Source organism: Faecalibacterium sp. DFI.5.82 (assembly GCF_029076575.1).
In the GTDB taxonomy this organism is placed as follows: Bacteria; Bacillota; Clostridia; order Oscillospirales; family Ruminococcaceae; genus Faecalibacterium; species Faecalibacterium duncaniae.
The window spans coordinates 111,534-226,876 of the sequence record NZ_JARFIS010000001.1 but is presented as its reverse complement, the minus strand read 5'-3'; the positions used below and the strand labels follow the sequence as shown (position 1 = coordinate 226,876).

General features: G+C 59.8%; 102 protein-coding genes, 5 tRNA genes and 1 riboswitch (2 of these 108 cut by a window edge). Of the genes, 24 read left to right on the top strand and 83 right to left on the bottom strand.

The window, feature by feature from the left end; genetic code table 11:
- The 6 genes from P0G09_RS01190 to P0G09_RS20875 form a co-directional block, all read left to right on the top strand.
- Positions 1-1,961 carry the 3' portion of a glycogen/starch/alpha-glucan phosphorylase gene (locus P0G09_RS01190; RefSeq protein ID WP_275251709.1) on the top strand. It extends 436 nt beyond the left edge of the window, so the window shows 1,961 of its 2,397 coding nt (coding positions 437-2,397); its start codon lies beyond the left edge, outside the window; it ends in the stop codon at positions 1,959-1,961.
- Positions 1,962-2,199: 238 nt separating this feature from the next.
- A complete protein-coding gene (locus tag P0G09_RS01185) occupies positions 2,200-4,056 on the top strand; it encodes a glycoside hydrolase family 13 protein (protein ID WP_275251708.1) in 1,857 nt (618 codons plus the stop codon).
- A 149-nt stretch (positions 4,057-4,205) separates the two neighbouring features.
- A complete protein-coding gene (locus P0G09_RS01180; RefSeq protein ID WP_275251707.1) occupies positions 4,206-4,655 on the top strand; it encodes an NfeD family protein in 450 nt (149 codons plus the stop codon).
- A 16-nt stretch (positions 4,656-4,671) separates the two neighbouring features.
- Positions 4,672-5,577: an SPFH domain-containing protein gene (locus P0G09_RS01175; RefSeq protein ID WP_005932322.1), complete on the top strand. Its 906-nt coding sequence runs from the start codon at positions 4,672-4,674 to the stop codon at positions 5,575-5,577.
- 3 nt (positions 5,578-5,580) lie between these two features.
- Positions 5,581-6,063, top strand: coding sequence for a YhcH/YjgK/YiaL family protein (locus P0G09_RS01170; protein ID WP_117532970.1), 483 nt, complete (start codon positions 5,581-5,583; stop codon positions 6,061-6,063).
- A 265-nt stretch (positions 6,064-6,328) separates the two neighbouring features.
- Positions 6,329-7,474 (top strand): GNAT family N-acetyltransferase, encoded by a 1,146-nt coding sequence (locus P0G09_RS20875; protein WP_154276453.1) that lies wholly within the window; start codon positions 6,329-6,331, stop codon positions 7,472-7,474.
- A 164-nt stretch (positions 7,475-7,638) separates the two neighbouring features.
- On the opposite strand, the gene mgtE is transcribed toward P0G09_RS20875, so the two are convergent.
- The 6 genes from mgtE to acpP form a co-directional block, all read right to left on the bottom strand.
- A complete protein-coding gene (gene mgtE, locus P0G09_RS01155) occupies positions 7,639-9,018 on the bottom strand; it encodes a magnesium transporter (protein WP_342760504.1) in 1,380 nt (459 codons plus the stop codon).
- Between the two features lie 299 nt (positions 9,019-9,317).
- Positions 9,318-9,944, bottom strand: coding sequence for an ABC-2 transporter permease (locus P0G09_RS01150; protein WP_275251705.1), 627 nt, complete (start codon positions 9,942-9,944; stop codon positions 9,318-9,320).
- Entirely contained in the window at positions 9,941-10,783 is an 843-nt protein-coding gene (locus P0G09_RS01145) for an ABC transporter ATP-binding protein (RefSeq protein WP_156066260.1), read from the bottom strand. The genes P0G09_RS01150 and P0G09_RS01145 overlap by 4 nt, the downstream gene beginning before the upstream one ends.
- Before the next feature lie 3 nt (positions 10,784-10,786).
- Positions 10,787-11,158, bottom strand: a complete 372-nt coding sequence (locus P0G09_RS01140; protein ID WP_275251704.1) for a GntR family transcriptional regulator — start codon at positions 11,156-11,158, stop codon at positions 10,787-10,789.
- A 142-nt stretch (positions 11,159-11,300) separates the two neighbouring features.
- Positions 11,301-12,740 (bottom strand): proline--tRNA ligase, encoded by a 1,440-nt coding sequence (gene proS, locus P0G09_RS01135; protein WP_275251703.1) that lies wholly within the window; start codon positions 12,738-12,740, stop codon positions 11,301-11,303.
- 133 nt (positions 12,741-12,873) lie between these two features.
- Entirely contained in the window at positions 12,874-13,107 is a 234-nt protein-coding gene (acpP, locus tag P0G09_RS01130) for an acyl carrier protein (RefSeq protein ID WP_005932296.1), read from the bottom strand.
- Between the two features lie 287 nt (positions 13,108-13,394).
- Between acpP and dapF the strand changes: the two genes are divergently transcribed.
- On the top strand, positions 13,395-14,234 hold the full coding sequence (gene dapF / locus P0G09_RS01125) for a diaminopimelate epimerase (protein WP_275251702.1): 840 nt from the start codon (positions 13,395-13,397) through the stop codon (positions 14,232-14,234).
- Positions 14,235-14,410: 176 nt separating this feature from the next.
- Positions 14,411-15,598 carry an LL-diaminopimelate aminotransferase gene (locus P0G09_RS01120; protein WP_097770617.1) on the top strand — a complete coding sequence of 396 codons (1,188 nt, stop codon included), beginning with the start codon at positions 14,411-14,413 and terminating at the stop codon, positions 15,596-15,598.
- Between the two features lie 55 nt (positions 15,599-15,653).
- On the opposite strand, the gene P0G09_RS01115 is transcribed toward P0G09_RS01120, so the two are convergent.
- The 8 genes from P0G09_RS01115 to P0G09_RS01080 form a co-directional block, all read right to left on the bottom strand.
- The gene (locus P0G09_RS01115; RefSeq protein ID WP_097770616.1) at positions 15,654-15,782 is read right to left on the bottom strand and encodes an oxaloacetate decarboxylase; all 129 of its coding nucleotides are present in this window, start codon (positions 15,780-15,782) and stop codon (positions 15,654-15,656) included.
- Between the two features lie 13 nt (positions 15,783-15,795).
- Entirely contained in the window at positions 15,796-16,926 is a 1,131-nt protein-coding gene (locus P0G09_RS01110; protein ID WP_275251701.1) for a sodium ion-translocating decarboxylase subunit beta, read from the bottom strand.
- Between the two features lie 246 nt (positions 16,927-17,172).
- Positions 17,173-18,060 (bottom strand): aldose 1-epimerase family protein, encoded by an 888-nt coding sequence (locus P0G09_RS01105; protein WP_249258083.1) that lies wholly within the window; start codon positions 18,058-18,060, stop codon positions 17,173-17,175.
- Between the two features lie 16 nt (positions 18,061-18,076).
- Positions 18,077-19,039, bottom strand: coding sequence for a D-2-hydroxyacid dehydrogenase (locus tag P0G09_RS01100; protein ID WP_156068877.1), 963 nt, complete (start codon positions 19,037-19,039; stop codon positions 18,077-18,079).
- Between the two features lies 1 nt (position 19,040).
- The gene (locus tag P0G09_RS01095) at positions 19,041-19,766 is read right to left on the bottom strand and encodes an NAD-dependent protein deacylase (RefSeq protein ID WP_117535071.1); all 726 of its coding nucleotides are present in this window, start codon (positions 19,764-19,766) and stop codon (positions 19,041-19,043) included.
- Positions 19,767-19,874: 108 nt separating this feature from the next.
- A complete protein-coding gene (locus P0G09_RS01090; RefSeq protein WP_275251700.1) occupies positions 19,875-20,768 on the bottom strand; it encodes an NAD(P)H-hydrate dehydratase in 894 nt (297 codons plus the stop codon).
- Positions 20,769-20,906: 138 nt separating this feature from the next.
- A complete protein-coding gene (locus P0G09_RS01085) occupies positions 20,907-23,504 on the bottom strand; it encodes a TetM/TetW/TetO/TetS family tetracycline resistance ribosomal protection protein (protein WP_275251699.1) in 2,598 nt (865 codons plus the stop codon).
- Positions 23,505-23,516: 12 nt separating this feature from the next.
- The gene (locus P0G09_RS01080) at positions 23,517-23,939 is read right to left on the bottom strand and encodes a hypothetical protein (protein ID WP_099357215.1); all 423 of its coding nucleotides are present in this window, start codon (positions 23,937-23,939) and stop codon (positions 23,517-23,519) included.
- A 360-nt stretch (positions 23,940-24,299) separates the two neighbouring features.
- Between P0G09_RS01080 and P0G09_RS01075 the strand changes: the two genes are divergently transcribed.
- Positions 24,300-26,315, top strand: coding sequence for an ABC transporter substrate-binding protein (locus P0G09_RS01075; protein ID WP_275251698.1), 2,016 nt, complete (start codon positions 24,300-24,302; stop codon positions 26,313-26,315).
- Positions 26,316-26,470: 155 nt separating this feature from the next.
- On the opposite strand, the gene P0G09_RS01070 is transcribed toward P0G09_RS01075, so the two are convergent.
- The 22 genes from P0G09_RS01070 to ybaK form a co-directional block, all read right to left on the bottom strand.
- Positions 26,471-27,412 carry an ATP-binding cassette domain-containing protein gene (locus tag P0G09_RS01070; RefSeq protein WP_005932252.1) on the bottom strand — a complete coding sequence of 314 codons (942 nt, stop codon included), beginning with the start codon at positions 27,410-27,412 and terminating at the stop codon, positions 26,471-26,473.
- The gene (locus P0G09_RS01065) at positions 27,405-28,460 is read right to left on the bottom strand and encodes an ABC transporter ATP-binding protein (RefSeq protein ID WP_275251697.1); all 1,056 of its coding nucleotides are present in this window, start codon (positions 28,458-28,460) and stop codon (positions 27,405-27,407) included. Before P0G09_RS01065 ends, P0G09_RS01070 begins: the two co-directional genes overlap by 8 nt.
- A gap of 22 nt (positions 28,461-28,482) precedes the next feature.
- On the bottom strand, positions 28,483-29,424 hold the full coding sequence (locus P0G09_RS01060) for an ABC transporter permease (RefSeq protein ID WP_097770607.1): 942 nt from the start codon (positions 29,422-29,424) through the stop codon (positions 28,483-28,485).
- Positions 29,424-30,374: an ABC transporter permease gene (locus P0G09_RS01055; protein WP_156057478.1), complete on the bottom strand. Its 951-nt coding sequence runs from the start codon at positions 30,372-30,374 to the stop codon at positions 29,424-29,426. The genes P0G09_RS01060 and P0G09_RS01055 overlap by 1 nt, the downstream gene beginning before the upstream one ends.
- 54 nt (positions 30,375-30,428) lie before the next feature.
- Positions 30,429-32,459 carry an ABC transporter substrate-binding protein gene (locus tag P0G09_RS01050; RefSeq protein WP_156057475.1) on the bottom strand — a complete coding sequence of 677 codons (2,031 nt, stop codon included), beginning with the start codon at positions 32,457-32,459 and terminating at the stop codon, positions 30,429-30,431.
- A 452-nt stretch (positions 32,460-32,911) separates the two neighbouring features.
- Entirely contained in the window at positions 32,912-33,766 is an 855-nt protein-coding gene (gene rsmA, locus P0G09_RS01045; protein ID WP_275251696.1) for a 16S rRNA (adenine(1518)-N(6)/adenine(1519)-N(6))-dimethyltransferase RsmA, read from the bottom strand.
- A 166-nt stretch (positions 33,767-33,932) separates the two neighbouring features.
- Entirely contained in the window at positions 33,933-35,318 is a 1,386-nt protein-coding gene (locus P0G09_RS01040) for a S41 family peptidase (protein ID WP_275251695.1), read from the bottom strand.
- A gap of 157 nt (positions 35,319-35,475) precedes the next feature.
- Complete coding sequence (locus tag P0G09_RS01035) at positions 35,476-36,783, bottom strand: M23 family metallopeptidase (protein ID WP_179860368.1); 1,308 nt, start codon at positions 36,781-36,783, stop codon at positions 35,476-35,478.
- 18 nt (positions 36,784-36,801) lie between these two features.
- Positions 36,802-37,710, bottom strand: coding sequence for a permease-like cell division protein FtsX (locus tag P0G09_RS01030; RefSeq protein WP_097770602.1), 909 nt, complete (start codon positions 37,708-37,710; stop codon positions 36,802-36,804).
- A complete protein-coding gene (gene ftsE / locus P0G09_RS01025; protein WP_082210781.1) occupies positions 37,707-38,438 on the bottom strand; it encodes a cell division ATP-binding protein FtsE in 732 nt (243 codons plus the stop codon). The genes P0G09_RS01030 and ftsE overlap by 4 nt, the downstream gene beginning before the upstream one ends.
- A 104-nt stretch (positions 38,439-38,542) precedes the next feature.
- A complete protein-coding gene (locus tag P0G09_RS01020) occupies positions 38,543-39,628 on the bottom strand; it encodes a helix-turn-helix domain-containing protein (protein ID WP_005932217.1) in 1,086 nt (361 codons plus the stop codon).
- Between the two features lie 258 nt (positions 39,629-39,886).
- Positions 39,887-40,594, bottom strand: coding sequence for a pseudouridine synthase (locus tag P0G09_RS01015; protein ID WP_097770600.1), 708 nt, complete (start codon positions 40,592-40,594; stop codon positions 39,887-39,889).
- A 195-nt stretch (positions 40,595-40,789) separates the two neighbouring features.
- On the bottom strand, positions 40,790-42,235 hold the full coding sequence (gene purB / locus P0G09_RS01010) for an adenylosuccinate lyase (RefSeq protein ID WP_097770599.1): 1,446 nt from the start codon (positions 42,233-42,235) through the stop codon (positions 40,790-40,792).
- Positions 42,236-42,375: 140 nt separating this feature from the next.
- A complete protein-coding gene (locus P0G09_RS01005; protein ID WP_275251694.1) occupies positions 42,376-46,068 on the bottom strand; it encodes a phosphoribosylformylglycinamidine synthase in 3,693 nt (1,230 codons plus the stop codon).
- 19 nt (positions 46,069-46,087) lie between these two features.
- Positions 46,088-47,389 (bottom strand): phosphoribosylamine--glycine ligase, encoded by a 1,302-nt coding sequence (purD, locus tag P0G09_RS01000; RefSeq protein ID WP_275251693.1) that lies wholly within the window; start codon positions 47,387-47,389, stop codon positions 46,088-46,090.
- 203 nt (positions 47,390-47,592) lie between these two features.
- Entirely contained in the window at positions 47,593-48,774 is a 1,182-nt protein-coding gene (locus P0G09_RS00995) for a phosphoribosylaminoimidazolecarboxamide formyltransferase (RefSeq protein WP_117477307.1), read from the bottom strand.
- Positions 48,775-48,798: 24 nt separating this feature from the next.
- Positions 48,799-49,599 (bottom strand): IMP cyclohydrolase, encoded by an 801-nt coding sequence (locus tag P0G09_RS00990; protein WP_035393990.1) that lies wholly within the window; start codon positions 49,597-49,599, stop codon positions 48,799-48,801.
- Between the two features lie 176 nt (positions 49,600-49,775).
- The gene (gene purN / locus P0G09_RS00985) at positions 49,776-50,372 is read right to left on the bottom strand and encodes a phosphoribosylglycinamide formyltransferase (protein ID WP_275251692.1); all 597 of its coding nucleotides are present in this window, start codon (positions 50,370-50,372) and stop codon (positions 49,776-49,778) included.
- On the bottom strand, positions 50,366-51,412 hold the full coding sequence (gene purM / locus P0G09_RS00980) for a phosphoribosylformylglycinamidine cyclo-ligase (RefSeq protein ID WP_005932193.1): 1,047 nt from the start codon (positions 51,410-51,412) through the stop codon (positions 50,366-50,368). The genes purN and purM overlap by 7 nt, the downstream gene beginning before the upstream one ends.
- Before the next feature lie 4 nt (positions 51,413-51,416).
- Entirely contained in the window at positions 51,417-52,895 is a 1,479-nt protein-coding gene (gene purF, locus P0G09_RS00975; RefSeq protein WP_156059970.1) for an amidophosphoribosyltransferase, read from the bottom strand.
- A gap of 9 nt (positions 52,896-52,904) precedes the next feature.
- A complete protein-coding gene (purE, locus tag P0G09_RS00970) occupies positions 52,905-53,405 on the bottom strand; it encodes a 5-(carboxyamino)imidazole ribonucleotide mutase (RefSeq protein WP_275251691.1) in 501 nt (166 codons plus the stop codon).
- Positions 53,406-53,875: 470 nt separating this feature from the next.
- Positions 53,876-54,358: a Cys-tRNA(Pro) deacylase gene (gene ybaK / locus P0G09_RS00965; protein WP_005932182.1), complete on the bottom strand. Its 483-nt coding sequence runs from the start codon at positions 54,356-54,358 to the stop codon at positions 53,876-53,878.
- Between the two features lie 211 nt (positions 54,359-54,569).
- On the opposite strand from ybaK, the gene aroF reads away from it, so the two are divergent.
- From aroF to P0G09_RS00950, 3 genes are all read left to right on the top strand, one after another.
- The gene (aroF, locus tag P0G09_RS00960) at positions 54,570-55,583 is read left to right on the top strand and encodes a 3-deoxy-7-phosphoheptulonate synthase (protein ID WP_227611609.1); all 1,014 of its coding nucleotides are present in this window, start codon (positions 54,570-54,572) and stop codon (positions 55,581-55,583) included.
- A gap of 116 nt (positions 55,584-55,699) precedes the next feature.
- Positions 55,700-56,122: a DUF3783 domain-containing protein gene (locus P0G09_RS00955; protein WP_097772399.1), complete on the top strand. Its 423-nt coding sequence runs from the start codon at positions 55,700-55,702 to the stop codon at positions 56,120-56,122.
- Positions 56,119-57,216 (top strand): FAD:protein FMN transferase, encoded by a 1,098-nt coding sequence (locus tag P0G09_RS00950; protein WP_275251690.1) that lies wholly within the window; start codon positions 56,119-56,121, stop codon positions 57,214-57,216. The genes P0G09_RS00955 and P0G09_RS00950 overlap by 4 nt, the downstream gene beginning before the upstream one ends.
- 147 nt (positions 57,217-57,363) lie before the next feature.
- Here P0G09_RS00950 and P0G09_RS00945 read toward each other — a convergent pair whose 3' ends face one another.
- Together P0G09_RS00945 and P0G09_RS00940 are read right to left on the bottom strand one after the other, a co-directional pair.
- Positions 57,364-57,564 carry a PTS ascorbate transporter subunit IIC gene (locus P0G09_RS00945; RefSeq protein WP_005932170.1) on the bottom strand — a complete coding sequence of 67 codons (201 nt, stop codon included), beginning with the start codon at positions 57,562-57,564 and terminating at the stop codon, positions 57,364-57,366.
- Positions 57,564-58,559: an SPFH domain-containing protein gene (locus P0G09_RS00940; protein WP_005932167.1), complete on the bottom strand. Its 996-nt coding sequence runs from the start codon at positions 58,557-58,559 to the stop codon at positions 57,564-57,566. The genes P0G09_RS00945 and P0G09_RS00940 overlap by 1 nt, the downstream gene beginning before the upstream one ends.
- Before the next feature lie 144 nt (positions 58,560-58,703).
- Here P0G09_RS00940 and P0G09_RS00935 point away from each other — a divergent pair, with 144 nt between their 5' ends.
- The gene (locus P0G09_RS00935) at positions 58,704-58,964 is read left to right on the top strand and encodes a type II toxin-antitoxin system Phd/YefM family antitoxin (protein ID WP_098922768.1); all 261 of its coding nucleotides are present in this window, start codon (positions 58,704-58,706) and stop codon (positions 58,962-58,964) included.
- Positions 58,954-59,265 (top strand): type II toxin-antitoxin system RelE/ParE family toxin, encoded by a 312-nt coding sequence (locus tag P0G09_RS00930; protein ID WP_117477312.1) that lies wholly within the window; start codon positions 58,954-58,956, stop codon positions 59,263-59,265. The genes P0G09_RS00935 and P0G09_RS00930 overlap by 11 nt, the downstream gene beginning before the upstream one ends.
- A 52-nt stretch (positions 59,266-59,317) precedes the next feature.
- Here the strand turns inward: P0G09_RS00930 and P0G09_RS00925 are convergent, their stop codons facing one another.
- The 7 genes from P0G09_RS00925 to P0G09_RS00895 form a co-directional block, all read right to left on the bottom strand.
- Positions 59,318-60,817: an Ig-like domain-containing protein gene (locus P0G09_RS00925; RefSeq protein WP_275251689.1), complete on the bottom strand. Its 1,500-nt coding sequence runs from the start codon at positions 60,815-60,817 to the stop codon at positions 59,318-59,320.
- Positions 60,818-60,853: 36 nt separating this feature from the next.
- Positions 60,854-61,966: an HlyD family efflux transporter periplasmic adaptor subunit gene (locus P0G09_RS00920; RefSeq protein WP_097772406.1), complete on the bottom strand. Its 1,113-nt coding sequence runs from the start codon at positions 61,964-61,966 to the stop codon at positions 60,854-60,856.
- A gap of 1 nt (position 61,967) precedes the next feature.
- Complete coding sequence (locus tag P0G09_RS00915) at positions 61,968-62,423, bottom strand: hypothetical protein (protein WP_035393983.1); 456 nt, start codon at positions 62,421-62,423, stop codon at positions 61,968-61,970.
- Positions 62,424-62,602: 179 nt separating this feature from the next.
- Positions 62,603-62,968 carry an endonuclease domain-containing protein gene (locus P0G09_RS00910; RefSeq protein WP_097770588.1) on the bottom strand — a complete coding sequence of 122 codons (366 nt, stop codon included), beginning with the start codon at positions 62,966-62,968 and terminating at the stop codon, positions 62,603-62,605.
- Between the two features lie 456 nt (positions 62,969-63,424).
- Positions 63,425-63,850 (bottom strand): hypothetical protein, encoded by a 426-nt coding sequence (locus tag P0G09_RS00905; protein WP_275251688.1) that lies wholly within the window; start codon positions 63,848-63,850, stop codon positions 63,425-63,427.
- Positions 63,851-63,960: 110 nt separating this feature from the next.
- On the bottom strand, positions 63,961-66,318 hold the full coding sequence (locus P0G09_RS00900) for a peptidase domain-containing ABC transporter (RefSeq protein WP_275251687.1): 2,358 nt from the start codon (positions 66,316-66,318) through the stop codon (positions 63,961-63,963).
- Positions 66,319-66,790: 472 nt separating this feature from the next.
- Positions 66,791-66,867 (bottom strand) — tRNA-Asn (locus tag P0G09_RS00895).
- 325 nt (positions 66,868-67,192) lie between these two features.
- On the opposite strand from P0G09_RS00895, the gene P0G09_RS00890 reads away from it, so the two are divergent.
- From P0G09_RS00890 to sigG, 3 genes are all read left to right on the top strand, one after another.
- Positions 67,193-68,077: a sigma-E processing peptidase SpoIIGA gene (locus P0G09_RS00890; RefSeq protein ID WP_275251686.1), complete on the top strand. Its 885-nt coding sequence runs from the start codon at positions 67,193-67,195 to the stop codon at positions 68,075-68,077.
- 176 nt (positions 68,078-68,253) lie between these two features.
- The gene (locus P0G09_RS00885; RefSeq protein WP_197037331.1) at positions 68,254-68,943 is read left to right on the top strand and encodes a sigma-70 family RNA polymerase sigma factor; all 690 of its coding nucleotides are present in this window, start codon (positions 68,254-68,256) and stop codon (positions 68,941-68,943) included.
- A gap of 234 nt (positions 68,944-69,177) precedes the next feature.
- Positions 69,178-69,942: an RNA polymerase sporulation sigma factor SigG gene (gene sigG / locus P0G09_RS00880; RefSeq protein ID WP_097770583.1), complete on the top strand. Its 765-nt coding sequence runs from the start codon at positions 69,178-69,180 to the stop codon at positions 69,940-69,942.
- A 36-nt stretch (positions 69,943-69,978) separates the two neighbouring features.
- Here the strand turns inward: sigG and P0G09_RS00875 are convergent, their stop codons facing one another.
- Positions 69,979-70,224 carry a sporulation transcriptional regulator SpoIIID gene (locus P0G09_RS00875; RefSeq protein WP_005932131.1) on the bottom strand — a complete coding sequence of 82 codons (246 nt, stop codon included), beginning with the start codon at positions 70,222-70,224 and terminating at the stop codon, positions 69,979-69,981.
- Between the two features lie 110 nt (positions 70,225-70,334).
- Positions 70,335-70,437, top strand: a riboswitch (TPP riboswitch).
- An 88-nt stretch (positions 70,438-70,525) separates the two neighbouring features.
- Here P0G09_RS00875 and thiT point away from each other — a divergent pair.
- A complete protein-coding gene (gene thiT, locus P0G09_RS00870; RefSeq protein WP_005932129.1) occupies positions 70,526-71,098 on the top strand; it encodes an energy-coupled thiamine transporter ThiT in 573 nt (190 codons plus the stop codon).
- 144 nt (positions 71,099-71,242) lie between these two features.
- Positions 71,243-71,318 (top strand) — tRNA-Ala (locus P0G09_RS00865).
- A gap of 382 nt (positions 71,319-71,700) precedes the next feature.
- On the opposite strand, the gene P0G09_RS00860 is transcribed toward P0G09_RS00865, so the two are convergent.
- From P0G09_RS00860 to P0G09_RS00735, 26 genes are all read right to left on the bottom strand, one after another.
- Positions 71,701-71,786, bottom strand: a tRNA-Tyr gene (locus P0G09_RS00860).
- 185 nt (positions 71,787-71,971) lie between these two features.
- A tRNA-Thr gene (locus P0G09_RS00855) sits at positions 71,972-72,046 on the bottom strand.
- A gap of 66 nt (positions 72,047-72,112) precedes the next feature.
- Positions 72,113-73,933 carry a glutamine--fructose-6-phosphate transaminase (isomerizing) gene (gene glmS, locus P0G09_RS00850; RefSeq protein WP_173016437.1) on the bottom strand — a complete coding sequence of 607 codons (1,821 nt, stop codon included), beginning with the start codon at positions 73,931-73,933 and terminating at the stop codon, positions 72,113-72,115.
- Between the two features lie 467 nt (positions 73,934-74,400).
- A complete protein-coding gene (locus P0G09_RS00845) occupies positions 74,401-74,952 on the bottom strand; it encodes a hypothetical protein (protein ID WP_275251685.1) in 552 nt (183 codons plus the stop codon).
- Positions 74,949-75,818 carry a DUF5685 family protein gene (locus P0G09_RS00840; protein WP_275251684.1) on the bottom strand — a complete coding sequence of 290 codons (870 nt, stop codon included), beginning with the start codon at positions 75,816-75,818 and terminating at the stop codon, positions 74,949-74,951. Before P0G09_RS00840 ends, P0G09_RS00845 begins: the two co-directional genes overlap by 4 nt.
- Before the next feature lie 18 nt (positions 75,819-75,836).
- The gene (locus P0G09_RS00835; RefSeq protein WP_275251683.1) at positions 75,837-77,036 is read right to left on the bottom strand and encodes a class I SAM-dependent RNA methyltransferase; all 1,200 of its coding nucleotides are present in this window, start codon (positions 77,034-77,036) and stop codon (positions 75,837-75,839) included.
- 86 nt (positions 77,037-77,122) lie between these two features.
- The gene (locus P0G09_RS00830; protein WP_097772496.1) at positions 77,123-77,674 is read right to left on the bottom strand and encodes a S1 RNA-binding domain-containing protein; all 552 of its coding nucleotides are present in this window, start codon (positions 77,672-77,674) and stop codon (positions 77,123-77,125) included.
- Positions 77,675-77,747: 73 nt separating this feature from the next.
- The gene (locus P0G09_RS00825; RefSeq protein WP_098922849.1) at positions 77,748-78,053 is read right to left on the bottom strand and encodes a septum formation initiator family protein; all 306 of its coding nucleotides are present in this window, start codon (positions 78,051-78,053) and stop codon (positions 77,748-77,750) included.
- A 45-nt stretch (positions 78,054-78,098) separates the two neighbouring features.
- Complete coding sequence (locus tag P0G09_RS00820; RefSeq protein WP_275251682.1) at positions 78,099-78,569, bottom strand: hypothetical protein; 471 nt, start codon at positions 78,567-78,569, stop codon at positions 78,099-78,101.
- Positions 78,569-78,835, bottom strand: coding sequence for a YabP/YqfC family sporulation protein (locus tag P0G09_RS00815; protein WP_005933464.1), 267 nt, complete (start codon positions 78,833-78,835; stop codon positions 78,569-78,571). The genes P0G09_RS00820 and P0G09_RS00815 overlap by 1 nt, the downstream gene beginning before the upstream one ends.
- Positions 78,836-78,996: 161 nt before the next feature.
- On the bottom strand, positions 78,997-79,242 hold the full coding sequence (locus P0G09_RS00810) for an RNA-binding S4 domain-containing protein (protein ID WP_005933461.1): 246 nt from the start codon (positions 79,240-79,242) through the stop codon (positions 78,997-78,999).
- A gap of 154 nt (positions 79,243-79,396) precedes the next feature.
- Complete coding sequence (locus P0G09_RS00805) at positions 79,397-79,666, bottom strand: HU family DNA-binding protein (protein WP_005933459.1); 270 nt, start codon at positions 79,664-79,666, stop codon at positions 79,397-79,399.
- A 39-nt stretch (positions 79,667-79,705) separates the two neighbouring features.
- Positions 79,706-80,437, bottom strand: coding sequence for a MazG family protein (locus P0G09_RS00800; protein WP_099357222.1), 732 nt, complete (start codon positions 80,435-80,437; stop codon positions 79,706-79,708).
- Positions 80,438-80,630: 193 nt separating this feature from the next.
- Entirely contained in the window at positions 80,631-81,077 is a 447-nt protein-coding gene (locus P0G09_RS00795; RefSeq protein WP_275251681.1) for a zinc ribbon domain-containing protein, read from the bottom strand.
- A 181-nt stretch (positions 81,078-81,258) separates the two neighbouring features.
- A complete protein-coding gene (locus P0G09_RS00790; RefSeq protein ID WP_005933447.1) occupies positions 81,259-82,197 on the bottom strand; it encodes a nucleoside kinase in 939 nt (312 codons plus the stop codon).
- On the bottom strand, positions 82,163-83,632 hold the full coding sequence (gene hemZ, locus P0G09_RS00785; protein WP_275251680.1) for a coproporphyrinogen dehydrogenase HemZ: 1,470 nt from the start codon (positions 83,630-83,632) through the stop codon (positions 82,163-82,165). Before hemZ ends, P0G09_RS00790 begins: the two co-directional genes overlap by 35 nt.
- 18 nt (positions 83,633-83,650) lie before the next feature.
- The gene (locus tag P0G09_RS00780; RefSeq protein ID WP_275251679.1) at positions 83,651-84,268 is read right to left on the bottom strand and encodes an MBL fold metallo-hydrolase; all 618 of its coding nucleotides are present in this window, start codon (positions 84,266-84,268) and stop codon (positions 83,651-83,653) included.
- A 53-nt stretch (positions 84,269-84,321) separates the two neighbouring features.
- The gene (gene dtd, locus P0G09_RS00775; RefSeq protein WP_275251678.1) at positions 84,322-84,783 is read right to left on the bottom strand and encodes a D-aminoacyl-tRNA deacylase; all 462 of its coding nucleotides are present in this window, start codon (positions 84,781-84,783) and stop codon (positions 84,322-84,324) included.
- Positions 84,784-84,786: 3 nt separating this feature from the next.
- Positions 84,787-87,090 carry a bifunctional (p)ppGpp synthetase/guanosine-3',5'-bis(diphosphate) 3'-pyrophosphohydrolase gene (locus P0G09_RS00770; RefSeq protein WP_275251677.1) on the bottom strand — a complete coding sequence of 768 codons (2,304 nt, stop codon included), beginning with the start codon at positions 87,088-87,090 and terminating at the stop codon, positions 84,787-84,789.
- 4 nt (positions 87,091-87,094) lie between these two features.
- Positions 87,095-89,236: a single-stranded-DNA-specific exonuclease RecJ gene (gene recJ, locus P0G09_RS00765; protein ID WP_275251676.1), complete on the bottom strand. Its 2,142-nt coding sequence runs from the start codon at positions 89,234-89,236 to the stop codon at positions 87,095-87,097.
- Positions 89,233-90,588 carry a 5-bromo-4-chloroindolyl phosphate hydrolysis family protein gene (locus P0G09_RS00760; protein WP_275251675.1) on the bottom strand — a complete coding sequence of 452 codons (1,356 nt, stop codon included), beginning with the start codon at positions 90,586-90,588 and terminating at the stop codon, positions 89,233-89,235. The genes recJ and P0G09_RS00760 overlap by 4 nt, the downstream gene beginning before the upstream one ends.
- Positions 90,589-90,597: 9 nt before the next feature.
- Positions 90,598-92,193 carry an FAD-dependent protein gene (locus P0G09_RS00755; protein WP_275251674.1) on the bottom strand — a complete coding sequence of 532 codons (1,596 nt, stop codon included), beginning with the start codon at positions 92,191-92,193 and terminating at the stop codon, positions 90,598-90,600.
- 175 nt (positions 92,194-92,368) lie between these two features.
- Complete coding sequence (locus P0G09_RS00750) at positions 92,369-93,667, bottom strand: CdaR family protein (RefSeq protein WP_207697662.1); 1,299 nt, start codon at positions 93,665-93,667, stop codon at positions 92,369-92,371.
- Positions 93,664-94,566 (bottom strand): diadenylate cyclase CdaA, encoded by a 903-nt coding sequence (gene cdaA, locus P0G09_RS00745; protein WP_005933418.1) that lies wholly within the window; start codon positions 94,564-94,566, stop codon positions 93,664-93,666. Before cdaA ends, P0G09_RS00750 begins: the two co-directional genes overlap by 4 nt.
- Positions 94,567-94,582: 16 nt before the next feature.
- Positions 94,583-95,749 (bottom strand): 2-C-methyl-D-erythritol 2,4-cyclodiphosphate synthase, encoded by a 1,167-nt coding sequence (gene ispF, locus P0G09_RS00740; RefSeq protein WP_275251673.1) that lies wholly within the window; start codon positions 95,747-95,749, stop codon positions 94,583-94,585.
- A gap of 172 nt (positions 95,750-95,921) precedes the next feature.
- Positions 95,922-97,604, bottom strand: a complete 1,683-nt coding sequence (locus P0G09_RS00735) for a phospho-sugar mutase (RefSeq protein WP_275251672.1) — start codon at positions 97,602-97,604, stop codon at positions 95,922-95,924.
- A gap of 322 nt (positions 97,605-97,926) precedes the next feature.
- Here P0G09_RS00735 and P0G09_RS00730 point away from each other — a divergent pair, with 322 nt between their 5' ends.
- Positions 97,927-99,468: a YifB family Mg chelatase-like AAA ATPase gene (locus P0G09_RS00730; protein ID WP_275251671.1), complete on the top strand. Its 1,542-nt coding sequence runs from the start codon at positions 97,927-97,929 to the stop codon at positions 99,466-99,468.
- A 164-nt stretch (positions 99,469-99,632) separates the two neighbouring features.
- Here the strand turns inward: P0G09_RS00730 and P0G09_RS00725 are convergent, their stop codons facing one another.
- From P0G09_RS00725 to P0G09_RS00700, 6 genes are all read right to left on the bottom strand, one after another.
- The gene (locus P0G09_RS00725) at positions 99,633-100,565 is read right to left on the bottom strand and encodes a carbohydrate kinase family protein (protein ID WP_249259911.1); all 933 of its coding nucleotides are present in this window, start codon (positions 100,563-100,565) and stop codon (positions 99,633-99,635) included.
- Between the two features lie 88 nt (positions 100,566-100,653).
- Entirely contained in the window at positions 100,654-102,678 is a 2,025-nt protein-coding gene (locus tag P0G09_RS00720; RefSeq protein WP_275251670.1) for a ComEC/Rec2 family competence protein, read from the bottom strand.
- Positions 102,679-102,767: 89 nt separating this feature from the next.
- Positions 102,768-103,307, bottom strand: coding sequence for a phosphoribosyltransferase family protein (locus P0G09_RS00715; protein ID WP_117505307.1), 540 nt, complete (start codon positions 103,305-103,307; stop codon positions 102,768-102,770).
- A 45-nt stretch (positions 103,308-103,352) separates the two neighbouring features.
- On the bottom strand, positions 103,353-103,685 hold the full coding sequence (locus tag P0G09_RS00710; RefSeq protein WP_117476993.1) for a histidine triad nucleotide-binding protein: 333 nt from the start codon (positions 103,683-103,685) through the stop codon (positions 103,353-103,355).
- A 182-nt stretch (positions 103,686-103,867) separates the two neighbouring features.
- Positions 103,868-106,528: an alanine--tRNA ligase gene (gene alaS / locus P0G09_RS00705; RefSeq protein WP_275251669.1), complete on the bottom strand. Its 2,661-nt coding sequence runs from the start codon at positions 106,526-106,528 to the stop codon at positions 103,868-103,870.
- Positions 106,529-106,952: 424 nt separating this feature from the next.
- Positions 106,953-107,516 (bottom strand): hypothetical protein, encoded by a 564-nt coding sequence (locus P0G09_RS00700; protein ID WP_097772716.1) that lies wholly within the window; start codon positions 107,514-107,516, stop codon positions 106,953-106,955.
- A 266-nt stretch (positions 107,517-107,782) separates the two neighbouring features.
- On the opposite strand from P0G09_RS00700, the gene P0G09_RS00695 reads away from it, so the two are divergent.
- Positions 107,783-108,733 (top strand): RluA family pseudouridine synthase, encoded by a 951-nt coding sequence (locus P0G09_RS00695; RefSeq protein ID WP_207684510.1) that lies wholly within the window; start codon positions 107,783-107,785, stop codon positions 108,731-108,733.
- A gap of 62 nt (positions 108,734-108,795) precedes the next feature.
- On the opposite strand, the gene P0G09_RS00690 is transcribed toward P0G09_RS00695, so the two are convergent.
- The 3 genes from P0G09_RS00690 to P0G09_RS00680 all read right to left on the bottom strand — a co-directional run bounded on the left by P0G09_RS00690 (position 108,796) and on the right by P0G09_RS00680 (position 111,229).
- Positions 108,796-109,422: a hypothetical protein gene (locus P0G09_RS00690; protein WP_050762791.1), complete on the bottom strand. Its 627-nt coding sequence runs from the start codon at positions 109,420-109,422 to the stop codon at positions 108,796-108,798.
- A gap of 153 nt (positions 109,423-109,575) precedes the next feature.
- On the bottom strand, positions 109,576-110,073 hold the full coding sequence (locus tag P0G09_RS00685; RefSeq protein WP_275251668.1) for a GNAT family N-acetyltransferase: 498 nt from the start codon (positions 110,071-110,073) through the stop codon (positions 109,576-109,578).
- Positions 110,074-110,209: 136 nt separating this feature from the next.
- Positions 110,210-111,229 (bottom strand): alpha-hydroxy-acid oxidizing protein, encoded by a 1,020-nt coding sequence (locus P0G09_RS00680; protein ID WP_275251667.1) that lies wholly within the window; start codon positions 111,227-111,229, stop codon positions 110,210-110,212.
- Between the two features lie 265 nt (positions 111,230-111,494).
- On the opposite strand from P0G09_RS00680, the gene P0G09_RS00675 reads away from it, so the two are divergent.
- The 3 genes from P0G09_RS00675 (at position 111,495) to P0G09_RS00665 (ending at position 113,285) form a co-directional block, all read left to right on the top strand.
- Positions 111,495-111,586 (top strand) — tRNA-Ser (locus P0G09_RS00675).
- Between the two features lie 58 nt (positions 111,587-111,644).
- Complete coding sequence (locus P0G09_RS00670) at positions 111,645-112,331, top strand: gamma-glutamyl-gamma-aminobutyrate hydrolase family protein (RefSeq protein WP_154276399.1); 687 nt, start codon at positions 111,645-111,647, stop codon at positions 112,329-112,331.
- 81 nt (positions 112,332-112,412) lie between these two features.
- Positions 112,413-113,285, top strand: a complete 873-nt coding sequence (locus P0G09_RS00665) for a hypothetical protein (protein WP_275251666.1) — start codon at positions 112,413-112,415, stop codon at positions 113,283-113,285.
- A 49-nt stretch (positions 113,286-113,334) separates the two neighbouring features.
- On the opposite strand, the gene P0G09_RS00660 is transcribed toward P0G09_RS00665, so the two are convergent.
- Both P0G09_RS00660 and P0G09_RS00655 read right to left on the bottom strand, forming a co-directional pair.
- Positions 113,335-114,210 (bottom strand): hypothetical protein, encoded by an 876-nt coding sequence (locus P0G09_RS00660; RefSeq protein WP_275251665.1) that lies wholly within the window; start codon positions 114,208-114,210, stop codon positions 113,335-113,337.
- A gap of 173 nt (positions 114,211-114,383) precedes the next feature.
- On the bottom strand, positions 114,384-115,343 hold the 3' portion of the coding sequence (locus P0G09_RS00655; RefSeq protein WP_275251664.1) for an S-layer homology domain-containing protein. Its footprint extends 1,140 nt past the window's final position; 960 of the gene's 2,100 nt are visible here — the last part of the coding sequence; the start codon falls outside the window, past its right edge; it ends in the stop codon at positions 114,384-114,386.

Here is a 115,343-nt window from a genome sequence, read left to right as displayed (position 1 = left end):
AGCAGAAGATCGTGGACGGCTGGCAGCAGGAGCGCGCTGACAACTGGCTGCCCGGCGGTCAGGTCTGGCTGAAGAGCCACCCCGATCAGGCCATCGAGGTCTGCTTTGACGGCGAGATCCGCGAGAACTGGGATCACGGCTTCCACTATATCCAGCACACCAACTACAACAGCGTTATGGCTGTGCCCTCCGACATGTATGTGCAGGGCTACGATGGCAAGGGCGTTGCCAAGCTGCGCCTGTGGCAGGCCAAGGCTCCTGACTTTGATATGTCCAGCTTCTCTCTGGGCAACTACAACACTGCCATGAGCAAGAACGCCAGCGCCGAGCTGATCTCCAAGGTGCTGTACCCCAACGACAATCACATTGAGGGCAAGATCCTGCGCCTGCGCCAGCAGTACTTCCTCTCTGCCGCATCCATCGGCGATATCGTGCAGAACCACCTGTCCACCTACGGCACGCTGGAGAATCTGGCCGACAAGGTCGCCATCCAGCTGAACGACACCCATCCCACGCTGGCCATCCCCGAGATGATGCGCATCCTGCTGGACGAGTGCGGCTTTGACTGGGATAAGGCCTTTGAGATCTGCCAGAAGGTCTTTGCCTACACCAACCACACCGTTATGGCCGAGGCTCTGGAGAAGTGGAATGTGGACATCTTCAAGATGACCCTGCCCCGCATCTACCAGATCGTGGTCGAGATGAACCGCCGTGCCCGCGAGGAGCTGGAGAAGGCATTCCCTGGCGACGAGGGCAAGATCAACTACATGGCCCTGATCGGCGACAACCAGGTCCGCATGGCAAACATCTGCGCCTACACCGCCAACAGCATCAACGGCGTGTCCAAGCTGCACAGCGAGATCATCAAGGAAAGCGTGTTCCACGATTACTACCTGTTCAAGCCTCAGGCCTTCAAGAATGTGACCAACGGCATCGCTTACCGCCGCTGGCTGCTGGCCTCCAACCCTGAGCTGTGCAAACTGCTGGACGAGACCATCGGCGAGGAGTACAAGCACGACGCTTCCAACCTCTCCAAGTTGAACAAGTATGCGGACGATAAGACCGTGCTGAAGCGCATCAACGAGATCAAGCTGGACAATAAGAAGAACTTTGCCGCCTATCTCGAGAAGAGCACCGGCCAGGTCATCGACCCCAATTCCATCTTCGACTGCCAGGTCAAGCGGATGCACGAGTACAAGCGTCAGCACCTGAACGCCCTGAACATCGCCGCTCAGTACCTGTATCTGAAAGAGAACCCCAACGCCGACTTCATCCCCAAGACCTATATCTTCGGCGCAAAGGCTGCCCCCGGCTACTACATGGCCAAGCAGATGATCCGGATGATCTGCAAGCTGGGCGACCTGATCAACAATGACCCCGCCGTCCGCGACAAGCTGCGCGTGGTCTATCTGGAAGAGTACTGCGTCTCCCTGAGCGAGCACCTGATGCCCGCTGCCGAGGTCTCTGAGCAGATCTCTCTGGCTGGCACCGAGGCTTCCGGTACCGGCAACATGAAGTTCATGCTGAACGGTGCCATCACGCTGGGTACGCTGGACGGCGCAAATGTTGAGATTGCCGATGCCGCCGGCAAGGAGAACGAGCTGATCTTCGGTATGCTGACCCCCGAGGTCAACAACCTCAAGCAGGTGGGCTACCACCCCAGCGCCTTCATCATGGGCGATGACGTGGCAAATGCCGCTCTGAACTTCCTGGAGCGCGGCTGGAACGGCGAGGACTTCCACGAGGTCACCGAGAACCTGCGCACCAGCGATCCTTATATGGTCATGGCCGACTTCAAGGATTACCGCCGTGCTCAGGCCGACCTGCAGCGCCTGTATGCTGACCGCGAGAAGTGGGCACAGATGAGCCTGAAGAACACCGCCAACAGCGGCATCTTCAGCGCAGACCGTTCTGTGCTGGATTACGCCCGCGACATCTGGCACGCTTCTGCTGTGAAGTAATTGGAAAGGTCAACCCCCCAGTCACCTACGGTGACAGCCCCCCTAGTAGTGGGGCCTCTGGCGTTACGGGAAGTTTTACAGCTTTTCCTTTACGCACAGACTTCACCGTTCTGCCAAGGCCTCCCCTACTAGGGGAGGTGGCAATGCGAAGCATTGACGGAAGGGTTTAGCACAAATATATCTCTGCCCCGGAGCCATTACGGAACCGGGGCTTTTTTTGAGAAAGGAACGACCCCACTTGTCTTGTCTGTTCAACAGTTTTGACCCCTATTTCAAGCAGCCCTTTGGTGCGGTGCGCGCCGGGCAGACTGTCCGGCTGTCGCTCTGCATCCCCGAGGAGCTGGGCTATGTAGACCCGCACCTTGTCCTGAAAAAAGAGGGTAAGTTCGATGTTCCCGTCTACTACCGGATGAACTTCGATGGCCAGACCCCCAGGCAGAACCACTTTTCTGTGGAAGTGCCTCTGAATGACCCGGGCCTCTACTTCTATTACTTCGACCTCTACACCGACTTCCGCCGCATCGTGCGCGGCCCCGACAACTGCGGCGTGATCAGCTGGCAGGATGGCGAAAGCTGGCAGATCACGGTCTATGAGCAGGACTTTGAGACCCCCGAAAGCATCAAGGGCAAGGTGTTCTATCAGATCTTCCCGGACCGCTTCTGCGAAGGGGTGGAGAACAAGCCCATGCCCTTTGCCGACCGCATCTATCAGGCCGACAAGCACGCCGAGCCCTTCTGGCAGCCCAACGAGGTGGGTGGTCACCTGAATGAGGATTATTTCGGCGGTGACCTCAAGGGCATCCAGCAAAAGCTCCCTTACCTGCACAAGATGGGGGTGGATTTCATCTACCTCAACCCCATCTTTGAGGCCCACTCCAACCACCGCTACAACACCGCCGACTACCTGAATGTGGACCCCCTGCTGGGCACCAACGAGGATTTTGAGGCACTGTGCACCGCCGCCCAGAAGTACGGCATCGGCATCGTGCTGGACGGCGTGTTCAGCCACACCGGCTCCGACAGCCGCTACTTCAACCGCGAGGGCCGCTATGGTGAGGGCGGCGCGTACCGGGACCCCAACTCCCCTTACCGCTGCTGGTACGATTTCGGCCCCCAGTACAAGGGCGGCTACCGCAGCTGGTGGGGCTTTGAGACCCTGCCCGAGGTCAACGAGGAGACCCCCTCCTATGTGGAGTTCATCACCGGCCCGGGCGGTGTCATCGACACCTGGCTGCGGCGCGGCGCGGCAGGCTTCCGGCTGGATGTAGCCGACGAGCTGCCCGACGAATTCATTGAGAAGGTGCGCGCCGCCGTCAAGCGGGTCAGCCCCGAAAAGTTCCTGCTGGGCGAGGTGTGGGAGGATGCCACCACCAAGTTCGGCTTCAATAAGCGCCGCACCTATCTGCTGGGCAAGGGCCTGGACAGCGTGATGAACTACCCCTTCAAGAACGCCGTGCTGGATTTCGTCAAGGGCAAGCCCGCCGAGCAGGCCATGACGGAGATCCTGACCATCTGCGAGCACTACCCTGCCCCGGCCATGGACACCGCCCTGAACTTCCTCTCCACCCACGACACCGAGCGTGCCCTGACCGTGATCGCTGACGAGCCCGCCAATGGCCGGGGCCGCGCGTGGCAGAGCGGCCGCTGTGTGACCGGCGATGCCTACGAGGAGGGCCTGCTCCGCCTGCGGATGGCCTACGCCATCATCTACACCCTGCCGGGTGTGCCCTGCCTGTACTACGGCGACGAGATTGCCATGCAGGGCTACCGGGACCCCTTCAACCGGGCTTTCTTCCGGTGGGATGCCCACGAACAGCGCCTGCGTCCCGTGCTGGCACAGCTGGCACAGCTCCGCCACACCTGCGAGGCCTTCCGCACCGGCCAGCTGCGGGTTCTGCGTGCCGAGGACGGTATCCTGCACTACCAACGGGTGGGCAAGGTGGAGACTGCGGAGATCATCGTCAACCGCACCGAGCATATCATCGTGGAGACCCTTGCCAGCGGCAAGAGCACTGAGGTGAATCCCATGGGCTTCACCATCGTGGTGGAAGAGGTGGGGCATAACCCGAACCACAGCTACTATGATTATGTATAAGGAGACGGATTAAACCTCTCCGTCATCTTCGCTGACGCGGCGAAGCCTGCGACTGAGAGGTTGGACAAAGCATCACTCGCCCTTAAATAACAACATATTGTCATTTCCACGCCTTTGTTATATAATAAACGAAGAAGGAGGGATGTTCGATGTCCATTGACCCCATTTTCTGGCTCCTTGCCGCCGTCGGTTTCCTGGCGCTGGAGGGTATGACCTTCAGCATGGTATCCGTCTGGTTTGCGGCAGGCAGCGCGGCAGCCCTGCTCTGCTGCCTGTTCACCCACTCGTTCCGGGTGCAGGCGGTGGTGTTCATTGCGGCCAGCGCGGTCTGCCTGCTGGCATTCAAGCCGCTGGCCAAACGGCTGCACAAGCAGCCCACCCCCACCAACGGTGACCGCGCCCTTGGCCGGGAAGCCCAGGTGCTGACCCCCGTTTCTGCCCAGCAGACGGGCCGGGTGCGTCTGGATGGCGTGGACTGGAGCGCCCGCTGCGCCACCCCCGGCGATACCCTGACCCCCGGGCAGGCCTGCCGGGTCACCGAGATCCACAGCACCCTGCTCATCGTGGAACCCATCCTGACCGAATCCATCAACCACTGAAAAAAGGAGCGTCTCTATGCCTATCATGCTGTTCGTGATCCTCGCGCTCATCTTTGTCATCCTGCTCATCGTCGTCACCAACATCGTCATCGTGCCTCAGTCCATGGTGTACGTTGTGGAGCGTCTGGGCAGCTACTCCGACACCTGGTCGGCCGGCCTGCATGTCAAGATCCCGTTCATTGAGCGGATCGCCAAAAAGGTCAGCCTGAAGGAGCAGGTCGCGGACTTCCCTCCCCAGCCTGTGATCACCCGCGATAACGTTACCATGCAGATCGACACCGTGGTGTTCTTCCAGGTCATGGATGCCAAGCTCTACACCTACGGTGTCAACCAGCCCATCGCAGCCATCGAGAGCCTTTCCGCCACCACCCTGCGCAACATCATCGGTGAGATGGAGCTGGATCACACCCTGACCAGCCGCGATGTCATCAACGGCAAGATCACGGCCATCCTCGATGAAGCCACCGACAAGTGGGGCATCAAGGTCAACCGCGTGGAGGTCAAGAACATCATCCCGCCGCGCGAGATCCAGGAAGCCATGGAGAAGCAGATGAAGGCAGAGCGCGAAAAGCGCGCCGTCATCCTGAAGGCAGACGGTGAGAAGCAGGCCGCCATCACCGCCGCCGAGGGCGAAAAGGAAGCCGCCATCCTCCGTGCCGATGCCGTCAAACAGCAGCGCATTCTCGAAGCTGAGGGCGAGGCGCAGGCCATTCTCGCGGTGCAGAAGGCCAACGCCGATGCCATCCGCCTGCTGAACGAGGCCATGCCCAACGACAAGGTGCTGGCTCTGCGCAGCCTGGAGGCACTGGCCAAGGTCGCCAACGGCAAGGCCACCAAGATCATCATTCCGTCGGAGCTGCAAAATCTGGGCGGCGTTGTGCCCAGCATCAAGGAGCTTCTGACCGACCCGAAAGAGGACTGATCCATGATCTACGATACCCTGAACAATCTCCCCAACTATCTGGGCCTGTGCAGCAGTCTGGACAGCGTCATCGAGTTCATCATGGCGCGGGATATCAACAACCTGCCCGCCGGGCGCACCCGCATCGATGGTGACAAGGCTGTGGTCACGGTGAGCACCGTGACCCCGCAGGCCAGCGACAAGGCCCCCTTTGTCCGGCACGACAACCACCTGACCCTTGAGACCGACCTCGAAGGCAGCGAGCTGTTTGAAGTGTCCCTGGGCGAGTTCAGCCCCACCCGGCCCGCTGACGAAGCCGCTGATACCACCGTGGGCACCGCCGGCACCAGCATTGCCGGAATGCTCTGCGAGGGCCGCTTTGCCCTCTATCTGGCCGGGGAACCGTACAAATCCGGCTTGAAGGCCCAGGGCTGCGGCAAGCTGAAAAAGGCCGTGTTCACCATGGAGCTGGACCCGGACGAGGAAGACGAGACCGAAGCCGAATAATTCCAGAAAGCACGAACTCCACGCAGCGTAGGTTGCGTGGAGTTTTTTTGTATAGTATACTCTGGTTCAACAATTACGCTTGCCCGACTTGCCAAGGGCTCCCCTATTAGGCAACGACGACGACCGCCGCCAGTGGCGGATGAAGGGAGGAGTTGTTGGGGCCGCGGCCAGCAAGACACGAGCACAATACTTTGTGCGAAGTGGATGCTGGGAGCCGCAACCCGTACGCTGTCGAGCAACGCGAGACTGAGAGGTTTCATTCATTATGAACACATACGTCACAGGCAGCACCATCCGGCAGCTGCGGGAAGCCAAGGGCCTGACCCAGGCAGAGCTTGCCGGAACGCTTTCTGTCAGCGCTAAGACCATTTCCAAGTGGGAGACCGCCAAGGGTCTGCCCGATATCTCCCTGCTGGAACCGCTGGCTGCGGCTCTGGGGGTCAGCGTGCTGGAGCTGATGCAGGGAGAACCCATCATCAACCGGAACCGGGCAGCCAACCTGCTGCGGAGCAAGCTCTACGTCTGCCCTCTCTGCGGCAATGTGCTCCACGCCACCGGACAGGCTGTGGTGAGCTGCTGCGGCATCACCCTGCCTGCGCTGGACATCGCCGAAGCCGAGGATGCCGACGAGCATCATCAGTTGACTGTGGAGCGGGTGGAGGACGAGCTCTTCGTCACCCTGCACCACCCCATGGAGAAAAACCATTACATCTCGTTTCTGGCCTACCTCACCGGCGATAAGCTGCAGCTGGTCAAGCTCTACCCCGAGGGAGATGCCTCTGCCCGCTTCTCCCTGCGGGGCGCGGGTGTGCTTTACTTCTACTGCAACTGCCACGGCCTGATGAAGGCTCCGGATTTCCGCACCGCCACCCGGCGCACCTCACCCCAGAAGATCCACCTGCGGGAGCCGGATGAGGGCGACCGGGAACAGGTAATGGCCTACCGGGAAGAATTTTTGGCCATCGGCTCCCGGATGGACGGCACCTCGGCTCTGGACAAATATGCCGACTTCGATGCCTGGCTGGCCCAACTCCGCAAGCTGAAAGACCCGGCCACAACCCCCGCCGGTCTCGTGCCCGCCACGGAGTATCTGGCTCTGGACGAGCATGAGCATCTGGTGGGCATGACCAACCTGCGCCACCGGCTCAACGATTACCTGCTGACCTACGGCGGGCACATCGGGTACAGCGTCCGCCCCTCGGAGCGGCAGAACGGCTACGCCACCCAGATGCTTCGCCTGACGCTGGAAAAGGCAAAAGAACGAGGCATCGAAAAGGTGCGCATCTGCTGCGACCATTACAACGTTGCCTCAGCAAAGACCATCCGCGCCAACGGCGGCGTGCTGGAGGATGAGCAGTTCGATTCCTCCGATGGAACGCTGACACAGCGGTATTGGATACAGAATAAGTAAAAAGAGGCTGTTGCCAAACTCCTTCCGTCATTGCTCACGCGATGCCACCTCCCTCAATGAGGGAGGCTTTCACAGATTGCCATTACGTCAAGGCTCCCTCCAAGAGGGAGCTGGCGCGGCGAAGCCGTGACTGAGGGAGTTGTCGGCAGCAGCCTTTCTCTATTTCAGCCCAAATGGAACATATCGATCAGCACCACGGCGGCCAGGCCATAGTAGACCACCACAGCCACCAGATCATTGATGGTGGTGATGAGCGGGCCGGAAGCCACGGCGGGGTCGATGTGGATCTTATGGAACAGCATGGGGATGACCGTGCCCACCAGGCTGGAGATCACCATGGCCACGACCAGAGATACGCCCACACAGCCCGAGAGCAGGAAGGCTTCACCCCAGGCGTAGGCCTTGAAGAAGTGGATGTAGCAGCCCAGGAAGCCCAGCGCCAGCACGGCCAGCAGTGCACCGTTGGTCAGGCCCACCCGCATTTCCTTCCAGAGCAGCTGGAGCTTTTTGGCAGTAGTCAGGTTCTCGTCCACCAGCACACGGATGGTCACAGCCAGCGACTGGGTGCCCACATTGCCGGCCATATCCAGCACCATGGACTGGAAGCAGATGACGATGGGCAGCACCGCCACCACCGATTCAAACGCACCCACCACCGAGGACACCAGCATCCCGAGGAACAGCAGGGCGATCAGCCAGGGCAGGCGCTTTTTCACACTCTGGAACACACCCTCGTTCAGGTCCTCCTCGCTGGTCAAGCCGCCGAGTTTTGCGTAATCATCGCCCATCTCGTCGTCCACCAGCTCGACCACATCCGCCGAGGTGATGATGCCCAGCAGCTTCCCGCTGTCGTTCAGGACAGGGAGCGAGCGCTCGGCGTAGTCCACGATGCGGTCGATGCAGTCGCTGATCTTCTCGTGGTCGGTGACGTAGGGGTAGGAGCGGGCGATCAGCTTTTCCAGGCGCTCCTCCGCACGGGCCACGATGAGGTCTTTCAGGTCGATGGCACCATAAAAGTGCTCGTTCTCATCCACTACATACAGGGTGGAGATGTTATCGTTCTCGCCTGCCTGCTTCACCAGCTCACTCATGGCCTGCCGGATGGTCATATCCCTGCGGATGCAGATGTAGTTGGTGGTCATGCAGCTGCCGATCTCGTCCTCGTGATAGGAGAGCAGCAGCTGCACATCATCGGCGGCATCCTTGTCCAGCTGGTGGACGATCTTTGCCTTATCGTCCTCTTCCAGGTCATCCAGAGCATCCACGGCATCGTCCGAATCCATGTGGGAGATGACCCGGGCGGCCCGCTCGGGGTCCAGCTCCTTCAGGTAAGGCTCTGCGTCGTCCAGATAGGAGAAGATCTCTGCCACCGTATCAACGCCCAGTGCGGTGTACACCTTCTGGCGCTCCTCCGGTGTCAGGGCCGTCAGGGCATCGGCCAGGTCATTTTCATGGTAATCGGACAGCTTTTCAGCCAGATCTGCCTGGGGCAGACCACTGTGGATGATGTCCAGAATCTCCTGCACATAATTTTTCTTCTGCATGGTTTGGTCCCTCCGTTTCCCGTTTCCGGGCATAAAAAATACACCGCATCGGTCTGGTTACAACTCCTGCGGTGTACAAAGGGCATGCAGTTCAGGATGCGGCTAACACGTTTGCACGGCCCGCATCGCAGGAGAAGCGTTGTTTGGGGTGATCCGTATGGTCACTGGACATGGAAACAAACTCCTCCTTGGTGTAAGATTTTTCTTTCGGCCCCGTTATCATACTACGCCGGGCCGGATTTTTCAACCCCTTTTACAGTTTTTTTACCGGATTATTGCGATATTGCACAAAGAAGAGCTTACTTCTTATACTTCCCATACCACTGCACTGACAGCCTCCAGGAAAGTGCATACAGCACCAGCACCGCTGCCAGCACACCGACGATGGCAATGGCCGCGCCCGGTTCCGGCACGGCATCCATCAGGACCATCCCGCCGCCCAGAGCAGCGCCCATTCCGGCAAACATCAGCATGTAGAGCATCCGCGCCTTTTCTGCGCCAAAACGGTAGTACAGCGGCAGCATGATCCCGTTTATCAGCAGGATGGAAGCTGCGCCCGCCCCCAGCAAAAGGCCGATCGGCATCGCAGGAAGCGGTTTTCCCATCCAGAACAGGATGCCGCAGAAAATTCCATTCAGCGCCGCAGAGACCGCCGTGCAAAGCAGACCCACGAGATATTTTTCTGCCACCTGAAGTTCCTTGCTCAGCGGCAGGGCAAAGCTGTACTCCGTCCACCCGCTGGCGTGGTCGTAGGAAAGCAGGTAGGCGGGCATGAATCCCAGAAAAACAGCTGAATAATTCACCGCAAAGCTCGAATCCCCGGAAGTGCTCAGGGTCCAGATCGCCAGCACGGCCAGCACCGTGAGGTACATCATCCGCATATTTGTTTTGACTTGATACCAGTCTTTCAGCAGCAGCCCTTTCATCGCACATTCTCCCCTTTCACCATCAAAACGAACAGTTCTTCGATGCTCACCGGTGTCAGGGTGCTGCCCGCCGGGACAAGTTCCCTCTTCACCAGTGCCTCGGCCCCGTAAGCTGTCACCCGACGGCTGACGATGGCGTTTTTATCCAGCTCCTCCAATTGCCCGGCAGTGCCGTGCCAGAGGGCGTACTCCTCCCGCAGCGTGTCCTTGTCCTCACAGAGCAGGAGCTTCCCCTTGTGCAGAAAGGCAATGGTATCGCAGAGCTTTTCCAGATCGCTGACGATGTGGGACGAGATCAAAATTGCATGGTTCTCATCCCGCACAAAGTCCAGCAGCAGATCGATGAGCTCATCCCGCACCACCGGATCCAGGCCGCTGGTGGCTTCGTCCAACAGCAGCAGCTTGGGGTGGTGGGAAAGCGCCACGGCAAGGCACTGTTTCATCTTCATGCCGGTGGAGTAGTCGGCGTAGCGCTTTTTCTCCGGCAGTTCAAAGCGCTTACAATAATCCGCGTAAGCTGCGGCATCCCAGTTCGGGTAGATGCCGGCCATCACTTTCCCCACCTGCGGCGCGGTCAGGCAGGTGGGGATGCCCTCGCCGCCCAGCACCACGCCGATATCGGCTTTGGCAAGCGGGGTGATCCCCTCCTGCCCGAACAGCTTCACAGTGCCAGCGTCCCCGTCGATCATGTCCAGGATCAGCTTAATGGTCGTGCTCTTGCCCGCGCCGTTCTCACCGATCAGCCCGCAGACTGTGCCGCCGGGCAGTTCCAGATCAATGGGCCCCAGCGCAAAATCCGGGTAGTGCTTTTCAAGGCCGTGCAGTTCTAATGCGTTCATGGTTCATTCCTCCCACAGCAATTCCAACATTTCAGTCAGTTCCTGTTTGGTCAGCCCGCAGGGTACCGCCAGCCGGACGGCTTCCGTCAGGTGTGCTTCGATTTTTTTCAGGTTCTCTTCCCGGAGCAGCTCGGTGTTTTTCGCCGCCACGAAAAAACCCTTGGCGGGCACGGCGTACAAAAAGCCCTCCTGTTCCAGCTCATCGTAGGCCCGCTTTGTGGTGATCACGCTGATGCGCAGATCCCGCGCCAGCCCCCGGATGGACGGCATAGCTTCCTCCGACTGCAGTTCCCCGCTCAAAATCTGGTTCTTGATCTGGGTGTAGAGCTGCTCGTAGATGGGTGCGCCGCTCTTGTTATCGATGAAAAGATTCATGTCTGCCGCCTCCGTTACATCTGTATATTTACAGTATATACAGTAGATACATAATTGTCAATAGGCAGACACAAAAAAGCAGCTCTCCCGTTGGACGGGAAAGCTGCTTTTTCATCTGATCAGGCTCTGACTGTGGAGCGGCTTAGTAGGCCACGCCCCAGTAGACCATCTTGCTGGCGGGCTTGCCGCAGCAGGGGCAGACATCGCTGAGGTGCTCCTGCTCAAAGGGCATGCAGCGGCTGGACAGGCCAGCCTCTTCCTTCATCTTCATCTCGCAGGCCAGGTCGCCGCACCACATGGTCTTGATGTAGCCGGTGTTGGCCTTGGCCAGCTCCTTGACCTCCTCCATGGTGGTGGCTGCCCAGGTGCGCTTCTCGCGGTTGGCAAGGGCACGCTCGTACAGGTCCTTGCGCAGGGCCTCCAGCTGGGCCGGGATCGCAGTCTCCAGCTCGTCCAGGCTCACGAAGATCTTTTCACGGGTGTCGCGGCGAACCAGCACGCACTGGTTCTTTTCCAGATCCTTGGGGCCGATCTCCAGGCGCAGGGGCACGCCCTTCATCTCCCACTGGGAGAACTTCCAGCCGGGGGCGTTGTCGCTGTCGTCCAGCTTGACGCGGGCATACTTGCTGATTTTCTCAGTCAGCTCGGCGGCCTTCTCGGAAACGCCGGGCTTGTGGGCGGCGATGGGCACGACCACGACCTGGATGGGGGCCACTGCCGGGGGCAGGATCAGGCCGTCGTCATCGCCGTGGGTCATAATGATGGCACCCACCAGACGGGTGGAAACGCCCCAGCTGGTCTGGAACGGGTGATGCAGCTGGTTGTCGCGGCCGGTAAAGGTCACGTCGTAAGCCTTGCTGAACTTATCGCCGAAGTAATGGCTGGTGCCGCTCTGCAGGGCCTTGCCGTCCTTCATCATGGCTTCGATGGTATAGGTAGCCTCGGCACCGGCAAACTTCTCCTTATCGGTCTTGCGGCCCTTGACAACAGGGATGGCCAGATCCTGCTCGCAGACATCCGCGTAGCAGTTCAGCTGCTGCTGGGTCTCAGCCTCGGCCTCAGCGGCAGTCTCGTGGATGGTGTGGCCTTCCTGCCACCAGAACTCACGGCTGCGCAGGAAGGGACGGGTAGTCTTTTCCCAGCGCACCACGCTGCACCACTGGTTGTACTTCATGGGCAGCTCACGGTAGCTGTGCAGCACGCGGGACCAGTGGTCACAGAACATGGTCTCGCTGGTGGGACGCACCGCCAGGCGCTCTTCCAGCTTGTCGGAGCCGCCCATCGTGACCCACGCCACCTCCGGCGCGAAGCCATTGACCAGCTCGCCTTCCTTCTGCAGCAGGCTCTCGGGGATCAGCACGGGCATGGCCACGTTCTCGTGACCGGTTGCCTTGAACCGGGCATCCATGTCCTTCTGGATCAGCTCCCAGATGGCCTGACCATAGGGGCGCAGGATGATGAAGCCCTTGACACTGGAGTACTCCACCAGCTCTGCCTTGACGCAGATGTCGGTGTACCACTGTGCAAAGTTTTCTTCCTGGCTGGTGATCGCCTGCACAAGCTTCTTGTTGTCTTTTGCCATTTTGTTATATCCTCCTAAGCCGTGCGCCAAACGCCTGTGTTCCAGCCGTTCCGCACGAGCTCATATTAAAAGCCCCGCTGCAGTGCCGCCGTGTGCAGCGCTGCGGGTGCGGGGCCTTTTTGCAAAACTGTTATCAGCCCTTGTGGCTGTCCACAAATTCCACCACGTCGCCCACGGTGCGCAGATTCTCGATGGCATCGTCCGGCACTTCAATGCCGAACTCATCCTCCAGCGTCATCACCATGTCCACGATATCCAGGCTGTCGGCCTCGAAATCACTCATAATGTCGCTCTCCATCGTGATCTTAGCAGGGTCAATATCCAGCTGCTCTGCCAGCAGTGCACGGATCTTTTCAAAAGTATCCATCGTCGCGGTCTCCTTTTGTCAATGATTCTTTCTTCTCTGCCTGCACGCCCTCTCCGGCGCGCAAAAGCACTCTCTCTTTTTATATCCCATGGGCCGTATCTTGTCAAGCCCTGTTTTGCATTCCGGCCCTTTACGGGCAGAAAAAACCGATGAAAATTGCACAAAGCCCTCTTTTTTGCTTGACAGAAGCCCGTTTGATTCTTATGATTATATGTGACGAACCAAACCTCTCAGCCATGCTGCATCAGCATGGCCGCAGAGGTCCCGCCTGTAAAGGAGAATGCTCCATGAAATTGTCATTTACCAAGATGCAGGGCTGTGCCAATGATTACATCTATCTGGACTGCCGTGCATCCGGTGTGCCCGCAGACATTGCCGCGCTTGCACAGCGGCTCTCTGCCCGGCATTTTTCCGTGGGTGCAGACGGCATCATCTGCATCTGCGCCCCTGTGACCCCTGGGGCCGATGGCCGGATGCGCATTTTCAACGCAGACGGCAGCGAGGCCCAGATGTGCGGCAACGGCGTGCGCTGTGTGGCCGAGTGGCTCTACACCCACGGGGTGGAAAAGCCTGTCCTGACCATCGATACCAACAGCGGTGTCAAGCGCATCAGCCGACAGGGCGCACAGCTGTGGCAGGTGGAGATGGGCGCTTACAGCACCCTGCCGGCCGACCTGCCTGCCATCCACATGGGCGAAAGCCCGCTGGTGGATCAGCCGCTCACCGTAGAGGGAAAAGTGTGGAAGGTGACCTGCATCAGCGTGGGCAACCCCCACTGCGTGACCGTGGTGGAGGATATGGACAGCCTGAAGCTGGAAGCCATCGGCCCGGCGTTCGAGCATCACGCCAACTTCCCGGAGCGCATCAACACCGAGTTCGTGCAGGTGGTGGATGCCGCCCACCTGAAGATGCGGGTATGGGAACGCGGCAGCGGCGAGACCTGGGCCTGCGGCACCGGCACCTGCGCCACCGTGGCGGCTCTGACCGAACTGGGCATCTGCCCCGCCGGGCAGGAAATCCATGTGCAGCTGCGCGGCGGTGAGCTGGTCATCCGGGTACTGCCCGGCAGGCAGCTGCTGATGACCGGCAGCGCTGTCACGGTGTACGAGGGAGTTGCGGAAGTTTAACATCCTCGCCCTCTCCGTCATTGCTTTGCAATGCCACCTCTCCCAAAGGGAGAGGCAATTGCGGCTCAACGGTCAGCTTCTGCTGGCGTAGACGCTGCATCGGCTCTCCCTTTGGGAGAGCTGGACGCGAAGCGGCCTGAGAGGGCGGGCAATCATATAAAGTGAGGGAACAACTTATGAAAATGAATCACCATTACGGCGAGCTGAAGGCAAGCTACCTGTTCGTGGACATTGCCCACAAGGTGGCCGCCTATCAGGAAGCACACCCCGAAAAGGAGATCATCCGCCTGGGCATCGGCGATGTGACCCAGCCTCTGGCAAAGTGCGTGGTCACCGCCATGCAGGATGCCGCCGCTGAGATGGGCACCAAGGAGGGCTTCCACGGCTATGGCCCCGAGCAGGGCTATCCGTTCCTGAAGCAGGCCATTCAGGGCTACTACGCAGGCCGCGGCACCCAGCTGGCTGAGGACGAGATCTTTATCTCCGACGGTGCCAAGAGCGACCTGGCCAATGTGCTGGGCCTGTTTGATGTGGACAACACCGTTCTGGTCCCGGACCCAGTGTACCCCACCTATGTGGACGACAACGTGACCGACGGCCGCAAGATCATTTACGGCCGCACCAGTCAGGAGAACGGCTTCCTGGGAATGCCCGATGACAGCGTGAAGGCTGACATCATCTACATCTGCAGCCCCAACAACCCCACCGGTGCCGCCTACACCCGCGAGCAGCTCAAGGCCTGGGTGGACTACGCCAAAAAGAACAACGCCGTTATCCTGTACGATGCCGCCTACGAGTGCTTCATCACCGATCCCGCTCTGGCACGCAGCATCTTTGAGGTAGAGGGTGCCCGCGAGTGCGCCATTGAGATCTGCTCCTTCTCCAAGATCGCAGGCTTCACCGGCACCCGCTGCGGCTACACCATCGTGCCCCACGAGCTGGAGCGCGAGGGCATGAACCTGAACAAGCTGTGGCTGCGCCGCCAGACCACCAAGTTCAACGGCGTGCCCTACGTCGTTCAGCGCGCTGCTGCCGCCGTGTTCACCGAGAGCGGCATGGCTGAGATCCAGGCCAACCTCGATTACTACCGCCAGAACGCCAAGGTCATTGCCGATGCGCTGGACGAGTGCGGCGTGTGGTACTGCGGCGGCAAGAACAGCCCCTACATCTGGCTGCGCTGCCCCGGCGGCATGAAGAGCTGGGAGTTCTTCGACTGGCTGCTGGAGAACTGCGGCGTGGTCGGCACCCCGGGTGTCGGCTTCGGCGAGTGCGGCGAGGGCTACTTCCGCCTGACCGCCTTCGGCGATGCCGAAAAGACCAAGGTCGCCGCCCAGCGCATCAAGGCCGCCATCCAGACTCTGTAATCTTACACAAACAAAAAGGCGATGCAGTTTTGAACAACTGCATCGCCTTTTTCTTTTATTTCCGGCCCGTCAGCCGGTTCAGCAGCATCACTGCCAGAACAATGATGCCGATGACAAGGATGATGCCGACCATCCCGATCAGCATCATCGGCAGCGTGGTCATCCACGAAGTAAGATGAAGCATGCGATCACCTCCGTTAAGCCATCAGGGTCAGGATCAGGCCGCCTGCAATGACGGACGCGATCTGTCCCGAAACGTTGACGCTGATGGAATACATCAGCAGGAAATTCTGGTTGTCCTCTTCCAGGCCCATCTTGTTGACCACACGGCCGCTCATGGGGAAGGCCGAAATGCCAGCCGCGCCGATCATGGGATTCAGCTTTTTGCCCTCCGGCCGGAAAAGGTTCAGCAGCTTTGCAAACAGCACGCCGCCTGCCGTATCAAAGACAAAGGCCACCAGACCCAGTACAAGGATGAGCAGGGTGTCGGGCCGCACGAACTTGTCGGCGGTCATCTGCCCGGCAACGGTCAGGCCCAGCACGATGGTGATAAGGTTTGCCAGCACATTCTGGGCGGTCTCGCTCAGCACATTCAGCACCCCGCACTCCCGCAGCAGGTTGCCGAACATCAAAAAGCCCACCAGCGCCACACTGGCCGGAGCCACCATGCCTGCAATGATCGTGACCACGATGGGGAACAGGATCTTGGTCAGCTGGGAAACACTGCCCTTTTCATAGGACATCCGGATGCGGCGCTCCTTCTGCGTGGTCAGCAGCCGGATCACGGGCGGCTGCACGATGGGCACCAGCGCCATGTAGCTGTAGGCTGCCACCATGATGGCACCGAGGTACTGGGAGTTGAGCGTGTTGGCCACGAAAATGGCGGTGGGGCCGTCTGCCGCACCGATGACAGCGATGGAGGCAGCATCCTTCAGGTCAAAGAAGAAGCCCGCCAGAAACAGCGTAAAGAAGATGCCGAACTGGGCCGCCGCACCAAAGAGCATCAGCCACGGCTTTTCCAGCAGCGGGCCAAAATCGATCATGGCACCGATGCCGATGAAGAGCAGCAGCGGGAACAGCTCGTTGGACATGCCCGCTTCAAACAATGCAGAGATGGGGCCCACCGTATCCCCCTGCGTGATGGCACCCGAAAGGGGCAGGTTGACCAGAATGGCACCAAAGCCCATGGGCAGCAGCAGGCTCGGCTCCATCTTTTTGGCGATGGCAAGGTAGATGAGCAGCGCACCGATGCCCCACATTACCACCATCTGCCAGGTCAGATTCCCAAAATTGGAAAAGAGACTGGCGAATGTGTTCAGAAGATCCATATTTATTTTTCCTCCTTGTGTTCCGATGCCGGGCAAGAAAAAAGAGACCCCTGCCACAGCACTCTGTCTGTGACAAAAGTCTCAAGCCAACACATGACATCGGGCATTTCTGCCGTGATGACGCTGCCATGCAGCATCCCCGCAGGCCCTGCGGGATGCCCTTTACTCCCTTTTATCGATTCTAATTAAATCAGAATGCAGTCCCCTCTGTCAAGGGGTTCCTACATTTCTTTGCCAAACTTTGCTTCAGCGCTCAAACGTTGTGCTGAGGGTGGTCTCCCAGGTCTGGCCGGGGGCAAGGCAGGCGGCAGCGGCGCGCTGGCTCCACTCCTGGGGATCGGTCTGGGCACCGGGCAGGGAGTGCCACGGCTCAATGCAGACAAAGCGCACAGGCTTTGCCGGAGCCGACCAGATGAGGGTATAGGGGTAGCCCTCCACATTGCAGACGATCCCCTTGCCGGTGTCCTTCTCGTAGATGCCCAGTGTGCGGCTGCGCAGACCGGCCATGCAGAAGCTGTCGTTCTCAAACAGATCGTCTGTCAGGGGGATGCTCTGCTCATTCTTCCACCGGTAACCGCACTTGCCGGTCAGCAGACCGTTGGGGTAAGCGTCCAGGATCATCGGGCTTTCCGGCTGGTCGAAGCGGAATTCGTAATCGGTGGTGGTGTGCTTGTCATCAAAGGGGATGCGGAACGCCGGGTGGTAGCCGATGCCGAACTGCAGTTCCTCGGCGGCATCGGCGGGGTTGGTGACGGTCAGGGTGTGGTGCACCGTCCTGCCCTCCAGCCGGAAGGTGCTGGTCAGGACAAAATCAAACGGGAAGCGCTCTGCCTTGCTCTTTTCATCCGAGCGCAGCTCCAGCCGGATGGTGTCGCCCTCGGCGCAGAGCAGGGTGTGCTCCACGTCCCGGGCAAAGCCGTGCTGACCGCCGGGGTAGGTCTTGCCCTTATGGGTAAAGGCCCCGCCGGTCAGCTTGCCTGTCCAGGGGAAAAGGATGGGGGCATGGCGCTTCCAGACAGCTGGGTCGGCCTGCCAGAGCATCTCCTGCCCGGCGGCATTTTTCAGGCTGACTGCTTCGGCACCATGGGTATCCACGGTCAGGGTCAGGAATTCGTTGTGAATGGTTGCCTGCATGATTCATCTCTCCTTTTTATCTGTTGACGATGTGCTCGCCGTTTCCTTCCAGCCAGGTGCGCAGGTTCCGGGTGGTAATGTCCATCAGGTTCTGCAATGCCTCCCGGGTCGTCCACGCAATGTGCGGTGTGAGGATCGCGTGGGGTTCTGCCCGCAGGGGGCTTTCCTGAGGCAGAGGCTCGGTGACAAAGGCATCGGCTCCGTAAAAGCCCAGCTGACCGCTGTGGAGGGCCGCTGCCACGGCCTCCTCATCCACCAGCGCGCCCCGGGCCGTGTTGAGCAGAATGGCCCCGGGCTTCATCTTCGCCAGCGCCTCCGCGTTGACAAGGCCCCGGGTCTGGGGCGTGGCCGGGCAGTGCAGGCTGAGGATATCGCACCGCCTCAGCAGGGTATCATAATCCACAAACTCCACACCGTCGGCGGCGTATTCGGGCCGGACGGTGCGGGTGCAGACCAGCACCTCCATGCCAAAGGCCCTGGCAATGCGGGCCGACTGCCGCCCGATGCTGCCATAGCCGTAAACGCCATAGGTCTTGCCATAGAGCTCCATCTGGGGCAGCAGGCCGATGCTCTCCGGGATATCCAGCTGCCAGCATCCCTGCTTGACGGCACGGTTGTAGCGCTCCGCGCACTGGCAGATGGCCAGCAGCAGGCTGAAGGTCATTTGGGCCACGCTGTAGGTAGAATAGCCCGGCACATTGGCCACTGCAACGCCGTGGCGGCGGCAGGCTTCCAGATCCAGGTTGTCGGTGCCCGTGGCGATGATGCCCACCCATTTCAGGTTCGGGCACTGCTGTAAGATCTTCTCATCCATGCGGCACTTATTCAGCAGAACGATGTCCGCATCTCCAATGCGGGGGGCGATCTCCTCGTAGGCCGTGCGGACATAGCTGGCGGTATCGGGCACCAGCGCCTTTACCCCCGACCAGTCGAGGTCGCCTTCCTCCATGACATAGCTTTCCAGAATGACAGCTTTCATCTCAGTCCTCCAACAATACGTCCTCGCTCAGCACCTGACCGATGGGCTTGGCAATGCACAGGTCGGCCTGCGCATCGGCCCCGGTGGGCTGCATATTGATGACCACCAGATGGCGGCCCCGGAAGTACCGGATAAGCCCCGCCGCCGGGTAGACCACCAGACTGGTGCCGCCGATGATGAGAGTATCCGCCTTGCGGATGGCAGACACGGCCCCGGAGAGCACCTCCTCGTCCAGCCCTTCCTCGTACAGGACGACATCCGGCTTGACGATGCCGCCGCACTTGGGGCAGCGGGGCACGCCGGTACTGTTGGCAATGAAGTCCACATCGTAGAACGCGCCGCACTTCACGCAGTAGTTGCGCAGGGTGCTGCCGTGGAGCTCGTAAACGGTCTTGGAGCCCGCCGCCTGATGCAGGCCGTCGATGTTCTGGGTGACGATGGCTTTCAGCCTGCCCTCCCGCTCCAGCTTTGCCAGCCGCAGGTGGGCAGCGTTGGGCTTTGCCCCCTTCACAATGAGCTTATCCCGGTAGAACCGGTAAAACTCCTCGGGGTTCTCCTCCCAGAAGGTGTGACTCAGGATGGTCTCGGGCGGGTAATCGTACTTCTGGTGGTACAGGCCGTCCACGCTGCGGAAATCAGGGATGCCGCTTTCGGTGGAGACCCCCGCGCCGCCAAAAAAGACGATGCGGTCGCTCTCGGCAATGATTTTTTCCAGTGCAGGAACCATAAAAGAAACGCTTCCTTTCCGGCAGATCGTTGTGTTTTGGATAGCTCCAGTATAACACAAATCCAGAGGAAAGGAAGCGTTTCTTTTTTGATGGGATCGTCCCCTTGCTCAGCGCCCGTTTTCGGCAAACAGGGTCCCCAGCGCATCCAGCAGATCATGCGGGAGCATCCCGGTTTCCCCGTGCAGGGCAGCGGCACGGTCGGCAGCTGCACCATGGAGATAAACGGCACAGGCAGCGGCCTCAAAGGCAGGCAGGCCGCAGGCCAGCAGGGCGCTGGTCATGCCCGCCAGCACATCCCCGCTGCCGCCCCGGGAAAGCCCCGGGTTGCCGGTGGGATTGACCGCACAGCGGCCATCCGGCCCTGCAATGACGGTATGTGCCCCCTTCAGCACCACCACAGCATTCCATACTTTCGCATAGCGCAGCGCCGTGCCTTCCCGGTCCGCGTTGATCTCTGCCGCAGAGTGTCCGGTCAGCCGGGCCATCTCGCCGGGGTGGGGCGTTAAAATCAGTTCTCCTTGAGGGTGAAGCATTTTTTCCGTTTGGAGCAGGTCAGCGGCGGCGTTCAGGCCGTCCGCATCCAGCACTGCACTGCCGGAAAAACCGGGCAGGAGCGTTTTTACCAGCGCCCGGGTCTCGGCGGCACGGGCCGCGCTCTGGGCCGTATAGCCCAGCCCGGGGCCCGCCAGCAGAACAGAGGCCTTTTGCCGCCGGATTCGGTCGATATTTTGGGGCGAGATGCCGCCCTCTGCCCCCGCTTCGCAGGGGCAGAGGCAGCACTCCGGCAGGCGGGCGGCCACCGCTGCCAGCACCGGCTCCACACTTGCCAGTGTAACGATACCGGCCCCTGTGCGCAGGGCACCTTCCACGGCCAGCGCCGCCGCGCCCCGGTAGGACGCACTGCCCGCCACCGCCAGCACGGAGCCAAAGGTCCCCTTATGCGCATCCCGGGGGCGGGGCTGGATCTTTTGCCAAACAAAATCAGAAGTTGTTTTGAACATAGGCTTCTCCTTCGTACAACCTCTCAGTCGGGCTTGCGGCTCAACCCCCCAGTCGCCTGCGGCGACAGCCCCCACTAGTAGGGGGGCCCTTGGCATTTCGTAAAGCTCGCCCTCTTTGCCAAGCAATGACGGAGAGGTTTAATCCGTTCCCTGCAAACACCTCCGGATCTCCTTCTCCGCCTCCTGCACCTCTTCATGGAACATGCGGGCAGAGACACGGAGGGCACCATGGCCCAGGATGATGACCTGTTCCATGCCATCGGAGGTGGCCACGCGGACGCGGCGGCCCTTGCCGATTTCATGGGTGACACGCTCGATGAACATATCGGCGGTCTCGGCTTCCCGGGTGTAGACCACATGGATATTGTGGTACTGCTCTATGCTGCCGGGGCTGCCCGGCACACGGTAGGCATCGAACACAAGGATGAGCACGCACTTCTTAAAGCCCTGATAGTTGCAGAGGATGTCCATCAGCCTGTGGCGGGCCGCTTCCAGGCTCTCTTTGGAGAGTGCGTTCAGCTCGTCCCATGCAAAGATGATGTTGTAGCCGTCCACCAGCAGGTATTCGGGCTGGATCTCCCACTGCTCGGCGTTGAAATCGGGGCGTTCTCGCTTCTGGGTGGGGCGGAACGCCGCCAGCGGGTCCCGCTTGATGGGCCCATAGGTCTGTTCAAAGATCTTCAGCAGCTCAGCATCCTCTTCCAAAGTAGCACGATAGGCGGCCATCCGGCGGGGACGGGCCTGCACCGTTTCCTCGGTCTTTGCAGTCTTGCCCCAGCCACTGTCTACATGCATGTGGCTGCGCACCTGCTCCCAGGGTACCACAAATCCGGCCCCGTGGGCGCAGAACACCGAATCCGCCGGGTTGTCGAGGTCGTGTTCCGGCTCATAGCCCGCAGCCTCGATGACCTCCGCCGCATTGTGGCAGGGGCGGTAGCCGTCCAGCGTCAGGGTCAGGTGTCCCCTGCCCCGGGTGTAGCCCACCACCTCCATGGGGTAGCTGCGCATGGTGGAGGCCGGTGCCGTGCCGGTGAGCAGGGTGGTATCCCCGTCGGCTCCGGTCTCGGGCGGGTCAAAGCTGCCGCCCATGTTCTGGATATCGTTCATGGCGCGTCCCACGTTGTCAGAGGGCAGCTCCAGCCGGAAGGCATACCACGGCTCCAGCAGCTGGGTCTTGTGGATCTGGTCTGCCATCATCAGGCCCTGCCGGACGGCGCGGTAGGTTGCCTGCCGGAAGTCGCCGCCCTCGGTGTGCTTGAGGTGAGCGCGGCCCGCAATGAGGGTGATCTTCACATCGGTCAGGGGTGCCCCGATGAGTACGCCCAGATGCTGCTTTTCCTCAAGATGCGTCAGCACCAGCCGCTGCCAGTTCTTGTCCAGCACCTCTTCCCGGCAGTCGGTGGCAAACTGCATTCCGCTGCCCCGGGGCAGCGGCTCCAGCTTGAGGTGGACTTCCGCATAATGGCGCAGGGGCTCGTAGTGGCCCACACCCTCTATGGCTTCGGTGATGGTCTCCTTATACAGGATTCCGCCGGGGCCGAAGCTGACCTCCAGCCCGTACCGCTCGGCCAGCAGGCTTTTCAGCACCTCCAGCTGGATCTCACCCATCAGCTGGACATGGATCTCGCCCAGGGTCTCGTTCCAGACCACATGGAGCTGGGGCTCCTCCTCTTCCAGCCGATGGAGCTTTCCCAGCGCGGCGTGCACGTCTGCGCCCTCGGGCAGCAGCACCTGATAGCTCAGAACCGGCTCCAGCACCGGCAGGTCGCTGTCCCGTTCCGCCCCCAGACCCTCGCCCGGGCGGGCTTTGGTCAGGCCGGTAACGGCGCACACCTGGCCGGGGCCGATGCACTCTGCCAGCGTAAACTTTGCGCCAGAGTAGAGCCGCAGCTGGTTGGCCTTTTCGGCCCATGGCTTCCCGTCGGCTTCTCCGGTGAGCTGGGCTTTCACCTTGAGCGCGCCGCCGGTCACCCGCAGCCAGGTCAGGCGGTTTCCCTGCTCATCCTGGCTCACCTTGAACACCTTGGCCCCGAAGGCTTCCAGCGCGGGGGCCGGGCGGGTATAGCGGTCAAGGCCCTCCACCAGCGCATCCACACCCTGCAGCTTCAGGGCTGAGCCAAACCAACAGGGAAACACATGCCGCCGGGCAATGGCGGGGATGAGGTCGGTATCGGTCAGGCTTCCCCGGTCCAGCATCGTCTCCATCAGCCGCTCATCGCAGAGAGCCAGCGCCTCGTCCCGGTCGGCCTGCTCTGCCCCAAAATCCACAAAGCCATCCCCCAGCCGACGGTTCAGCTGGGTCAGAAGCGCTTCCCTGCCCGGGCCGGGCAGATCCATCTTGTTCACGAACACAAAGGTGGGGATGCGGTACCGCCGCAGCAGCCGCCAGAGCGTCTCGGTATGGCTCTGCACGCCGTCGGTGCCGCTGATGACCAGCACCGCATAATCCAGCACCTGCAGTGTCCGCTCGGTCTCCGTGGAAAAATCCACATGGCCCGGGGTGTCCAGCAGGGTAAAATCGGTATCGCCCGCCGTGAAGAGGGCCTGCTTGGAGAAAATGGTAATACCGCGCGCCTTTTCCAGCGCGTCGGTGTCCAGAAAGGCATCCTTATGGTCCACCCGGCCCAGCTTGCGGATGGTGCCGGTGCCGTAGAGCAGGGCTTCGGAAAGGGTGGTCTTGCCGCTGTCCACATGGGCCAGAATGCCGATGACCAGCTGCTTGTGCTCTTGTTCCATGCCGCGGCCTCCTTACAGCACGCTGGCGATCAGCGCAGCAGCGACCAGCGGCAGGCCCAGCACCAGATTGGAGAGCAGGCTGCAATAGGTGCGCTCCTCGGGTTCCAGCTCCTCAAAAGAGACGATCTTCTCATCCGCATAGTCGATGATGGAGCGGGTGGAGTGGATCTTTTTCTGCCGCTTGCCCATCCCCTTGAATTCCTCCAGCAGATGGTGGATGGTCACGCCATCCAGCCGCAGGTAGTCCACCCAGGCCCAGATGAGCAGCACCACGCCGCACAGAAAGCCCGGGGCCTCCCAGATGGTAAACGTGCCATCGCTGACATAGCGCTGCCACAGCAGCATCAGCACGGCCACAATGGAGGTGCGGGTCACGGTCTTATATAAAATGGGGTGGAACATGTAGCGTTTGTACATCGAGGTCAGTTTCTTCATGGTGCGCTCCTTATTGATACAGATACATTTTATTGTATCATGTTTTTGTGAAAAAAGATAGCTGTTTTGTGCGCACAGCGTGAACAGTTTCTCTCTTTTGCCTGTTCTTCGCAGATATACAGTTCTTTCCATTTTATAGTAATTTTTTCCACATTCTTTTCCCATGAAAGTGTTTGTCACCGTTTTGTTTCCAATTCTATGCTGTGGCGGATTGACTTCTTTTCAGTAAAGTGCTAAAATATACAGTGGTGCGACTTTTGTCTTTCCTGTGCACTTTTTGGAAAGGCAGACAGCCTCACTGCGTTTAGGAAAAGGAAAAACTCGCGGCTCTGTCCGCGCAAGATCTGGGAGGATCATCCAATGAGCTTCAATTTTGATCGCCGCACCTTCCTGAAGGGTGCAGGTGCTGTGGGTGCCGCCAGCCTGCTGGCAGCCTGCGGCGAAAAGTCCAACAACACCGGCAATGGTGCTGCCGCCAGCGGCGCTGCTGCCCCCAACTCCACTGGCGCTACCCCCCTGAAGGAATTCATCTCCTTTGAGAGCGGCAACCGTGAGCTGGAAAGCTGGAACATGCTGTACACCCAGAAGGCTGAGGATGCCAACGTGGTCACCAACCTGTGGGACGGCCTGCTGAGCTTTGACTGCTACGGCAAGGTGGTGCCCGCTATCGCTTCCAGCTGGGAGCACAATGAGGATGCCACTGTCTGGACCTTCCACCTGCGGGACGATGTGGACTGGGTGGATTGCAACGGTGAGGTGAAGGCTCACCTGACCAGCAAGGACTTCCTGGTTGGTTTTGAATGGGTGATGAACGCCATCAAGAACGAAGCCAACAACACCTCCATGCCCAACGATACCATTGTGGGTGCTTACGAATACTACGAGCTGACCAAAGAAGCCGGTGCCGCTGCTGCTGACATGACCTACGAGGACATGCTGGCTGCCGGTGTGGGCATCGAAGCTCCGGATGATTACACTCTGGTGTTCACCTGCCCCAGCGCCTGCCCTTACTTTGATACCGTTGCCGCCTACAACAGCTTCTACCCCGTGGCCCCTGCTCTGATCGAGGAACTGGGTGTCGATGGCTTCCGGAGCTGCGACAACACCACCATGTGGTACAACGGACCCTATGTGGTGGAGGAGTACATCCAGGGCAACACCAAGAGCTACATCCCCAACCCCAACTACTACGATGCTGCCAACGTCAGCCGCTTTGAGCGCTTCACTGTCACCATGATCAGCGACGGTTCCATCAGCCTGCAGCTGTATCAGAGCCGCGAGCTGGACGAGGTGGACCTGGGCGAGAGCAACATCACCACCATTCAGTCCGATCCTTCCAACGAGTACAATCAGCAGCTGTGCGAGAAGCGTGCCAAGAAGTTCAGCTATTGCTTCATCTTCAACTACGACAAGAAGAACACCGACGGCACCCCCGATGAGAACTGGAACAAGGCCATTGCCAACAAGGCCTTCCGTCAGTGCTTCTCCAAGGGCATGGTGCTGAACAAGTTCTTCGCCCGTTACAACCCCATCAATCCCCTGAAGTGCGAGAACGACTTCTTCACCATGAAGGGCCTGTGCTACACCTCTGACGGCACCGACTACACCAACCTGGTGGCCAAGGAGATGGGTCTGGACGGCGAGGCTTACGATGGCAAGACCATGAAGCGCCTGCGCACCAACAACGGCGACATCACCGAGCTGAAGAAGCAGGCCATGGAAGAGCTGAGCGCCATTGGTGTCACCTTCCCTGTTCACTGCTCCTACTATATTCTGGCTGGCTCCACCTCCGCTCTGGACAGCGCAACCGTGCTGAAACAGTGCTTCACCGACAGCTTCGGTGATGACTTCATCGTGCTGGATATCAACACCTTCGTGTCCTCCACCATGAAGGAAGTCGTGGCGCCCAAGCTGCAGAGCTTCGTCCACATGGGCTGGGGCGCTGACTTCGGCGATCCCATCAACTTCCTGACCCAGATCATCGTTCACGACGACAATGCTTACTACAGCTGCAACATGACCAACATCGCAGGCATTGTAAACAATGGCCCCGCCAGCTACCAGAAGGATCTGGTTGCCGCCTACGAGAAGTTCACCGATCTGGTGAACGAGGGCCGTGCCATCGTTGACGACACCGATGCACGCTACGCTGCATTTGCCAAGGCCGAGGCTTACTTCCTGGACGAGAACCTGATCTTCCCCACCGTCTACGATATCACCTGGTGCCTGACCCACGTCAACGAGTACAGCAAGATCAACGCTATGTATGGTCCCTGCAACTACAAGGCTGTGAACTGGGAGACCAGTGAGGAGGCTTACACCACCGAACAGTACGATGCGTTTGCCGCCGCATTCGACGCAGCCACTCAGGCCTGATCGCGTGAACCAATAGCCAATCGCAAAAAGCAGAACCGGACGTTTTTGAAGCGTCCGGTTCTTTTTTTGCTCCCTGACAGCACAAAACCCCGCCGCGCGGGAAAGCTCCCAGCGCGGCGGGGTCATTGTGTTAAAATACAGGAAAGCGGTTCAGCTTACAGCTGGCTTTCATACTCCTTGCGGTAGCCTTCCAGCTCACGCTGGTTGCCATACACGAAGTGGCCGTTTGCGATCTCTTCCCAGACCGGCTTATCCACGCTGTAATCGTGGATCGAGGGGTCATAGACCAGCAGCTTCTTGTGCTTTTCGAGGCTGGGGTCAGGGATGGGAACCGCGCTCAGCAGGGCTTTGGTGTAGGGATGCAGCGGATGGAGGAACAGCTCCTCCGCCTCAGCCAGCTCCACGATACGGCCCTTGCTGATAACAGCGATACGATCCGAGATGAACCGGACCACCGACAGGTCATGTGCAATGAACAGGTAGGTCAGGCCACGGCTCTTCTTCATCTCGTTCAGCAGGTTCAGCACCTGTGCACGGATGGAGACATCCAGTGCAGAGATGGGCTCGTCGGCCACGATGAACTCCGGCTCCATGACCAGTGCACGGGCAATGCCGATGCGCTGGCGCTGACCGCCCGAGAACTCGTGGGGGAAGCGGGAGGCAAACTCCGGCAGCAGGCCGACCTCATGCAGGGCGTTCATCACCTTTTCATGCAGGTCTTCCTGGTCCTTGTAGAGATGATGGTTCAGCAGGCCCTCGGCAATGATATACTCCACCTTGGCGCGCTCGTTCAGCGAAGCCATGGGGTCCTGGAAGATCATCTGGATCTTGCGGATGACCTCTTTGTCCAGTTCCTTGGAGATCTTACCGTTGATCTTCTGGCCCTTGAAGAAGATGTCGCCGCCGGAGGTCGGGTTGATGCGGCAGATGGCACGGCCAATGGTGGTCTTGCCGGAGCCGGACTCGCCGACCAGCGAGAAGGTCTCGCCCTTATAGATGTCAAAGTTGACATGATCGACAGCGACAAATTTCTTCTTACCGGAGCCAAAGGTGATCTGAAGGTCTTTCAGCTCAATCAGCTTTTCGCGTTCAGCCATTTAAGTTGGCGCCTCCCATCTTTCCCATTTTCTCACGCAGGTTCTGGATGGAGTGCGGCCGCTCGATCTTGGGAGCGCGCGGGTCCAGATACCAGGTCTTTGCGGCGTGGGTCTCGGACACCTGGAAGAACGGAGGCTCTTGCACAAAGTCGATTGCCAGCGCATGCTTGTTGCGGGGCGCAAATGCGTCACCCTTGATCTCGTTGAACAGGTTCGGGGGAGTACCATCCACGCTGGGCAGGGCCTCACCCTTGGTGCCCAGCTGCGGCAGAGCCTGCAGCAGAGCCCAGGTGTAGGGGTGCCATGCGTCGTAGAAGACCTCCTCCACGGTGCCGTATTCCACGATCTGGCCGGCATACATCACGGCCACACGGTCTGCCACGTTTGCCACAACGCCCAGGTCATGGGTGATGTAGATAACGGACATGCCCAGCTCCTTCTGCAGGTCGCGGATCAGCTGCAGGATCTGTGCCTGAATGGTCACGTCCAGTGCAGTGGTGGGCTCGTCGCAGATCAGGATCTGCGGGCGGCAGGCCGCTGCAATGGCAATGACGACACGCTGACGCATACCGCCGGAGAACTCGTGGGGGTACTGCTCGTACCGACGCTCGGGGTCGGGGATACCCACCTTGCCCAGCATCTCGATGGCAGCCTTTTTGGCTTCCTCGCCCTTCAGACCCTGGTGATGCTCAATGCTCTCCTGGATCTGCTTGCCGATCTTCTTCAGCGGGTTCAGGCTGGTCATAGGGTCCTGCATGACCATGGCGATCTTCTTGCCGCGGACACCCAGCCAATCCTTCTCGGTGAACTTGGTCATATCGCGGCCTTCAAACATGATGGAGCCGCCGGTGATCTTACCGTTGGCATCCAGCATACCCACAAAGTTCTTGGTGAATACGGACTTGCCCGAGCCGGACTCGCCCACGATGGCAAGGGTCTCGCCTTCGTACAGGTCCAGCGAGCACTTGCGGATGGCGTTCAGCTTGCGGCCGCGCAGGCTGAAAGTGATCTCCACGTCTTTGGCAGAGATAATCGGTTGTCTATCCATTTACGTCTCTCTCTCCAATCTATCAAACGTGGTTGCGCGGATCAGCCGCATCCGACAAAGCGTTGCCCATGATATAGAAGGAAATGGAAATGATGGACACGATGGATGCAGGGAAAACCAGCAGGTACGGATAATCCAGGAAGAAGCCGCGCACCTTGCTCAGGATCAGGCCCAGAGAAGGCGTGTCGATGCCCAGGCCCAGGCCCAGGTAGGACAGCGTGGATTCCAGATTGATGGTGCCCGGAATGGACAGTGCCATCCGCAGGATGATAACGGAGACCAGATACGGCAGGATGTTCTTGGTCAGCACGCGCCACAGCGGGGTGCCCAGGCAGCGGGACGCGAGGTTGTACTCGCGGTCGCGGAACATGAACACCATGTTGCGGACACGGCGTGCCATAGAAAGCCAGTTGATGGCAATCATGGAGATGGCCATGATCCAGAAGCTCTGGCCCACCATCAGGGCGATCAGGGTCATATAGATGATATAGGGCACATTGTCGATCAGGTTGTACAGCTCCGTGAAGAAGCGGTCCAGACTGCGCACATAGCCCCAGATCAGGCCGAAGATCACGCCCACGATGCTCTCGCCCACGGCGACCACCAGAGCCAGACGGATGGAAACCTGGGTGGCATACCACACCTGGCACCAGTAGTCACGGCCCAGGTTGTCGGTACCGAACCAGTACTCACTGTTGGGCTTGATGAAAGCCTTGCTGGAATCAGAGATCAGGGTGGTGTAGTGATACTTGCCGATGCCCAGCGCAATGAAGGAGAACACCGTCAGCGCCAGGAACAGGATCAGGCAGAAGACAGCGACCTTCTGCTTGAGGAAGTTCTGGATGACAGAACCCCAATAGGAATAGTTGGAGTAGCCGATGCGTTCAGCTTCTTCCGGGGAATAATCCACAAAGTAGAACAGTTCTTCGGGCTTCTTGCCCTCAAAATCCGATGCCTTAGCCATCAGCGAGCCTCCTCCTTTCCGGTCAGAGTAATACGGGGGTCAACCACCATCATCAGCACATCGCCCAGGAACACGCCCACGATGCCCAGCACAGCGTAGAGGATGACCAGGGTCTGCACAACGTTCAGGTCATAGCGCTGGATGGCATCCGTCAGCAGGGGGCCCATGCCGGGAACGGAGAAGAACCGTTCCATCAGCAGGGAGCCGCCCACCGTCAGCAGGATGGACTGGGGGATATACTGCACCATGGGAACCATGGCGTTGCGCAGAACATGCTTAAACATGATCTCGCGGGAGCTCAGGCCCTTGACACGGGCCAGCTTGATATAGTCGCGGGTCAGCTCATCCACCATGTAGCGGCGGGTCCACAGGGCATAGCCTGCAATGGATGCCAGTGAAAGGCAGGTGATGGGAAGCACGCTGGAAGCACTCACATTGCGGGTGGAGTACAGCGTGGGGAATCCCAGGTACTTGGAACCAAAGACCAGCACCAGAGAATACGACACCAGCGACGGGACCGCGTTGACGAACACGGTGTAGGCCGTGCCGATCCAGTCGAATACCTTGTCCTTGAATGCCGCCTGCAGGATGCCCATCAGAACGCCGATCACCAGAGAGATGGCGGATGCCGTGAGGCCCAGACGCATGGAGACACCAAACTTTTTACCAATGACCTTGACCACCGGGGCACCGTTCTGGATGCGGCGGGAAGTGCCGAAGTCCAGATGCAGCAGGCTGTTGTAGAACTTGACCAGCTGGGTGGGGATGGGATCGGTCAGGCCAGCTGCTTCCAGAGCGGCGGTCTTCTGCTGATCGGTAAACTTCATGAGCTGTTCCTCAGTGAAGTAGTAGTCCGTCGGCAGGCAGCGCATCATCAGGAAAACTGCTGTTGCGATCAGAAAGATTGTGACAAGCGACTGGAGCAGCCGCTTAACCGTGTATTTTAACATGTTATCGAACCCTTAACTTTTATTTCTACCCTTTCGGGCGGGGAAACGGGGAACTTAAGCCTTGGTAGCTGCGTCGAATGCAGCGGCGAACTCCTCGTACTGCTCGGTGGTGTAAGCCTCTTCGCTGGTCTCCCAGTTCACAGCCTTGTAGTTGCAGGGACCATACATAGCGTTGATCTTGCTGTACTCGTTGGCGTGGGTCAGAGTCCAGGAAACATCGAAGTAGCAGGGGCAGGCCAGAACGTTGTTCAGCATGCTGGCCTCAGCCTTTGCGAAGGCAGCGTAGCGGGCATCGGTATCATCAACGATGGCCTTTGCGGTGTTGACCAGATCGGTGAACTCCTCGTAGCAGGCCACCAGATCCTTCTGCCAGTCAGCGGGGCCGGCCTCCACGATCTTGGCGATGTTGGAGTAGTACCAGCTGTAGTAAGCGTTGTCGTCGTGCAGGATCTCCTGACCAACGAAGTTGATGGGATCGCCGAAGTCAGCGCCCCAGCCGTTGATGACGAAGCTCTGCAGCTGAGGATTACGGACTTCCTGAGTGAGGGAAGAAACATAGGTCTTGATGTCCAGCACGATGAAGTCATCGCCGAAGCTGTCGGTGAAGCACTGCTTCAGCACGGTTGCGCTGTCCAGAGCGGTGGAGTTGCCGGCGATGATGTAGTAAGCAGCGTGAACGGGGAAAGTGACGCCGATGGCGCTCAGCTCGTCCATGGCCTGCTTCTTCAGATCCGCGATGTCGCCGTTGTTGGCGCGCAGACGGATCATGGTCTTGCCGTCATAAGACTCCTTGTCGAAGCCCATCTCCTTGGCCACCAGAGTGGTGTACTCCGCACCCTGGGTGTTGTAGCAGACGCCCGGCATGGTGTAGTAGTTGTTCTCGCACTTCAGGGGGTTGATCTTGTTGGTACGTGCATACCAGTTGGTCAGCTCCAGACCCTTGTAGAAGCACTGACGGAAGGCGGTGTTTGCAATCGCCTTGTTCCAGTTGTCGTCGGGGGTGCCGTCCTCGTTGTTCTTCTGATAGTTGAAGTGCATCTGGTAGCTGTACTTCTTGGGACGCTTCTCACACAGCTGAGCATTGTACTCGCTGTTGGGATCGGCCTGGATGGTGGTCAGAGTGCTCTCGCCCACATCCATCTCGTCCAGCTCACGGTTCTGGTACAGCTGGAAGGTGACGGTGCCGTCGCTGATCATGGTGACGGTGAAGCGGTCGAAGCGGGACACCTCGTCAGCTGCATAGTAGTTGGGGTTGGGGATGTAGCTCTTGGTGTTCTGGCTGATGAACTCCTCCACCACATAGGGACCATTGTACCACATGTTGGTGTAATCGCAGGCACGGAAGCCCTCAACGCCCAGCTCGTTGATCAGATCCTCAGAGACGGGGTAGAAGCTGGTGTAGGCAGCAACGGTATCGAAGTAGGGGCAGGGATTCTTGCAGGTGAAGACCAGGGTGTAGTCATCCGGAGCCTCAACGCCCACGCCTGCATCCAGCATATCTTGGTAGGTCAGGTCGGCAGCAGCATCGCCCATATCGCTGGTCTTCTGATAGTAATCAGCAGCACCAGTCAGGGTCTCGTTGGGCATGGAGGTGTTGTTGGCCTGGTTCTTGGCTGCGTTCAGCACCCACTCCAGACCCACGAGGAAGTCCTTGCTGGTCAGGTGAGCCTTGACCTCGCCGTTTACATCCACCCAGTCCACATCGTCGCGGAGGTTGAAGGTCCAAACAGAAGAGTCCTCATTGTGGCTCCACTCCTTGGCCACGGAAGGCACAGCCTTGCCATAGCAGTCAAAGCTCAGCAGGCCTTCCCACAGGTTGGTGGTGACATTCATGTCGGAAGCCATCTGGCTGTACAGCATGTTCCAGCTCTCCAGCTCACGGTTGGTGCTCTCCCAGGAGATGAACTCCTTCAGCGGGGTAGCGCCGGTGGTGTTGGGAGCGCTGGTAGCACCAGAGGAAGCGGCGGTGGAGCTGCTGCCAGAGTTGCCGCCGCAGGCGGCCAGAATGCCGGCGGCACCAACGACACCGGAAGCCTTCAGAAAGCTGCGGCGGCTGATTGCATGAGACTCGTAGTTGTTGTTCATTGTGTTTTCCTCCCTATAATAATTCCGTGCTTCAGTGCATGGTGCAGGGCGGGATGTCCTGCTGTTTTCCCACTATTCTGCGGAGGTTTTTTGAATCCTGTATTGCCAGGGAATACAAAAGAGCGCAGAAACAGACCCCTCTGTCTGCACCTGTGCTCCTCCCGCAAAACCTTAACACGTCATATATTGTACCATTGAAATAAAAAGATGTCAATGGAACACACACAGCTTTTTCTTCAAAAAGCAAAGTCTGCCGCGCAAAAACGATGAAATATATTTGCTTTTACATGGTAAAGCGTGCAGGAAATTTAACAGACAATGCTGCGGACAAAACAACCGGAATTGTTCTTGTCAAAAAGACACCGTATTTTTTGCTTTATATTCTAAAAGAGCAGGCGCTCCACGCTTTGCGAAGAGCTCCTGCTTTTGGAAAACCGAATTATTAAAGCAAGTCACCGTGCCAGTGCGTTCTGGATCTTTGCAAAATCCTCCAGCGTCAGGGCCTCAGGACGGATGCGGGCATCGAAACCGGCGGCTTCAATGGCAGCGGTCACGGCATCCTTGGGCATCCCCAGGCCGCTGGCAATGGCATTGGCCGCAGTCTTGCGCCGCTGGCCAAAAGCCGCGCGCACAAGGGCAAAGTAGCCCTCCTCGTCCTCCACCTGCACGGCGGGGGTGGGGCGGATCTCCATCCGCACCACAGCGCTGGTCACCTTGGGGGCCGGGTAAAAGCTGCCCGGGGCGGCGGTGAACATCATCTTAGAGGTCGCGTAATAGCTCACCGCACAGCTGATAGCACTGGAGGCCCGGGTGCCCGGGGCGGCGGCCAGACGATCGGCTGCTTCCTTCTGCACCATCACGGTCAGGCTCTCGATGGGCAGGCGGTCACCCAGCAGCTTCATCACAATGGGGCTTGTAATATAGTAGGGCAGGTTGGCGCAGACTGCCACCGGCATCCCGGGGAACTCCTGCGCGATCAGGGCTTTCAGATCCACCTTGAGCACATCCTGCAGCACCAGCTTGAAATTGTCCACACCGGCCATGGTCTCGGCCAGCAGGGGCGGCAGGCGCTCGTCCACCTCGATGGAGACCACCTTTGCTGCCCGCTTTGCCAGCTCCCGGGTCAGCACGCCGATGCCGGGGCCGATCTCAAGCACACCGTAGCGCTTGTCCACACCGCTGGCATCCACGATCTTGGGGGGCAGGCCGGGGTTGACGATAAAGTTCTGGCCAAAGCCCTTGGAGAGGGCAAAATCATATTTTTCGCACAGGGTGCGCACATAAGACAGGTCGGTCAGTTCGGGCATGGCTCTATCCTTTCTTTTCCAAAATAACCCTCTCAGTCTCGCTTCGCTCGCCAGCTCCCCCAAAGGGGGAGCTTTTGGCAAAACCGCAAACTTTGCATGAATTGCCAAGACCTCGCCCTTCGGGAGAGGCGGCAGCGCGTCAGCGCTGACGGAGAGGGTTGTTCTCTTATTCTTGACTACTGGATGCAGTGCTCTCCCCTGCTGCTTCACTTTCGGCGGGCGCAGTCTCTGCCGGAGTGCTCTCGGCAGATGCAGCCTCAGCATCCCCTTCCGCTACGCTCTCGGCGGCGGCACTGTCGGCAGCTTCACTGGAAGCCGCTTCGTTGACACCGCTCACGGTGGTGGTGCCGCTCATCTGCTGGGCAGTGCTCACGGCACGCTGGATCTGGGGATCGTTCTCCACAGTGTAATCATAGTATGCGGTCTGCTCGTCCGCAGTCAGGGGACGCTCCACATCCACGGTCAGGCCGGTGCCGTCAAAGCAGCTGCCGTCGCCGCAGACCAGCTTTGCCACGGTAACCACCACGGCACTGCCATCGGACAGGCGCTGGGGGCTGCTCTGGATGGTGCCCTTTCCCTGCGTGGTGGTGCCCACCAGACGGGCACCATTCAGGGTGCGCAGACTGCTGGCAAAGAGCTCCGCCGCGCTGGCGGTGCTGCCGTTGACCAAGCAGACCACGGGCAGGTCGATCCGGGACTCGCTGGTGCTGGTGCCCAGCAGGGTCTGGGTGCCGTTCTTGTCCTCAGCAAAGGCCAGCGTGCCCTCCGGGGCGATCAGGTCGATGCACTGAATGGCATCGTCCAGCAGGCCGCCGCCGTTATCGCGCAGATCAAACACCAGGCTGCCTGCGCCGCTGGCGCTCAGGCTGCGGATGGCGTAATCCAGCTCGCTGGGGGTGGTGGAATCAAACTGGCGGATCCGGATGTAGCCCACATTGCCCTGCACCATCTGGTAATCCACGGTGGTGGAACTGTAGCCGGAGTGGGTCAGGTCAGCGGTATGCTCGGAGGCCTCGCTGTCCAGCCAGGTCACATTGACGGTGGTGCCGCTCTCACCGCGCAGGCGGGTCTGGATGGCATCCACGCTGCTCATGCTCTTGACATCGGTGCCGTCCACAGCGGTGATGTAGTTGCCGACCTGAATGCCTGCCTCCTTGGCGGGGGATTCATCGTAGACCTTGATGACCTTGGCGTAGCCGGACTGATCCACAGCCAGCTCCACGCCAATGCCGATCAGGGTGCCGTTCTGGGTATTCATCAGCTCCGTATAGGCGGTGGCACTGAAATAGCGGGCGTACTTGTCGCCGGTGCCCAGCAGGTAGCCAGCCGTCAGGCGGTCGTAGAGGGTGGTCTCGTCGATGGGATAGTAATCGTTGCTGCGGACATAGCGGTCCACCTCAGCGATCTTGTTGTACATGCTTTCCTTTTCCTTCACGCTGGAAACGGTGCTGTCAAACAGGCGCATCGCCACCAGCATGGTGATGGAAAAGGTAACGGTCATGGCCAGAATGACGATGCTGACCGCCATGCCGACCGATATCTTACGGTTCATCTTCTTCCCTCCTCTGTCAGACCAGCAGCATCATAACCACGCTGCCCAGCATGGAAAGTGCAAAGATCCCTGCCAGGATCAGACAGCCCACGCGCAGGATGCGCTTGCGTTTTTCTTCCTTCATAAGCCCTGACGGCCTCCTTTGATACAATGCAGATTATTTCATGGGGATATAACCACGGGGGTTGACGGCATTGGCCTTGGAGCCGCCCTTCCAGACCTCCAGATGGAGGTGGTTGCCGGTAGAGTTGCCCGTGCTGCCCACATAGCCGATGATCTCACCCTGCTGGACATACTTGCCCGCCGAGGTGGCGACCGACCGCATGTGGCCGTACAGGGTGCTGTACTGGTTGCCATCGGACATTTTGCCGTGGTAGATGATGACATAGTTGCCGTAGCCGCCGCTGGACCAGCCCGCCACCTGCACATAGCCGCTGGCGGCTGCATAGATGGGCGTGCCGCCCGGGGCGGCAAAGTCGGTACCGGCGTGGAGCTTGTTGACCCCCGTAACGGGGTTCTTGCGCCAGCCGTACTCACTGGAAATGCGGCTATAACTCTTGAGCGGGCAGATGAAGCCGGTAAAGCTCAGGGTGGGCTTGGAGGCAGCGGCCGCAGCGATCATCTTCTGGATCTGCTTCTTGACCGCCTCATAGTTCATCTCGTCCGATTCAATGGCGGCCTGCGCGTCCTTCTGGGCCTGCTGTGCCTCGGCAGCGCTCATCTGGGCGGCGGCCACGCTGGAGTTGAGCTCGTTCTGCTTGGCACGCATCTGGCTGTTCTGGGCATCCAGATCTGCCTTTTTGCTTTGCAGCTCGCTGCGCTGGGATTCCAGCGTCAGCTTATCGCTTTCCAGCGCTTCCTTGGCGTTCTTCATGTTGTCCAGGATCTCGGTGTCCTTGATGGAGATGTCCTGCATGACCTCGTTGAAGGTCAGCAGCTCATACAGGTCGTTCACCGCGGACAGCATGGCAACGCTGCCGCCGTCCCGCAGCTCCTGCATGGCGGCCATGTGCTGCTTGAAATCCCCCCACTGGTCGGCGATCTCCGCTTCTTTTTCGGTGATCTGCTGTTCCTTGGCGGCGATCTCCTGTTCCTTCAGGCCGATGCTGTTCTGCACCTCGGCGATCTGGCCCTTCAACACGCTGATCTGGCTCTGGACCACCGTGACCTTTTCCTTCAGCTCCGATTCCAGCGCCTTGGCGGCCTGCTCCTTCTTTTTTGCATTGGACAGTTCCTTTTTGTGCTGTACAATGGACTGGGAGAGCTTATCCAGCTTGTTCTGCAGGCTGGACATGCTGGTAGCCGCCGTGGCCGGGTAGACCGAAACGCTCAGCAGCAGGCAGGCCGCTGCCAGAAACAGGCTGGCGGCGCGCATGGCCCGGCTGTGCCCGGGGGCGGGTTTTGCGTGGGTGGGGGTATACATGAGGTGCAGGCGGAAGCCCGCAGAGTGTTTTGCTTGTTTCACAGAGAAGGCTCCTTTCGCTTACACATTCAGATGCTTGCGGATGGAGAACATGCTGCCCAGCGCACCCACCAGCGCACCACCGGCCAGACTGTACGTCAGGATGGTGGGCCAGACGGCATCCACAGGCACCATGGCGGTGCCCATGAGCAGCTGCCACAACCCGCCCAGCGTGCTGGAGGCCTGCACGATGTAGGCATAGCCGAAGATACCGGCTACCGAGGTGATGGCACCAGAGATCAGGCCCATGGTCAGGCCCTCCACAAAAAAGGGCAGGGTGACAAGGTGGTTGGTTGCGCCCACATACTTCATGATCTCGATCTCACGGCGGCGGGCAAAAACGCTTAGGCGGATGGTGCTGCCCACCGTGATGATGCTGACCGCCATCAGCACCAGGATCACGATCTGGCCCACCTTGGTCACGGCCTGCTGGACCTCCACAAAGGTCTGGGTCATCTCAATGGGGGCGGTAACGCTGTACACGCCCGGAATGCTCTGGAAGTTCTGGCTCATGGCCTGCATCTGGCTCAGATCCGCCAAAGAGACACGGTAGTTGGCCTTGAAGGGGTTATCATTCTCAAATTCGTCCAGCAGAACGGCGTAATCCGCCATGTACCCACGGTACTGGTTGAGCACATCCTCCTTGGACATGTACTGCACCCGGCTCACGCCCGGGGTGGCAGTGATGCGCTCCCCTACCGACTGGATGGTGGCATCGTCGGCTTCGGGGTCCACATAGACCACCATCTCGTTCTGCTGGCCCAGATAGTTCACCATGCTGTCCACATTGACTTCCGCCAGCGTGGCAAAGGTGTTCAGGGTCATACAGACGCTCAGGGAGGCGATGCAGGCAATGGTCATGGCCCAGTGCTTGCCCAGGTTGCGCACGCCGCGCACCACAAGGAAACCGAACGTAGAAGGCTTCATCATACCAGCGACACCTCCATTTCCAGTTCCTTCGGGTCTACGGGCGGGTGGGGGATCATGGAGCCCGTGGGCACATCCGAGATGATGTGTCCGCCGGACAGGGTGACCACGCGGCGGTCAAAGTGACGGACCAGCTCGTGCTCATGGGTAACCACCAGCACAGTGATGCCCATCTCGCTGACACGCTCCAGCAGCTCCATCATCTCAAGGCTCAGCTCAGGGTCGATGTTGCCGGTGGGCTCGTCCGCAATCACCAGCTTGGGGGCGTGGGCCAGGGCGCGGGCCACAGCCACACGCTGCTGCTCACCGCCGGAGAGCAGGTCGGGGTAGACCTTTGCCTTGTCCTCCAGGTGGACAAGCTCCAGCATGTAATTCACGCGCTCCTTGATCTGCTTGTGCCCGATGTTGGTAACATGCATGGCAAAGGCAATGTTCTCGTAAACGGTCATAGTGGGGATGAGCCGGAAATCCTGAAAGATGATGCCCATCTGACGGCGCAGGTAGGGGATCTTGCGGCGGCGCAGGCGGGCAACATCCTGCCCGTTCACCAGCACGCGGCCCTCGGTGGGGGTCTCCTCGCGCAGGATCAGCTTGAGCAGGGTGGATTTGCCCGCGCCCGAGTGACCCAGCAGAAAAACAAACTCGCCGTCATCCACATGGAAGTTGACATCCTCCAGGGCAGGCTTTGCGTTGTGCTTGTACTGCTTTGAAACGTGTTCAAAATCTATCATGCGTTTTTCGCTCCCAATAATTTTCTCCAAACCAAAAAGAACCGGCCAGCATCGGTTTCGAGCGGCCGGTTCTGCGCCGACGGCTTTGCGCCGCAAGCGGTTGCTTAATATTTGGCCGGGTTGTTGGACAGGTACTTCTTGACCATCAACGCCACCTTAAAGACGATGGCATCGTCGAACTCACGCAGATCCAGACCGGTCAGTTTTTTGATCTTTTCCAGACGATACACCAGCGTGTTGCGGTGGACAAACAGGCCGCGGCTGGTCTCAGACACATTCAGGTTGTTCTCAAAGAAGCGCTGGATGGTGAACAGGGTCTCCTGATCCAGGCTCTCGATGCTGCCCTGCTTGAACACCTCACGCAGGAACATCTCGCAGACAGTGGTGGGCAGCTGGTAGATCAGGCGGGCAATGCCAAGGTTGTCGTAGCGGATGATCTGCTTCTCGGTGTCGAACACCTTGCTGACCTCCATGGCGATCTGGGCTTCCTTGAAGGAGGTAGCCAGATCCTTCACGTTGGAGATGGGGGTGCCGATGCCGACCACAGCCTTGATGTAATGCTCGCCGGACAGGGTGTCCACGATGCTGGCAGCCAGCTTCTCCATATCGGTGCGGTCAATGCCCTTGCGGATCTCCTTGACCAGCACGGTGTCGGTCTCGCTGATATTGAACACAAAGTCCTTCTGCTTGTCCGGGAACAGGCTGCTGACCACATCGTAGGCGGAGATGTCGCCGCCGGAGGTCACGCGCACAATGAACACCACGCGGGAAACATCGGTGGCAAAGTGCAGCTCACGGGCCTTGGCGTAGATATCGCCGGGCAGGATGTTGTCCAGCACCACGTTCTTGATGAAGTTGGCTTTGTCGAACTTTTCATCGTGGTACTGCTTGATGCTCTGCAGGCTGATGGAGAGCAGGGCCGCAAACTGGCCCGCAGTCTCGTCCGCGCCTTCCACAAACACGGCATAGTCGTTATGCTTTGCGCTGGAGAACTGCTGATAGGTGTAGCCATCCCGCACAAAGCGGTCACCGGCCGTCAGGCGCTCTGCCATAAAGCCCTCGCGCACCTCTCCGATCAGGTTCAGCTCCGAGCAGGAGATCACAGCGCCGGTCTCATCCACCACACCGACCACACGATCGATGGCGTCTTTCATCTGGTAGATCACGCTCTGGAATACTCTATTGGCCATAAATGGATACCCCTTTTCCTCTTTTGTGCAAGCCGCAGGGGCGAGATTGTCGTTTTTAACAATTTCGCCGCTTTACATTATCTATTTTACACAAAAGAATTTACTTTTGCAACATATTTCACCAAAATATTTTTGACTTTCTTGGTGAAATTATCTTTCGGGGGTATTTTCAGGCCCAAAAAGCACTGTTTTGCGTGGTTCTTGTGAATATTTTACCGGCAAAATGTGATGTTTTTTTGAAAATCAGGTGAAAAGCAGTCAGGCTCCGGTGGTAATTGCTGTCACTTCCTCCGCGGAAAGCTCCCGCCACTGCCCCGGTGCAAGGGCTGGGTCCAGCGCAAGTCCGCCGATGGCATCCCGATGCAGGGCGTTCACGCCCGCGCCGTACACACCGAACATCCGCTTGATCTGGTGGTACACCCCCTGCCTGAGCCTGACTTTCACGGTCAGGCCGTCCGGGGTCAGGGCTTCCACCTCTGCCGGGGAGAGGGCGGTGCCATCCGCCAGCGTCACGCCCTCGGCAAAGCCCCTGCGCATCTCCTCGGTCAGCGGTGTGTCAATGACCACCGTATAGGTCTTGGAGACATGGCGCTTCGGGGCAAGGATCTCGTGGGCGAAGCCGCCGTCATCCGTCAGCAGAACAAAGCCGGTGCTGGTCTTGTCCAGCCGGCCGGCCGGGAACAGCTCCCGCCGGGGGTAGGCATCCCCGATCAGATCCACCACGGTGGTATCCCGCTTGTCGGTGGAAGCGCTCACCACGCCCTCAGGCTTGTTGAGCATCAGGTAGACGAACTGCTGGTAAGCAAGCGGCGCACCGTCCACCGCCACGCTGTCCCCTTCCCTGAGCTGGGTGTCCCCCTTTTTGCACACCGCGCCGTTCACCGTCACCCGTCCCCTGCTCAGCAGGGTCTTTGCCTCGCTCCGGGTGCATTGCGCCGTCTCGGCCAGATATTTGTCTAGTCGCATAGGTTCTCCTTTTCCGGTTATAGCAAAGCTGCGCCCTGCCCAAAGGCGGAGCGCAGCGATAGATTTTGCAGTTCAGTGGACCGGGAGTTTCTCCGAGGACCGTCCGCTGGGGTGGGACCCTGCTGCCGCAGGCAGTAGGGCGGGCGATGGAATGGCCCGAGCCGTGTCCGAGGAGAAAGCTACCGGGCCACACCCTTAAACGCTCAGAGAAGCGTGCTGTTCCACAGCATCGGGGTTGGCATCAAAGATGGGCTGGAGCACATTTGCAATGAACTCCTCCACCTGCTGGGGTGCACGGCCCACAAAGTTTTCGGGCACCAGACCGGCCACGATCTCCTCCTTGGTCAGGCCAAAGGCGGGGTCGGCCGCAACGCGGTCCACCATATCGTTGGGCAGGCCCTCTTCCTTGACCTGCTTGCCAGCGGCAATGGCGTGCTGGCGCAGGCGCTCGTGGAGCTCCTGACGGTTGCCGCCCTTTTCCACAGCCTGCATCATAATGTTCTCGCTGGCCATGAAGGGCAGCTCTGCCATCAGGCGGCTGCGCACTACCTTGGGGTAGACCACGATGCCGTCGGTGACATTGAGCATGATGTTCAGGATGGCATCGGCAGCCAGGAAGCCCTCGGCCATGGCAACGCGCTTGTTGGCGCTGTCGTCCAGAGTGCGCTCAAACCACTGGGTGCCGGTGGTGAAGCTGGGGTTCAGCACATCCACCATCAGGTAGCGGCTCAGGGCGCAGATGCGCTCACACCGCATGGGATTGCGCTTGTAAGGCATGGCGGAGGAACCGATCTGGTTCTTCTCAAAAGGTTCTTCCATCTCCTTGAAGTTGGCCAGCAGGCGCAGGTCGGTGGCGAACTTCATGCAGCTCTGGGCAATGCCTGCCAGGGCGTTCAGGATAAAGGCATCCACCTTGCGGCTGTAGGTCTGGCCGGACACGGGGATCACGGCATCCGGGGCAAAGCCCATCTCCTTGGCAATGGAAGCATCCACAGCGCGGATCTTGTCTGCATCGCCCTTGAACAGCTCCATAAAGGAAGCCTGGGTGCCGGTGGTGCCCTTGACACCGCGCAGCTGCAGGGTGGCAAGGCGGTGGTCGATCTCGGCAAGATCCATCACCAGCTCGTTGGCCCACAGGGTAGCACGCTTGCCCACGGTGGTGGGCTGTGCAGGCTGGCAGTGGGTATAGGCCATGCAGGGCATGTCCTTGTACTCCTCAGCAAAGCGGGAGAGCTTTGCCAGCACACCGATCAGCTTTTTGCGGATGAGCTCCAGGCCCTGCCGCATCACGATGATATCGGTGTTATCGCCCACATAGCAGCTGGTGGCACCCAGATGGATGATACCTGCTGCCTTGGGGCACTGCTGGCCGTAGGCGTAAACGTGGCTCATCACATCATGGCGCACCAGCTTCTCGCGCGCAATGGCGACCTCGTAGTTGATGTCGTCCACATGGGCTTCCAGCTCGGCCACCATTTCGGGGGTGATATTGGTCAGGCCCTGTTCCATCTCGGCCCGGGCCAGCGCCACCCACAGGCGGCGCCAGGTGCGGAACTTGTTGTCATCCGAGAAGATATACTGCATCTCATCGGAAGAATAACGGGTAGAGAAGGGGCTGATATAACGATCATGCTGTGACATTGGTTGTTTCCTCCTGAAAGTAACTCCCCCAGCCGCCTTCCGGCGGCAGCCCCCTCAAAGAGGGGGCCTTTCAGCCTCCCTCTCCGAGGGAGGTGGCATCGCGTCAGCGATGACGGAAGGAGTTTTTCTCTATTCTACCATCAAACCTTGAAATAGTCTACGCCGCCCTCAAAGATCGGCTGATATTTATCGCCGGTGACGTTCTTGTACAGGTACTCGCCGCTGCGCTCCGAATGGCCCATCTTGCCGAACACGCGGCCGTCCGGGCTGGTGATGCCCTCAATGGCCAGCAGAGAGCCATTGGGGTTGTAGCGCTGATCCATGGTGGGTTCGCCCTCCAGATCAACATACTGGGTAGCCACCTGGCCGTTGGCAACCAGCTGATCCAGCACGTTCTGGGGTGCCACAAAGCGGCCCTCGCCGTGGCTGATGGCGATCTCGTACTCGCTGCCTGCATCGCAGTGGGACAGCCAGGGGCTGCCGGTGGATGCAACACGGGTGCGCACCAGCATGCTCTGGTGGCGGCCGATGGTGTTGAAGGTCAGGGTCGGGTCATAGGCCGTGATGGGGCGGATATCGCCGTAGGGCACCAGACCCAGCTTGATCAGGGCCTGGAAGCCGTTGCAGATGCCCAGCATCAGGCCGTCGCGGTGCTGCAGCAGGTCGCGGACCGCCTCGGTGACCGCAGGGCTGCGGAAGAAGGAGGCGATGAACTTGGCGCTGCCGTCCGGCTCGTCGCCGCCGGAGAAGCCGCCGGGCAGCATCACGATCTGGCTCTCGCCAATGGCCTTGACCAGTGCCTCGCAGCTGGCGGTAACGTCCGCCGGAGTCAGGTTGCGGATGACCAGGATCTCAGGGTCGGCACCGGCGCGGGCAAAGGCCTTGGCGGTGTCGTACTCGCAGTTGGTACCGGGGAACACGGGGATGATCACCTTGGGCTTTGCCACACCGATCTTGGGGGCAGCGGGGGCGTTCAGCTTGCCGTTGATCTTTTCCACGGTGGGGCCTGCCTTGCGGTAGGGGTACACAGGCTCCAGCTTGCTCTCCCAGATCTCCTGCAGCTCAGCCATATCCAGCGTCTCGCCGCAGCTCTCAAAGGTATACTCCCTGGTGGTCTCGCCCAGCAGCTCACCTGCGGGGGAATCAGAGACCATTTCCAGCACGATGGAGCCGTACATGGGCTCGAACATCCGGTGGGTGGGCATATCAGCGCGCATCTTGAAGCCGATGCGGTTGCCCAGACCCATCTTGAACAGGGCCTCGGCAATGCCGCCGTAGCCCACGGCGCAGGCAGATGCCACCATGCCCTCTTCGATCATCTGCTCCACGATCTTGTAGTTTGCCTTCAGGGAGAAGAAGTTGGGGCAGCCGGTCTCGGGGTCCAGAATGGGCCGGATGAGGACAACAGTGCTCTCGGGCTTCTTGAACTCGGTGGAGACCACCTTGCTGGCCTTGCCGATGGCAGTGGCAAAGGAGACCAGCGTGGGGGGCACATCCAGCTGCTCGAAGGAGCCGGACATGCTGTCCTTGCCGCCGATGGAGGCAATGCCCAGACCCATCTGGGCATCCAGAGCACCCAGCAGGGCGGCCAGCGGCTTGCCCCAGCGCTCGGGCTTGGTGCCCAGGCGCTCAAAGTACTCCTGGAAGGTCAGGTAGGCATCCTCATAGCGGAAGCCGGAGGCCACCAGTTTGGTGACACTGTCCACCACGGCCATCCGTGCGCCGATATACTGGTTGGCGCTCATCAGGTAGGGGTTGTAGCCCCAGGCCATGCCGGAGCAGGTGTTGGTCTCGCCATCCACGGGCAGCTTTGCCACCATGGCGTTCTGGGGGGTCAGCTGGTGAGCACCGCCAAAGGGCATCAGGACGGTGGCGGCACCAATGGTGCTGTCGAACCGCTCAGAAAGGCCCTTCTTGCTGCAGATGTTCAGGTCGCCCACCATGTTCTTCATCTTCTGGCTGAAGGTGATGCCGGCCCACTGGGGCTGCCAGACGGTACCCTGCTCCACATGGACGTTCTGGTGCTTCTCCGCACCGTTGGAGTTCAGGAACTCACGGCTGATGTTGACGATGGACACGCCGTTCCACACCATGTTCAGGCGCTTTTCCTCGGTGACCTTTGCCACGGGGGTCGCCTCAAGGTTTTCCTCGGTGGCAATGGCGATGAACTTGTCCACATCCTCGGGGGCCAGGGCCACAGCCATGCGCTCCTGGCTCTCGCTGATGGCCAGCTCGGTGCCGTCCAGGCCGTCATACTTCTTGGTGACCTTGTTCAGGTCGATATACAGGCCGTCGGCCAGCTCGCCGATGGCAACGGAAACACCGCCCGCACCAAAGTCGTTGCAGCGCTTGATCATCTTGCAGGCATCCTCACGGCGGAACAGGCGCTGGAGCTTGCGCTCGATGGGCGCATTGCCCTTCTGCACCTCGGCACCGCAGTGATCCAGGCTGCCCAGATTGTGGGCCTTGGAGGAGCCGGTGGCACCGCCGATGCCGTCGCGGCCGGTGCGGCCGCCCAGCAGGACGATGACATCCCCGGGGGCGGGGCACTCGCGGCGGACATGGGAAGCGGGAGTTGCACCCACCACAGCGCCGATCTCCATTCGCTTTGCCACATAGCCGGGGTGGTAGATCTCATCCACCTGGCCGGTGGCAAGGCCGATCTGGTTGCCGTAGGAGGAGTAACCGGCAGCGGCAGTGGTCACCAGCTTGCGCTGGGGCAGCTTGCCGGGCAGGGTCTCGCTGACAGGCTTGAGCGGGTCGCCCGCGCCGGTCACACGCATGGCCTGATAGACATAGCTGCGGCCGGACAGCGGGTCGCGGATGGCACCGCCGATGCAGGTGGCCGCACCGCCGAAGGGCTCGATCTCGGTGGGGTGGTTGTGGGTCTCGTTCTTAAAGAGGAAGAGCCAGTCCTCATCCTTGCCGTTCACATCGCACTTGATCTTGACGGTGCAGGCGTTGATCTCCTCGGATTCGTCCAGATTCTTGAGGATGCCCTGCTTCTTCAGCTCCTTGGCACCGATGGTGGCAAGATCCATCATGCAGCGGGGCTTCTCCTCACGGCCCAGGTCGGCGCGCATGGCCATGTAGCGGTCAAACGCTGCCTGCACCACGGCATCGTCGATCTGGACATCATCCAGAATGGTGCCGAAGGTAGTGTGGCGGCAGTGATCGGACCAGTAGGTGTCGATCATCTTGATCTCGGTGATGGTGGGGTCGCGGTGCTCAGAGCGGAAGTACTCCTGGCAGAACTTGATATCGCCCAGATCCATGGCCAGGCCCTTTTCGTCGATGAACTTCTTCAGGCCCTCTTCGTCCAGCTCGTTGAAGCCCTCCAGCGTGGCCACAGCGGTGGGCACGGGATACTCCATCTTCAGGGTAGCTTTGGTCTCCAGCGAAGCCTCGCGGGCCTCCACCGGGTTGATGACGTACTTCTTGATCTCTGCCACCTGCTCCTCGGGCAGGGAACCCTCCAGCAGGTAGACACGTGCAGAGCGGACCAGCGGGCGCTCGCCCTGGCTGATGAGCTGGATGCACTCGGCAGCAGAATCGGCGCGCTGGTCGAACTGGCCGGGCAGGTACTCCACAGCAAAGGAAATGCCCTCGAATTCAGGCAGCTCCGCATAGGTGTTATCCACCGGCGGCTCACTGAACACGGTGGCAGCGCACTGGTTGAACAGTGCCTCGTCGATGCCCTCCACGTCATAGCGGTTCAGCAGGCGCAGGCCGCTCAGGGACTGGATGCCCAGCAGGCTCACCAGCTCATTTTTCAGGCCCTGGGCTTCCACATCAAAGCCGGGCTTTTTTTCCACATAAATACGATAGACCATGGGTGAATCCCCCTCTTTTTTATTGTTCAGCGATTGCTTTCAGCGCTCTCATACCAATATCCGTGCGCTTGTGCAGCTTTTCAAAGCTGATCTTCTCAGCGGCGGCGTATGCCTGCGTGATGGCGGCGGTCAGGCGGGGCGCAGTTGCTGTCACGCCCAGCACGCGGCCGCCGTTGGTGACCAGCGTGCCGTCCTCACGCAGTGCCGTGCCGGAGTGGTAGACTGTGATGCTGCTCTCCCCTTCCAGCTGGCCGTTGGTCAGGCCGGAAATGGGCTTGCCCTTTTCATAGGACACCGGGTAGCCGCCGGAGGCCAGAATAACACAGCAGGCCGCGCCCTCGGAGAATTTGACCTCGGTATCGGCCAGCGTGCCCTCGGTGCAGGCAGTCATGATCTTCAGCAGGTCACTCTCCAGCAGAGGCAGCACCACCTGGGTCTCGGGATCGCCGAAGCGGCAGTTGTACTCGATGACCTTGGGGCCGTCCGGGGTGAGCATCAGGCCGAAGTACAGGCAGCCCTTGAAGGGGCAGCCCTCGGCGTTCATGGCCTGAATGGTGGGCAGGAAGATCTTTTCCATGCACTCGGCAGCAATGGCCGGGGTGTAGTAGGGGTTGGGGGCCACGGTGCCCATGCCGCCGGTGTTCAGGCCGGTGTCGTGGTCGTTGGCACGCTTGTGGTCCATGCTGGAAACCATGGGCTTGACCACCTTGCCGTCGGTAAAGCTCAGCACACTGACCTCGGGGCCGGTGAGGAACTCTTCCACCACCACATGGTTGCCGGAAGCGCCGAACTTTTTGTCCAGCATGATCTCCTTCACGCCGTCGGCGGCCTGTTCCTCATTTTCGCAGATCAGCACGCCCTTGCCCAATGCCAGTCCGTCGGCCTTGATGACCACGGGGTACTTGCCCTTTGCCTTGATGTAATCCATGACCTCGGCGGGGTCATCAAAGGTGGCATAATCTGCGGTGGGGATGCCGTATTTCTTCATCAGGTTCTTAGAGAACACCTTGGAGGCCTCGATACGGGCAGCAGCCTTGTCCGGGCCAAAGGCAGGGATGCCCACTGCTGCCAGTGCGTCCACCATGCCCAGCGCCAGCGGGTCATCCTGCGCCACGACCACATAATCAAACTTTTCCTCGGCGGCAAAGGCCACCATGGTCTCTACGTCCGTAGCCTTGATGTTCTTGCATTTGGCATCATAGCTGATGCCGCCGTTGCCCGGAGCGCACCAGATCTCGCCGCAGTCCGGGCTCTTCTTCAGTGCCTTGATGATGGCGTGCTCGCGGCCGCCGCCGCCGACCACTAAGATTTTTTTAGCCATTTTAACATCTCCTAAAATATTCGTTTCTGCTTCTCTGTCAGCGTCCTCACCCTCTCAGGCGCTTCGCGCCAGCTCTCCCAAAGGGAGAGCCAAGACTGGCACTAACACCAGCAGCTACTAACGGGATGCTGCCAAAGGCTCCCCCTTTGGGGGAGCTGGCAAAGCCGACAGGCTTTGACTGAGAGGGCGAACCAGTTTTCTTTTTAATGATGGAACAGCCGGATGCCGCAGAACGCCATGGCAATGCCGTACTTATTGCAGGTGTCAATGACCTGCTGGTCGCGGATAGAGCCGCCGGGCTGGACAATGGCGGTCACGCCGGAGCGGCGGGCACGCTCGATGTTGTCGCCAAAGGGGAAGAAGGCATCAGAGCCCAGGCAGACACCGGTAACGTGGCTCAGGTACTCTTTCTTTTCCTCAGCGGTCAGGGGTGCGGGCTGCTCGGTGAAGGTCTCGGCCCAGACATCATCGCCGATGACATCCTCGGGGGTGTCACCGATATACACATCAATGGCATTGTCGCGGTTGGGCTTGGCGATATCGTCACGGAAGGGCAGATTCAGCACCTTGTCCATGTGGCGCAGCTGCCAGTTGTCGGCCTTCTGGCCCGCCAGACGGGTGCAGTGGATGCGGCTCTGCTGACCGGCACCCACGCCGATGGTCTGGCCGCCTGCGGTGTAGCAGACACTGTTGGACTGGGTGTATTTCAGGGTGATGAGGGCAATGATCAGGTCCCGCTTCTGCTCCTCGGTCACGCTCTTGTTCTCGGTGACCCAGTTGGTCAGCATGGTGTCGGCGTTGATGGTCAGCTCGTTACGGCCCTGCTCAAAGGTGATGCCGTACACCTGCTTGTGCTCCACAGGGGCGGGCTTGTAGTCGGGGTCAATGGCCACCACATTGTAGTTACCCTTTTTCTTACCGGCCAGAATGGTCAGAGCCTCCGGCTCATAACCGGGGGCAATGATGCCATCAGAGACCTCATGCTGGATGAGCTTTGCGGTGGGCACATCGCAGACATCGGAGAGGGCGATCCAGTCGCCAAAGGAGGACATGCGGTCAGCACCGCGGGCACGGGCGTAAGCGCAGGCCAGCGGAGAGAGCTCAAAGTCCGGAGCAATGTGGTACATCCTGCGCTCCACATCGGTCAGGGGCAGGCCCAGGGCGGCACCCGCCGGGGACACATGCTTGAAAGATGCGGCGGCGGGCAGGCCGCAGGCTGCCTTCAGCTCCTTGACCAGCTGGATGGAGTTGAGGGCATCCAGAAAATTGATGTAGCCGGGCTTGCCGTTCAGCACAGTCACGGGCAGGTCGGAGCCATCTTCCATATAGATGCGGCTGGGCTTCTGGTTGGGGTTGCAGCCGTACTTCAGTGCGAGTTCGTTCATTGATGCATCCTCCTTAAGTCTTCGTTATTCTGCTTCGGCATCGAGCTTTGCCAGCAGCTCCAGCTCCTCGGGCAGCAGTTCAGGCTCCTCGGGGTCGTCCAGATCGCTGTTGACAGCATCATATTTGTTGAAGATCATATCGCCGGTCTCGCCACTGTCCAGGTCGATGACGCGGGCAAACAGGCTGACCTTGTTGTCGGGGTTCAGGTTCTGCCACAGGCCATGAGCAAAATCGCCGATGGTGCGGGGGCAGGCAAAGCGCAGGGGCTCGCCCTCAAAGCTGGGGATGGGGTTTCCGTTGTGCTTGTAGGTGCTGATGAAATGGCCCTCACCGGCCACAGGCTGGGGGTAATCAAAGAAATAGCGCTGAACGCTGTCGCCGTTGCCGTCGGCAGATTTCAGGATGCTCATCTGGTAGCTGCCATCAGCGTACACCACAGCGGAGATGCGGGGGGTGTAGTTGGGGCCGTCCGGCTCAAAGGTGCGGGTGCGCAGGGCATCGGCAAAGCTCTTGCCCTGACTCATCAGGTCAAAAATGGTATCGGTCTGGTCGCCGTTGGTCACGATATGGGTCTTGCCCAGGGTCAGCACGGGGTTATAGATGATAAGGCTGGGGTCCTCCAGCTTGTCGGGGTCTGCAGCCATGGTGCAGATGCCGCCGCGCTCGGGCACGGGGTCGAACACGCGGTTGCGGCTGTTCTCACTGCGGCCCATGATAAAGTAGCCGATGAACATCTGACGGCCATCGGGAGCCATTGCCACTGCAATGCCGCGGCCGGGGTACTCGTTGGAGGCCAGATAATCGTTCAGGTTGATCTTTTCCATTGTTGTTCTCCTTTACGGATAACGACCTCGCCCTCTCCGTCAGCGCTGACGCGCTGCCACCTCCCCCAAAGTGGGAGGCTTTGGCAGTCCACACAAAGTTCATGGTTTTGCCAAGGGCTCTCCCTTTGGGAGAGCTGGACGCGAAGCGGCCTGAGAGGGCGAGCCAGTTTATCTTTTTACTCGATCTCGCCGCTGCACACCATGGCAACTGCCTTGGGCAGCAGCTTCCACTCGGCCTGTTCCATCACCCGCTTCTGCAGCACCTCGGGGGTGTCGCCGGGCAGGATCTCCACTGCCTTCTGCAGCAGAATGGGGCCGCCGTCGCACTCCTCGTTGACAAAGTGCACGGTGGCACCGGTCACCTTGCAGCCCCGGGCCAGAGCAGCCTGATGGGGGCGCAGGCCGTACATGCCGGGCCCGCAGAAGGACGGGATGAGCGCCGGGTGAACATTCAGGATGCGGCGGGGATAGGCTTCAATGACGCTGGGGCCCAGCACGGAAAGGAACCCGGCCAGCACCACCAGATCGACGTTGTGGCTTTTCAGCGTTTCCAGCAGGGCTGCGTCAAAGGCCTCACTGTTCTCGTAATCCTTGCGGCGGACCACAACACCCTCCACACCGGCCTTTGCGGCCCGCTCCAGCGCGTAAACACCAGGCTTGGAGGCCACGACCAGCGTGATCTTCCCGTTGGGGTTCTCGCCCCGGGCTTCGCTGTCCAGCAGGGCCTGCAGATTGGTGCCGCCGCCGGAAACCAACACAGCTACGTTCAGCACAGTTCCACACCGTCCCCTTCAGCGATGACACCCAGCTTGTAAGCCTCGGGCTCGCCGTTGGCGTGGAGGATCTCCAGCGCCTTGTCGGCCTGTGCGGCAGGAACGGTGAGCACCATGCCAACGCCCATGTTGAAGGTATTGAACATATCGTGCTCGGAGATGTGGCCGGTCTCCTGCATCAGGTGGAAGAGGGCAGGAATGCGGACATCCTCCTTCTTGATGCGGGCGCAGCAGCCCTTTTTCAGGCTGCGGGGGATGTTCTCATAGAAGCCGCCGCCGGTGATGTGGGAGATGCCCTTGACATCCACCTCTTCCAGCACCTTCAGCACCGGCTTGACGTAGATCTTGGTGGGAGCCAGCAGGGCATCGCCCAGGGTCTTGCCGCCCAGCTCGGCGGGGGTGGTGTGCAGAACATCGGGATCGTTGTCAATATCAAAGATCTTGCGCACCAGCGAGAAACCGTTGGAATGAACACCGGTGGAGGGCAGAGCGAGGATGACATCGCCAGCCTGCATGGTCTCGTTGCTCAGGATCTTTTCCTTGTCCACAACGCCCACAGTGAAACCGGCCAGATCGTACTCATCCTCCGGCATCATGCCCGGGTGCTCGGCAGTCTCACCGCCCACCAGAGAGCAATCAGCCTGCACGCAGCCCTCGGCCACGCCCTTGACGATCTCGGCGATCTTCTCAGGGATGTTGCGGCCGCAGGCGATGTAATCCAGGAACACCAGCGGCTTTGCACCGGCGCAGATCACATCGTTGACGCACATGGCAACGCAGTCGATGCCAATGGTGTCGTGCTTGTTCATGATCATGGCGATCTTCAGCTTGGTGCCAACGCCGTCCGTGCCGGAGATCAGAACAGGGTGCTTGTAGCCGGTGCAGTCCAGCTCAAACAGGCCGCCAAAGCCGCCCAGACCGCCAATGCAGTGCTCGTTCATGGTGCGGGCAACATACTGCTTCATCAGTTCAACGGAGCGGTAACCGGCGGTGATATCCACACCGGCAGCTGCGTAACTCTCAGAATAGCTCTTTTCCATCTTCTTACTCTCCTAACTTTTTCTCGTTTTTGGGACGGTCGTTCAGGTGGCGTTCATGGATATCGGTGGAAAGCACCTCCTCCGGCTTCACGGCATACTCGCCGGTGAAGCAGGCGGTGCAGAAACCGCATTTTGCGTTCTTGGCCAGCTGCACCACATGCTCGGTGGACAGGTAGCCCAGGGTGTCGGCCCCGATGATCTCATTGATCTGCTCCACACTGCGGCCCGTGGCCACCAGCAGCTTCTGGTCGGGGATGTCGGTGCCGAAGTAGCAGGGGTATTTGAACGGGGGGGCCGAGACCCGGAAGTGGACTTCCTTTGCACCGGCATCCCGCAGCAGCTTGATGATGCGGGCGGAGGTGGTGCCGCGCACGATGGAGTCATCCACCAGCACGACCCGCTTGCCCTTGACGGTGCTGGACACCACGTTCAGCTTGATGCGCACACTGTTTTCGCGCTGCTTCTGGCTGCCCTGGATAAAGGTGCGGCCGATGTATTTATTCTTGATGAAGCCGATGCCGTAGGGGATGCCGCTCTCCTGCGAGTAGCCGAGCGCCGCATCCAGACCGGAATCCGGCACGCCGATGACCACATCGGCCTCCACGGGGTGCTCCTGTGCCAGGAACCGGCCTGCCTGCTTGCGGGCCTCGTGCACCGAGCTGCCCTCGATGATGCTGTCCGGGCGGGAGAAATAGATGAACTCGAACACGCACATCTGGGTGTCCGGGCGGCCGCAGTGATCCTTGATGCTCCGCAGCTCACCGGTCTTGGTGTCGGCAATGACGATCTCGCCGGGCTCCACGTCCCGCAGCAGGGTCGCGCCCGCAGCATCCAGCGCACAGCTCTCGCTGGCAAAGACGTAGCCGCCGCCGGGCAGGGTGCCGATGCACAGGGGGCGGTAACCCCGGGGGTCCCGGACCGCGATGAGCTTGGTGGCGGACATGATCACCAGACTGTATGCACCCTCCAGCACATCCATCGTCTTGCTGATGGCAGTCTCAATGCTGCCCATCCGCAGGCGGTTGCGGGTGATGAGGTAGCAGATGACCTCGGTATCGGAGGAGCCGTGGAAGATGGCACCCTCGTTCTCCAGCTGACGGCGCAGCTCCAGGGCATTGGTCAGGTTGCCGTTGTGGCAGAGGGCCATGGTACCCCGGCCATGCCGTACGATCATGGGCTGGGCGTTGGCCCGCACCCGGCTGCCTGCCGTGGCATAGCGGACATGGCCCGTTGCCATGTGGGCCGTGGGGGTGGAAAGACTGCCCAGCACGGCGGGGGTGAACACCTCGTTCACCAGGCCGAGGTCGCGGTGGCCCTGGATGACACCGTCATCGTTGACCGCAATGCCGCAGCTCTCCTGCCCGCGGTGCTGCAGCGCATACAGGGCAGAATAGGCGGCAGCGGCCACGTCCTCGGTGCCCGCCCGGTCGTAGATGCCAAAAACGCCGCATTCCTCGTGCAGCGGATATGCAAAATCAGACATTGGTTCTCCTTACAACTCTTTCAGTTCGTTCTGCAGCTTTTCTTCCTTGGCTGCGATCTGCTGTACCATGCTCACCCGTTCGGCCTCCAGCTTCCCGGCCAGTGTGTCATCGCTCAGAGCCAGGATCTCGGCGGCCAGCCAGGCGGCGTTCTTGGCCCCGTTCAGGGCCACGGTAGCCACCGGGATGCCGCTGGGCATCTGGACCGTGGCCAGCAGCGCGTCCAGACCGTCCATCGCGCCGCCCTTCATCGGGATGCCGATGACAGGCAGGGTGGTGTTGGCGGCAAAGGCACCGGCCAGATGGGCCGCCATGCCCGCCGCGCACAGGATCACACCAAAGCCGTTGGCCCGGGCATTTTTGGCAAAATCCGCGGCCTCGGCAGGGGTGCGGTGGGCCGAAAGGATGTGTGCCTCAAAGGGGATGTCCAGCGCCTTCAGCTGGGCACAGGCCCCCTTTACCACCGGCCAATCACTGTCCGAGCCCATGATCACTGCAACTTTCCGAATCATATCCGAACCTCTCTTTCTCCGTCTGCAAAACAAAAAAAAGCTGTGGTACACCTGCACCACGGCCTTTATTTCTGCGTATGCTCTCCCAGCGCTTTGCACAAAGCTGCACGATGCCCCTGAACAGCACGAATGGTGTTCTGTTCTGTGAAGCCCGACAGCATCTTCATCTTTGAAGTTCCCCTTTTGCTCTGCGCTTTTTCAGGCGGCACCCGGCATCCGCCGGGGGACCGTCCCTGTACTACATACAGTTTACGGCAAAAATTCCACTTTGCAAAGGCCCTTGGGGCAATTTCTCCCTTGTGTTCTCCCGCGTCAAAAAACTTTCAAAAGTTTTGTGCAGTTTCGACACCGTATTTCTTTTTAAGTATGACTTTTTTAGAAAATATAATAAAGTAAGTTTTATCTCACTGGACAGGCCCCGCTCTGTACAGTCTCTCCGTCATTGCGTTGGCAGTAAGGGCAGATTCACCTTAGAAGATGATCTTCGCTGTTGCTGCCCTTGCTGCCCGGATGAGGTCGGCGGGTGCGCAGCACACCTGCGTACCAATGCGGCCGCCGGAGACATAGACCTTTTCTTGAGCCAGCACGCTTTCATCAAACACGGTGGTGTACTGCTTTTTCATACCCACCGGGCTGCAGCCGCCGCGCACATAGCCGGTGACCTTATTGATATCGGCCACATGGATCATGGCTACGCTTTTTTCACCCACGCTGCGGGCAGCGGCCTTCAGGTCAAGCTCTGCCGCCACCGGAATGACGAACACAAAGTAGTTTTTGCTGCTGCCCTGGGTCACCAGCGTCTTATATACGCAGGCCGGGTCCTCCCCCATGCTGGCGGCCACGGTCACGCCGTCCACCGCCACGCCCTCCTCGTGGGCATATTCGTGGGCTGTATAGGGCACCTTGGCCCGTTCCAGGATGCGCATGGCATTCGTTTTTGCTTCTTTTCCCATTGATGATCGCTCCTTGTAAACTCCTTACCCTCTCAGGCTGCCCCTATTCTACCACTTTCTTTCCTAAATTTCAAAATTTCTCTTGACTTCAGTTTCCTGAAGTGTTATCATAGGCCCATGCTTCATGAAACTGAACTTCACGGAAATAAATCACGGCAATGGAGCCGGTCTCCTGTGCCGTATGTGTGAGAAGGAGAAGGAGACGACCACCATGATCATTGTACTGAAACAGAATGCCCCTGACGCACAGGTCCGCGAGTTCTGCCACGAACTGCAGGATATGGGGCTGCAGATCAACGACTCCAAGGGCAGCGATACCCACATTCTGGGCCTGATCGGCGACACCAAGGCCATTGCCGAGAGCTGGGTGCTGGCCAACCCTGTGGTCGAGACCTGCCGCCGCGTGTCTGAGCCTTACAAGAAAGCCAACCGCAAGTTCCACCCCGACGACAGCGTGATCGATGTCAACGGCGTGAAGATCGGCGGCGGCAACTTCGCCGTCATTGCAGGCCCCTGCAGCATCGAGAGCGAGGAGCAGATCACCTACTGCGCCCAGCGCGTTAAGGATGCAGGCGCTTCCCTGCTGCGCGGCGGCGCGTTCAAGCCCCGCACCTCCCCCTACTCCTTCCAGGGAATGCGGAGCGAGGGCCTGGACCTGCTCAAGCTGGCCCGCCGCGCTACCGGCTCCCCCATCGTCACCGAGATCATGAACACCGAGCACCTGCCCCTGTTCGAGAATGTAGACCTCATCCAGGTGGGTGCCCGCAATATGCAGAACTTTGAGCTGCTCAAGGCCGTGGGCCGCCAGAAAAAGCCTGTGCTGCTCAAACGCGGCCTGGCCAACACGCTGGAAGAATTTGTGATGAGCGCCGAGTACATCATGGCTGAGGGCAACGAAAACGTTATCCTCTGCGAGCGCGGCATCCGCACCTTTGAGACCAGTATGCGCAACACCCTGGACCTGGCCGGTGTGGTCATGCTCCACAAAATGACCCACCTGCCCGTGGTGGTGGACCCCAGCCACGCCTGCGGCCATGCCTGGATGGTGCCCCAGCTGGCCAAGGCCGCTGTGGCCGCCGGTGCCGACGGCCTGATGATCGAGGTGCACAACAACCCCGCCAAGGCCAAGTGCGATGGTGCCCAGAGCTTGACCCCCGACCAGTTCGATGAACTGATGGGCTTTATCACCAAAGAAGTCGAGTTCTTTGGCAAGAAGATGAACTGAGAATGGAACGACCCTCTCGGCACGCGGCAGCGTGACTGAGGGGGTTGTTTTCTTTTGTCATCAAATATGGTATACTATGGTGTATTTTGAATTCACCCTTGAAACGAGGTATTTCTATGAAAGCTCATATTGCACGCAACCAGAATGCCGGCATCCCGCTGGCGCTGGGCTGGAACCTTTCTGCCGCTGACCGGGGCATCCTGGAGGGGATGGCCCCCGCTTTCGGGATGAAGCTGCTGCTGGTCTCCCCTGCCGATGCAGGCAGGACCGTGGCCCAGCTGCTGGGCGAGGTGGAGGTCAAGACCACCCGCACTCTGGTGCTGGAGCCGGGTGCTTATCCCCCGGCGCTGGTGCTGGCCAACTTCAAGGATAAGGATGTGGACACCCTGCTCGACCTGATGAAGCAGGCACAGGTAAACATCCCCCTCAAGGCCGTTGTGACCCCCACCAGCAAGAGTTGGGTGTTCGGTGACCTGCTGGCACATCTGCAGGAAGAGCACACCGCCTTTACCGCCGCAAAGGAGACCGCCAAAGCATGATGACCAAGCGTATTTTTTCTGCCCTGCTGGCGGCTGCGCTCAGCCTGAGCCTGCTGGCTGGCTGCGGCAGCACCTCCGGCTCCACCGCCTCCAGCGCCGCCGATGGCCCGCAGCGCTACTCCACCGTGTTCTATGATGTGTTCGACACCGTGACGCAGGTCATCGCCTACTGCGACAGCGAGGAAGAGTTCACCGCCCAGATGGACGCGCTCCACGCCGACCTTGTGGAGTACAACCAGCTCTATGATATTTATAATGATTACGATGGCGTGACCAACATCAAGACCATCAACGACAATGCGGGCACTGCCCCGGTGACAGTGGATGACAAGATCCTCGGGATGCTGGAGCTGGCCCAGACCATGTACGACACCACCGGCGGCAAGCTGAACATTGCGCTGGGCAGTGTGCTGAACATCTGGCACAACTACCGCGAGGCTGCACTGGCCGATGACAACGACAGCAACAACCAGCTGCCCACGCAGGAAGAGCTGGATGCCGCCGCACAGCACTGCGATATCGCCAACCTCATCATTGATGAAGATGCCAAAACGGTCTATCTGGCCGACCCGGCCATGTCGCTGGACGTGGGCAGCGTGGGCAAGGGCCACGCCGTGGAGCAGGCCGCACAGGCCGCCGAAGCCCGGGGCCTGACCAGCGCCCTCATCAGCGTGGGCGGCAACCTGCGGGCCATCGGCACCAAGCCGGACGGCTCCCAGTGGGTAGGCGGCGTGGAAAACCCGTGGAACTCCTCCGAGGTCTACACCAACGGCAGCTCCACTGTAGCCGCCGTCAAGATGAGTGACCTCTCCCTTGTGACCAGCGGCGACTACCAGCGCTACTACGTTGTGGACGGTGTGCGCTACCACCACCTCATCGACCCCGCCACCCTCTGGCCCGCCGCCTACTTTGACGGCGTGAGCGTGCTGGCTCCGGACTCCGGTGTGGCCGACTGCCTGACCACCGGCCTGTTCTGTCTGCCTCTGGAAGAGGGCAAGCAGCTCGTAGAATCGCTGGACGGCGTGGAAGCCCTCTGGTGCACCACCGATGGCGAAGTGGTCACCTCCAGCGGGTGGAGCGAGCATACGAATTAAATAAGGAACGACCCTCTCCGTCATTGCTTCGCAATGCCACCTCTCCTGAAGGGCGAGGCTATGCTGCCTTTATCCCAGGCCAGCGATAGGCTCCCCCTTCGGGGGAGCTGGCAAAGCCAACAGGCTTTGACTGAGAGGGTTGTTCTTTTACTTGATATCCAGTTCGGGCGGCACGTCGATCTGGTCAGAGACGTACTTGCCGTTCTTTTTGCGCTGACGCACACACTCAGTGAGCAGATACTCGATCTGCCCGTTCACCGAGCGGAAGTCATCCTCAGCCCACGCGGCAAGGGCATCGTAGAGCTTCGCATTCAGGCGCAGGGGGATCTGCTTTTTCGGCTCAGCCATCAGTACAGGCTGCCGCTGTTCACAATGGGCTGCGCGTCACGGTTGCCGCAGAGCACCACCAGCAGGTTGGAGACCATTGCCGCTTTGCGCTCATCGTCCAGTTCCACCACTTTGTTCTCACTCAAGCGGTCCAGCGCCATCTCCACCATGCCCACGGCACCGTCCACGATCATCTTGCGGGCATCAATGATGGCGCTTGCCTGCTGACGCTGCAGCATGACCGCTGCGATCTCGGGGGCGTAGGCCAGATAAGTGATGCGGGCTTCGATGATCTCGATCCCGGCGGCGGTGACGTTCTTCTGGATCTCGCCCTGGATGCGCTTTGCCACCACTTCCGAGGAGCCGCGCAGGCTGCCCTCATCGGCCACACCGTCGCCGGTGGTGTCCACGTTGGGAGCCACATCGTAGGGGTAGATGCGCACCACGTTGCGCAGGGCACTGTCACACTGCAGGGACAGGTACTCTTTGTAGTTGTCTACATTGAACACGGCCTTGGCGGTGTCGGTCACCCGCCAGATCACCGCAATGCCGATCTCCACCGGGTTGCCCAGGCAATCGTTGATCTTCTGGCGGGAGTTGTTCAGGGTCATCACCTTCAGGGAGATCTTCTTGCCGTCCTTTTCGCGGTCGGCCTGCACCACAGGGCGCTGCTGAACATCACCGCTCTGGCTCAGGACCGTGCCCGCAGCCGGGTTGACGGCAGTGCAGAAGGGATTGACCCAGTAGAAGCCCTCCCCCTTCAGGGTGCCGATGTAATCACCGAACAGGGTCAGCACCAGCGCTTCCTCGGGCTTGAGGACTTTCAGACCCGCGAACAGGAAAATACCGATGATGGCATAGATGACAGCGATCGCCAGCGGGATAAAACCCAGGAAGGTAGTATACAGCATTACAAAACCGATGCCGCCCACCACAACCGCAGCCACATAACCCAGCAGGGTCAGCAGAAGCATGGTCATGCCGTTCTTCTTGGTCTGTAAGATCTTCTCTTCCATAAAATGTCCCTCCTTTACAGGGTTCGGAAGTTTCTTTCTGATATCAAAATCATATCACATTGTATTGAGGTTGTCAAGCGAATTCCAGTCTTGCAGGCGTGGCATTATTATGGTACAATAAAGCCACAGAGAGGAGCTGATATCATGCCGCGTATTATTCCGATCCGCGACCTCAAAAACACTGCCGCTGTCTCCCAGATGTGCAGTGAATCCAAAGAACCTGTCTATATCACCAAAAATGGCTATGGCGATATGGTCATTATGAGCATGGAAGCCTATGAAGAAAAGATGCAGCTTCTGGACGCATACGCCAAGCTGGATGCTGCCGAGCAGCAGGTGGAAGCCGGGCAGACGTTGGATGCCCGCAGCGCCTTGCAGGAATTGAGAGCCCGTTATGGCATATAAGCTGGTTGAAACAGCCCTTGCACAGGCAGACCTGGATGCGATCCTGTCCTACCTTGCCTTATCGCTGGAAAACCCGACAGCCGCCACAGCCTTTGCAAATGAGGTAGAGAAGTGTTACACCGCACTGGAGCAGATGCCCTATCTCTACGAGCAGTGCCGCGACCCTCGGCTTTCTTCCAAGGGCTACCGTAAAGCTGTCATCAAGCATTACCTGCTGATCTACCGTGTGGATGAAGCACAAAAGACTGTTTACCTGCTTCGATTCTTCTATGGCCGTCAGAATTACGAAACATTGTTATAACACAAAACCTCCCACTCGAATGAGTGGGAGGTTTTATTACGCACAGTTATAATTACCAGAACCAATACCGTTTCTTGACGGCGATATACACGATCAGGCAGACCACGGTCAGCGCACCGGCGGCGATGAAGAAGGTCCAGTTGATATTGGTGAAGCGCAGATTCTGGTTGGTCAGCAGGTAGCTGCCAGCCATATCGGCGGTGATGGTGCCATCCTTGTAGCTGTTCAGGAACTGCCACTTTTCGCTGGCAGTGTTGTGCAGATACAGGCGGCTGTAAGCGGCGTTCTCACCGGTCAGAGTGATCTGCACCACGCAGGGCAGCGCGCCGCTTTCGCCCAGCTGGAAGCTCAGGCCGTTTTCATCGGGGGCAAAGGTCAGGGCGGTGCTGAACCCGCCCTGGGTGCTCTTGATGCTGGTGCCATCGATCCGCAGGGTATAATCCTCGCCCAGCACGATCAGGCTGCGGCCCGTGGTGCGCAGGGCGCTCAGGATCTCGCCGGTAATGGCAGGCACGTCGCTCTGATAGAGGGACACTTCCTCCCCTGCGGCGTTCTGGATGGCGGCAACGGTGGCATCGGTGGTGACGTTGTCCTCGGTACCCTCCCCGCTGGTATCGCTGCTGCCGGAGGTGGAGGCGGTGCGGTTGACGATGACCGTGACCGAGGTGGAGGCGGTGCCGTTGGAGACCACCACGGAGGTGGCACCCGTGGCAACGCCGGTGATGACACCGGAACCGCTGACGGTGGCAATGCTCTTGTCCTGGCTCTTGAAGGTCAGGCTCTGGCTGGCAGAGGCCGGCGACACCTTGCCGGTGATGGTCTTGGAGGAGCCTGGCTTGAGCACCACATAGTTGGTGTTCAGGGAGATGGACTGGCTGGAGACGGTGCTGGTGTTGGCCGCAACCACCGTAACGGTGGCCGTGCAGCTCACGTTGCCGTCCGTGGCGGTGATGGTGGCCTTGCCGGGGGCAACGCCGGTCACCTTGCCAAAGTTGTTGACGGTGGCCACCTTCTCATTGGAAGAGCTCAGGTTGACGTTGATATAGTTGGCCGCCGAGGTGGGCAGCACTGCCAGCGAAAGGCTGGTGGTCTCGCCCACGGCAATGGTGCTGGATGCAAGGGTGATATCCATTTCGGTGGCAATCATGCTGGCATCCGGCTGGGGGGTGATGGTATAGGTGCAACTCACCCCGCCGCAGGTGGCGGTGATGTTGGCCGTACCCAGGCCCACAGCCTGCGCCACGCCCTCACTGTCCACCGAGACAACATTGGGGTTATCAGAGACATAGGTCACGCCGTTCTTGCTGGCGGCATTGGCGGGGGTGGTCACCGGGGAGAGCTGCTGGGCCGTGCCCGCCAGCGGGGCGGCATCGTAGCTGCCGGTCTCGATGCTCTCGGCGGTAACTTTATCCCAGGGAAAGCTCACCTTGGGCAGCGTGAGGGCCAGCGGCGCGGTAACAGGGCCGGCAGCCGACGCAGGCAGGGCGGCGGCACAGGCCAGCACACCCAGCAAAGCCGCGCTGGCGGCCAGCTGTTTCGGGTTCAGTTTCATTCTTTCGTACCTCTTGGGCGTGGAATCGGCGGGCGCTTAGCGGAACAGCACGCCCAGGGCCTCCATCACATAGTCAAAGTAAGTCAGTTCATCGTACTCCACACGGGCGGTGACGCTCATGCCGTTGGAAAGGTCCACCTTGTCGCCGCTGGTGCTCACGACATAGGTGTTGTCCGGCTTGATGGTCATCTTGTAGTAAGACCCGCTGGTGTTGGTGGTCACGTCACTGTCGATGGAGGTAACAGTGCCGGTCAGGGTGCCGTAGGAATACTCCGACAGGCCGGTGATGGCGATCTTGCAGGGGTCGCCCACGTTGATCAGCGGCCGGTCGTTGACGGTGACAGCCGCCACGATCTCAAGGTCACTGTTCTCGCTGGCCACGGTGGCCAGAGCGGAGCCTGCGCTGAGCACCATGCCCACCTTGTAGGGGGTGTCCATGTGGATGACACCGGAGGTGGGAGCGTAGATATAGTAATCGTTCGCGCCAGTGTTCAGGGCATCCAGCTGGGCCTCGATGTTGTCAATGTTGGCCTGCACGCTGGTCAGGTTGGCAGAAATGGACTGCAGGGTGGAGTAATACAGGCTCTCCACCTCGCTCTGGTTCTGCTCCATCAGGGTCTTGATCTGCTCGTCGGTGTAACCGGCGGCCTGATAGGGCGAAGCATCAAACGCCTTCTGGCTGACCTGGCTCTTGTAGCTCTCGTACTGGTAGTAATAGGGCTGATCGTCGATGTCGGTCTCGCTGAAGTAGTTCTTGTCGTCCTGAATGGACTTGAGCAGCTTTTCGTACTGGCTCTTCTGCTTCTTGTAGATGTCCAGCTGCTTCTGGTAGCTGTCCTGCTGGATGTCCAGATCAGTGCTCTTGATGTGGGCAATGAGGTCGCCCTCGGTGACATAGCTGCCCTCCGAGATGTTCAGCTCGGTGATGGAACCGGAGTAACTGGACATGATATAGGTCTTGTTGGCCGCCTGCACTGAGCCAGTGGACTGGCTGACGTAGGTGCGCTTGTTCTGGGTGCTCCAGATCACCAGAAACACCATGAGGAAAGCCACCAGAAGAATGAGCGCGTAGCCAAAGGCCGGCAGCTTCTTCTCCATCATAATGCGGCGGTCCTGCAGGTCGGAAAGATTCTGAATGCGAGTGGTCATATTACTTTGTCTCCATAAAAACGTCCATGACACCGTTTTCGCTGTCCTGATTGACGTAGATGCTGTAGGTGGTGCCGGTCAGCTCGATCTCGTGCTCGTAGGCATAGATGTTCAGCTTCTGGCTGGCAAGGCTGCTGTGGTCCATGGGGCCGGTGAAGTGGGCGTACAGGCAGCCCTTCACCCGCAGCACAGCGTCCTGCTCGTAGCCCGGCTCCAGGCGGGGGATAAGCTGGTTGACCTGCATCATAAAATAGATCTGCGGCTCCGGGTTGGGGCCGGAGGTAAACTTGACGCACTGGATCACAGGGCCAACCGGCATGGCGCTGTGGCTCTTGATAAAGTTCTGCATCTGGGTCAGGATCACGCCCAGGTTGCCCAGCTCGCTGGCATCGATCTTGCGTGCCAGAACGTTGGTCAGCTTCAGGGTCTTGTTTTCTGCAACTTGGATCTCTCTCATAATAATGTCCACCTGTTTCTTTTTTGTTTGCAATAAGCAATTGTCTGGGGGAAAAGATTCTTTTTTACCGTTTTGCCAAAGACTCTCCTCAAAGCGGCCTCACCCTCTCAGTCAAAGCCTAACGGCTTTGCCAGCTCCCCCAAAGTGGGAGCTCTTGACAAAAAGGGTCACAGCTGCTTTTATATCCGAATTTGTACTTCCCTATCAATGGTCTCACATACAGCATCAAAATGATTGTTAACATCCCGATTAGAGAACCGTAAAACTTTCAAGCCATAGCCATGCAGGATAGCACTTCGTTCCTCATCGTAAGCTTTCCCCTGTTCAGTATAATGCTGTGAGCCGTCAAGTTCAATAACCAATCTTGCATCCGCGCAATAAAAATCCACAATAAACGATTCAATGATCCGCTGTTTGTAGAATTTTACCGGATATTTCCGCAAGAAAACATACCAAAGCCGTTGCTCCTGTGGTGTCATTTCCCTCCGAAGTCTTCGGGCTACATCCAGCATGTCGTTATTCTTGACAACTGTCGTCTTTTTCATCAGCTTATACCTCTACCGGGCTCACCCTCTCCGTCAGCGCACACGCGCTGCCACCTCCCCCAAAGTGGGAGGTTTTGACAGAATGATTCACTCCCTGCACTGTGGGCAAGTCTGCGTTCACACTACGCAAAGGGAAACCCGCCGTACACTGCGCTATGCCAAGGGCTCTCCCTTCGGGAGAGCTGGCGCAAAGCGCCTGAGAGGGTGAGGACGCTCACGGTAAGCCACTCACACAGCGATAAAGTGTCACTATGTAAAGAGCATTCCTGTAAGGATAAACATAATCTTCTACCACACACAATTGCCTACCGCAACGCGATAAGCAACATAAAAATAAGGTGTGCCAGGAGGCACACGCCTCCTGGCACACCATAACGAGGCATTGTTGTCTGCCCCGCGCTAACAAGTAGGGCGGTGCAGTTTCCTCAACGCTTCATAATTTCAGATCAGATCTGATTAGAACTTGATACCGTCGATGACAACGTGGGTCTTGCCGTCGCCCTGGGTCATACCGATGGAAGCAGAAGAAGCCTTGTTAGCAACATCAACGCGGCCCAGGTTGTAAGCAGCAGCGGTCAGGCCCAGGAAGTTAGCGATATCGTCGCCAATGCCATTGCCGGTGGAGAACAGCTTCTTGGGTGCAGCCTTGACATCACCCCAAGTGGTGTTGCCGGAGAACAGAACACCCAGAGTGCCGTCAACCAGCTTGCCGATGAACTTGTTGCCGATCAGGGTAACCATGTTGGTGGAGAAGGTCTTAACGTTGGTCACGTCCCAGATAGGAGCGGTAACAGCGCCGATAGCGTCGATGAAGTTAGCGCCACCATTGACGTAGGTCATTTCGTTCTCTGCGATAACAGAGTAGTTTGCAGGCATCATCATAATGAATTACTCCCTTCAAATGAATGAAAAAACTTATTTTAGCGATCTTTTTCCGGCTGCGCATCCATCCAAAGATCATTTATGTAACCGAGTGCGCACTCGGCTGCAACTTAATAGGTCATTGCCTCGCCATCGTCGTCTTCTTCAACAACTGCCGCGGGGGCAACGGGTGCAGGCTCTTCCTTTTTACGGCGGAAGATGCCCTGCTGCAGGTTCCAGAGCTCGTAATACTTGCCCTGCTTTGCCAGCAGCTCGTCATGGGTGCCGCGTTCCACGATCTGGCCGTGATCCATGACCAAAATCAGGTCGCAGTCACGGATAGTGGAAAGGCGGTGTGCCACGATCAGCATCGAACGGTCAGCCAGCTGGTTATAGATCATATCAAAGATGGTATTCTCTGTACCAAAGTCCAGGCTGGAGGTCGATTCATCAAAGATGTAAAGGCTCGAATCTTTCAGGAACGCACGGGCCAGCGCAATGCGCTGCTTTTCACCACCGGACAGGCCATTGCCGGCTTCCTCCAGATAGGTGTTATACTGCAGCGGCAGCCTGCGGATGAACTCGTGTGCATCGGCCTTCTTGGCCGCCTCCCGTACCTGATCGAGGGTAGCCTCGGGGCGGGAGATGCGGATATTCTCGAAGATCGTCTTGCTGAACAGCTCAACGTTCTGCGGGACATAGGAAATGCAGCGGCGGACGGATGCATTGCTGTACTCGTCCAGATCAACGCCATTCACGCTGATGGTGCCGCTCTCCGGCTCGTAATACTTGAGCAGGAGCTTGGTGATGGTGGACTTGCCGGAACCCGAGGAACCAACCAGCGCCACCTTCTTGCCTTGCGGGATAGTGAAGGAGATGTGGTCCAGTGCCGGGGTGCGGTTGCCATACCGGAAGGTGACATCCTTGAACTCAATGTCGCCCTCCATGCTCTCCATCTCGGTGTACTCTCTGGTATCGTCCTGCTCGGATTCATAATCCATGATCTCCGTCAGGCGCTTCATGGAGATGGAAGCCTCCTGAATGGACATCTGCATACCAATGAGCTCACTCACCGGAGAAGTAAAGTAGCCCGAAAGGGTGCTGAACGCCATGTAGCCGCCCAGCGTCAGCTGGCCATTCAGCACCTGCGTGATGCCCACATAGGTGGTGACCATGTTCAACACGGTCATAATCACGCTGGAGATCAGGCTCTGGCTGGTGCTGATCTTGCTGGAACGCAGGCTGATCTTCAGGCTCTTGATATATTCACGCTCAAGGGCTTCCAGCTCACGCTCTTCGCAGGCGTTGCACTTGATGGTCTCGATGCCGCGCAGGCTCTCGATCATCTGGCTGTTCAAAACGGCCGACTGCACCATCGTCTCTTCATTGATCCGCTTGTAGGGCTGCTTGAAGATGATGACGAGCAGCAGGCTCAGAACGGTGGTAAACAGGGTAATGGAGAACAGCGAGGAGTTCATCCGGAACAGGACAAAGCCTGTACCCACGGCCATCACAATGTCCATGACCACGCTCATTGCAATGCTGGTCAGCACCGATTTGATGGTGCTTGCATCGGAATAGCGGGTGGTGATCTCGCCGGTCTTACGGGATGCGAAGAACTTCATCGGCAGTTTGTACACATGCTCGAAGTAGCCCAGCATCAACGGGATATCGATTTTAATGGAAAGAAAGATCAGGATCCACTGTCTCACAGTCGAGAGCAGCGTGCTGGTCAAGTTGACCACACTGAACACGACAATGAGCGATATGAGCAGGTTTTTCAACCCGTAAGGCAGCACCTCGTCCATGATCGCCTTATTAAAGACGGTGGACACGATGCCGATCAGTGTCAGGATCACTGAACTGAGAATAGCGTAAGCAAACAGCTTTTTCTGGGGAAGCAGCAGATCCATGTACCGCTTCAACATGTTGTTGCGGGCTGCCTTGGCTTCCTCTTTACCCTCCACCTTATGCTTGCCGGTGCCGCCCTTGAACTCCGCTGTGGGGTTCAGCAGCAGCAGCACGCCGGTGAAGTTTTTATAGAACTCATCCAGGCTGATCTTTTTCAGTTCATTTGCAGGGTCGCCGATGACGACGTAATCCTTGCATTTGTACTTTTTGCTTGCATCAGCCTTGCGTTCTTCTTCCTGCACCACATGCTTGCGGCGGGCATCGTCATCCTTGATGGTCGTCTTTTTGAAGATGACCACAAAATGGGTCAGGCCCTGGTCGGTAATGACCTGCGCAATTGCGGGCAGTGTGAAATCGCTTAAAAAGTTTTCGCGGTCAACACGGACAGCCGCCGTGCTGAAGCCCAGCTCATTGGCTGCTTTCTGCAAGCCAACGAGGTTCGTGCCTTTCATGTCGGTTCCCATCATGTCCCGCAGGCGGGTGATGGTGATTTCCTTTTTGTAATGGAGGCACACCATTGCGAGTGAAGCGGCCGCGCAGTCCGTAGAATCGTGCTGCCGCACATAGGTATAACGCATACGATGTTTCCTTTACAAGAGACCGACAACCAAAAGCAAACGATCTCTTTTTCAATGTACTGTGTCTATTTCAAAACTACGGCTTTTATTCTAGCACACCCGGTCTGTTTGCACAAGCCCCAGTTTGCTGTTGTTTTAACCGTAGGTCTGACAAATGAAAAAGGTTTTCTTTTTGCACTCCGGTTTAACAGCGCATAGCCTTCTGCTTTGCCCTGCCCTGCGGAGAACCAGGGCAAAGCAGAAGTCCGCTGCTATCAAAAGAAGGGAGCGCCTACCCTTTGATCTGAGTCAATCACCACAGAACGTTTAAAAACTGTTCCAAGGTTTGGGTGTAGTATACCACAATCTGACAGCATCTTCAAGAGGACATTTTTTAAGAAACCATTAATTTTGAAGATTTTGTGAAAAAAGTCTCAGATTGGTTACAACACCCGGTTAAAAAACAAGCGGCGAAGTTGCCCTCGCCGCCTAATGGCGCCTCTTGCCTGACTCGAACAGGCGACACCCTGATTAACAGTCAGGTGCTCTAACCGACTGAGCTAAAGAGGCACATCTTTCAAAACGCAATTCCGCAGCGCACAATTGACTGCGAGATGTATTATAACTCTTCCCGCTCCCTTTTGCAAGCCTTTTTTGGAAATTTGTGAAAAAAGTTTTTCAAAAGGACTGAACCCTCTCAGTCAAAGCCTTGCGGCTTTGCCAGCTCCCCCGAGGGGGGAGCCTTTGGCAGGACCACCGCAAGCAGCTGCTAAAGGCCGGGGCAGTCTTGGCTCCCCCTTTGGGGGAGCTGGCGCGTTAGCGCCTGAGAGGGCGAGCCCGTGTTCCGACATCCTTTTTCTTACGCTTCTGTTACCCTATCAATACCAGAAAGAAGGTGCCGCCCATCAAGACTGTGATCTACCTCGATGTCCTGCTGCTGACGAATTTTGCGCTCACGCTGCTGTTCCTGCTGGCGGCGGGGCTGCTGGCCGGGGTGGATTGCCGGGCCGGGCGGCTGCTGTTGGGCGGGGCGGCGGGGGCAGCTTCCTCGTTGGCCCTGCTGGCCCCGGAAGCGCCGGACGCTGCCGCGCTCTTATATAAAGTGTCAACCGCCGCCCTCACGGTGGCCGCCGCCTACGGCTGGCCCGGGGGCCGATGCTTTGCCCGGCTTGTGGGGTGGTTCTGCGCGGGAAATCTGCTGCTGACGGGGACGCTGCTCCTGCCCGGGGCACAGACCAACAACGGCTGCATCTACCTGCCCCTCTCGCCGGGGGCACTGCTGGCGGGCGCGGGCGGGGTGGTGCTGGCCGTGCAGGGGGTGCTCCGCTTTCTGGGCCGGGGCGGCGGGCGGGTGTTCCCCGCCCGGCTCACCGTGGCAGACACAGCGCTGGATGTCCGGGCCTTCTGCGACACCGGCTTTTCGGTGCAGGAACCGCTTTCGGGCCGGGCAGTGGTGCTGGTGCGGTTCGGTGCCGTGCAGGGCCGCCTGCCGCCCGCTCTGGGTACTTATCTGGAGCAGCACTTTGCCGGGGCCGCTCCCCTGCCCGACCCGGCGCTGGGGGTGCGCCTTGTTCCCTGCACCACCGTGGCCGGGCACTGTATCCTGCCGGCTGTCCCGGCCAGCCTGTGCTGCACCGGCTCCTCCGCCGGGCAAGGCAGGGCCGAGCACCTCTATGCCGCCTTCGCCGACCTCCTCCCGCCGCCCGATGGGTGGGATGTGCTGGTGGGGGTGGAAGCCGGGGACCATTTTCAGCAAGCTCACCCTCTCAGTCACGACTAGCGTCGTGCCAGCTCCCCCAAAGTGGGAGCCCTTGGCAAATCGGGCCACTTCTGCTAATTACTTTTGCTCAAACTCTACCAAAATGCCAAAGCCTCTCCCTTCGGGAGAGGTGGCAATGCGTTAGCATTGACGGAGAGGGTTTACCCGTCAAAGGAGGAACCATCTTGCATCGTCTTATTTCACTTCTACGCCGCCTTTTCCTCTCGCTTCTTGCCCCTTCCGCCGCCCACTACATCAACGGCGGGCCCAGCCTGCCGCCGCCGCTGACACCGGAGCAGGAAAAGGCCCTGCTGACCCGGATGATGGCGGGGGATGCCGCCGCGCGCGATGACCTCATCACCCACAACCTGCGGCTGGTGGTCTACCTTGCCAAAAAGTACGAGAACAGCGGCGTGCCGCAGGAGGACATGATCTCCATTGGCACCATCGGGCTGATCAAGGCGGTAAACACCTTTACACCCGCGCGGAACATCAAGCTGGCCACCTACGCCAGCCGGTGCATCGGCAACGAGATCCTGATGTACCTGCGCAAAAGCTCCAACCGGCGGCAGGAGGCCAGCATCGACGAGCCCCTGAACACCGACGGCGACGGCAACGAGCTGCTGCTCTCGGACGTGCTGGGCAGCGACGAAAACCTTGTGGGCCTGCAATTGGAGCAGGCCGCCGAGCGCGCCACCCTCCGGCGCTCCGTGGAGCAGTTGGCCCCCCGGGAGCGGCAGATCATGGAGCTGCGCTTCGGCCTTGTAGACGGCGTGGAGCACACCCAGAAGGAAGCCGCCGATGCCCTTGGCATCAGCCAGAGCTACATTTCCCGGCTGGAAAAGCGGATCATCCGTCAGCTGAAAGAGGTGCTGGAGCGGGAATAACCGGCAGCTGGCTCACCCTCTCAGGCGCTAACGCGCCAGCTCCCCCAAAGGGGGAGCCAAGACTGCCCCAGCCTTTAGCACCTGCTTGCGGTTGCCCTGCCAAAGGCTCTCCCTTTGGGAGAGCTGGCATTGCGAAGCAATGACTGAGAGGGCGAGGCTGCTAACAATTCCCATGTATCTTCCCCGCCCTCTTACCCCATACTTCCGGTATCAACGTAACCGGAGGTTCGGGGGATGTACAACAAAGTGGAATTATGCGGGGTGGACACGGCCCAGCTGCCGGTGCTTTCCGAAGCGGAAAAGCGGCAGCTGCTCACCCGGGCGCGGGCAGGCGATGCCGCCGCCCGGCAAGCCATGATCGAGGGCAACCTGCGGCTTGTCCTGAGCGTGGTGCAGCGGTTCGCGCAGCGGGGGGAGAATCTGGACGACCTGTTTCAGGTGGGGTGCATCGGGCTCATCAAGGCCATCGATAACTTTGACCCGGCCCAGCCGGTGCGGTTTTCCACCTACGGCGTGCCCATGATCATCGGGGAGATCCGGCGCTTCCTGCGGGACAACAACGCCCTGCGGGTCAGCCGCAGCCTGCGCGACGCCGCCTACAAGGCCATGCAGGCCCGGGAGACGCTGGAAAAGCAGCTGGGCCGGGAGCCCACCGTGGACGAGGTGGCCCGGCAGGCAGGACTTTCCCGCCGGGAGGTAAACGCGGCGCTGGAATCGGTGGTGGAGCCCATCAGCCTGGAAGAGCCCCTTTACACCGATGGCGGCGATGCCATGTATGTCATCGATCAGGTGCGCGACCCGGACAGCGAGGACAGCTGGATCAGCGGGTTGGAGTTCCGGCAGACCGTGGCCGGGCTGACCCCGCGCGAAAAGCGGATCATGGAGCTGCGCTACCTCAAGGGCGAGACCCAGATGGAGGTGGCGCGGGAGATCGGCATCAGCCAGGCGCAGGTCTCCCGGCTGGAAAAGGCCGCGCTGGAGCAGTTCCGGCACAAATAAACAGGAGAGCGGCACAGGCCTCCCTGCACCGCTCTCCTACTTTTTGTATTTGCGTCTGGTCGCCGCCCCGCCCCGCAAATGACGCTCGGCCTTGTTGCGGGCCAGCACGGCCTGCACCCGGGCAAACAGGGCCGCATCCACGGCCCGCAGGCGGGTGGATACATCCTTGTGCACCGTTGATTTGCTGCACCCGAACGCCCGGGCGGCTGCCCGCACCGTGGCACTGTGCTCTGCAATGTACTCTCCCAGCAGCGCCGCCCGCTGCTCCGGCTCCACGTTCATCCGGTCACGCCTCCCCTGTTTGCGGTCTCCCTAAAAAATATGAGCCAGCGGCCGCCAATATGCCCGCCGGGGCTTGACATTTGGGCGCTGGCCGCTATACTGGGAGCTGGACATAAAAACAGGGGCGCTGAAAAGCTGAGATCCGCACCTGAGCGGAGTACCCTCGAACCTGATCCGGGTAATGCCGGCGTAGGTAGTTTGCGGAAAGGTCCACCCTCTTCACAAACGAAGCCCATGCGCCTGCCTTTTTGTGCGGGTGCATTTGTTTTTGTGTACTATTATCTGAGAAGAGGAATCTCCCATGTCAAAAACCTATTCCAAGACCCGCATTCTTGTGGAGTGCGCCCTGATGATCGCCATTGGCACCGTGCTGAGCAACATCAAGTTCTTCACCCTGCCCAACGGCGGCAGCGTTACCCTGCTGAGCATGCTGCCCTTTGTGCTGGTCTCCTTCCGCCACGGCGTGAAGTGGGGCCTGTTCACCGGCTTTGTCAACGGCTGCCTGCAGATGCTGCTGGGCTTCTGGGCACCCCCGACCCCGACCTTCCTGTATTTCCTGGGTGAAGTCCTGCTGGACTACCTGGTGGCCTTTATGGCGCTGGGTACTGCCGAGTTCTTTGCCCGTCCCTTCAAGAACCGGATGGTCGGCGTGGCCGTGGGCACCTTTATGGCAGGCTTCCTGCGTTTCATGTGCAGCTTCCTGTCCGGTGTGCTGGTCTGGGGCAACCTGAACGAAGGCCTGTCCGCCTGGACTTACAGCCTGGTTTACAACGGCAGCTATATGCTGCCCGAGACCCTGCTGACCATGGTGGCCGCCGTTCTGCTCTGCCGTGTGGCTCCGCAGATCTTTGACCGCCAGCACGCAAAGGCCTAACCCATCCTCACTTTGTTCCGCGCCCTGCCCGGCTCTATGCCCGGCAGGGCTTTTTGTTTTTGCAAACTTTTTCAAATTGGGTGTTGACAACCGCCCGCCCGGCTGGTATAATAACTCACGTCGCAAGACACCAACCAAATATGTGGGGGATTAGCTCAGCTGGGAGAGCGCTTGCATGGCATGCAAGAGGTCAGCGGTTCGATCCCGCTATTCTCCACCAAAAAAGCACTGTACTTCGTAGGAAGTATGGTGCTTTTCTTTTTTATTCCGGCAAAAAGATCAGGGATGCACCGCTCGCCATGCAGGCGGGCCAGTGACACCCCCGATCTCAAACGAAACCGTTATCCGATTTAACGCATGTAGTGTTTTCCGCGCCGCGCCGCCAGCTCCATGCCAAGGCCCGCCAGCGTATCTCTACACTGGCGGTCTTTTTATGGGCGCGGGTGGATTACGCAAGCCGCGCATCTAAAAAAGCCCCGCAGGGGCTTTTTTCCCCGCCGGACTGTTCGGCGGGTCGATGCTGTTCGAATCCACCCGCCTAGCCTCCGGGAAGGTTATTACAAAACAGAAACTCCAGTACCCGGTTCGGATACTGGAGTTCTTGGTGGGCGCGGGTGGATTCGAACCACCGAAGCTGAAAAGCAGCAGATTTACAGTCTGTCCCCATTGGCCACTCGGGAACACGCCCATATCCTATTTGCAGTCATCGCTGACTGCCTGTATATTTTATCATCTGAAGTGGCATTTGTCAACTACTTTTTCCACGGATTTTCTCTTTTTCTGTCGTTCTCTATTTTCCTGCGTTTTACCGCAATAAAAGCACTTTCTATAACAACAAAAGACCCCAAAACGTTTTCCGTTTTGAGGTCTTTTTGGAGCTGGTGACAGGAGTTGAACCTGCAACCCACTGATTACAAATCAGTTGCGCTGCCATTGCGCCACACCAGCATCGGTTACCTAGATAGTATACCACCAGCGGGCGGGTTTGGCAAGGCTTGATTTCTGATTCTACGGTTATTCCACGGTCACGCTCTTGGCGAGATTGCGGGGCTTATCCACATCACAGCCGCGCAGAACAGCCATATAGTAGGCAAACAGCTGCAGCGGAACGATGAGCTGCAGGGGCATCAGCAGGTCATCGTAGTCATCCAGACGCACCACATAGTCGGCCACGCCATCGGGCACCACGGCATCCCGGGTGGTGAAGAGCAGGACTTTTGCGCCGCGGCTCTTGGTCTCCTTGGCGTTGGAGATGGTCTTTTCGTAGACCTGCTTCTGGGTGGCAAGGGCGATCACCGGCACGCCGTCTGTTACCAGACTGATGGTGCCATGCTTGAGCTCGCCCGCCGCGTAGGCATCCGAGTGAACATAGCTGATCTCCTTCAGCTTCAGGCTGCCCTCCAGCGAGAGCGAATAGTCGAACCCGCGGCCGATGAAGAAGCAGCTCTGGGTATTGACGAAACGGCTGGCCAGATACTTGATCTGTTCACAATCGGCCAGGCGAGGCTTGATGACCTCCCCAGCCCGGAGCAGCTCTGCTGTCAGGCGGCGGATCTCGGCATCGGTCTGCATTCCCCGGGCGTAAGCCAGCCGCAGGGCGAACAGGTAGAGCACGCACATCTGCACCATGTAGGCCTTGGTGGAGGCCACGGCGATCTCAGGGCCGGCATAGGTGTACATGACATAATCCGCTGCGCGGGCAATGCTGCTGCCCACCACGTTCACAATGGCCAGCACCGGCACGCCCCGGCTCTTGGCCAGCTTGAGGGCAGCCAGCGTATCGCTGGTCTCGCCCGACTGGCTGATGATGATGACCAGATCCTCCGGCCGCAGAATGGGATTCCGGTAGCGGAACTCGCTGGCGATCTCCACCTGTGCAGGCACCCGGGCCAGCGCCTCGATGGCAGCCTTGCCCACCATGCCCGCGTGCATGGCCGTGCCGCAGCCCACCAGATGCACCGTGCCAATACGGCGCAGCCGCTCATCCGTCAGCTCAGGAACGCGCAGGTCGGGCAGACCGTTCTCCACACGGGGGCTCACCGTGGCCGTGATGGCCGCAGGCTGTTCGTTGATCTCCTTCAGCATGAAGTGCGGGTAGCCGCCCTTTTCAGCGGCTTCCTGATCCCAGTTGGCGGTCAGAACTTCCCGCTCCACCGGCTCCGCGAACTCATTGTAGAAGCGGATGCCGTCGGCGTTCACCACCGCCATGTCCCCCTCTTCCAGCACGCTGTACCGGCGGGTATATTTCAGCAGCGCCGGGATATCCGACGCAATAAAGTTTTCCTCTTCGCCCCAGCCCACGATGAGCGGGCTCTCCCGCTTGACCGCGAACAGGGTATCCGGGAAATCCCGGAACAGAACAGCCAGCGCATAGCTGCCCCGCACCATGGCCAGAGCAGCGCGCAGGGCTTTGAGGGGCTCTCCCTCATAGCAGCTGTCGATGAGCTTGACCAGGACCTCGGTGTCGGTCTCGCTCTCAAAGGTATAGCCCTTGGCCATGAGCCGCTCCTTCAGCACACCATAGTTCTCGATGATGCCGTTGTGGACGATGCTCACCCGGGGCGTGGAATGCGGGTGGCTGTTCACATCGCTGGGCTCCCCGTGGGTCGCCCACCGGGTGTGGCCGATGCCGCAGCCGCTCCGGGCCAGGGCCTCCACCGCCAGCCGCTTGCGCAGCTCCGCCAGACGGCCCTTGCTCTTGACCACCCGGATGCCGCCCTCCAAAGCCAGGGCCACACCGGCGGAATCATAGCCGCGGTACTCCAGCTTTTCCAGACCATCCAGCAAAACATCCTGTGCATTCCGTTTTCCAACATAACCAACAATGCCACACATACAAAACACCTCCATGCCGACAGCCCGGCGCAAAAAACGCGCGCAGTACAGCTGTCAGCCTCCTGTAACAGTTTATGTTCTTGTATGGCTTTCTTTGAGGGGATCTGTTACGGTATCACTGCCGATTTTTGCCCCTCTCTGCGGCTGGTATAGCCCATGGTCAGCCGGAGAAACATCCGCCGAAATTTTCGATGATTTCTCTCCTCGTCACCCTCACGGCTGTCACCCGTGTGGCCCGGCGCTTTGTGTCAACTGGTGGTAGACATCACTCCTCTCAATTAGAATCCTCTTAGACAAAGCCCTGCTATTAAACCCCACCGTCATCCCTTCGGGATGACACCGCCCCTACTAGGGGCGGCCTTGGCAGAGCAATACAGTTTGTGTATATAGGGAAACTTTACGAAATGCCAAGGGCCCCGCTATTAGGGGGGCTGGCGGGCGTAAGCCCGCCTGAGGGGTTTGACCCATTATCTTTTTCCCAGCATCTTATGCAGCTTCGGCCGCCACACCAGCTGATACACCTGCAGCAGGTTGTGGAGCGCCCGGTCATACAGCAGAAAGGCCACGTTGCCCATGGCAAGGGTGGCCAGCGAGACCGCCAGCGCGGTGGTCTTCAGCTCCTGCGAAATGCTGCCCGCAGGCACCAGCAGCAGCACCAGCCCGTACATGGCCAGCACGGCACCGTTGCAGAGCAGCAGCTTGCACAGCACCCGCACCAGCGGCAGACGAATGCGCTCAAACCGGGGCTTGACCAGTGGGTAATACCCCAGCAGGAACACAAAGACCAGTACCACCTCCTTATCCGGCACAAAGAGCAGGCTGAGCAGGCTCACCGCGCCGTAGGCTGTCAGGGCCATGGTCCTGCCGCACTCCACGCAGACCGTGGCGATGAGCAGGCTGGCCACCGCCGGGGCAATGAACATCAGCACCGGCACCACAGCCCCCAGCAGCATCAGGGCCACGCTCAGGGCAGCAGCCATGCCGCAGTAGGCCATCGCCCAGCTCTTGCGGGCCTTCACGGCAGCTCCCAGCGCACGGGCTGGTTCTCCGGGTCCAGCGGCTCCACCGCATGGCGCAGGCCCAGGATCATAATATTGTCGATCAGGCTCTTGTTCAGCTTGACATCCAGCATCCCGTAGGCGCGCACCAGATCGTTTGCCGCAGCCAGCGACTGCCGCCGGGCATTTTCCAGTGCAGCACCGGGGTCCTCGACACCATTGACCAGATACACATTGTACCGCTCGGCCCGCTTGTCATCGGCCACACGGCCCGCCTTATCCAGCAGGTAGAACACCCGCCCGATGCAGCTGCCGATATAGCGCATACTCTTGCGCTGGCTGTTCTCATCGGTGGCAAGCGTGGAGTAGAGCGCGCCGTAGATGTTGCTCATAGGCTCGGCAACCTCGGTGTAGTTCTTGGCGTTCAGGTTCATCTGAACGATCGCCTGCTCCTGCTCCTGTTCAAACAGCCGTTCCAGCGCGGGGTTCTCCTGCACGGCCTTTTCGTAGGCGCGGCGGAGCAGGATGCGGTCGATGGTGCGCTTCACCCGCTGTTTGAAGGGCAGTTCGTCACTGCGGCGGTCCTGCAGCTTATGCCAGCCCAGCAGCACCTCCACCTGCGCGGCCAGCCGGATGCCCTGGGTCTGGCACATCATCGGCCTCCAGCAGAGTGTCCAGGGCAGGCGCACCTTTTTGCAGGTCGCCTCCCGCCCGGCCAGGCTGTCTGACAGCAGTGCGAACAGAACCCCGTTGTGCTGCAGCTGACTGCACGAGTAGAGCCCGTAGGTCGTGTTCAGCTGATACTGCACGCCCCGCAGGTACCATTGGTAGATATTATAATCCCGGATGGTAAGTTCCGGAAGATAAGGCCGCATCCGACCGTCCATGTCTTTTTATTCTCCTGTTTACTTTTTCTTGAATTCGACGGTACGCTTCCCGTCAAAGCCCTGCTTGGGCATCGGCTTTGCCTTGTGCTCAAACTTGGGGGCCTCGTAGTACATATACAGCTGGCAGGGGATCATACCGTTGTACATCTTGCGGCGCTTGTTGGCGCGCTTGCCGTAGTGGCTCTCAAACTCCATATCGGCAGTGATGGCGTACAGGCCCGCGCAGGGATGCTCGGCCATCTGCTGGCCCAGGGTGCGGGCCAGCTTGGCGGCACCCTCGATGGTGTTCATCCGCTCGCCGTACGGGGGATTGGTCAGAACGATGGCTTCGGGCTTTGCCGCAAAGTCAGCAACATCGGCCACCTCAAAATGGCAGCGCTTTTCCACACCGGCCAGCTTTGCGTTGGCATTGGCCAGTGCCACGGCGGCGGGGTCGATATCGTAACCAAAGGCCTCAAAGCCCACATCCAGCTTGGACTCCGCCAGCACTTTCTGGCGCTGCTCGGCCCAGAGGGAAGCGGGCACGAAGCTGTAACGCTCGGCGGCAAAGCGGCGCTTGAGGCCGGGGGCAATGTTCATGGCCTTCTGGGCGGCTTCGATCAGCAGAGTACCGCTGCCGCAGAAGGGATCTTCCACCAGACTGTCGCGGCGGACACGGCCCAGGTCGGCAATGGTCGCGGCCAGCGTCTCACGGATGGGGGCCTCCATGGCGTTGCGGCGGTAGCCGCGCTTGTGCAGGCCCTCGCCGGTGGTATCCAGCATGATCTCGCAGACATTCTTGCGCAGCATGAAACGGATCTTGTACTCCGCGCCGGTCTCGGGCAGAACAGAGGTATGATGCTTGTTCATCAGGCGCTTGACCACAGCCTTTTTGATGATGCTCTGGCAGGCAGGCACGCTGGTGAGCTGGCTGTTCAGGGAAGAGCCGGTCACAGGGAAAGCGGCATCGGCGGGCAGCAGCTCTTCCCAGGGGATGCTGTACACGCCGTCAAACAGCTCATCGAAGGTGGAAGCGGGGTAGGTGTTGAGGAGCAGCATCACGCGCTCCACCGTGCGCAGGTTCAGGTTGGCGGCAGCGATCATCTCCGGCCCGCCCGCAAAGGTCAGGCGGCCATCCCCTACCCGGATGTTTTCGGCCCCGATGCGGGTCAGCTCAAATTTCGCAGTTGCCTCGCAGCCAAAGAAGCAGGGTGCGATCAGTTCAAATTTTGCAGGCATTCTGGTTCCTTTCTTGTCCGTGGGCGTTGCCGCACCACCAAAAAACAGGCCCGCCCCGCTGGGGCAGGCCAGGTTCGTTCTATGGCTCAGCGGCCGCGGCGGGAGCGCGGTGCATAACCGCCGCCGCGGCGGTTGTTGGTCTCGTGGTCGAGGTCGGCCATCTTTTCCTCGCTCTGGCTCTTGAAGCGGCTCATCATATCCTCAAAGCTCAGGTTATCGCTCTTGGCCGGGGCCTTGGGCTGCCACACACGGGGGGCAGCGTCCCGGGCAGGGCCGCGCCCGCCCTCACGAGGGGGCCGTCCGCCGCCGCGGGAATTGCCGAAATGGCCGCCCTCGCGGGGGCCGTTCTGGCGCGGGCCGCCGGGCCGGGGCCCACGGTCACTGCGCGGCTGACGGGGTGCCGGCGGCAGCAGCCGCTTGATGGACAGCGCGATCTTGCCGTCCGGTGCAATGTTGATGACCTGCACCTTCACAGCATCGCCGTCGTGCAGCACCGTGTTGATATCCTGCACATATTCATTGGACACCTCGGAAATGTGGACCATGCCCGATTTGCCCTCAGGCAGCGCAACAAACGCGCCAAAGGGCTTTACGCCGGTCACACGGCCTTCCAGTACGTTCCCTACCTCAATTGCCAAAACTCAATACTCCTTGCTCTCTTTTTGTGGGGGCACCGGGTCTGTCCGCAGAGCTGCCCGGCGGGGTGTGCCCTCAGTTGCCGGTCACATCCACAAAGATGCGCTCGTTGGGGGCTGCGTAGTTGTAAGAATCCCGGGCGACCCACTCGGTCACATCGTCGGCATCGCCGCTGAGGATGCGCTTCATCTCCTCGTTCTGGGTCTTTTGCTGTTCGATCTGCTCGTTCAGCGTCTGCAATTCCGCACGCCGGGAGCTGATGGACACCTGATTGGAGATGTAGGCCACCAGCATACTCAACAGCAGCAGAATGAAGAAAAGACGAAGGATCGTCCGCACAAACGGGCTGCGTCTGCGCTTTTTCCGGGTGGTATTTGCCATTTTTCAGCGCCTCCTGTGCTCAGCAGGCCCGAAACGCCTGTACTCTTACTTTGATACGTTAGAATTATACAACAACCGCCGTGTGCTTGGCAAGTTCTTTTTCGGTTTTTTTGCGCTTCTTTTTTGCGCGCGGCGCGCTCCGGCCTGCTCCGCCCGGTTTTTGCGGGCTGCTGCCAGCGGCTGCAATGCCCGCCGGGCCAGCCGGAGCGGCCCCGCCACCAGCCAGAACAGCCCCTGTTCCAGTGCCTGCAGGGCAGGCCGCAGAAGCCGTTCGGCCCCAAAAGCACAGAGAAAGGCGCTGCCCGGCATATACCACCGCAGCACGCCCCCGGCGCTCAGGGCGGCGGCATAGCTCTGCAGCCCCAGCAGGACAGCCCCCACAAGGGCCATATCCGGCAGGAATGCCGCCCGCCCCCTGACCGGAAACACCGCGCGCACGCTGCCCAGCACAAGGCCCAGCAGGGCGCAGGCAGCCGCCTCCTGCCCGATGAGCGCGGGCGCAAGGGCCGGTGCCATCAGCGGAGCAGCCGGGACAGAAAGCCGCCCGGGGTGCGCGCGGCGGTGTACTCCACCGTGTCGATGCGGCCCGTCAGCTTCACTTCCCCGCTGTCGAGGTCGAGGCTGGTCACGTTGAGCTGCGCCCCGGCCAGCTGCAGCACGCCCCGGGCTGTTTCAATGGCGGCGCTCTCCGCGTTGCACTGCAGCACCCGCCTGACTCCTGTTACCGTCAGCTTTTCCCGGTTCTCCAGGATGAGGTCGCTGTTCCCCGCCTGCTCTGCCATGCACCTCTCCCCCTTCTGGTGAAGGTTATGCAAACAGCTTGCGGGATAGAACCTCTCCGTCAGCCCTTCGGGCTGCCACCTCTCCTAATAAGCGAGGCAAGGATGCAGCAGCATAAACCTGGCTCCCCTATTAGGGGAGCTGGTGCAAAGCGCCTGAGAGGTTATTCCGAAATGATCTCGTACATCTCCCGGGCCACATCCTTGGTGCGTGGCTCCACATCAGAGAGCACCTTTACCTTGATGGGCCGGTTGCCGAAGGTGACCTCGATGATGTCTCCTTCCTTGACCGCCTGGCTGGCCTTGGCGATCTTGCCATTGATGAGGATGCGGCCCGCATCGGCCACCTCATTTGCCACGGTGCGGCGCTTGATGAGCCGCGAAACTTTCAGGTATTTATCCAGTCTCATGTTATGATCCTCCAGAAAAGCAGTCCTTCTCCATCATTGCGCTTTGTCCACCGCCGCACCTCCGGACAGGGGAGCCGGCAACGCGAAGCGCTGACTGAGAGGTTTTACAAAAAAACCGCCGGAACCACTGCGGCCCCGGCGGCAAAGATCAAACTTACAGGGTATCCTTCAGAGCCTTGCCCGGCTTAAAGACAATGCTCTTGGAGGCAGCGATGGTGATGGGCTCACGGGTGCGGGGGTTGATGCCCTGGCGCTCTGCACGCTCACGGATCTCAAAAGTGCCAAAGCCGGAGATGGTGATCTTCTCACCCTCAGCCATTGCCTTGCTCAGTGCGTCGAAAGCGGCGTTGACAGCCAGCTCGGCGCTTTTCTTGCTCATCTCGGTGTTTGCTGCAACCTGTGCGATCAGATCGGTCTTGGTCATAATGGGGTACCTCCACAAAATTTTACTCAGCTTTTTCTATCAGACAGTGGCAGGGCGTTCCTGCTCGTCTGAATCTTCGGTCTTTTGCAGCAGCTCCTGACGGAACCGCCCGGATGCAAAGGTCAGGGCCTCTTCCGCGTCCACACCGGCCAGCCGCATGGCATTGGCCGCTGCAAACAGCAGCGCCCCGGCCCGCTCGGCGGCATTTTCCGGCACTGCTTCCTCCCAGCCGCGCTCGGCAGCCTTCAGGGCAGCGGCGGCATCCTCTGCCGTCTGCGCAAACGCGCCCTTGCGGGCGGCACGCTTCTGCATCTTCTGGGCATACATCAGGGCGGGCAGGGTGGCTGGAACCGTGTTCAGCTCATCCGCCAGCGTAGTGCGGCCCTTTTCCTTATTTTTGAGCGCATCCCAGCTGTTTATACCGGCATTTTCAGCCGCCGAAGAGGCAAAGATGTTCGGGTGCCGGAACACCAGCTTCTCGCACACCTCCCGGCAGACCTGCTCGAAATCGAACCGGCCCCGCTCTTCCTCAATGACGGTATGGAACGCCACCTGCATCAGCACGTCGCCCAGCTCCTCGCGCATCATGGCTGCGTCGTCGGCATCAATGGCTTCCAGCGCCTCGCAGGTCTCCTCCAGAAAGTTCTTCCGGATGGATGCGTGGGTCTGCACCTTATCCCAGGGGCAGCCGTTTTCTCTGTCGCGCAGAATGCGGATGATCTGCAGCAGATCCTCCGCCGTGTAGCGTTCCCGTTCGGGCCAGTCCTGCATGGGTGCACTCCCCTTTCCTCTGCTCAAAAACCTGAGCTCGATTGTACCGCAGAATCTGCGATTTTTCAAGGGGACAAGCGCATTTTCCGGCTTTTCATTTCAATTGTTTCCAGAATTTTCACACTTTGCCCTGTTTCTGTGCAGAAAGGGCGGCATCCCCCTACGGGGACACCGCCCTTTCAAGGCTTTTGCGTTACAGCTGTGCGCCGCACTTGTTGCAGAACAGCGCATCCTCAGAGACCGGCGCGCCGCACTGGGGGCAGGTCTTTTTGTCCGTGTCAGGCTTTTTGTCCTTTTCCACGGTCGGCTCAATGGTGATGCCGCCGCCCTCGGCGGGCTCCTCGTCCAGATCGTGGGTGATGACCTCGGCAGCGGGGCCAAGGCTCTCCTTGAGGGCGTTCAGGTTGGCCTCGATGCTGCCGATCATCTCGATATACTTATCCACAAGGGGTTGGTTCTCCTCGTTGCCCTTGGCCAGGCTGTAGACCAGTGCACCCAGCTGACGCTGTGCCCGGGCAAGCTTGGTCTGTTCCGAGACGATCTTTGCCTGCGTTCTGCCGTGCTCTGCCAGATCCATGGCGGCATTGCGGCCCTTTTCCGCATATTCCAGACCCATTTCCTTGATCTTATTGAAATCCATAATGACACCTCTCTTACGGGCATTAGCCCTGTGTGTGCTGTCAGATGATGGTTTCATTATAGCGCACTCAGGCACTGATTGCAACGAATCCACCGCAACTTTTACAGTTTCGTGCGGATTTGGAAACAATTTTTTCGCATTTGAACAAGAGAATGGAACATTTTCCCCGCAGAGCGCGATTTTATTTTACGGCACTGCCGTAGAACTCCCGCAGCATACTGTCGGCGGGCAGAAGCTCCAGATCCAGCGGGACCACGTGCTCAAAGCGGCGGGCAGTCTCGTCCCAGAGCTCTGCGTTGTGGCCCTCCAGCGTGAACTGGCGGCGCACGATGCCCAGCAGCCTGGAGATCAGGCCAAGCTCATAGGTAAAGGAGGTGTCCAGCAGAAAGTCCGCCGTGGTCTTGAAGCCCTTGATATACCGGGTCTCGCCGTCCAGCACCCGATCCCACATGGCAAGGGTCTTTTCGGGGCTGCGGCCCCGGGCGGCAGCGTCCCGCAGGGTGCGGCGGCACAGGCGGATGTCCTGGGTGTTGATGACCCGGCGACCGTCGATGGCATATTCCTCCCGCAGGCCGGCGTAGATGCGGTAAACATCCTCCGCAGGCACAAGGCCGGTGAGCTCCGGGTTCAGGGCATGGATGCCCTCCACGATGCAGACACCGCCCTGCAGGTCCACGGCCTCGGTCTCGTCGGAGCGCCGCTCGTTGGCAAAATCGTAGATGGGCAGGGTGGTCCGGCCCGTCTCGCTCAGCTCATGCAGGCACTGCCGGACAAGGGGCAGGTCCATGGTATCGGGGTTTTCGTAATCCAGGGTACCGTCGGGCAGGCGGGGGTAGAACTCCGCCCCACGGAAAAAATTATCCAGGCTGACCACATGGGCGTATGTTCCCTGCCGGATCAGCTCTTCGGCCAGCTTGTGGGCGCTGGTGGTCTTGCCGCTGGCCGACGGGCCGGTGAGCATGACGATCTTGGTGCCGGAAAGGCGCACCTTTTCGGCGGCGTACTTCACGCGGTCGCGGTAGCTCTGCTCACTCAGGGCGGCAAGCTCCTGCGGACTGCGGGCGGCAACGTTGTACAGCCCGACTTCAACCAGACGTTTCGGGACCCAAATCGTGATCATAAAAATCAGCCACTCCTTTTTTGCGCTCCAGTACCTCCGCAAAGCGCTGGATATACTCTGTCGGATACTTGAAATTGAAGATGCGCTGCATCCGTCGGCCGCCGTCGGCCACCAGCTTGGTGCTGCCGCCTGCTCCGGCCGAAAGGATGGTCTGGACTTCCTCCATGATATAGATATTATAGTACCCCTCATGGCCCGGCTTGCACCAGCCCACATTTTCCAGATTCTGCAGGGTGTTTTTCTGACGGTAGAGATAATAGGGGCGATATCCTGCATCGGCCAGCAGCTGGCATTTTTCCAGCATAGCCGCTACATCTGCGTAGTCGTTCTCCTTCTGGTCCTCGATGACGATGCGGGAGGCCCGCTTGAGGGTCAGGGTGTGAACGGTGATGTTCTCGGGGTCCAGCGCGATGGCCTGCCGCAGGCTGTGCTCAAAGCCCGCGACCGTATCGCCGGGCAGGCCCGCGATGAGGTCCATGTTGATGTCCTCATGGCCCGCCCTCCGGGCATCGGCATAGCAGTCCAGGATATCCTGCGCCGAGTGCCTGCGGCCAATGCCCGCCAGCACCTCGTCCGAGAAGGTCTGGGGGTTGATGGAAATGCGGGTGGCACCATACTCTTTGATGACAGCCAGCTTTTCGGCATCGGTGCAGTCAGGGCGGCCCGCCTCCACCGTGTACTCCACCACCTTGGAGAGGTCAAAGTTCTCCCGCACCGTACCCATGAGCTGGCGGAGCTGGTCAGCGGACAGGCTGGTGGGGGTGCCGCCGCCGATATAGATGCTGCACAGCTTCAGTCCTGCCTTGTCGGCCTGCTCCCGGATGGCCTCCACCTCTCTGCACAGGCAGTCCACATAGGGCTGCACCAGCTTGCGGTCCCGGTCAAGGTTGCAGCTGACAAAGCTGCAGTAGCTGCACCGGGAGGGGCAGAACGGAATGCCGAGATACAGGCTGTACGTCTTGGGGGCGCTGCCCAGCTGCAGGATGGGCTCCTGCAGGTCGGCGATGGCCTTGGCCATGTCGTACTTCTGCCGGGAGCAGTCAAAACGCTCCAGAAAGAACCGGTCGATATCAGCTTCGGTCCAGCCCGCGGCCCGCTTGTCGTGGATGAGCCGCACCGGGCGCACGCCGGTCATCTTGCCCCAGGGCGGGCGGATGCCGGTCCAGCTCCGCAGCAGGTCATAGGTCAGGCTGGCAAGGGTGAACTCCACCGTCTCGCCGCCTGCTTCCACGGGGCGGGGCAATGGAGCCGCCGCATCCCTGCTCTGGCCCTGCTCCCGCACCATGGCGTACAGACTATCCTCTTTTTTCTCGGCCCAGACACAGTCCTCGCCCTCTTCCGGCGGGGTGAGGGTGAGCGGAGCCATAGGGTAAAACAGGCGCACCAGATGCTCCACCTCGTAGCCGGAGGGCAGGCCGGTAATATAAATCTTCATGTTTTTCTCTCTTTATCCTTAAAAATCCGCATTCCCACCGCGCAGGGCGCTGCGGATATAGAAATTGTTCGCCAGTTCCTCGCCAAGGGTGGAAAAATCCCCGTGGCCGGGCAGCAGCTGGGTCTCTTTGGGGATGGGCAGGCCCGCCAGCTTGCGCAGGCTGGCATCCATTTTCTGCATATTGCCGCCCTCCAGATCGGTGCGGCCAATGCTGCCCTGGAACACGGTATCGCCCACAAAGAGGTAGTCCCCGCACAGCAGCACCACACCGCCCTCGGTATGGCCGGGGGTGTGCCAGACGGTAAAGGTCAGCTCATCCACGATGAGCTTTTCCCCCTCCTGATAGCCGCTGTCCACACTTTTCAGGGGAAAGAGCTGGCTGCCCCTGCAGTCGGCAGGCTCACAGTAGATCCTGGCCTTCCACTCCCGGCTCAGCACCCCTGCACTGCCCACATGGTCATAGTGGCCGTGGGTGCAGAGGATGGTGGTGAGCGTCGCGTTGTTCTCTTTGAAAATTTTATCGTACTCCTGCACTTCGGCGGCGGGGTCAATGACCACTGCATGGCCCGCTTCGGAGATCAGGACAAAGCTGTTGGTATAAAGCGGCGCAGCGCCGAGAAGATGAAATGCTTTCATATCCTATATCCTTCTAACTATTCAGATGTTCCGGCTTTGCCGGGGGCGGGCCGTTACGAGTGGTGCGCCCACTCGTCCGTGTCGATGACAATGGTACAGGGCCCCTCGTTCACCAGAGACACCTGCATATCCGCGCCGAAATCGCCGTGCTGCACGTCCCTGAGGCCCTGCCGGTTCATCTCGGCAAGGAACAGCTCGTAGGCATCCACCGCAAGCGGGGCCCGGGCCGCTTTGATAAAGCTGGGGCGGTAGCCCTTTTTCGTGTCGCCGTAAAGCGTGAACTGGCTGACCACCAGTGCCGAATAGCCCAGGTCCTTTGCACTGAGGTTCAGCTTGTCGTTTTCGTCCTTGAAGATGCGCAGGCCCGCGCACTTATCCGCCAGCTTGGGCACGATGTCCAGCGTATCGGTATCCCGGACACCCAGCAGGATGACCAGGCCGGGGCCGATGGAGCGGGGCTCCCCGCCGTTGACCCGGACAGAAGCGGAGGACACTGCCTGAATGACTGCACGCATGGTTTAACTCCTTGTCACTTTGAGCACATCCTTGACCTTGGACAGACGCGCCACCACGCGGTTCAGGTGCTCGGTATTGTTGATGCCGATGGTCAGGCTGACCACGGCGCAGTTGTTTTCTACCTGACGGGCGTTCATGGTGTAGATGGGCACCCGGATATCGGCCAGAGCGCTCAGCACATCCCGCAGCAGCTCGTTGCGGTCCAGCGCCACGATCTCAAGGCCGGCCTTGTAGCTGTCCTTGACGCTGTCGGCCCAGTAAGCCTTGACCCAGCGGGGGGCGTTGGTGGGGTCCTTCATGCTGGAGATGGCATTGACACAGCTCTGCTTGTGGATGGACACGCCAAAACCGCGGGTGATAAAGCCCACGATGGGGTCGCCGGGCAGCGGACTGCAGCACTTGGCGAACTTGATGGGGGTGTTGTCGAAGCCCTCCACCACCACACCATCGGTGGCGTGGACCTTGCTCAGATCCACCTTGGCCAGCTGCTCGTTCTTGCCCTCCTCGCTCTTCCGCTTCTGCCACTCTTCCTTCAGCTTGGGCAGGCAGTTGGCAATGGTGATGCCGCCGTAGCCGATGGCGGCATACAGCTCCTCGGCGTTGTTCTGGCGCAGGCGGCGGCAGCAGCTGCCGATAAATTCATCCAGCTCGTCGTCGGGGATGAAGATCATCTCCCGGCGCAGCTCCCGGGCCAGCGTGTCGCGGCCCTCCTGGATGTTTTCCTCCCGGCGCATCTTCTTGAACCAGTTGCGGATCTTGCTCTTGGCCTCGCTGGTACGCACGATCTTCAGCCAGTCGCGGCTGGGGCCCTTGTCCGCCGGGCCGAGGATGACTTCAATGATCTCGCCGGTGGAAACAACGTGGTCAATGGGCACCATCCGGTTGTTGACCTTGCAGCCCACCATCCGGTTGCCGACGGCGGAGTGGATGGCATAGGCAAAGTCGATGCAGGTGGCACCCGTGGGCAGGTTGATGACATCGCCCTTGGGGGTAAAGGCAAAGACCTCCTCGGGCAACAGGTCGCTCTTCAGGTCATGGAGCAGGTTGCCGGAGTCCTCGCTGACGCGCTGGTTTTCCAGCAGCTGGCTGACCCAGGCCAGGCGCTCGTCCAGCTTATCGTGGCCATCCAGCCCTTCCTTGTACTTCCAGTGGGCGGCAACGCCGTACTCTGCCTGTTCATCCATCTTGCGGGTGCGGATCTGCACCTCAAAGGGGATGCCCTCGTGGCCGATGACGGTGGTGTGCAGGCTCTGGTAGCCGTTGGGCTTGGGGGTGGAGATATAATCCTTGAAGCGGTTGGGCAGCGGGTGGTACATATCGTGGATGAGGCCCAGGGTGCTGTAACACTCAGCCAGCGTATCCAGAATGACACGGACGGCATAGATATCGTAGATCTCATCGAAGGACTTGTTCTGCATGATGGTCTTGCGGTAGATGCCGTAGATGCTCTTGACGCGGCGCTTGATGGTGGCACCCTCGATGCCGCTCTCCTTCAGCCGCAGCTCGATGACACCGGACACTCTGGCAAGGAACTCCTCCCCTGCACGCTCGCTCAGCATCTTGCTGATCTCCTCGTAGCCCACAGGGTCAAGGTAGTGCAGGCTGCGGTCCTCCAGCTCCTCCTTGACGTTCAGGATGCCCAGACGGTTGGCGATGGGGGCATAGACCTCCATCGTCTCACGGGCCTTGTCGCGGCGCTTCTGCTCAGGCCAGGCATCGCCGGTGCGCATATTGTGGAGCCGGTCGCAGAGCTTGATGATCATCACGCGGACATCCCGGCTCATGGCCAGCAGCATCTTGCGCAGGTTCTCGGCCTGCAGCTCCTCGATGTTGGAGAACTGGATCTTGGTCAGCTTGGTCACGCCGTCCACCAGAAGGGCCACTTCCTCGCCAAAGGCAGCAGTCAGATCCTCCAGCGTGGTGGGGGTGTCCTCCACCACGTCATGGAGCAGGGCGGCGGCAATGCTCTCCGAATCCATGCCCAGATCCAGCACCAGGCGGGCCACGGCCAGCGGGTGGCAGATGTAGGGCTCGCCGCTGCGGCGGCAGACCCCGTTGTGCGCCTTGTTGGCAAGGTCATAGGCCTTGGTGATCATCTCCATGTTGTAGGCCTTGCCGCTGGCCTTGATGGCCTCGCAGAGCTTCTCCCAGGTAACGATCTCAGGCCGCACCTCGCTTGGCAAAGTACCCTCGGGCGCATCGGCCGGCAGGGCCGTGGCGTTCACGGTAGACACCTCCGGCACCGGCTGATGCAGATGCGTTTTTGCGGAGTAAAGATCCTCCGCCGGTTTCTTTCCCTCTGGCATATTTTTACTCCTCCAGACATTTCAGGATGGGGGCATCGGCCAGGTTCTTCTTGCCTGCCGTGGGAACCAGCTCCCAGAACTTTGCCCCGCCGCGCTCCACGGCGGCGATCAGGCCCACCTGTTCCAGGGCCGTCAGGGCCACCAGCGTTTTGCCGGTGTGCTCCTCCCCCAGCTTTGCAAACAGGGGCTGCATATCCTCGGCGTGCCAGCGCCGGGCCTGCAGTTCCCGGTAAACGGTAATGATATCACTGCGCTCCGGTGCGATCAGGGCGCGCTGCTGGGCAGTCAGCGGACTGCCGCGGCGCAAAGCCTGCACCAGCGCGGTCTGCTGGGCAGCGGCGTTGCCAAAGCCCGCCGGGTGCAGCTCCAGAATGCGGCCCGAAAGCTGCGCGCCCCGGGCGGCCTCGTAAACAGAGAGGCTCAGGGCCGCGTCCACCACATCGCCGGTGGCATAGGGCAGCTGCTCCGGGTGCATCCCGAACCAGACCGCATAGATGCAGGCATTGCCCTGCCGCAGGCGCAGGCGGCAGTGCCGCCCCTCCGAGACAGGGTAGACTCCCTCCACCACAGCCTTTTCCAGCAGGAACACCGGGGCGGGGTTCTCGGCACCGTAGGGAGCCAGCTGGTCCAGCCGCCGGACAGATTCCACGGTGATGCGGTCAAGATGGATGGACAGGTCGCATTCCAGCGGCGGAGTCACCAGCACCGGGCACTCCCGGGCAGCCCACTCGTTCAGGCGGCGGCGCAGCTCCGGCAGATTCTCCTCCCGTACCGAAAGGCCCGCCGCCATGGCGTGGCCGCCGAAGCGGAGGAGAAGATCCTCACAGGAGGCAATGCAGGCGTGCAGGTTGAAACCCTGCACACTGCGGCCGCTGCCCTTGCCCTCGCCGTGCTCATCAATGGACACCACGATGACGGGACGGCCGGTCTTTTCCACCAGCCGGGATGCCACGATGCCAATGACTCCAGGATGCCAGTCCCGGCCCCAGATCAGGATGACCCGGTCCTCCAGAATGGCGGGCTCGGCCTCCAGCTGGGCCTGCGCAGCCTTGGCGATCTCGCCCTCGGTCTCCTGCCGGGCGGCGTTGATCTCGTTCAGTTTATGTGCCAGCTCGGCAGCGCGTTCCTCATCCTCACACAGCACCAGCTGCAGGGCGGTCACAGCGCTGTCCATCCGGCCCGCCGCGTTGATGCGGGGGGCAATGGCATAGCTGACATTCTCGGCAGTCACGGGCTTGCCGCCCAGCCCCACCTCATCCAGCAGGGCCAGAAGGCCGGGCCGGTCAGAGTGCTGCAGCAGGTGCAGGCCCGCCTTGACCAGAGTGCGGTTCTCGCCGGTCAGGGGCATCACGTCTGCCACGGTGCCCACGGCGGCAAGGTCGCCGCAGTAATCCAGCATCTCCTCGGGCGGGCAGCCGTCCAGCGCGGCACAGAGCTTGAAGGCCACGCCTGCGCCGCATAGGCCCTTGAAGGGGCTGGTATCATCGACGCGGCGGGGGTCCACCACGGCAGCGGCCTTAGGCAGAGTATCATGGGGCAGATGGTGATCGGTGACGATCAGGTCCACTCCCAGTGAAGCCGCAAACTCAGCCTCCTCCAGCGCGGAGATGCCGTTGTCCACCGTCACGATGAGCTGGTATCCCTTATCGTGGATGGACTGGATGGCATTTTTGGAAAGGCCGTAGCCATCCCCTTCACGGCTGGGCAGCATACACTTGACGTTGGCTCCCATTCCCTTGAGGTGCTGGTAGAGCAGGGCGGTGGCGGTCACGCCGTCCACATCGTAGTCACCAAAGACAACAATGGTCTCTTCCCGGTCAATGGCATCGAGAATGCGGGCACAGGCCTTGTCCATGTCGGTCAGGAGCATGGGGTCGGTCAGCTCTTCCTCGCCCGATAGCAGGGTCAGGGCCTCGGCGGGGTCGGTGATGCCGCGCGCGGCCAGAATGCCTGCCAGCAGGCCCGCCTCTTTCTGCTGGGCAGCCAGCGTCATCTGATATTTTTCCTCGCTCCACGGCTCCCCATCCATCGTTTCCATGGCGCGGCTCTCCAGCTCCTCAGTGCTCTGCTGGGCAATGGCCGCGGTCAGTTCCTTCAGGGCAGAGCGGTCCAGCGGCTTCAGGTTCCAGGCCCGGTAGGTCGTCATAACAGTCCCTCCCCGGTCAGGCCGTCATTGGCCAGCATTCCCTGCAGCGCGGCGATCTCGCTGGAAACATCCATGGCAACGTCAGAAAGCAGGTTATCATACAGGTTGCTGTAAGCCTGATTCAGGGTGTGCAGGATGCCCGCGATATCCCGGCGGATGGTCTCTGCATTTTCGCCCTGCTGGCCCTGCACATCGTTGTAGGTGTGCAGCAGCTTCAGGGTGGTGGGGATATAGTATTCCGCAAAGCGGCGGGCCTTGGGCAGGCTTTCCGGGTGCGCTTCCAGCCACTCGCAGATGGCGGTGGTGGTCTTTTGCATCGTTTCCAGCTCTTCCCGGCCCTGTGCGTCCTGCATGAGCTGCTGCTCCTGCTCCAGCACCTTGGCAAAGCGGCGGGCCGTTTCGAGGTTGAGGGGCGTTTCCGGCGCGGCCTCCTGCTCCGGCTGCGGAGCCGGGCAGGCGTGCTCTGCGGCGAGGGCCTCCTGTGCGGCGCGGTAATCCTCCGCCGTCAGGTACACAGTCTCCGTTTTCTCATCCAGCCATGCATTCAGCCAGCCCTTACGGATGCTTTTTTTCAGCCGCTTGAGCGTTTTTTTCTTCTTCTGGTGGGTCAGGTCGGCCAGCATCTCCACCGGCAGGCCCTTGCCGCCGTCCATGCTGTTGGCAAGGTCGGCCAGCTGGCCCATCTGCCTGCCCGCTTCCCTCTGGGAAACGCCGCAGGCCGCCATCCAGCCAAAGCCCGCCGTGGCAAGAGCCAGTGCACTGCTGATGATGCCAAGCACGTTGTAGGCGGTGTTCATAACGTAGTCCGTGCCCGTCATCAGGATGCCGCCGCCCTCAGCAGTCGACACCACAACGTCGCCCAAAGCAGCCGGCGAAATAAAGCCCAGCCCGATGAGGCAGCCCACTGCGCCCAGCCCGAAAAGCACCGCAAAGGTGATGCCCACAGCCAGCAGAGCCACGCCCGAGTTGTAACGCTCCTTGGCGCATTTCCGCAGCTTTTCCACCGGGGTCAGCTCCGGGCGCGATGCAAAGAAATTTCTGGCCCACTGGGGCATTCCGGCGTACTGCTCTGCCGTGCCGCCGTTGGCATGGGCCTGCCGCTGGCTCTGGTAGTAGCTGTCCCGGGCCTGCCGCATGGCCTTGCCCGCCTCCGAGATGCCGTAATTGGCCGCATGAACAGCGGCCTTGCCCACATCAAAGGCGCGGTCGCCGATGTCCATGCCCCGGCCCTCAAAGCCATGGGCAAAGGCATCGGACATGGTGTCGCCAAAGGCGCGCAGCTGCTCTTCCAGCTCCTGCTGCACCTGTTTTCCCTCGTTTTCTTGTGTTGTATCGTTTTCACGATGGTTCATCTATATTTCTCACCCTTCTGCCGGTGCATACCGGCCGATGATCGCACGGGCGACCCGCAGGCCGTCCACGGCGGCGCTCATAATGCCGCCCGCATATCCGGCCCCCTCGCCGCAGGGGTACAACCCCGCCAGCTGGGCCGATTCCAAGGTCTCCTCCCGTTTCAGCCGCACGGGGCTGCTGGTGCGGGTCTCAAGGCCCGTGAGGATGGCTTCCGGTGCGGTGTAGCCCGCAATCTTGCGCTCGTAGGCACGCAGGCCCGCCCGCAGGGTATCGGCCAGCTCCCCGGGCAGCAAAGCTCCCAGATCCGCAGCCACAACGCCCCGGTCATAGGTAGGCTCCACCCGGCCGATGTTCAGCTGGCCTTTGCCCTCCAGAAAGCTCTGCACGTTCTCAGCCGGGGCCGCATACGCCCCGCCCCGGCGGCCTGCAGCGTAGGCTTTTGCCTCCAGCTCCCGCTGGAAAGCGATGGCCCTGCGCGGGTCGCCCGCAAAATCCTCAGCTCCCACGCTGATCACCACCGCCGCGTTGGCGTTTTTGCCGTCCCGGGCGTGGTAGCTCATGCCGTTGGTGACCACGTGGCCGGTCTCGCTGGCCGAAGCCACCACCTGACCGCCGGGACACATGCAGAAGGTGTACACGCACCGGTCTCCCACATGCTGGGAGAGCTGATACTCACCCCGCGGCAGGGCCGGATGCCCGGCAGCCTCGTGGTACAGGCTCTTCTCGATCTCACTCTGCAGGTGTTCTGCCCGGAAGCCCACGCTGAAGGGCTTGCACTCCAGCACAAGACCGCTGTCCATCAGCATCCCGAAGGTGTCCCGGGCCGAGTGGCCCACGGCAAACACCAGCGCTTCACAGGGGAAGGTCCCGCCGGTGGTAAAGATGCCGGTCAGCCGTCCGTTCTTCTGCTCAAAACCGGTGAGGACCGTGTTGAAGTGCACCTCGCCGCCCAGAGCTTCGATCTCCCTGCGGATGGAGGTGATAACGCCCCGGAGCAGGTCGGTGCCCACATGGGGCTTCTGCTTCCAGGCGATCTCCGCCGGGGCACCGTGCTGCAGAAACACCTCGGTGACAAAGCCGCAAAGCTCATCCCCGATGCGGGTGGTCAGCTTGCCGTCCGAAAAGGTGCCTGCGCCGCCCTCGCCAAACTGGATGTTGGCGTTGGGGTCCAGCTCGCCGGTGGCAGAGAAGTGCTCCACCGCCTTCACACGCTCGTCCAGCGCCGGGCCGCGCTCCAGCACGATGGGCTTGTAGCCCTGCCGGGCCAGCAGCAGCGCCGCAAACAGGCCCGCCGGCCCCAGCCCGCAGACCACAGGCCGGTGGGGCAGGCGCTGGGTGCCGTTCTGAACGCTGAGATCCGTTTTGCCGCGGATAGCAACGCAGGGCGAGGCCCCTGCATACGCAGATTCCTCACCCTCGTCCTTGAGCGTTACCGCTATGGTATACACCAGCTTTGGCTGCCCGTGGCGGGCATCCACCGACAGCCTGGCCACGCCCAGATGGGCCGCCTTGCTGCGGGGGATGCGCGCCAGATGCAGCGCTTTCTCGAATGCCTGCGGCTCCCCGGCAGAGAGCGGCAGGCGGATATCTCTTACTAGTATCATCTATCAAGTTTCGCTTTCTATTTTCAGCCTCCTCACCCTCTCCGTCATTGCTAACGCAATGCCACCTCCCCCAAAGTGGGAGGCCTTGGCAATATTTGCAAACTTCATCTTTATGCCAAGGGCTCTCCCTTCGGGAGAGCTGGCGAGCGAAGCGAGACTGAGAGGGTGAGCCAGCTCAGTTACTTTCTATCTTGCACTGGATAACATAGCTCCCCAGCGCAAAGATCTTACCATTGGAGGGCACATACAGGCGGCAGGCAATGTTCTGCTGCCCTGCGGCCACATAGAAATCATCCGCATCGATCTCAATGACCACCTGCTCGGGCACCAGCGTATCCAGCAGACCCGCCGGGCCACAGAGGGTCACATTCATCAGCCGCTCGGTCTGCACGGTCAGGGTATAGGTGGAGGGCAGATTGACCACCTGCACGCAGCTGGCGGGCAGGTTCATGGTCTTGGTCTCGAGCTTGGAGCTGTCGAAACTGACCGTGATGCTGGAAATGTTGTCCAGCAGGCGAATATTGCCCGGCAGCTCGATGGGCAGCTCATACACCTTGTTCGGCGCAAAGGTGGAAAGATCGATGGTGCCCACAGACAGGGTAGAGAGCTTTTCGATCTGGCTCTCGGGCCCGGCGACATTCAGGGTCTGCTTGCTCAGGGAATAGACCAGCACCGAGGGATCAAAATTCCGGGGCGCGTTGATAAAGCTGACCGACACGGGCAGGGTGGCCATCTTGTAGACCTCCAGCGTGACCTCCACGCTGGACTCCTCCAGATTCGTGTATTCAAACTTGACCTCACTGCCGCTCTTGGTATAAAAGCGCAGGGCGGTATCCAGCGTGACCGAATCGGTGAGCTCCCCCTTGTGGGTCACCTCGGCGGTGCAGGTCTCCACCTTATCGATCTCAGTGCTGGGGCCGGAGAGGGTCACCGTCTCCTTGGAGAGCTCGGTGCCATAGAGGATATAGCCGTCCGCAATGGTCAGGTAGTTGGTGGTCACGGTGATGGGCACCGTTTTCTCCTCCACCACGTCAAACACCACGTCCACGCTGTTGTCGCCGCCCTCAATGGAAACGGACACGCCATTGAGCAGGGTGTTCACGCCCCGCACCTGCAGGTGCAGGGTCTTTTCGCCGCTGTCCCGCACGCCGGACCAGTCCGGGTAGACCACGAAATCAGAGGAAGTCAGGCTGCCGATGGTGTAGCCATCGCCCGAGAGCTTCAGGCTGACGTACTTTTCCGGCGCGCTGACGATGCTCAGGCCCCGGGAGGTGTACGCGGCGGAATCATAGGTAAAATCCACCGGCACGTTGTTGATGGTGCGGGTGGTGCCGGGCTGGACGACGATGGTGACCACCATCCATGCCACAATGGCACCCACGATGGCCAGCAGCAGCCGGATGCGGCGGTCGTCCAGAATGCTCTTGGTGTGCTGGATGGCAGGCTTTGTGCCGTTGGTACGATTGCTGCTCACTGCTGCTCATCCTCCTCTTTCTGGTTCATCCAGTTCAGCAGGCTCTTGACCTTGCCGCGCCAGCCGTCGGCAGCTGCCTTTTCGCTGGCGGTCTCCTTGGGGATCATCTCATCCACCAGCCGGGTGTACAGGGTCTGGCGGTCAAAGTGGCGGATCAGCACACCGTTCTTTGCCATGGAGATGATGCCGGTCTCCTCACTGACCACAACGGCAATGGCATCCGAATTCTCCGCAATGCCCAGGCAGGCGCGGTGGCGGGTGCCCATATCCTTGCCCAGATCCAGGTTGTTGGACAAGGGCAGCACACAGCCCGCCGCCTTGATGCGGCCATTCTCAATGATGGCGGCACCGTCGTGCAGGGGGGTCCCCTCGTAGAAGATGGTGCCCAGCACCTCCAGATTGACGGCACTGTTCACGGGTGTGCCGGTGCGCACGATCTCAGAGAGGTTGGTGTTGCGCTCCAGCACGATCAGGGCACCGGTCTTGGTCTCGGAAAAGCGCTCGGCGGCATCGCAGATGGCAATGATGGCGCTGCGCCAGGCCCCTTTGAAGCTGGGGTCATTGTAGCGTCCCTTGATGTTGAAGAGCTTGCCCGCCCACTGGTCGGTCTGGCCCATCCGCTCCAATGCGCGGCGGATCTCCGGCTGGAACAGGACCACCAGCGTCAGCAGGCCGACCTGCAGCAGCGAGTTCAGCAGCCAGGTGACGGTGCGCATGTTCAGCACGTTGGCCACCAGATAGACCGCCAGCACCAGCAGCGCGCCCTTGGCCAGCTGCCCGGCGCGGGTGCGGTTGATGATGCCCAGCAGCTGGTAGATCAGGAAAGCAATGATGACGATATCCAGCAGATCGGCCAGCTTGAAGGTCTGGAAATTGGCGATGATCGAATTCAGAGTCATCAGAGTGTCTCTCCCGTTACAGCTTCTCGATCAGGGCGACAGCATGGGCGGCAATGCCCAGGCCCTCGCCGGTAAAGCCCAGATGCTCCTCGGTGGTGGCCTTGACGCTCACAGCATCCACCGGCATCCCGAAGGCGGCGGCCAGATTTTCCCGCATGGCGGGGATGTAGGGGGCCAGCTTGGGCTTCTGGCAGAGCAGGGTGGAATCGATGTTCACGATCTTCCAGCCCTTCTCCCGCATGATGCGTGCCACATGCTGCGCCAGCTGCAGGCTGTCGGCACCGGCGTAGGCGGGGTCGGTATCCGGGAAGTGCTTGCCGATGTCGCCCAGCGCGGCGGCACCCAGCACAGCGTCCATCACAGCGTGGGCCAGCACATCGGCATCCGAGTGGCCCAGCAGGCCCTTTTCAAAAGGCACCTCCACGCCGCCCAGGATCAGCTTGCGGTCCTCGACCAGACGGTGAACATCATAACCATGACCAATGCGCATATCATTTCCTTCTTTCTGTTCGGCGCGGGGCAGATCCTCCCGCGTTGTGATCTTCAGATTGGCGTAATCCCCCTGGGTCAGCTGCACCGGGCGGCCGGTCAGTTCAAACAGGCTGCAGTCATCGGTGACCAGGCGGGCTTTTTCCGCATCCAGCTCGTCCAGCGCGGCCAGATACGCCGCGCGGTCGAAGCACTGGGGGGTCTGCACCGCATACAGGGTGCTGCGGTCAGGGGTATCAGTGACCATGCAATGCTCCGGCACGGTCTTGCCGTCGCCCCGCACAGCCCGCTTGACGGTATCCTTTACCGGCACGGCGGGGGCGGCAGCACCGCAGGCAGCGGCTGCTTCCAGCGCCGCCGTGATGATAGCCTGACTGACAAAGGGACGGGCGGCATCATGGACAGCCACCAGTTCTCCGTGGGCGGCCAGCACTCCGTTCTTTGCGCTCTCGGCACGGGTCGCGCCGCCCTGCACCACCTGCACCGGCTTTGTGCAGGCCGCGGCCTGCTGTTCCAGAAATGCCCGGTTCTTCCCGGCCACCAGAACGATCTCGCTGACCAGCGGACACTCCGCAAAGGCCCGGATGCTCCGCTGCACCACGGTCTCCCCGCCCAGATCAAAGCTGAGCTTGTCAAACCCCATGCGGGTGGAGGACCCTGCCGCCACCAGAACGGCTGATACTTTCTTTTCCAATTTCTGCACCTGCCCTGCTCTTATTCTCCCGGGAAATGCCACCCGGGGCACAGATAGAATAAACCATGTTTTATTATACCGTATCGCCCGGCAAACTGCAACCGATTTTATACAGCAAAAATGCCCCTCTGCGGCAGGGCAGAGGGGCAAAAACGCTTCTTTTTTCAGGAGATCACTTCAGGATGGGCTCGATGGCGGCAGCCAGAGCATCCTTCTGTGCCTGGGCTTCCTCCAGGGTCTTGCCCAGGGTGGTGAAGTAGGTCTTGATCTTGGGCTCAGTGCCGGAGGGACGCACCACAACGGTCGCGCCATTTTCCAGCGTGTAGATCAGGACATTGGCGGCGGGCAGGCCGGTCTCCTCGGGCTTCTTGTAGTCCATGACCTTGACGACCTTGTGGCCGCCGATCTCGGTCAGGGGCTCGTCACGCAGCTTCTGCATGATGGAAGCCATCTTCTCCATGCCGGTCAGGCCGGGGAACTCAAAGCTGTCCACCTTGTTCAGGTAGCGGCCGTACTGTGCGTAGATCTCTTCCAGACGCTGCTTGATGGAGGAACCGATGCTGCGGTAGTAAGCGGCCATCTCGCAGATCAGCATGGAGCCGATAACGGCATCCTTATCGCGGACATAGGGGCCTGCCAGGTAGCCGTAGCTTTCCTCAAAGCCGAAGATGAAGCGGTTCACTTCACCGGCAGCTTCCAGATTGGCGATCTGATCGCCGATCCACTTGAAGCCGGTCAGAACGTTGCGCATCTCCACGCCGTAGTGCTTTGCCACAGCGTCGGCCAGCGGGGTGGAAACGATGGACTTGACCGCCACGGGGTTTGCGGGCATGGTTCCCTTTTCAATGCGTCCGGCACAGATGTAATCCAGCAGCAGAACGCCCATTTCGTTGCCGGAGACCAGCTCATAGCTGCCGTCCGGGCACTTCATGGCAATGCCCACGCGGTCTGCATCGGGGTCGGTAGCCAGCATCAGGTCAGCGCCGGTCTTGGTGGCCAGCTCCAGACCCAGCTTCAGGGCCTCAAAGATCTCAGGGTTGGGGTAGGAGCAGGTGGTAAAGTAGCCGTTGGGGTACTCCTGCTCGGGTACGATGGTGATATCGGTGATGCCCATATCGTTCAGCACATGGGTCACGGGCACCAGACCGGAACCGTTCAGGGGGCTGTACACCAGCTTCAGGCCGGCAGTCCGGCACAGGCCGGGGCGCACCTGACGTGCCTCGATGGCATCGTACAGGGCCTTCTTGCAGTCATCGCCCACAAAGCGGATCAGGCCCTGCTCCACGCCAGCGGCAAAGGAGATGTACTTTGCGCCGGTCAGAACATCGGTCTTCTGGATCTCATCATAGACGATGGCGGCGGCATCATCGGTCATCTGGCAGCCATCCGGGCCGTAGGCCTTGTAGCCGTTGTACTTGGCGGGGTTGTGGGAAGCGGTGACCATGATACCGGCGTTGCACTCGTAGTAACGGGTGGCAAAGCTCAGGGCAGGCACAGGCATCAGGGCATCATAGATGCGCACCTTGATGCCGTTGGCGGCCAGAACACCGGCGGCGGTCTTGGCAAAGACATCGCTCTTCAGGCGGCTGTCGTAGCTGATGGCGACAGTCTGGCTGCCACCCTGGGTCTTGACCCAGTTTGCCAGACCCTGGGTAGCCTGACGGACGACATAGATGTTCATGCGGTTGGTACCGGCACCCAGCACACCGCGCAGACCGGCGGTGCCAAACTTCAGGGCCACGGCAAAGCGGTCCTTGATCTCCTCGTCATTGCCCTCGATCTTGCGCAGCTCCGGTTTCAGATCCGCGTCCTCCAGATCCGCAGCCAGCCAGCGCTTATACTCATCCAGATACATATTGCACACCTTACCTTTAATTCGTATTTCGCACAAGGATAGTTTTTCCAAACCTACTTATACTATAAACCCTTTCTTGGTACTGTGTCAATTCCATATTATGTAAGAATTTTTGCTCCGCAAATCATACAAATATTACAAAGATTTCAGCCTTTTCCATCATTTGGGGCTTTCGTGCTGTCCGCAGAGCCTGCGGCAGTGCCCGCGCATTGACAAGCCCCCTGCCCGACACTATAATTGGGACAATAGAATATTCTGCCGAGACCGGGCATTTTCCCGGTTATTTCCCCGTCGGGCCGCAGACGCGGCGTGAGGAGGCCCCATGTATTCCGTTCTGAAAAGCTATGGTCTGAACGGCCTAAACGGCTTTGCCGTGGCCGTGGAAGCCGATGTCTCCGGCGGCCTGCCCGCCTTTTCGCTGGTGGGCCTGCCGGATTCCGCCGTGCGGGAAAGCGGCGACCGTGTCCGCTCTGCCGTGAAGAATCTGGGCTACAAATGGCCCGACCGCCACATCACGGTCAACCTTGCCCCGGCGGACATCCGCAAGAGCGGCCCGGTGTATGACCTGCCCCTGCTGCTGGCGGTGCTGGCATCCTCCGGCCAGATGGAGGAGCCGCCCGCCGATGCGGCTTTTCTGGGGGAGCTGGCACTGGACGGCAGCCTGCGCCCGGTTTCGGGCGTGCTGCCTATGGCGTTGGCGGCGGCAGCAGACGGCATCCGCAGCCTGTATGTGCCCGCCGAAAACGCCGCCGAAGCCGCCGAGGCGGGCGGCGACGCGATGCAGGTCTACCCCGCCCGCACAGCCCGGGAGGTCGTAGATGCGCTGCGGGGCCTTGTGCCCCTCTCCCCCGCCGCGCCCATCCCTTTTGACCCCGCTTCCGGCTGGAATGCCGCCCCGGATTTTGCGGATGTGATGGGCCAGCCGCTGGCCCGCCGGGCCATGGTGCTGGCAGCAGCCGGTGGGCACAACGTGCTGCTCATCGGCGCGCCCGGCACCGGCAAATCCATGCTGGCCAAGCGCCTGCCCGGCATCCTGCCGCCCCTGACCCGGGAGGAGGCTGTGGAGACCACCAAGATCTATTCCATTGCGGGCCAGCTGCCCAAGGGACGGGGCTTGATCTCTGCCCGGCCCTTCCGCAGCCCGCACCACTCGGCCAGCGCGGCGGCGCTGGCGGGCGGCGGCACCACCTTCCGGCCCGGCGAGTGCAGCCTTGCCGACTGCGGCGTGCTGTTTCTGGACGAGCTGCCGGAGTTTTCCCGGGACAGTCTGGAAGTTCTGCGCCAGCCGCTGGAGGACGGCCAGATTACTGTGAGCCGCGCGGCAGGCAGCGCCACCTACCCCAGCCGTTTCCAGCTGGTGGCCGCCATGAACCCCTGCAAGTGCGGCTACTACGGCCACCCCACCCGTCCCTGTACCTGTTCCCCCAGTGCGGTGCGGCAGTACCGCAGCCGGGTATCCGGCCCCCTGCTGGATCGCATCGACCTCTGTGTGGAGATGGACCCCGTTGCCTTTGACGAGCTCCACACCAGCTCCCCCGCCGAGAGCAGCGCAGACCTGCGCAAGCAGGTGCTTGCTGCCCGGGCCGTGCAGGCCAAGCGCTATGCCGCCCCCGGATATGAGGGCGTGCGTTGCAATGCCCAGCTCACAGCCGGGCAGGTGCGGCGTGTCTGCCGGATGACCCCCGCCGCCGAGCGGCTCCTCCGCGCCTCCTACGACACACTGGGTCTTTCTGCCCGCGCCCATGACCGCATCCTCCGGGTGGCCCGCACTGTAGCTGACCTGGCGGGCAAACAGCTGCTGGATGAGGAGGCCCTGCTGGAAGCGCTGCAGTACCGCGCGCAGGAAAAGGTGGAGACGTTCTGACCCGTCATTTTTCCGCAGCGTCAATGTTTCTCATCCTCACATTTCACGATCTGATCTCCGGATGCGATCCAGACACCGGAACAGCAAAGCTGAAGATCATCCATTTTCCTGACACCACAAAAGGGACGGCGTGGAGCACACGCCGTCCCTTTTTACTTGTTCTCTCAATCCACCACCGGGATATCCAGCCCGAACTCAAGGGGGCGGAAGCGGGGGCAGACATTTTCCGTGATGCAGATGACCGAGGCGGCCAGGCGGCTGCCGATCTCGCAGGATTCAGCCAGAGTCTTGCCGTAGGTCAGGCCGATGACGGTTCCGGCAAAGAAGGCATCCCCCGCACCGGTGGTGTCGATGACATCCACCTTTTTGGCGGGCACGATGCCGCACTCGCCGTTGGCGCGGGCGAACACAGCGCCCTTGCTGCCCATGGTCACCACCATGCAGGGGATGTTGGCGCTGTGCACATTGCCCGCCAGCACCCTGCACATCTCCTCAGGCTCGAGATGGTCGTAATTGTCCGAGAAGAGCAGCCCAGCCTCCTGCTGGTTGCAGACAAAGCAATCGATCTGCTGCAAAAAGTCCCGGCGCTCCATGGCGATGCTCATGTTGGAAACGGCCGCATACACCTTTTTGCCGTACTTTTTGGCGTATTTCAGGGTCTGCTTGACCGTCTCCTTTTCAAGGTCCAGCTCCAGCGCGATGCTGTCGCAGTCGGCAAAGATCTCATCCCCCTGCTCGGCCAGCAGGCCGATGAGCGGCGTGGTATCCGGCCGCTTGGAGATGGCGGCAGTCACATCACCCCTGTTGTCAAAGATGGCCAGCCAGGTGCCCATGCCGTCCGGCACCTTTTTGATGAACCGGGTGTTGACCTTGTGGTTCTCCAGCTTATCAATGACATCCTGCCCCATGCCGCTGTCATCGACAAGGCTCACGAAGGTGGGCCGGAGCTCCACGTTGGCGATATCCTCTGCCACGTTGCGGCTCACGCCGCCGTGTACCTGCTCCATTCTGCCCGCGTTGCGCCCGCCGGGGATATAGGTGGAAAGCGGATATCCCTTGATGTCCACAAACACTGCGCCGATGACTACGATGCCCATAAATTTTTTGATTCCTTTCCGGATTTTACTTTGATATCTCCTATTATATAACAGCTCTTGACAAAAAGCCAATTTTTTCTCTCAAAGCCTACTCTGCCCTTGAAAAACTGTGGCAGAGCTGCCCCGAAGAAAGAGCCTCCGGCATCCACCGATAATCACTGCTCAGGCTCAGGATCGCATCATACTTCACGCAGTCCGGCCGGGCAGGCGAGGCCAGCAGGTAATCCGCCTGCACAGGGGCCGCAAGCGCAGCACTGCCGCTCAGGGTAACAAAGGTCTGCCCGGCGGCCTGGATGCGGGCCACACAGCCGTTCCGGGTGCGGAGCACCTCCACCTCTGCCGGGCTGCAGCGGACACGGCGGGTGGCATAGAGCGCCATCCGGTCAACGGCAATGCGCTGTTCTGCCCCCATCCGCTGGGCGCTCCGGGGCCTGAGCCGCAGGTCGATCAGGCACTCCACAGTCCGAATATTCCGGCGCTCCAGCGTGGTCTCCACGGCGCACCGGGTCACGTCGCCGCCGCGGAAGAGGATGACGGCGCTCTCGTTCCGGCTGATGACCACCGCCGGGGCATTCCGGCTGCCCACCAGCTCCACCCGGACAACATCCCGGTTCAGGGCATTGCCGGTGAAAACGGCAAGCCCCGCCGTCAGCAGAAGGGCAGGCAGGGCCACCCGCAGACGCACCCTGTTATGGAACGCCAGCCAGCAGAGCCCGGCCAGCAGCAGGCAGACCACGGCGGCATAGGCGGTGTCGAACCAGATCTGTGCCCCGGGCCAGCCGGACACCCAGAGCGCCCAGCGGTCCAGCACCTCTGCCAGAAATTCCGCGCAGCACGAGCACACCCGCTGGGCCGGGGCCAATGCGGGCGCAAGCCCCAGCAGGGCCGCCCCCAGACCGGTGAGCAGGATGGGTTCCACCAGCCAGAGCACCGCCGCACCGGACACCAGCGCGTACAGGCTGGTGCTCATCCCCCGCAGCACCAGCACCGGGAAGGTGGCCATGGAGGCGCAGGCCGAGATGCAGACCGTTTCCCACAGACTTCCCGCAAGCCCAAGCGCTTTTCGCTTCCAGAACCGGAGGCGGGGGTGCTTTTTCTTTGCCCGTTGTTTTTCCCAGGCTTCCTGACTGCGGCGCACCACGGCCCCACCGGCCAGGGTGCCCACCACCGCTGCAAAGGAGAGCTGAAAGCCCACGTCACAGACGGCGTAGCTGTTGCCCGCCGTCATCAAAACACCGGCCACGCCCAGCGAGGTCAGGGCATCCGGCGGGCCGTAGACCCAGATCCCCAGCGCACTGAGCCAGACGGCCCCCGCCGCGCGCAGAACAGAGGGCGTAAAGCCCGTCACGCCCACCAGCAGCAATGCCAGCACTGCACTGAACAGCGCCCTGACCCGGCGGCCGGTATAGCCGCGCAGTCGCTTTTTGCGGCTGGGCAGCAGCCTGCCCAGCACATCGCCGCACAGGATCGAAACGTGCATTCCGCTGACCACCAGCACATGGGAAAGCCCCGCGCCCCGGTAGGCTGTGCGCAACTCCTTGGAGAGATGGGTGCGGTCGCCTGTAACCATGGCGGCCAGCACGCCCGCCGGGCCGGAGGCCATCCCCTGCCGCAGGGCGGCGCTCAGCCGCTTCTGGAGCCGGGCCGTCCGGGCGCGGAAGGAGGTGCTCTGCCCCAGCAGCGCAAAGCCTTTCTCATAAGCAGCGTTCAGGGCAATGCCATCGGCCAGGGCATTCAGGCGGGCGGTATCATCGGGCATTTCCAGCGCAAAGCGGCCCTTGACCCGGTCGCCGGGGCTGCAGGTGGGCAGGCTGGCGCACTCCACCCGGAAGGAGGCCGCCTCCCGGTCCACCGTTTCCACCCGCAGGACCGCCCGCACCCTGCCGGGGAAATAGGAAGAGGTTGTGCTCTCCACCTCCGCCTCCAGCAGGACACTGCGGCCATCGTAAGCAGTCTGGAGTTTTTCCCATTTTGCCTGCGTGGAGCCGGTCAGAACAAGGCCCAGCGCAGCCCCCAGGATCAGGCAGATGCCATAGCCCCAGGCCGGACTTTTGTGCAAACGGCCCGCCAGCGCCCACAGCAGACCGGCAACAAAAAATGCCGCAAACGGCACAAAACGTCCCGTTTGCGGCAAAAAGGCGCACACCAACTCCAGCCCCAGCGTTCCTGCACAGAAAACACAGAGCGGGCGGCGCATCTTACTTAGTGGAAGAACAGGGGCAGCGGCTCAAGGAAAATGATATCCTTGCGCTCGGCTGCATCGCCCTCGGCCAGAACAGCGGCCTGGCCCACGATGGTGCACTGGGTCTGCTCTGCCAGTGCGTCCAGCGCCTTCAGGGAGCCGCCGGTGGAGATGACATCATCCACCACAAGCACACGCTTGCCGCTCATCTTGTCCAGCTCCTTGCGGTCGATGACCAGCTTCTGCTTGCCTGCGGTGGTGATGGACTGATCCTCCACCACGACAGGGTCGGCCATATAGAGCTTTTCGCCCTTGCGTGCGCAGATGTAGGGCTTGCCGCTCTGGCGGCTCATCTCGTGTGCCAGAGGGATGCCCTTGGCCTCAGCGGTCAGCAGAATATCAAACTCGGGGCACTTTTTCAGCAGCTCGGTGGCAGCAGCCACGGTCAGCTCTGCATCGCCCAGCATGATGAAGGCCGCAATGTCCATGTGGTCGTTCACCTTGCAGATGGTCAGTTCACGGGTCAGGCCCGCAACATTCAGGGTATAGGTCTTTGCCATAACAATTCCCTTCCTTTTGTTCGATCCGTTATTTTTATGTGCGGCTCAGACAGGCAGCTTCTCGCCGCCCAGCACATGGAAATGCAGGTGCTTCACGGTCTGGCCAGCATCCTCGCCGACATTGGAGATCACGCGGTAGCCGTTGTCCAGGCCAACCTCTTTGGCCAGCTTGGCGATCACGGCAAAGATATGGCCCAGCAGGGCACCGTCCTCCTCCGTCAGGGCAGCGGCACTCTGGATGTGCTTTTTGGGCACAACAAGGAAGTGCACCTTGGCCTGCGGGTTGATATCGTAAAACGCCACGACCTGATCGTCCTCATACAGCTTTTTAGAGGGGATCTTGCCCTCGGCGATCATGCAAAACAGACAATCTTCCATGGGAATTGCTCCTTTCGATATTTATAAACAGCCTCGCCCTCTCCGTCACGGCTTACGCCGTGCCACCTCTCCCAAAGTGAGAGGCCTTGGCAGTACGGTAAACCTTCTGGTTTTGCCAAGGGCTCCCCCTTTGGGGGAGCTGGCGAATGAACGTGAGCCTGAGAGGGTGAGCCCGCTTTCACTCAGCCCAGCTGCTTCTCAACGATGCCCTTGACAGCGGCCAGAGCCTCGTCGATCTTGGTCTCGTCCTTCAGGCCGGCCATTGCAAAGTCGGGCTTGCCGCCGCCCTTGCCGCCTGCGATGGCGCTGATCTCCTTGACCAGCACGCCAGCCTTGAGGCCCTTTTCCTGTGCCAGCTTATTCACGGTAACGGCCATGGTGATCTTATCCTCAGCCTTGCCCACCAGAACAGCCACCACGGGGTTCACAGCCTTGTCGCGGATGCTGTCGCACATACCGCGCAGGGTTTCGCCGGTGGTGCCGGTGAAGTAAGCAGAAGCGATCTTCACGCCGCCTGCTTCCTCGGCGTTGTCAAACAGGCTGTCCACCTTGGAGGCGGCGATCTTAGCCTTCAGCTCCTCCAGCTCGCGGCTCATGGCCTTGTTCTCAGCCATCACAGCCTCAGCACGAACAGGCAGAGAGGTGACGTTGTTGGCCTTCAGGGTGTTTGCCACATCATGCAGCATAGCCTCCTGCAGGTTTGCACGGATCAGCAGGTTGCGGCCGGTAACAGCCTCGATGCGGCGGATGCCTGCAGCCACAGAGCTCTCGCTGACGATCTTGAAGCCGCCAATCTGGGCGGTGTTCTTGACGTGGGTGCCGCCGCAGAACTCGGTGGACCAGCCCTCGATGTTCACAACGCGGACGACCTTGCCGTACTTCTCGCCGAAGAGGGCCATTGCGCCCAGCTTCTTGGCCTCCTCGATGGGCATCTCCTTGACGGTGACGTTCATCGACTCGTAGATCTTATCGTTGACGATCTTCTGCACCCGGGCCAGCTCCTCAGGCGTGACGGCGCTGAAGTGGGTGAAGTCGAAGTGGGTGATCTCCGCATCCTGATAGGAGCCTGCCTGATGGACATGGTCGCCCAGGACCTCACGCAGGGCAGCCTGCAGCAGATGGGTCGCGGTGTGGTTGCGGCAGACGGACATCCGGTATTCCTTGTCCACCTGAGCGTTCAGGTGGTCGCCCACCTTGACGATGCCGCTCTCCAGCACGCAGGTGTGGACGTAGTAGCCCTTGGGGGTCTTTTTCACGTCCAGCACACGCAGGCTGCACTCGGGGCCGGTCAGCAGGCCGTTGTCGGCCACCTGGCCGCCCATCTCAGCGTAGAACGGGGTCTTGTCCAGAACCACCAGCACGCCGTCCTTTGCCTCCTCATCGGTGGCAATGGCATCGGTCAGGGTCTCCTCGTCGCTCAGGGCAACCACAACGCCGGTGTCGTTCAGGGTCTCATAGCCGGTAAAGACAGTGGGCTCAACGGTCAGGCCGCCGAACAGATCCTCGCTCCAACCGGAGATGTTCTTCTTCAGGCGCTCGGCACGGGCGCGCTCCTTCTGCTTCTTCATCTCAGCATGGAAGCCGTCCTCGTCGATCTCAATGCCCTGCTCGGCAGCGATCTCCTTGGTCAGGTCGAGGGGGAAGCCGAAGGTATCGTTCAGCTTGAACACGTCCAGACCCTTGAGCAGGTGCTGGTGTGCCTTTTCCAGGCCGTCGATCATGTTGTTCAGGATGTTCATACCGGCATCGATGGTGCGGGCAAAGTTTGCCTCCTCGGTGCCGATGACCTTCTTGATATAGGCATCGTGCTCACGCAGCTCGGGGTAAGCGCTCTCGCTGGACTGGATGACCGTCTCCACCAGTTCCACCAGGAAGGGGCGGGAGATGCCCAGCATCCGGCCATGGCGGGCAGCGCGGCGGAGCAGACGGCGCAGAACGTAGCCGCGGCCCTCGTTGGAGGGCAGGATGCCGTCAGACACCATGAAGGTGCAGCTGCGGATGTGGTCGGTGATGACACGGATGGAGATGTCATCCTTGGCGTTCTCACCATAGGTCTTACCGGCAATGTGCTCCACATGGTGCAGCACGCTCTGAACGGTATCCACCTCAAACAGGTTGCCCACGCCCTGCATCACGCAGGCCAGACGCTCCAGGCCCATGCCGGTATCGATGTTGGGACGTGCCAGACGCTCGTAGTGGCCCTTGCCGTCGGCATCAAACTGGCTGAACACCAGGTTCCAGATCTCCATATAGCGGTCGCAGTCACAGCCCACGCCGCAGGTCGGCTTGCCGCAGCCGTACTCGGGGCCGCGGTCAAAGTAGATCTCAGAGCAGGGGCCGCAGGGGCCGGAGCCGTGCTCCCAGAAGTTGTCCTCCTTGCCCAGACGCACCATGTGGTCCGGAGCAATGCCCACCTTCTTGGTCCAGATATCGTAAGCCTCGTCGTCCTCTTCGTAGACAGAGATGTGCAGCTTATCCTTGGGGATAGCCATCCACTCGTCGCTGGTCAGGAACTCCCATGCCCAGGGAATGACCTCCTCCTTGAAGTAATCCTGGAAGGAGAAGTTGCCCAGCATCTCAAAGAAGGTGCCGTGGCGGGCAGTGATGCCCACACGCTCGATATCCGGAGTACGGATGCACTTCTGGCAGGTGGTCACACGGTGGCGGGGAGGCTCTTCCTGAGCCAGGAACCACTTTTTCATGGGGGCCATGCCGCTGTTGATCAGCAGCAGGCTGGGGTCGTTCTTCGGCACCAGCGGGAAGCTGTCCAGACGCAGGTGGCCCTTGCTCTCAAAGAAGCTCAGGTACTTTTCACGCAGTTCATTCAAACCGGTCCATTGCATAGGTTTTCTCTCCTCAATTGTCCTTGGCGTTTGCACGTCAGTTTTTATGATGTTATGGCAGAGGGGCGGGCAGGCGCAAAAACAAAAACAGCCCCATCCCAAAAGGGACGAGGCTGTGTAAAACTGCTCCGTGGTACCACCCAAATTGCAAAGGATAAAACTGCTTGTCCCCTGCCGCTTTCGGCGCGGTAACGCTGCGCTGCGTCCGACTTGTTTCGCCGGAAGCTCCGGGGCGGCACGAAACGAGACCTGCCGGAGCGCCTTGCAGCTGGGAGCGCTCTCTCTGGGCGGCGGTGTGCATTTCTGACCCCATCATTGCCATCTGTCATAATTCACGTTTTGCCGCAAAGGCGCATATTCGCCCCTTGCGTACACTTAAATTATAGCATGGGCTCTGCGTTTGTCAACGGGTTTTCCACAAATTTTACGGCACCCAGATGCGGTCTACATGGGTCATCTCGCCGTTTTGGATGGTCACGGTCGTGTTTCCCGCATTCCACCCATAAACATCTTCTTCGCTGCTCATTGCATCGCAAACCGCCCGGTCTCCCTTGACCATCACTGGGTCGGCTCCAAAGTCTGCTGCGCCGTCCGATAGTTCGATATCGTCTGCCATAACAAGCTGCTTCACCACACCAACTTCATAATAAGCGGGAAAATCATCCCATGTCAGAGTCCGGTAATGGTCCTCCTCTTTGCATAAGTCGATGCCGCCTTCTTCTATTCCGCCGTTGATGGTCACATAGTTGTTTTCCCGCTCGATGCTCTCCACGGTCAGGGCTGTAGTTTCCTCTGTCCCGTTTAGATGTGTTACAATGGTATCGCCTTCGCTCAATGCTTCTATCTCTGGGGCTGTGTACCGGTCATAGTCGTATACGACCGCGTCGTTGATGGTATTCTTGCGTTCACCGACCCATACTTTATCGCTTTCAAAGCTGATGTGATAGGTGCCATCCGAAAGGGGGTCGCTCAGTAAAACGCCTTGCATGGGCTGTACTTCCGTTTTTTGCGCCTCCTGCGCCTCCGAAGAGGTCGTGCTTGGCGTGGAAGCCGCTGTGCTTCCCGCCGTGGAACTGGAGGCCCCACAGCCCGCCATGGTGATCCCAAGCGCCAAAAGCACCGTAAATGTTCCTATTTTATGGTTCCATCTCATACGAAAACCTTCTTTCTCTTGCTTGACGGAACGTTTCCGTTCCGCTACAATAAAAACGATTCAAAGACACATTCTATTTCAAGATAGAGAGGAAAATTTCCGTGAAAATCTTAAAAGTAAAATGTCTGGCCCCCACCCGGCTGGACAACTATCTGATGCAGCAGTTCCCGGCGCTGAACCCGGGCCGCCTGAACAAGGCTCTGCGGGAGAACAAGATCAAGCTGAACGGCAAAAAGCAGCCCCTTTCCACCCGCGTGATGGCAGGCGACGAGATCAAGCTGTTCATCCTGGACGAGGTGCTGGATGCCGACAAGCGGGTGGAAGGCCCGGCGTGGAAGAACGCCCGCGGCCCGGCACAGGTCATCTACGACTGCCCGCAGATCCTTGTGGTGAACAAACCCGCCGGCCTTGCCGTGGACGGCCCCGAGGACGACACCCTGCTCAACCGTGCTCTGCTCTACCTCAACCAGCAGGGCGAGTACAAGGAGAACGATCTGTACACCCCGGCCCTCTGCCACCGGCTGGACACCGGCACCAGCGGCTTGGTCATCATCGCCAAGACCCCCGAGGCCGAGCAGCTGTTCCTTGAGGTCATCAAGAACCGCGAGGTCAAAAAGACCTACCTCTGCGTCACCTTTGGCCGCCCCACCCCGCCGGACGGCACCCTGGGCGGCTACCTGCTCAAGGATGCAGACCGGGGCATCGTGAAGATCGTGCCCGATAAGCAGCCCGGTGCCAAGGACGTGGAAACCCAGTATGAGACCGTTGCCGTCTCCGGCCGTCTGGCCCTGCTCAAGGTCCGGCTCATCACCGGCCGCACCCACCAGATCCGTGCCCACATGGCAAGCATCGGCTGCCCCATCCTGGGCGACAGCAAATACGGCAACAACACCGCCAACCGGGAGCTTAAGCTGAAATATCAGGCTCTCTGCGCCTGGGAGCTGGTCCTTCCCCGCTTCACCTCCCCCGACTTCGTCGACCTTTCCGGCAAGACCTTCCGCGCACCGAAGCCCTGGTATTACCAGCAGGTGCTGGATGGAACGTTGAAGTAAGTTTCCTCCGCAGCCCAAAACGGCATCTCTCCATTTGATTGGAAAGATGCCGTTTTTCTTACTTATTTGCTTGAAAAATACTCATCACAGAATGCAAACCAAAGTTTTTCATAATCCTCATGCTTTACCTCAATCAATTGATACGGAGATACAATATTCCGTTTGATAGCTTCTGCTGCAAAATCTCTGACATAATCGCCAGCCTCTGTATAAAATCCATACACATTTTGGATTCCTTTTTCAGCTGCCACAAACAATCGTGTATGACCATCCACGGAAACATTATGGCCTTCCCAATTCACAAGCGGAATTATCAAGTCTTCTTCTGTATGAACAAAGTCACTTACAGCTTGCTTTTTGATTTCATCCACATAAAACTGTGAAGGCTGAATCTCTGCCATAGGAATCTTCACTAGTTCTACCGCAGGGTATGTTTTCACCAGATTATTTGTTTCGTCCCAAAAATTCGTAATATGTTCGGCATAAAATCGAAATTCATCTATCACAGCTTCATAGAAATTCGAGTTCTTTCCTCTTATAATCGCATCTGTTTTTGATACAATTTCCACTTCATACGGGTCATCTCCAACAAGAAATGCTCCATGTTGATTCAGAACTTTTTTCAAAAATCGATCATCCAGATATGTGTTTACTCGATTTACTCCAGGCATATATTCTTTTTGCTTCATCGTTTTATATTTCATCCTTTTATCTTATCGGCCCCACCGATTTCCCGAACCACCAGCTTCATCTTACCATAGTTTCTGTTCTGTGGCAACAAAACGCGGCACCTCTCCGTGCAAACGGAAAGATGCCGCGTTTCTTGTTCCTATACGCTCAAATCAGAAGTCCTTATCCTTCCGAATCTCGAACTCCATGCCGTGGATATTTTCCTTCCGCGCAACATCATACTCGTAGCCCGGGAAGTCTTTGCGAATCGTTATCGTGTTCAGGCAGTCATAACCCAGCTTTCGATACAGCCGAATCGCTGCTTCGTTTCGGGCGGCAGCTTCGATGTAAAGGGAAACCGAATACTGCTTCACGATTTCTTCCAGCTGGTGAATCGCTTCGCTGCCAAAACCGTGGCCCTGCCATTCCGGCAGGATGAACAAATCTTCCAGCCAGTCCATTTTACCGCCGCGGCTTCCCAGATGGGCAAAGCCCACATTGACGGCATCGTTCTGGATAAAATAAATCATATGGCCCGGTTTTGTCCAGTTCTGCAAATCTTCCAGCGCTTCCGCTTCGCTCTGGTCATAATGACTGTGTGCTTTCCAGAAGCCCTGAATGAGTGGGATGATTTGTGCTTCTTCGTTCGTGTACTGCTTTAGTGTAATCATAACAGAATCCTCTTATTGTATCAGGCCTCCACCTTTTCCACGCTCCACCAGCTCCATCATATCATAGTTTCTGTTTCAGAGCAACCAAAAAACGGCACCACAGTTTTCAGCTGTGATGCCGCTTTCATTTTACCTATCAGATCCTCACCATATCCCGGGTGATCTCGGCCAGAGAGTGTGCGCCGCACATCTGCATGGTATCGGCCAGCTCGGCGGCGATTTTGTCGATGTAGCACTTCACGCCTTCCTCGCCGCCGCCGTAGACTGCGGTGACAAAGGGGCGGCAGATGAGCACAGCGTCAGCACCCAGAGCCAGCGCCTTGAACACATCCACGCCGGAGCGGATGCCGCCATCCACCAGAATCTTCACGCCGCTGCCCTTGAGGGCCTCTGCGATCTCCGGCAGGACTTCGGCGGTGGCGGGGCACTGATCCAGCACACGGCCGCCGTGGTTGGAGACCACGATGGCAGCAGCACCGGCTTCCTTGGCCTTGAGGGCACCCTTGACGGTCATCACACCCTTGACGATGAAGGGGCGCTCGGCCAGCTTGACGATCTCGGCCAGCTCGGCAACGCTCTTGCTGCCGGCGGGCGGGGTCATATTCTTCAGGAAGGGCAGACCGGCGGCATCCACGTCCATGGCAACGGCAAAGCAACCGCTGGCCTTGGCCTGCTCCATCTTGGCCTTGACAGTGTCGATGTTCCAGGGCTTGATGGTGGGCACGCCGCAGCCGCTTGCAGCGCCAATGGCCTTGGTGGCCATAGTCATCACGTCGGGGTTGGTGCCGTCACCCGTAAAGGCGGCAATGCCGTTTTCGGCACAGGCGCGCACCAGCACGTCATTGTAGGTCATATCGGTGTAGGTGTCGGAATAGTGGAGGTTCACCGCACCCACAGGGCCTGCAAAGAAGGGATACTTGAAGGTTTTGCCAAACAGCTCCACACCGGTGTCGGGGATGCCGTTCTCGCACAGGGTGTCCATATTCACCCGGATCTCCGCCCACTTATTATAATTGCGGATGGCCGTATCGCCCACGCCCTTGGCACCGGGGCCGGGGATCTGGTTTTTGCAGGCCACGCCGTTGCACACGGGGCAGGCCTTGCAGTACTGCCCGATGCACTGGCGGGCATTGTTCAAAACATCAGTGTAATTCATATCGCATCCTCCTGTTCAGGTTCCCTTTTTCGAGCGGAACCTGCAAATTCCAACCGTTCTCTGCCCACATCATAGTCCGTTTTTATGGGTTCGTCAAGGGGATTATCAGGTTCTGCTTTTTTAAACGAAAAAATGTATGGCGCAGAAACGTTGATTTTTAGATTTTTCAAATTTTTTCAAAAAAATCCTTGACAAAAGTCATCCTTTCAGGTATTATAGTGGAGCGCTGAGGGCCACGGCCCGAAACGCTGAAAACTGAAGATGTGGAAAGATGGCTGAGTTGGTCTAAGGCGCACGACTGGAAATCGTGTAACGTGTCAAAAGCGTTCTGGGGTTCGAATCCCCATCTTTCCGCCAGAAACCCCGGAACGAATGTTCCGGGGTTTTTCTGTTGACGTAAAAAGGAGTTTCTACAATGTCTGCTGCTATTACGATTGCAATGCCGCGCATGGTGCCGAACCAGCTGCTGGCGGAGGCCCACGCAAAATATCCCGAAAGCCTTGCCCGGGCCGGGGCAGAGATGCGCTGGATCGAGCTGGACGACCCCGAAAAGGCCGTGCAGGATGCGCTGGCCTGTGACGGCCTGCTGCTGCCGGGCGGCGGCGACATCGACCCGAAATTCTACGGGCAGGAGCGCATCCCTGCCTGCGGTGAGCCCAACGTTCTGCGGGATACCGCCGAGCCGCTGCTGCTGCGCGCCTTCCTTGCCGCCGACAAGCCGGTGCTGGCCATCTGCCGGGGCATCCAGCTGATGAATGTTGCGCTGGGCGGCGATCTGTATCAGGACATCAAACCCTTTGAGCACGTCCCCCACAACGACCATTGGGGCAAGATCCACACCGTCACCGTGCGGCGGGACACCCTGCTCTCTCGCATTCTGGGGCAGGATACCGTACTGGTCAACAGCCAGCACCATCAGGCGGTGGACAAGGTCGCCCCCGGCCTTGTGCTGTCGGCCCTGAGCGAGGACGGCATCGTGGAGGGCATTGAGAAGCCGGACGCGAAGTTCTGCCTGGGCGTGCAGTGGCACCCTGAGTGGCTCAGTGCTGCCGACCCCGCCATGCAGGGGATCTTTGATGCCTTTGTGGCAGCCTGCAAATAAATTATAAAGAAATCAAAGCCAACTTGAACGATTTTTAAGCTCTGGATCGTATTCCTTATAAAGAGAACAGGAGGTTCTGCCATGAAATCTTCCAAAAAACGTTCCCGCGCCGTGGTCACGGTGGTGGCCTGCATTCTGGCGGTGTGTCTGGTGGCTGCGCTGGTCCTTTTCAGTCTGGTCAACAGCAAAGTCCGTGCCTTACAAAAGGGGGCGGCCTTTGAGTTCAGCTATAACATCACCGCACAGGACAGTGCCAGTACCCCGGCCCTGTACAATATTCTGAAACAGGTGGGTGCAACCTCCGGCGATGTGGCCGGGCTGTATTCGCCGGGGCAGCTGCAATTGTACCTTTACCCCTCCGGCGGGCTTGCCCGCGCCGAGACCGGCGGCACCGATTTTTTCACCGACCTCTATATCGATGCCAACGATACCTACTTCGATGCCGGGCGGCTCTACCGCACCCTGCGGGATTCCATCGCAGACAGCGCGCCGCTGGTGGGTGCGTTCCTGCCGGAGTGGTCTCTGCCCAACTACATCACGCAGGCCCAGCTGGCAAAGATCCTTGGCGTACCCAACACGCAGGTGGCCATGCAGGAGATGTCCGGCTATACCATGACCCTTAGCCGCCAGTGCGTCGTCCACCCCGATTATGCCAAGAAGGACTACACCTACTATCAGTTCCCGTCTGAGGGGGAGGACGCGGCTGTCCTTGTGGTGGGCCTGCCGCTGAAGTCCCTGCTCTTCGATGACACCATCCCCGTGGATGTCCATGTGGAGATCCCCGCCCACGGTGTCAACGCAGCCCTGAGCGGCACACTGAAAGCCGGTGTCAACAGCCTTTCGGCTCCCGTCAGTGTTATTTCCGACAGCGACATCGATTCCATCGTCCAGCTCCGGGAGCGTCTGGAGCAGTTTGCCGATCTCATCAACACAGCATTGAAGCGTGTGCAGTAACAAAAAAGCAGAGCCGTGCAGCGTTTGAACTGCACGGCTCTTATCTATTTCAGCGCTTATGCTCAATGTGTTCCTGGATCCATTTGCCGCCATCACCGCTGCCCACCGCACTGTTATAGACAATGCCGGTCAGCTCGCTGGTCAGGTCGGACTTCATCTTTTTGTACTCCTGCTCGGCCTGATCCGCAACGCTCTGGTCACGGCCATTGTCCCGCAGGTACTGGCGCAGCTCTTTCAGGATGGCGTTGAACTCCTTGTCACACTCGCCCTGAACACTGGTCAGCTTGGCGGTTTTGGACACCACGATGGAGACCTTCATCCCCAGATTGCGCTCCTCCACCGGGTGGGAGATGTACTCATTGTAGGCCTCGTAGATCACGCCGTAGAGCTTGGATTCCGTCTGCCTCTTCAGGTTCTGCAGCTGGCGGATGTAGCTGTCGATCCTGGCATCCACCTCATTCTCCGAAGCAGCGGAGCTGCTGGAGGCATGGCTGCTGCCGGGGGCCTGACTGCTGGCCGCATGGCTGCCGGAAGCCGCAGAGGACGCGGGCACCGAGTGTGCGGCACTGGAACCGGACACTGCGGAGCTCACGCTGTCCGCCTTGCCTGCGCTGGCGGCAGAGGAGACCTCACTGGACGAAGCTGTCTCTGAAGAGGAAATGCCAAGTTCCTCTTCCAGCTGTTCCAAAAAGGACGAAACCGGGGATTCTTCCGTCACCTCACTGCTGACGGCGCTCTCGCTGGAGGCGGCGGCGCTGGAAGGTTCCTCAGCTTCCCCGCCGGACAAAGCGGAGGACGGCACAGAGCTGGCCTGCGCCTCGGACACAGGGGTGCTTTTCCGCATCCCTGTCAGGATCAAAGCAGCTGCCACGGCCACCACAAGAACGATGGCCGCAGCCAGCTGATAAAGCTTCTTTTTCTGCATCTGGCACAAAATTCTCCCACTTCAGATTTCGTTCCCGGCCTTTTGCCGCGCAGGAACAGGTCTATCATATCATCCCCGGGGGAGAATTTCAATGGATAAATCGTGAAAAATGTCGCCTAACTGCCTTTTTATGACCGGATTTCGTCCCATTTCACAGCCTGCCGGAGACGCGGTCAGTCTTTTTTCACGGCCACAAGAACGCGGATCTTTCCGCCCGCCGCGCTGCCGTAGGCATCGTACCAGCCGATGAGGCTGTAATCCTCGGCGTTGATCTGGGAAAGGGTGGTGGCGTAATACTTGCCCTTGTACCACAGATACACCTGCATGTCATCGGCAGTCTCATAGCGGGTGGAGCCGCTCCGCACCGAGGCCGCCCCCAGCTGATCCACCGTGACCGGGAGCAGCTGAGCCATAGTGCCCACACTGCCGGAAGCAGTCTTGCGCACCGAGATGCCGCCCGCCAGCACGGGATACTTCACGCTGGTCTTATAGGTGGTCTGCTCACCGTTGACGTAGCAGACATAGTTCGCGCCGCTGCTCAGGTAATCCAGCACCGAGCTGACCACGCCCGTGGTGCTGTTGGCACCGATCTTGAGCAGATAGCTTGCCAGGCTGGCGGTGCTGCTGGTCACGCTCTCCCACAGGGTGCTGCCGATGCTGCCATCGACCAGCCCATACAGCAGGGTGCTGGTGGAGGGCATCACGCTTTCCACCGCACCGGCCACAAGGTCAGAGGCACTGGAACCGGTGGTGTTGGAGGTGGACGAGCCGGAGCCAGTGTTCGTGGTGGAGCTGGCTGCGGTGCTGATGAGGTTGGTCACATCATCCAGCACACCGTAGGTCCACAGGTCGCCGGTGGCATCGTTCAGGATGAGCCGGTCAATGGCACCGTTCTCATCCACGGTGTAGTAACGGACATCCGAGGCAGAAAGTGTCACCCCCGATAGGCGGCTGGGACTTACTGTCCCAGCCAACCCCTCCGCTGTCGTATCCAGGATCTCCACATCCGAAGCAAGGGCCGCATCGCCCAGCGCGGTGCCGTCCGCACGGATGGTGCCGCTGACCGATCGGCCGCTCAGGGTCTCCACGTTCTCCCCGTCGGCGTTGACGGTGATCTTCACCAGCCAGCCGGT

Excerpts from the sequence above, each read along its gene's own strand:
- aroF (WP_227611609.1), top strand. The coding sequence starts at position 54,570 with ATGATCATTGTACTGAAACAGAATGCCCCTGACGCACAGGTCCGCGAG.
- recJ (WP_275251676.1), bottom strand. The coding sequence starts at position 89,236 with ATGACGACCTACCGGGCCTGGAACCTGAAGCCGCTGGACCGCTCTGCC.
- P0G09_RS01050 (WP_156057475.1), bottom strand. The coding sequence starts at position 32,459 with ATGAACAACAACTACGAGTCTCATGCAATCAGCCGCCGCAGCTTTCTG.
- P0G09_RS01105 (WP_249258083.1), bottom strand. The coding sequence starts at position 18,060 with ATGCAGGCAACCATTCACAACGAATTCCTGACCCTGACCGTGGATACC.
- P0G09_RS00805 (WP_005933459.1), bottom strand. The coding sequence starts at position 79,666 with ATGACCAAGACCGATCTGATCGCACAGGTTGCAGCAAACACCGAGATG.
- P0G09_RS00660 (WP_275251665.1), bottom strand. The coding sequence starts at position 114,210 with ATGCAGAAAAAGAAGCTTTATCAGCTGGCTGCGGCCATCGTTCTTGTG.
- P0G09_RS00710 (WP_117476993.1), bottom strand. The coding sequence starts at position 103,685 with ATGGAAGATTGTCTGTTTTGCATGATCGCCGAGGGCAAGATCCCCTCT.
- P0G09_RS00940 (WP_005932167.1), bottom strand. The coding sequence starts at position 58,559 with ATGGAAGAGAAGATCTTACAGACCAAGAAGAACGGCATGACCATGCTT.
- P0G09_RS00810 (WP_005933461.1), bottom strand. The coding sequence starts at position 79,242 with ATGAGACTGGATAAATACCTGAAAGTTTCGCGGCTCATCAAGCGCCGC.
- P0G09_RS01150 (WP_275251705.1), bottom strand. The coding sequence starts at position 9,944 with ATGAAAGGGCTGCTGCTGAAAGACTGGTATCAAGTCAAAACAAATATG.
- alaS (WP_275251669.1), bottom strand. The coding sequence starts at position 106,528 with ATGCAATGGACCGGTTTGAATGAACTGCGTGAAAAGTACCTGAGCTTC.
- acpP (WP_005932296.1), bottom strand. The coding sequence starts at position 13,107 with ATGGATACTTTTGAAAAGATCCGTGCACTGCTGGCAGAGCAGCTGGAT.
- P0G09_RS00905 (WP_275251688.1), bottom strand. The coding sequence starts at position 63,850 with ATGATGATGCCTGCAAACTACTCTGTTATCGCAGAGAACGAAATGACC.
- P0G09_RS00770 (WP_275251677.1), bottom strand. The coding sequence starts at position 87,090 with ATGCCAGAGGGAAAGAAACCGGCGGAGGATCTTTACTCCGCAAAAACG.
- P0G09_RS01040 (WP_275251695.1), bottom strand. The coding sequence starts at position 35,318 with ATGAACCGTAAGATATCGGTCGGCATGGCGGTCAGCATCGTCATTCTG.
- P0G09_RS01075 (WP_275251698.1), top strand. The coding sequence starts at position 24,300 with ATGAGCTTCAATTTTGATCGCCGCACCTTCCTGAAGGGTGCAGGTGCT.
- P0G09_RS01020 (WP_005932217.1), bottom strand. The coding sequence starts at position 39,628 with ATGGCCAATAGAGTATTCCAGAGCGTGATCTACCAGATGAAAGACGCC.
- P0G09_RS00900 (WP_275251687.1), bottom strand. The coding sequence starts at position 66,318 with ATGCGTTATACCTATGTGCGGCAGCACGATTCTACGGACTGCGCGGCC.
- P0G09_RS00735 (WP_275251672.1), bottom strand. The coding sequence starts at position 97,604 with ATGTATCTGGATGAGTATAAGCGCTGGCTGGCTGCGGATCTGGAGGAC.
- P0G09_RS00665 (WP_275251666.1), top strand. The coding sequence starts at position 112,413 with ATGAAATCTTCCAAAAAACGTTCCCGCGCCGTGGTCACGGTGGTGGCC.
- P0G09_RS00945 (WP_005932170.1), bottom strand. The coding sequence starts at position 57,564 with ATGGCTGAGCCGAAAAAGCAGATCCCCCTGCGCCTGAATGCGAAGCTC.
- P0G09_RS01140 (WP_275251704.1), bottom strand. The coding sequence starts at position 11,158 with ATGAATCTTTTCATCGATAACAAGAGCGGCGCACCCATCTACGAGCAG.
- P0G09_RS00835 (WP_275251683.1), bottom strand. The coding sequence starts at position 77,036 with ATGCCTGCAAAATTTGAACTGATCGCACCCTGCTTCTTTGGCTGCGAG.
- P0G09_RS01145 (WP_156066260.1), bottom strand. The coding sequence starts at position 10,783 with ATGAACGCATTAGAACTGCACGGCCTTGAAAAGCACTACCCGGATTTT.
- P0G09_RS00680 (WP_275251667.1), bottom strand. The coding sequence starts at position 111,229 with ATGAATTACACTGATGTTTTGAACAATGCCCGCCAGTGCATCGGGCAG.
- P0G09_RS01005 (WP_275251694.1), bottom strand. The coding sequence starts at position 46,068 with ATGGTCTATCGTATTTATGTGGAAAAAAAGCCCGGCTTTGATGTGGAA.
- P0G09_RS00990 (WP_035393990.1), bottom strand. The coding sequence starts at position 49,599 with ATGGAAAAGATCAACCTGAACGATTATCTGGCCTCCAACGAGTACCCC.
- cdaA (WP_005933418.1), bottom strand. The coding sequence starts at position 94,566 with ATGACTCTGAATTCGATCATCGCCAATTTCCAGACCTTCAAGCTGGCC.
- P0G09_RS01120 (WP_097770617.1), top strand. The coding sequence starts at position 14,411 with ATGAAAATGAATCACCATTACGGCGAGCTGAAGGCAAGCTACCTGTTC.
- P0G09_RS00670 (WP_154276399.1), top strand. The coding sequence starts at position 111,645 with ATGTCTGCTGCTATTACGATTGCAATGCCGCGCATGGTGCCGAACCAG.
- P0G09_RS01080 (WP_099357215.1), bottom strand. The coding sequence starts at position 23,939 with ATGAAGAAACTGACCTCGATGTACAAACGCTACATGTTCCACCCCATT.
- ftsE (WP_082210781.1), bottom strand. The coding sequence starts at position 38,438 with ATGATAGATTTTGAACACGTTTCAAAGCAGTACAAGCACAACGCAAAG.
- P0G09_RS01085 (WP_275251699.1), bottom strand. The coding sequence starts at position 23,504 with ATGGAACAAGAGCACAAGCAGCTGGTCATCGGCATTCTGGCCCATGTG.
- P0G09_RS00690 (WP_050762791.1), bottom strand. The coding sequence starts at position 109,422 with ATGAAGCAAAAAGAATATATGCCTGGAGTAAATCGAGTAAACACATAT.
- P0G09_RS00840 (WP_275251684.1), bottom strand. The coding sequence starts at position 75,818 with ATGGACGGTCGGATGCGGCCTTATCTTCCGGAACTTACCATCCGGGAT.
- P0G09_RS00725 (WP_249259911.1), bottom strand. The coding sequence starts at position 100,565 with ATGGGCATCGTAGTCATCGGCGCAGTGTTTGTGGACATCAAGGGATAT.
- P0G09_RS00800 (WP_099357222.1), bottom strand. The coding sequence starts at position 80,437 with ATGCAGGACTGGCCCGAACGGGAACGCTACACGGCGGAGGATCTGCTG.
- P0G09_RS01170 (WP_117532970.1), top strand. The coding sequence starts at position 5,581 with ATGATCTACGATACCCTGAACAATCTCCCCAACTATCTGGGCCTGTGC.
- P0G09_RS20875 (WP_154276453.1), top strand. The coding sequence starts at position 6,329 with ATGAACACATACGTCACAGGCAGCACCATCCGGCAGCTGCGGGAAGCC.
- P0G09_RS00755 (WP_275251674.1), bottom strand. The coding sequence starts at position 92,193 with ATGATACTAGTAAGAGATATCCGCCTGCCGCTCTCTGCCGGGGAGCCG.
- glmS (WP_173016437.1), bottom strand. The coding sequence starts at position 73,933 with ATGTGTGGCATTGTTGGTTATGTTGGAAAACGGAATGCACAGGATGTT.
- P0G09_RS00915 (WP_035393983.1), bottom strand. The coding sequence starts at position 62,423 with ATGAGAGAGATCCAAGTTGCAGAAAACAAGACCCTGAAGCTGACCAAC.
- P0G09_RS01095 (WP_117535071.1), bottom strand. The coding sequence starts at position 19,766 with ATGGTTCCTGCACTGGAAAAAATCATTGCCGAGAGCGACCGCATCGTC.
- P0G09_RS00815 (WP_005933464.1), bottom strand. The coding sequence starts at position 78,835 with ATGGCAGAGCAGGCGGGGAACAGCGACCTCATCCTGGAGAACCGGGAA.
- hemZ (WP_275251680.1), bottom strand. The coding sequence starts at position 83,632 with ATGAAGATTTATATTACCGGCCTGCCCTCCGGCTACGAGGTGGAGCAT.
- P0G09_RS01175 (WP_005932322.1), top strand. The coding sequence starts at position 4,672 with ATGCCTATCATGCTGTTCGTGATCCTCGCGCTCATCTTTGTCATCCTG.
- P0G09_RS01015 (WP_097770600.1), bottom strand. The coding sequence starts at position 40,594 with ATGCGACTAGACAAATATCTGGCCGAGACGGCGCAATGCACCCGGAGC.
- purF (WP_156059970.1), bottom strand. The coding sequence starts at position 52,895 with ATGTCTGATTTTGCATATCCGCTGCACGAGGAATGCGGCGTTTTTGGC.
- P0G09_RS01055 (WP_156057478.1), bottom strand. The coding sequence starts at position 30,374 with ATGTTAAAATACACGGTTAAGCGGCTGCTCCAGTCGCTTGTCACAATC.
- purB (WP_097770599.1), bottom strand. The coding sequence starts at position 42,235 with ATGTCACAGCATGATCGTTATATCAGCCCCTTCTCTACCCGTTATTCT.
- P0G09_RS01115 (WP_097770616.1), bottom strand. The coding sequence starts at position 15,782 with ATGCTTCATCTTACTTCGTGGATGACCACGCTGCCGATGATGCTGATC.
- sigG (WP_097770583.1), top strand. The coding sequence starts at position 69,178 with ATGTACAACAAAGTGGAATTATGCGGGGTGGACACGGCCCAGCTGCCG.
- P0G09_RS00875 (WP_005932131.1), bottom strand. The coding sequence starts at position 70,224 with ATGAACGTGGAGCCGGAGCAGCGGGCGGCGCTGCTGGGAGAGTACATT.
- P0G09_RS00700 (WP_097772716.1), bottom strand. The coding sequence starts at position 107,516 with ATGCAAGGCGTTTTACTGAGCGACCCCCTTTCGGATGGCACCTATCAC.
- P0G09_RS01060 (WP_097770607.1), bottom strand. The coding sequence starts at position 29,424 with ATGGCTAAGGCATCGGATTTTGAGGGCAAGAAGCCCGAAGAACTGTTC.
- dtd (WP_275251678.1), bottom strand. The coding sequence starts at position 84,783 with ATGCGTGCAGTCATTCAGGCAGTGTCCTCCGCTTCTGTCCGGGTCAAC.
- P0G09_RS00760 (WP_275251675.1), bottom strand. The coding sequence starts at position 90,588 with ATGAACCATCGTGAAAACGATACAACACAAGAAAACGAGGGAAAACAG.
- P0G09_RS00935 (WP_098922768.1), top strand. The coding sequence starts at position 58,704 with ATGCCGCGTATTATTCCGATCCGCGACCTCAAAAACACTGCCGCTGTC.
- P0G09_RS00925 (WP_275251689.1), bottom strand. The coding sequence starts at position 60,817 with ATGAAACTGAACCCGAAACAGCTGGCCGCCAGCGCGGCTTTGCTGGGT.
- P0G09_RS00795 (WP_275251681.1), bottom strand. The coding sequence starts at position 81,077 with ATGGATTTCAATAAGATCAAGGAAATGGGTCTGGAATATGCGGAAAAG.
- P0G09_RS00730 (WP_275251671.1), top strand. The coding sequence starts at position 97,927 with ATGTATTCCGTTCTGAAAAGCTATGGTCTGAACGGCCTAAACGGCTTT.
- P0G09_RS00715 (WP_117505307.1), bottom strand. The coding sequence starts at position 103,307 with ATGGCAAAGACCTATACCCTGAATGTTGCGGGCCTGACCCGTGAACTG.
- P0G09_RS00930 (WP_117477312.1), top strand. The coding sequence starts at position 58,954 with ATGGCATATAAGCTGGTTGAAACAGCCCTTGCACAGGCAGACCTGGAT.
- thiT (WP_005932129.1), top strand. The coding sequence starts at position 70,526 with ATGTCAAAAACCTATTCCAAGACCCGCATTCTTGTGGAGTGCGCCCTG.
- P0G09_RS00955 (WP_097772399.1), top strand. The coding sequence starts at position 55,700 with ATGAAAGCTCATATTGCACGCAACCAGAATGCCGGCATCCCGCTGGCG.
- P0G09_RS01110 (WP_275251701.1), bottom strand. The coding sequence starts at position 16,926 with ATGGATCTTCTGAACACATTCGCCAGTCTCTTTTCCAATTTTGGGAAT.
- rsmA (WP_275251696.1), bottom strand. The coding sequence starts at position 33,766 with ATGCCCGAACTGACCGACCTGTCTTATGTGCGCACCCTGTGCGAAAAA.
- P0G09_RS01100 (WP_156068877.1), bottom strand. The coding sequence starts at position 19,039 with ATGAAAGCTGTCATTCTGGAAAGCTATGTCATGGAGGAAGGCGACCTC.
- mgtE (WP_342760504.1), bottom strand. The coding sequence starts at position 9,018 with ATGCAGAAGAAAAATTATGTGCAGGAGATTCTGGACATCATCCACAGT.
- P0G09_RS00995 (WP_117477307.1), bottom strand. The coding sequence starts at position 48,774 with ATGAACGAACTCGCACTGAAGTACGGCTGCAACCCCAACCAGAAGCCC.
- P0G09_RS00780 (WP_275251679.1), bottom strand. The coding sequence starts at position 84,268 with ATGAAAGCATTTCATCTTCTCGGCGCTGCGCCGCTTTATACCAACAGC.
- P0G09_RS00820 (WP_275251682.1), bottom strand. The coding sequence starts at position 78,569 with ATGGCACCGGCCCTTGCGCCCGCGCTCATCGGGCAGGAGGCGGCTGCC.
- P0G09_RS00790 (WP_005933447.1), bottom strand. The coding sequence starts at position 82,197 with ATGATCACGATTTGGGTCCCGAAACGTCTGGTTGAAGTCGGGCTGTAC.
- ybaK (WP_005932182.1), bottom strand. The coding sequence starts at position 54,358 with ATGGGAAAAGAAGCAAAAACGAATGCCATGCGCATCCTGGAACGGGCC.
- purD (WP_275251693.1), bottom strand. The coding sequence starts at position 47,389 with ATGGCTAAAAAAATCTTAGTGGTCGGCGGCGGCGGCCGCGAGCACGCC.
- purE (WP_275251691.1), bottom strand. The coding sequence starts at position 53,405 with ATGATTCGGAAAGTTGCAGTGATCATGGGCTCGGACAGTGATTGGCCG.
- P0G09_RS00825 (WP_098922849.1), bottom strand. The coding sequence starts at position 78,053 with ATGGCAAATACCACCCGGAAAAAGCGCAGACGCAGCCCGTTTGTGCGG.
- P0G09_RS00950 (WP_275251690.1), top strand. The coding sequence starts at position 56,119 with ATGATGACCAAGCGTATTTTTTCTGCCCTGCTGGCGGCTGCGCTCAGC.
- proS (WP_275251703.1), bottom strand. The coding sequence starts at position 12,740 with ATGGCAAAAGACAACAAGAAGCTTGTGCAGGCGATCACCAGCCAGGAA.
- P0G09_RS01090 (WP_275251700.1), bottom strand. The coding sequence starts at position 20,768 with ATGTTCAAAACAACTTCTGATTTTGTTTGGCAAAAGATCCAGCCCCGC.
- P0G09_RS00910 (WP_097770588.1), bottom strand. The coding sequence starts at position 62,968 with ATGAAAAAGACGACAGTTGTCAAGAATAACGACATGCTGGATGTAGCC.
- P0G09_RS01070 (WP_005932252.1), bottom strand. The coding sequence starts at position 27,412 with ATGGCTGAACGCGAAAAGCTGATTGAGCTGAAAGACCTTCAGATCACC.
- purM (WP_005932193.1), bottom strand. The coding sequence starts at position 51,412 with ATGGAAAAGAGCTATTCTGAGAGTTACGCAGCTGCCGGTGTGGATATC.
- P0G09_RS00685 (WP_275251668.1), bottom strand. The coding sequence starts at position 110,073 with ATGATTACACTAAAGCAGTACACGAACGAAGAAGCACAAATCATCCCA.
- P0G09_RS01030 (WP_097770602.1), bottom strand. The coding sequence starts at position 37,710 with ATGATGAAGCCTTCTACGTTCGGTTTCCTTGTGGTGCGCGGCGTGCGC.
- P0G09_RS01065 (WP_275251697.1), bottom strand. The coding sequence starts at position 28,460 with ATGGATAGACAACCGATTATCTCTGCCAAAGACGTGGAGATCACTTTC.
- P0G09_RS00920 (WP_097772406.1), bottom strand. The coding sequence starts at position 61,966 with ATGACCACTCGCATTCAGAATCTTTCCGACCTGCAGGACCGCCGCATT.
- P0G09_RS01180 (WP_275251707.1), top strand. The coding sequence starts at position 4,206 with ATGTCCATTGACCCCATTTTCTGGCTCCTTGCCGCCGTCGGTTTCCTG.
- dapF (WP_275251702.1), top strand. The coding sequence starts at position 13,395 with ATGAAATTGTCATTTACCAAGATGCAGGGCTGTGCCAATGATTACATC.